This window comes from Pseudodesulfovibrio sp. S3, assembly GCF_004025585.1.
Classification (GTDB): domain Bacteria; phylum Desulfobacterota; class Desulfovibrionia; order Desulfovibrionales; family Desulfovibrionaceae; genus Pseudodesulfovibrio.
The window spans coordinates 57672-164594 of sequence record NZ_QTZO01000008.1 but is presented as its reverse complement, the minus strand read 5'-3'; the positions used below and the strand labels follow the sequence as shown (position 1 = coordinate 164594).

Below are 106923 nucleotides of genomic sequence, written 5' to 3'. Positions count from 1 at the left end.
GTCAGAGGGGTATAAGAGACAGGAAGGGGAGGGAAAAACCCTTTTCAAAGGATTTTTCCCTCCCCTTCCCCGGCCGCCGGAGGCAACTCATGCCCAAAAAACAACGAGCGGATCAGCTCCTGGCCTCTTTGGGGCTGGTGGACAGCCGGGAAAAGGCCAAGCGGTTGATCATGGCCGGAACGGTCCACTACATGGACCGGGGCCAGAAGACGCCTGTCACCAAACCGGGCCATCAATTCTTCCCGGACACGGAATTCGTGGTCCCGGACGATACCCGTTTCGTGTCACGCGGCGCCTACAAGCTGCTCACGGCCATCGAAGAATTCTCCATTGATTTCACGGGAAAGATCGCCCTTGACGCCGGGGCATCCACCGGCGGCTTCACCGACTGCATGCTCCAGCACGGGGCCGTGCGCGTCTACGCCGTGGACGTGGGGTATGGGCAGTTGCACGAAAAGCTGCGCCAGGACGACCGGGTGGTCAACCTTGAGCGGACCAATGTCCGCCATGCCGAGCCCGGACTGCTCCCGGAAAAGGTGGACATTATCGTGGCCGATGTCTCCTTTATTTCCCTGACGAAAATCCTGCCTACCTGTATGCAATTCCTTAAAGACACCGGCGAACTGGTGGTACTCATCAAGCCACAGTTCGAGGTGGGACCGGGCCAGACCGACAAGGGCGTGGTCCGCGATGAGGTACTCAGGCAGGAGACCGTGGAGATGGTCACCGGGTTCTGCGAACAGGAACTCGGCCTGACCATCAAGGGCGTGGTCCCTTCCAAAATCCTGGGGCCCAAAGGGAATCAGGAATACATGGCCTACATGCAGAAATCGATCTGATCATGCTCCAAGGGCTCATCTACGCGCTTCTTTCCGCCGCGGCCTTCGGATCCATGGCCATTTTGGTCAAACTCGGCTATCTGGCCGGAATGACCGGGGCGGTCATGATGCAGTTCCGCTTTTCCTTTGCGGTGCTCTTCCTGCTCGTCTTCCTGGCACTCAGGGACCGCAGCCAACTCCGCATTCCCCTGTTAGACCTCGGCAAATGCGCCTTTCTGGGGCTTGTGGTCTACTGGATGCAGACCACCTGTTTTGTCAGCGCCCTGGCCACCATCCCGGCGGCCACGACCAGCCTGATCCTCTATGGTCATCCCATATTGGTCGCGTTGCTGGCCGCCCTGTTCCTGAAAATGCGCATCAACCGGGTCGTGATCTTTTCCCTGGTCCTGGTCATGATCGGGTGTTGCCTGGTCTTCTACGATGCCTTCCTGCGAGAGGTGGATGGAGTCGGGCTTGCCTATGCCTTCGGAGCCATGGCCACCTTTTCCATCTACATGATACTGGTCCAGAAACTTCTCAGGAATATCAAGCCGCTGACAGCCACGTTCTACGTCATGCTGTTCGCGACCGTATCCTTCACGCTCTCCGGCGACATCACCGCATGGCTACATTCCAATCGGGAACAGATAATGCTGGGGTTTGCCATGGGATTATTCCCCGGGGTTGTGGCGGTCACCCTCCTCTTCATCGCAATAGAAAAGATCGGCAGTGCCTACACCTGCATCTTCTCTTCCGTTGAACCGGTGGTAACACTCCTGGGCGCCATGGCGTTTCTCGATGAAAAAGTGGTGTTGCTCCAATTTGCTGGCGCGGTATTGATCATAGCGGGCATCGCGGTGCCCAATCTCAGATACGGGAAAAAATACGTATAACAAAAAAGGGCACCACATTTTGTGATGCCCCGCTCATTGTACGCAATCGCCTGAAGGCTAAATATCCCGCTTATCCATGAACCGGCCCAGCAACTTCAGGTGCGCCTTTTCCTCCCGCGCCAGGAGCTGCAAGACGTCCCTGGTCTCCTCGGATTCGGCCCGTTTGGCGCACCGCAGGTAATAGTCCAGAGCCTGAGCCTCTACCATGGTGGCAAGCTGCAGAACGCCCTGTTCATCATCAAAGGCAGCAGGGTGCCTATCCAAAAATTCGTTGATCTCCACTCCGCCCTCAGCCAGGATTCCCGTGCCAGAAAAAGCGATTTCTTCAAACTGATCCAGGCTCATGTCACTGCCGGAAATTTTCAGATACCGCTCAAACAGGATGTCCTTGTGCCTATCCTCGAAGTCGGCCAACTCCATGAACAGTTGGATACGTTCCAAGGTCTCGGCCATATCCGCCCGTTCCACATAGAAACGCTGCAAGCTGCTCTCCATGGCGTAGGCCTTGAGTATCACTTCCACCGGAGTCTCCCTGCCGGAGAAGGTGATCATGTCCAACTCCATGGAGCCAAAGGCTGTATGTCCATCCCATCCCCCCATACCGCCCACCAGGTTGGCAATATCAGTATATCCGCTACCTTCAAGCAGGGAGGCGGCGGCCATGCTTCGACCTCCAGAGGCGCAGTACACCAGAACGGGAAGATCTTTTGGCACCTCCTCCATCCGATCGGCCAAATCGACCAGTGGCAACAGCCTAGCACCCGGTATATGATTCTCATCATATTCCCACTGCTGCCTGACATCCAGCAGCGTATAGGAATCCGGTTTGTTTCCATCAATGAAAGAACGGGCCTGATCGGGAGTCATCATAGTTATTTCAGTCATGGTTCCCTCGGTAGCGAGTCTGATTTGATGAAGATGAGAATGATTATTTAAGCAAACCGTATTGCAGGACGCGGTTTGGCGTCAATACGGAAAGAACGATGATCACAGAAATAGCATGAAAGAAATGGTGACGACCGAGATGCCCGCCCACACCCAGTCCCGGCCGTGCCAGGTAAAATCGGACTCCCAGGCGGCTGCGTTTTCCAGGCCACGACTGGCCACGGCCAGGGTCTGATTCCATGTCTTCTGTCCCAGACAGCGGATCACGGCCTGGGGAATCATGCGCATCCGGCTGAAAAAACCCACATCCGGGCAGCGTCGACCGACAACCTCCCTGACCTGGGACATGGTCTCCAGGCAGGTGGGCAGAAAATGGACCATCAGTGCCAGGGCCAAGGCAATACGCCAAGCCCGCTCCGAACCGACAAAGGGCCGCATGGCCCAAGCCACCGCCAAGCCCAATGCCCGCGCCGACGTGGACAGAGCCAGGACAAGACCCAGCAGGAGCAAGGCAATCAGGCGGACGGAAAGTTGGACGGCGTCGTTCGCAACATGCTCCACCGGCACCCCTGCCAGCGCATCCAGCACCACCTTGAACCCCACCCAAAAAAAGACGAAAACCAACATGCTGCGGACCATCTTTCCCCCAACAGGACGCGTGGAGGACAACGGCCAGGCCAAAAGGAGCAACAGGAAGGCGCTGGCTGCCGCAGCCGCCACATGCACCTTCCACAGACAGGGGCCGAGCACAAGGGCCACCGCCATTTTCAAGCGAGGGTCCAGGCTTCCGACATAAGCGGCGATCCCCCGCATCATTCGGTTCCTTCCCAGGGAATGATAACACCCCCGGCCAGCCAGGAACACGGGGGACGAATCCCGTAAGCTTCCACCTGGTCCAGCACAGAGTGCGGCGGCCCGTTCAAAACCAGTTTCCCGCCGTCAAGGACGGCCAGCGTCTCCACAATATCTATGAAACTCTCAAGATCATGACTGGAAATAACCTGCGTCAAACCGGCCTGCCGGTTCTCCCTGATAATGGCCCGCATTTCCAAAACGCCCGGATAGTCGAGACCGCTGAACGGCTCATCCAGAAGTAAAACCCGCGGCTTGTCCAGAAGCGCCGCAGCCAGACACAGTTTGCGCTTGGTGCCCCAGGAAAGCGTCTGAACCGGTTTGTCCCAATACTTGAGCAGCTTGAAACGTCGGGCCATATCCCTGGCCTCAGCGATCACGGTCTCATCCCGCTTGCGGCCCAGGAGCAGATCCTCCTCCACCGTGGCGCCAAGAATCTGAAGGTCGGCATCCTGCATGACCAGACGACAGACGGCGCGAATGTCGCCCTCCTTGCCCGGACTGACTCGCCCAGCCACCTCGAGCGACCCTTTGGTGGGCGCATAAAGTCCGGCCATGAGAGCCAGCAGCGTGGATTTTCCGTTGCCGTTGGCACCGGCCAATCCCATGAGCGCCCCCTTGACCAGATGCAACGAAATTCCTGACAGAACTTCATCCCCTGAAGCATAGGCAAACGTAACGGTATTCAAATGTATCATGTAGTCCTCGCGGCCAACAATCCACCATCTTCCTTATCCGTGTCAACGGCGGACCACACAAAAAAAGGCCCCGCCAAAGCAGGGCCTTTTCTCATTGAAATGGATGCGTTCTAGAAGGTGTAACCAATGGAGGAACCGATTGCCCAGGTCTTGCCGCCTTCAAAATCGACATCGTAGGAAGTACCGGCGGAGTTGGTCATGGTCATGCCATGGCGTTCCTTGGTGACGATGTACATACCTGAGACATCCACCAGCAAATTATCCCACTTGTACCCGGCGCCAACGGTGAACATCTGGCGGTCGTTTGCGGGAAGCATTACTGAAGCATACTCCCCGCGAGTCGGGGTCTGGTCATAAACATACCCTGCGCGCAATGCCAGCATCTCGCTCATAAGATATTCCAATCCGAGCTGGAAACGCCAGGTGGACTTGTAGTTGAAATCCTCAGCTGTGTCGACCACGGGTGCTGCCATGTTGGAGAAGTCGAACTCAATCCGGTCAAACTGCTCCCACTGGGTATACAGCACGTCGAATTCGATGGTCAGGTTCTCGAAGGGCGTGTACCCCAACGCCACATTGTAGCTGGCCGGAAAATCCGCAGTCATTGTCACATCGCCGCTCTGGTTGAATGCACCAGCATCGGATACGGAAGCACTGCCTTTGCCTTCGAAATGGACCGGAGACCGGTAGGTCAAGCCCAGGGAAAGCTGGTCGGACAGGTCGTAAAGCAGTCCCATATTGAAACCGATCGCGGTGTCGGCCACGTCAACCTTGAAGGTACTGTCTGGAAAAGCCGCGTTAAACTGCTTTCGGATCAGGAAGTTCCCCTTGATCACCTCTATACCGCCAGCCACGGAAAGATCATCAGTGACCTTGTAGGCCGCACTCGGATTGAAGGAAAACGTCTCCAGCTCCGCCTCTTTGAGTAGGGTTGCGCCATCCCAGTGCTCGTCATACTTGGTGCCAAGTCCGAACCGGGTAAACATACCGAAACCAAGTGTCCAGTCATCGGATACCTGATGGGTAATAAAGCCATGGGGAACACCAAAAACCTGACTCGCTGTCTGATTCTTATTTCCATCGATGTAGACATCGGAGGACGGAGAAATGGCAGTAACACCACCATACACATTGGTGCCTTCAAGCTTGGTCATCAAAGCGGGGTTATAGGCGACGACAGAGGCGTCATTTCCGGTTGCATAGTTGGCCGTGCCCATGCCCAAAGCACGGTTACCCCATTCGTACAAGGCAAAACCGCCTGCCTGCACCACAGAAGCGGTTGTCAGCAGACAGGCAAGAAAACAGAAAAAAAACACAATGGAAACACGTTTCATCCTTCCCCCTTCGGCGGCTACCGACTTAGCGGAACCAGCCTGTTGCAATGTGTCCGGTACCCTCCCAGATCTGGCGAGAGAACTCGCCCCGGAAACACTGATGTTGCATATTTTGCACAAACTTTGATTTCATACACAACCACCCAAAAAATGTAAAACGCAAACACTCTTTCAAACAACTGTTTAACTAGTGTTTTAAATATGATGAAAGGCATCGAAGAGCGGCACGATTTTGGCAGTTATGAGATAACTACACGCAGAAGGGAAAGGATTTCCCACAGTGCAGGAGGAACCATGCACCACATCATTCCCAAACTTGACGTCAAGGAAAAGAGCTTTCACGGCACCCTGGCCATTGGCGGCCTGGCAGGCATAGTGGAAGGCTCGATCCGATACGGCCTGACACTGCACACGGCTTTTCCGGGCATGATGCTGACCCTTATGGGGGCCTTTATGGGGGGATTTACCGGCTTTTTTCTAAAAGATCTCGTCCGCACATTACGCGGAATGAAACCCTATCGCGGGGTCAACAACGATGGTTGGATGATGGGAGCGTTCATGGGCACCTTTGTCGGCACCCTGTCACAGGTGGCTGTCAGCCCGGACGGGGCCAACCTGGTGGTGGGGTCCATTGTCGGAGCGTACCTCGGGGCAATTTGTGGTGCGTTCCCCGACGAGTTCGTCACGCCCATCATTTTGAGGATGTACGACCGTCGCCCAGGCAAGCCCTGACGAATACTTCGTCCGCCACGGGCTTGCCCAGACATTTGGATTATTTCATTTCCACCCAGATAACCGCGCCCATCTCCAGCTCACGGCCTTCATACGGCTTGTCGTCGGCGTTCAGACCGGCAAAACCCCACCACCCCTTCCAGGGACAGACAAAGGTAAACACGCCCTGACCGTCAGCGATCACTTCCTGCGTGACCATGCGCTCGTAGGGCGCCTGCTTCTTCTGATCCTGATTGTAATACTCGACTTCCACACGGGTGTAGGGAGCGGGCTTGCCGTGGAGCATGACCACGCCCTGGAACACGTTACCGGCATAGTTGCCGAACGGCCGGGTCAGGGGCACGATTTCGGTATCCAGGCCTACAGGGGTATTCCACTCTTCGCCTTCACCGTACCCGTCCACCACAACCTTGGTTATGTGACGGATGTAATTGTTTTCGGCATCTTCCTTGTAGGGAACCGGATCAAAAACAAAGGCATACAGTCCCGGTCCCTTTGGAGTGAAGCTCGTCTTCCAGGCCTGATGATCCATGACCTTGGTTTCCTTGAGCGTATCCAGCAGATTCACCTTATCCTGGTTGTCGATGACAACGAAAAATTCAGCGGGCTTTTCCAAATCCATACCCACCATTTCGAACGGATGGGAAAAGGACAAGGTCAACTCAACAGTCCGGCTTTCCTGCGTCAGTTCGTCCGTGCTCGGGATCAACATGCCAAAATGGGCAAAGGCCTGGCTGGCAAAAAGCACTAAACACAGAACCACAGCAACGACAGTCACTTTTTTCATCACGTACTCCTCTCATTCTGCGTGATCATTATGTCCAAAATCATAATCGACAAGGGCATACTAATAACAAACGAGTAACACAGGTCAAGCAAAAAAAGAGAAATCATCGACCGGTGAGCAACAGGGAAACTCAGTCGGACAAGGTTCGCCAACGTTTTGCCAAGGTGACGCCGGAGAGATTGTGCCACAAGCTGAAAAGTGCACCCGGCAGGGCCATGGCAGGACCGAAAAACTTGATGGACAGTGCCACGCCAAGCCCGGAATTCTGCATCCCCACCTCGATGGCAAGGGTGCGCGCATCCCGTTTCGAACACCGGAAAAGCCTGGCAATGCCATAACCTGCGGTCAATCCGAGTCCGTTGTGCAGGATCACGGCCAGCAGTACCAAAACAGGAAAAGCCAGCAGTGTCTGTTGGTTCAGACCAATAATACACGCGACAAGCAAAGTGATGACCGCAATGGAAAGAGCCGGAAAACAACGCAGAATCGATTCCAGCCGCTTGCGAAACAGGCGACGCAGAATAAGGCCGTCCATCAACGGGAACACCACGATCCAGAATACGGACATGGCCATTGACCAAAAATCGATCTCCACCTGTTGTTTCAGGAGAAAATAGATGATCGCAGGTGTCAGAACCGGGGCAAGACATGTGGAGGCAAGCGTCAGTGTCACCGAGAGGGGGACATTGGCACGGGCCAGATAGGCGATGACATTGGACGCGGTTCCGCCGGGGCAGGCCCCGACCACAACCATGCCGACAACGGCCTCGGCAGGCAGGTTCAGGGCATAAGCAATACCCACTGCCAGCGAAGGCATGATCGCAAACTGGAGCACCATGCCGAGTCCCACCAAATGCCATTTTCGCAGAATATCTCTAAAATCTTCAAAATCAAGGGTCAGCCCCATGCCGAACATAATGATGCCGAGTCCCAGGGGGATGTGGGGCTTGATCCAGGTGAAGCAGGGGGGATGAGCCAAGGCCGCAGCCGACATGGCCAGGGCGATGAGAATGAAGTTCCGTTCAATAAAACGAAGTATTGCGTCAAGAGTCATGCACGAGGGGTGGCCCATATGGCACCCATTGTCAACATTGAACAATTTTACGATTCAATGGCGCCGCCGCAACTTGATCCAGCCCCGGCCGTGCAGCCCAGGCAGTGCAGCCCGGTGGCAATGACCCTGTTGACCATTGCCGCCTGATCAAAATCGTTCACGGTGCTGGACGTCCCCGGTTGAGCAGGCAGACCAAGGGCCTGATTGAAATCACAGTCGTACAACCGTCCGTCCCAACCGATATTCACCTGATGTCGGCACATCAACCCGGATACGGTTGCCGGATTAAAGGAGGAGGACAGCATATCCAAATACTCTTCACCCCGCCCCTGGGCCTCCAAATCCTGCATGAAGCGACCGATAGGCAGGTTGGTGATAGTCAACAGCCGATTGAAGACAATACCATGCCTGGCCTGCATTTCCCGCTTGTAATCCTGCTCGAGACAGCGCTGATCCGGAGGCAGAACCGGTCCGCCCGGATTGAAGACAAGATCGAGAGTCAATGCGTCCCGGCTACCGTACCCCAAAGCATTCAGCCGTTTCAACACCCTGATGCTGCTTGCATAGCACTGTTCCCCCCGCATTTTGTCCACATTCTGTTCAAGATAACACGGCAGCGAAGCAACGAGAGCCACCTTGTTATCCGCAAAAAAAACCGGATAATCCATCTTTTCCGCTGCTTCCATGGCGGACAGATTGGTGCGCACCTGGACAGCGAAACCGGCGGCAGTCAGTTGCATCACGAAATGCTGAAGATGCGGATTGAGCTCGGGAGCACCTCCGGTGATATCCACAACCGTTGGTTTGATTTCATGAGCCAAATCCACAATTGTTTCCATGGTATCAAGACTCATGGTCTCCTGGCGATCCGGGGAACACTCAAGATGGCAATGCGTACACGACTGGTTGCATTTCAGACCGACGTTGACCTGAAGAACACCAAGGTCGCCTGCATGAAGCACTCCACCGATCTTTTTTTCAAAACCATTCATTATAACACCTCGTTGATCCTGTGGTTTCCCCTATAACAGCCCATCGGACGCCGCATGCCACCCATATGGGCACACCGGATCAGAGAACGGCTCCAAAAGGAAGAGTTGACGAACTTCCGGGAACGCTGTAGAAAACCATTCCCGAACAGAGGGAAGCCGGACGGCGGCTGCGCTGAAAACCCCGTCAGGTCCGAAAGGAAGCAGCGGTATCGGTTGCTACCGGGTGTCCGGTTTCCACTCAAAGGCGCGTTCATTGCTGAACGCGCCTTTTTCTTTCAAACATTGCCCCGCCATAGGGCACACCGCGTCCCTATCCGAATTCCTTCTCGATCTCGGCGACCAATGCCAGAGCCTTTTTAAAATCGTATTCATCAATAATCTTCAACAAAAGAGAGACATCAGCCTGCAATTCCTCAGGCCAGACCAGGGACTGAACCGCAGCGGCCTTCTCGCGACATTCCACCGGGGCACCCCGCAAAAGCGGCTGTTTGAGTCCTTCCAGGCTGGACCGAAGATCTTCCACCGCAGCAACATCTCCATTCCTAAGGAGTAAGGTCTCATCCTCGCCGGCCACCTTGAGGACACCGATACTGCCAATGACCGTATCCAGCTGGCGGGTAAATCGCGACAGGAGGTCGTTCACGGCCTCCTCTCCCTGGTCCAACGCCAATTCGAGATCACTGGCAGCCTCAAACAGTTCCATGGCTCCGAGCATCCCGGAAGTACCTTTGACGGAATGCGCCAGGGCGATACCTTCGTCACGACGACCGTCGGCCAGGGCCTGTTCGATATTTGAAGCAGCATCTGCATATTTTTCGTCAAGAAGCAAAAGCAACGTCCTGTATAATTTCACATTGCCGCGTGCCCGTTTGAGCCCTAATTCCAGATCGAATCCCGGCATGTCTGCCGGCAGCAGATCCCGACTTCCCTTTTCCGAGGTGGTAACCTTTCCTTTGCCGTCCGCTCCGGATTTCCGGCAAATCCACTTGAGAAGAATCTCAAACAGGTCTTCCGGATCAAAAGGCTTGGAAATATGCCCATTCATACCCACTGCCCGACTTGCCTCGATATCGCCAACCATGGCGTGCGCGGTCATGGCAATGATCGGCAAATCCTTGTATTTCATCTGCTGCCTGATACGCGACGCAGCTTCGTAGCCGTCCATGACCGGCATCTGGATGTCCATCAAAACCAAATCCACTTCATTTTTTTCAAGAAAATCCAACGCATGTTGTCCATTGAAGGCCTCATGAACCTCAATTCCAGTTGAGGAGAGAATCTCCTGCGCCACCTGTCGGTTTATCTCATTATCCTCGACAAGCAGTATTTTAGCCCCTTTCAGATCACCGATAACACTCTTACCATGTGAGACCTCACTCAATGTGATAATGCCCTTGCCAAGGGTCTCGACAACAAGATTGAACAGGAAAGACTGATTGACAGGCTTGAACAAAAGCCCCTTAAAACCCATTTCATTCGTCTGTTTCACCAAGTCGGCATTGGCGTATGCAGACACCATGAACATTGGCGGCTTGGGCTCGATGGAGGCGTCAGACAGGATGGCGGCAGCCGTATCGATGCCGTCCATTCCCGGCATCCGCCAGTCCAAGACAAGAAGCCTGTAGCCTTCCTCACTCGGCCTGTTGCGAAGCATTTCCAGCGCCTCATAGCCGGATTTCGCCAAATCGACCGACAGCCCAATATGCTCAAGCATCCCTTTGAGAATAACACGGGATGTGGGGTTGTCGTCCACAACCAGGGCATGAATACCCTGCAATTCCTCAGGCAGCACAGTTTGGCTTTCATCCTTGTCGTAAATCGGGAACACAACCTCAAACCAGAACAGACTGCCCTTGCCCGGTTCACTCTCCACGCCGATCTCGCCGTCCATCAGATCAACCAACTGACTGCACAGGCTCAGCCCCAGGCCGGTCCCACCGTATTTGCGCGTGGTGGAAGCGTCTGCCTGAGTGAACGGCAGGAACAGGTCCTTGACCTGATTCGCCTCAATGCCGATGCCGTCATCCTTGACACTGAATCTGAGTTTTGCGGTGTCCGCATTCTGTTCCAGGCTCGCGATGGAAACGATTACGGACCCCGTGTCGGTGAACTTTACGGCATTGTTGCACAGATTAATCAGTATCTGCGCCAGGCGCATGGAATCGCCCACAATGGCAGGAGGCACGTTCTTCTCCACGTCTATGAGAAATTCGAGTTTCTTTTCGTTGGCGCGAGGCGAAACAATGGTGGTCAACTGTTCCAACACCTGATCTAGCTTGAAGCCCACGGACTCCACCGTCAACATGCCCGCTTCGATCTTGGACAGATCAAGCACGTCGTTGATGATGCCAAGCAGGGATTTGGCTGAGATGTCTATTTTGTTGAGATAGTCCCTTTGTGTCGCTGTAAGCTCCGTCATCTTGGCCAGATGCGTCATCCCGATGATGGCATTCATCGGAGTACGAATTTCATGACTCATGTTGGCCAGGAATTCACTCTTGGCCCGAGTAGCCTCCTCCGCAGCCTCCTTGGCCTTGATGATTTCCTTTTCGGTCTGCTTGCGGATATGAATTTCCGAGGTCAGAAGACGGTTGGTCTTGTTCAGTTCTTCCGTGCGTTCGTTAACCCGTTGTTCCATTCTGTCATAGGCTATCTTGAGTTCCGCCTCGGCCGTGCGCAGATCGGTAATATCCGTAACCATGCTGAAGGATCCCTGGAACTCCCCCTTGTCACCGAACTGAGGACTGGATGAGAGCATCCCCCATATCACCCTGCCGTCCTTTCGAATGAATCGACGCCCATATTGGGAGGCATGACCGGCAAGCCGCTTGTCCATCTCCACGTCATGATCCTCAAGTTCATCTTCGTGAATCAGGGTCCGCATGGGCATACCGATCATTTCCGCTTCGGTGTACCCGAGCATGTCGGCAAGAACCTGATTCACCATGGAAATCCGATTGTCGACATCAATCATCATGATGCCTTCGATACTGGTCTCGAACAACCGCCGGTATTTTTCCTCGCTGACGCGAAGCTCATGTTCACGAAGCCGAACCTGCTCGGCCATTTCGTTGAATTTTGAGAGAATCAGCTGAATTTCCTGAAAACTTTCTGTCTGACTCGGTTCCGTATACTTCCCGGCCGAAATGGCCTCAGTCCGCGATATGAGCTTGCCAAGCGGCGTACGCAGGGTCCGGTTCAAAACCAGCCGCGTGAACAGGCCAAGCACCACGACCACGGAAAACAAAGACAACAGGCTGATCCAGGTGGTTTCAAAAACCTGTTTCTTGAAGATATCCGGTGTGAGACCCAACCGAACAATGCCGACATCTATGGCATCATAGCTGACAACCTGCTCCTTCAGAATGGTTTTTCCGGGAACAATCTCACCGAACCGGCAGATTTCATTGCCCCGATGGTCGTCCACCTGAATGAAAACCACGATATCGATATTGAAGAAGGTCTGGCACAGGCTGACAACCGACTCCTCCTCCATGTGCCAAAGATAGGATTCAAGGCTGCTGGAAAGATGTGTCAGGGCTTCGTTGGCACGCTGTTCGAACTGAACTTCGGATTTTTCATAAAGAACAAAGAAAATAACGGATGAAATGGCAATGGACGAGAGAGCGACAACAGCCATGAGACTTGCCGTCAAATGCTTCACCAGGGAACGTTTCCCCTTGCCCTCCCGACGAAATATCATCATGTGGTTCCTCTTGAACAGCAGTCACTGGAACAAGCACCCAATCTCAACAGACCACACCAGATTCCACTGAATTTACCAATAATAAAAACTATTTCATTTCCACGAAAAACTATCAACTGGAAACAGGCCCATTTGTTTTAACACAAAACCTGATTCTTCCTTACTCAAATTCCACCTTCGGATCGATTATATTCGTTTGACTCCATAATGGTTCTTTGAAACAGCCTCTTCACATCCGGCTTCTAGGGGGTCTGCCAGCGTTTCAACACTTCCTGCAACGCCCCTTCATCAACCAACGCGTTCAGGGCGGCTTCCATCTGCATCAACAGCGTCCGGTTCCCCTTTGCCACGGCAATGCCTACGGGCACTCCAGGATCACCCACGTCAATCATCCGAACGTCCACATCGTACTTACAGGCAAGAAACACTCCTACGGCCTTGGGCGCAATTGCAGCAACCGCCTTGCCCTGTTTGAGCATTTCCATGGATTGCTCCTTACTCTTGGTCTGATACAATCGTATATGCCTGTGCACTCCTTTTTCCCGGAAAAACTCTTCCACATAGGAATCCCTGTCGCCCGTAACCACTTGCCATTGCAGCTCGCTGAACGAATGGACAAAGGAATCCGCCAGAACAAAGATCATCCCTTTCCGGCTATAATACGGAGAAGTGAAATCAAAAAATTTATTGCGCCGTTCATTGATCTCCATTCCTGCAATGCAGTCAAGCTTACCCAGCCGCAAACCGGCGACAATGTCATCCCAATTGTCCTGCCTGACCGTCAAATCCCTGCCCATCTTTTCGAAGACGAGCCGAATGACCTCAACATCCAATCCTGTGGAAGTCCCGTCCGCGCCAACGAACTGATACGGTGGATACCCCTGAGCCACACCGCAGATGAAGGTCTCCTCCTCTGCATACACTACGGATGCAAGCAGGAATACAATCAGAAGGCATACGCCCCCGACACCGCTGATCTTAGACCTCAAGTGCCCACCTCTGTTACACCGTCAACACGCGACTCCCAGCCAATTCCAGAAGACAATCCCAGTTACAAATATATTAACACATAAAAAGGAAAATAAACCAACATTCTTTCACACCGAAAACCAACTGAAGCAAACCCCACCGTAATTCGATGACTACTTAAATTTGTGTAACAAAATGGAAAGAACATTCATTATCATAAACATCGGCTCTCTTTTCGACTTTGAACAGACATCCAGCACACCGTAAGGCCCAGTTCTTTGTAACCATCATGCCCTTCTGAGCGTTATAGTATGTAGGAGGGGGAGGTAAAACCTTAAACCCAAGGCGGCACCCCATGTACGGCAACAATAACAACGGTCCCATACTCAGCAGCGCGGAAATAACCTTTTTACTGTCTGACCAGACATCTCTCAAAGCCCCGGCAAACAATCTCTGGCCAGATACCCCGGATCACACCGTTGAGACTACAGAAGAAAAGGACATCTTCTTCAGCTTTTATACAAGCCCCGATTCCCCAAAAACTTCAAACGCCTGATCCGGCGAAGACCACGAAAAAAGGCTTACGATATTCATCGTAAGCCTTTTTGCTTTCGTGGCGGAGAGGAGAGGATTCGAACCTCCGAACGAGTTCCCCCGTTACACGCTTTCCAGGCGTGCTCCTTAAGCCGGACTCGGACACCTCTCCGCGTTAGAGAGGCAGTAACTAACCAAAATGGTGTGCCTTGGCAAGGAAAAATTTTGGATTTTTTACAGTGGAAGCTGCAAACTGCCTCGAAAATCGTCCAGACTGGTCGCCCCGATCTCGCCGAGCAGGGTTTCGATCTCATCCACCAGGTTGAAGGCGAAATCGGGCCGCAGGAAGTTGGCGGTGCCCACCTGAACGGCCTGAGCCCCCACCAGGATGAACTCCAGGGCGTCCTCGGCAGAGGCTATGCCGCCGATGCCCACCACCGGAATGTCCACGGCTTTGACGGCCTGATAGACGCAGCGCAATGCCACGGGCTTGATCGCCGGGCCGGACAGTCCTGCAATGACGTTGGCAATGCACGGCTTGCGCTTGCGGATATCCACGGCCATGCCGGACAGGGTGTTGATGAGCGAAAGGGAATCCGCCCCGCCCTCGGCTGCGGCCCGGGCGCACACGCCGATGTCGGTGACGTTGGGAGAAAGCTTGACCATGACGTGCTTGTTTCCAGCCCATTTTTTCACGGCCTCGGTCACCTTGGCGATCTGGGCCGGGTCCTGGCCAAAGGCAATGCCACCCTCCTTGACGTTGGGACAGGAGACGTTGACCTCCAAGGCGGCCACACCTTCCTCGCCTGCCAGCACCCCGGCCAGCTCCCCGAACTCGGCGGCATCGCAGGCATACAGGTTGGCGATCACGGCTACCTTTTTCCAGGGCAGGTACGGCAATGCCTTGGTGATGAAATATTCCACGCCGGGATTCTGGATGCCGATGGCGTTGAGCATCCCGCACGGGGTCTCGGTGATGCGCGGCATGGGATTGCCTTCACGAGGCTTGAGGGAAAGGCCCTTGGCCACGATGCCGCCGAGCTTGGTCAGATCCCCGTAGGGGGCGAACTCCATCCCGAAGCCGAAAGTACCGGATGCGGTCATGACCGGATTTTTGAGGTCCAATCCACCGAAAGAAACATGCATATCCATTGACCAGTCCCCCTAAAGCTCCACTTTGTCGGCCCAGAACACAGGCCCGCGCGTACACACCTGGACATGATGCCCCTCTCCGTCCTTGGTCACGCAGCCCAGACATGCGCCCACACCGCAGGCCATGCGGTTTTCAAGGGACACCTGCGCCCTGGCTTTGAACTCGAGCGCAAAACGCTGCACCGTCCGCATGAACGGTGTGGGACCGCAGGATAAAATCAGGCCGTCCTGTGCGGCATACTCCCTGATGCGGTCGCGCATGGTGTCGATAATACGGTCCAGATCCTCGGGCTTTTCCTCGATCATACAGTGACTTGAGACCGATTTCGAGAGCAGTGCATAGGGATAGCAATCCAGGGGCAGACGATGGGCCATGAAAAGCTTGAGATTCTCCGGTTGCGGATGTTGCTCGACATATCCCCGAAAAGGTGCGATGCCGATACCCCCCGCAAGGAGCAGGGTCGGAGTTTCGGGTTCAACGGCAAAGGAATTGCCGAGCGGCCCCCACATGGTGACCGTGTCGCCCGATTTGAGCTTGCCGATCCGACTGGTGCCACGCCCCATGTTCTGGATGAACAGGGTCAGTGATTCGCCATCGGACGAGCATATGGAAAAGGGTCTGGCCCAGAGCAAATCCAATTCCCATCCCGTGGGCCGGATCATGACGAACTGGCCGGGCTTCCACCCATCCCAATCCGGATACTGGAGCCTCAACTCGAAAAGTTCGCCCGGCGATTTTGATTGACCGACCGGGGACACATCCAATACCTTGACAGTGCGACAATTCCTCAAGGACATACAACTACCTTTATGAACAAAAAACACGTACCTGAAATAATGGCCCCTGCCGGGGACAAGTATTCCTACCTCGCAGCCGTGGCAGCCGGTGCTGACGCGGTCTATGTGGGACTGAAACATTTTTCGGCCCGCATGCAGGCCACGAACTTCTCTATCAGCGAGCTGGCTCAACTGGCAAGCCTCGGTCGCGATCGCGGAACCAAGACCTACGTTGCCATGAACACCTTGGTCAAGCCTCAAGACCCGGAAGCCGCAGGGCACCTTATCGACCGGCTGCAAAAAAGCGTCAAACCATACGCCCTCATCGTTCAGGACCTTGCCATGCTCAGCCTGGCCAAACAGGTGGGCTTCACAGGCGAGTTGCACCTCTCCACCCTGGCCAACGTCAGCCACCCGTCAGGCCTGGAAATCGCCAAGAAACTCGGCGCCAAACGGGTGGTCATACCCCGTGAGCTGAACCTTGACGAAGTCAAAATCATGGCCGACGCCTGCCCCAAGGACCTCGATCTCGAAATTTTCGTTCACGGCGCGCTCTGCCACTGCGTATCGGGCCGCTGCTACTGGTCCAGCTACCTGGGCGGCAAATCCGGCCTTCGCGGACGGTGCGTGCAGCCCTGCCGTCGGCTCTACTCACGGGACAAAAAAGACCCGGAACGACTCTTTTCCTGCTCCGACCTCTCACTGGACCTCCTGACCAAGCCGCTGCTCTCCATGCCCAAGGTGGCGGCCTGGAAGATCGAGGGCCGTAAGAAGGGACCTCACTACGTTTTCTACACGGTCAAGGCATATCAGTTGTTGCGCGACAATCCACAGGACGCCCAGGCCAAGAAGACGGCGTTGGACCTGCTCGATCAGGCACTGGGCCGCCCCACAACCCATTCCACGTTCCTGCCGCAACGGCCCTTCATGCCTATCCAGCCCGGCGAAGAGACCAGTTCGGGACGCCTCGTGGGCGAGATCAAACGGGATCAGAAACAGCTCTATTTCCAGCCACGTGAACAGCTCAACACCGGCGACATGATCCGGGTGGGCTATGAAGACCAGCCGGGCCACCGGACCCTTGCCATCCGCCGCCGTGTTCCCAAACGCGGCCGCATGGACATACCCTTTTCCAAGCAGCACTCCGGTCCTCCCCTGCCCACGGGTACCAAGGTCTTCCTGGTGGACCGCCGCGAGCCGGAGTTGACCAAACTCATCAAGGGCCTGGAAAGGGAACTCGACCTGTTCCCGGCACCGGAGCCGAAGGCTTCCACGTTCACGCCCACCTGGCCCAAGGCTGCGCCGCGCTCAAAGAACAAGAGCAGGTCTGAGACCATCTCCCTGTTCCGCCAACCGCCCAGAGGCCATATCTACGACCGCTCCGCCTTCTGGCTGGAACGGTCCACCATCGGCAAGATACCGGGCAAGATCGTCTCCCGCTCCCAGTGGTGGCTGCCGCCGGTCATCTGGCCCGACGAGGACAAGAAATACCGTTCCCTGATCAAGGAAGCTGTCAAAAAGGGGGCACGGGAATTCGTGCTGAATGCCCCGTGGCAGGCCGCCTTCTTTGAGGACCGCAAAAACGCCACCCTGGTGGCCGGTCCATACTGCAACGCCTCAAACAGGCTGGCCCTCGGCATGCTCAAGGACCTTGGCTGCTCCAGCGCGATCATCAACCCGGAACTGCCGTTGGAAGACATACAGACGCTGGCCCAAAACCCGCCTCTTTCCCTCGGTTTTGTCATCAAGGGGCTGTGGCCCTTCGGCATTTCCCGTTTCCTGGCGGAAAGCGTCCCCTTTGACGAGGCCTTGAAAAGCCCCATGCATGAAGTCGCCTTCGTCCGCAAGCACGGCCAGAACAACTGGATTTTCCCCGGCTGGGAGCTGGACCTGAGCAACGAGTACAAGACCCTTGAAAAGCTCGGCATCAAGACGTTCATTACCATCCGCGAGGACTGGCCCAAGGCCGTTCCCCGCCCCAAACGCACCAGCGAATTCAACTGGCGGCTGAAGCTGCTGTAACACAAAAGCAAAGCCGGGCAAGCATCACAGCTTACCCGGCTTTTTTCATAAAGTGTCAGGATTTCAGAACGTCCGACCGTCCCAGCCGAAACGATGAGGCATGATGTCGCTGAAGGCGATATACACCCGATTGCCGGGAATGGAGTATTCCTTCTCGAGAAATGCGCAGACGGCAGCGGAGAATTTCGGAATGCGGTCTTCGGGGAGCCGGATGGAATCCAGGGTCACATAGGCCGCAGGGTCGGGAGTTCCTCCGAAGATGAGCGACTTTTCCGGCTCCAGCACGGCCAGGACATAGATTTCAGGTTTGTCGAGCAACTCAGCGGCCAGCTCGGACAGCCTCTTGGTGCTCCCGGCCACATCCCTGACGCGCACATTGGTTTCGACCTTGATAAACGGCACAGCTCCTCCTTACAGAACCACGATTCCCTTCATATAGGTCACGGCCTTTCCTGCGATCTTGACGCGATCCCCCATGTATTCGCAATGAAGCACGCCGCCACGGGCCGATGCCTGATAGGATTCGAGCCGGGACTTGCCGAAACGATCGGCCCAGTACGGCACCAACATGCAGTGGGCCGAGCCGGTGACCGGGTCTTCCGGGATATTCACCTCGGGCACGAAGACGCGTGAGACAAAGTCGTAATCCAGTCCGGGGGCCGTGCAGATAAGACACATGCCGTCCAGTTTGGCGACCAGGCCGAAATCCGGTTTCAAGGCCCGGATTTCATCGCCGGTCTCGAATACGGCCATCATGTCGCGGTGTCCCATGAACAGCTTGGCCGGGCGGACGCCCAACGCCTTGGAAACCCGCTCGGTCACCTGAATCTCACTGTAGGTCCAGGACGGGAAGTCCATGGAATAGAGCCCCTCTTCGCGGTCCACGAAGAGCCGTCCGCTCTTGGTCTCAAAGACCACTACGGGATCGGTATAGTCCAGATATTCATAGAGGACATGGGCGCTGGCCAACGTGGCATGGCCGCACAGGTCCACTTCCGTTTCCGGGGTGAACCAGCGCAACTCGAAATACTCGCCCTTGCGCACGAAAAACGCGGTCTCGGAGAGATTGTTCTCCATGGCGATATTTTGCAACAATTCGTCAGACGGCCATTCGTACAACGGCATGACCGCAGCCGGGTTGCCGCTGAAAACTTCCTCCGCAAACGCGTCCACCTGATAGAGTTCCAGCTCCATGGTCAGCTCCCATGCCTAGAAGGTTTGCTTGAACAGATCATCATCAGACGCAGGCCCTTCTCCGTTCCCGTTGCCATAGGGCCGGGCCGTTTCCGTAGGCTCCGTTCCCACCTTGAACGGCAAAAAGAATTCCTGGGTCGAGGACGGCGAAGCAAGCTTGCCCGTAGCCCCGTCCACCCTGACCATAACAATTCCCGGAGGCTGAGTGAAGTCCTCATACGGATAATCCTCTTCAACCTTCTGGCGGTAGTCCACCCAAATGGGGCTGGCGGCACGCGAACCGGTTTCCCACTTGCCCATGGGGGTCAATTCGTCGAACCCGATATATACGCCGGTCAACAGGTACGGGGCATACCCCATGTACCAGGCGTCCTGCTCGTTGTTGGAAGTCCCGGTCTTGCCCGCCACTGGCCGGCCCAGGACACGCGCTCTCCAACCGGTTCCATTCTGCACCACCTGTTTCATCAGAGTGGCCATTATATAGGCGGTCTGCGGGCTGATGGCATCCACGGTTTCAGGCACCGAAGAGTACATATCCTCGCCCCAGGCGGACTTCACGGACAAAACCGTACGCGGCTTGACGTAGGAACCGCCGCGCGGGAATGTCGTGTATGCCTCGCACAGATTCATCAGTGAGACACTGGCAGACCCCAGGGACACGGACAGGTCATGCGGGAAATCCGAAACCAGGCCCATGGCCTCTGCCCGTTCGATGATCTTGCGGATACCGAGTTTTTGGGCCACCCGGATCGTACACAGGTTCTTGGATTTGACCAAAGCGGTACGGAGCAGGGTCGGCCCTTCGAAGGTTCCCTCGAAGTTCTGCGGACGCCAAAGCTTGCCTTCAGCGTCGTTGGCATAGACAATCGGCGCATCCAGGACCATCGAAGCTGCAGTGAATCCGTTGTCGATGGCCGTGGAATACACGATGGGCTTGAATGCGGAACCGGGTTGCCGCTTGGCCTGAATAGCCCGGTTGAACTGGCTCTTCTCAAAGGCGTAGCCGCCCACCAGGGCCAGCACTTCACCAGTGGCGGGGATGATGGACACCAGTCCCCCTTCCACCTTGGGTTCACGCTCCAGGTCGAGAATCCAGACGCCGTCTTCCTGCTTGGGGGCCTGAGCCACGGTTACCCAGACCACATCGCCCTTCTTCAGCACCTTACGCGCATCAACCGGATCGGGTACGTCTTCATGACTCCTTCTGATGTCCGGTTCACGCACCCACCACATGGCCTTCAGGGGAATCTCCCCCTTGAACCTGCCGAAGCGGACCGACGCCTTGTCCTGGGTCACGCCGGAGACAAAGGCCTTCATCAAGTGATCCCTTTCCATGATCCCTTCGGTATCCTGAGGGCCTTCAGCCAGAATGGCAGGCTCATCGGCGGCCGTGAAGTGACCGATGGGACCAAGCCAACCGCGCCGCTGGGCCGAATCGAGCAGACCACGACGAAGGGCCTTTTCCGCAGCAGCCTGATGCTTCATGTCGCAGGGGGTGGTTACGGTCAGTCCCCCGTTGTAAACAGCTTCTTCACCGTACTGGTCGATGAGCCAACGGCGCACTTCTTCAAGATAATAGGCCCCGGTCCTCCAGGACGGATCGTCCATGGACTTCAATTCCACCTGCTCATCCATGGCGGTCTGATACTCTTCAGGGCTGATCCACCCGAGGTGGCGCATCTGGCCGAGCACGTACTCCTGCCGCTGCCGGGCAAGATTCATATTCTGATATGGATTATACCGGGAAGGTGCCTGAGGCAGCCCTGCGAGCATGGCGGATTCGGCTATGCTCAGATCCTTGGCGTGTTTTGCGAAATACGTTCTGGAGGCGGCTTCCACTCCATAGGAATGCGCTCCAAGAAAAATATGATTCAGATAAATTGTCAGAATCTCTTCCTTGGTCAGGTAATTCTCCAGCCGGAACGCAAGAATGGCCTCTTTGAGCTTGCGCTGGTAGCTTCGTTCGGAAGTCAACAGCAACCGCTTGATGATCTGTTGGGTGATGGTGGAACCGCCCTGTTTGGTCCGGCCGGCCATGAGATTGGCCTTGAACGCACGAACAATGGCAGTGAGGTCCACGCCGTCATGCTGATAGAAGCTGGCGTCCTCGGCCGCGAGAAATGCCTTCGGCAGCCAACCGCTCATCTGATCCAACGTCACCAGGAACCGCTTCTCTTTGTAGAAATACCCCAGGACCTGGTTGTCCTTGGCATAAACCGTGGTCACCAGCGGTGGATTGTAGTCGGTAATGTTCTTAAATCCGGGCAGATCACTGGCCGCCCAGTGGTACACCCAAACCGCACCGCCGATGCCTGTGAGAAAACAGACAAGAAACACAACACCAAATATTTTCAGGAATTTTTTCATATTATATCCGTCAGAAGCTTTTCTTGACTCGGCTCGCGCCCTTGCTGGGCGGCAATCCCCATACCAGACGCAACCGCCCGTAGAGGTCCTTGACAGCCGATTTGTTCATATCGAGAATGTCGAGTATTCGTACCAATGTCCCTCCCTCGCGTCGAGCAAGGCAGGTGGGAGTGTCAAAATGCGTGACCACGTTCCCGGCCATCCAGAACGGGAACAGACGGCAGTAATAGGGACGTACCTCTTGCGGTATCTCGCACCCCAAGGGGCCGAGAAACCGACAAGCGCCCAAAGAATCCACGGCCAGACGAAAATGCTCCTTGCCATGGGGAAACAACTGTCCGACCGCATCCTCCTCGCCAGGAAACAACCTGCAGACATAGTCTATGAAGGCCTTGGAGTTGGGCGACAGCACAAATCCCCCGGTATAGGGAACATGCTCCCGGATGCGCTCCTTCTCCACCAGCGAAAGAGGAAAACAGAATTCCTCACTGCCCGAGGCAATCCGACAGCAGGTCGGCCCCAGAAAGGAGCATCGCCTGCAAACGTCTGAATCGCCGTTCTGCGTCCGGGTCACCATGCGCTCCTGCCGGGTTACCCGGCATCCCTGGTATGGCCGTTGGAAAAACGGAGTTCGCCCTTGCCGAGCAGATCGTGCAGATGCACCATGCCCGCCAGCCGCCCGTCCTCGAGAACCACGGGCAGCACGGTAATCTGACTGCGCTCCATGACGTCGAGAACATGGGCCGAAGAATCGCCCGTGGTCGCACGCCTGGGCGATTCGGTCATGACATCGCTGATGGCGCGGCCTGCATCCAGAGAACCGGCGCAGACCAACCGCCGCACGTCGCCATCGGAAAAAACGCCCTTGAGAACATCATCTCCGTCCACGATGGCCACCAAACCAAGACCGCCTGAATTCAGCGTTGCAAGGGCAGTCTCAAGAGAGTCACCCTCCCGGACCACGGGCAGTCCGTCCACGTGCATGAGTTGGTCGATGCAGGTCGCCAATCTCTGCCCCAGCGATCCGCCGGGATGAAATTTCTTGAAATCGTCCTTGCCGAAGGACTTCCATTCCATGAGGCAGACGGCCAGAGCGTCGCCCACGGCCAGTTGCGCGGTGGTGGATGAAGTGGGAGCCAGCCCCATGGGACATGCCTCCCTGGGTACATGGACCTTGATGACAATGTCCGCAGCCTGGGCCATGGCCGAGACCCGATTGGAGGTCATGGCAATGACCAGCGCGCCCAGCGACTTGAGCACCGGGATGATGGCATTGACTTCGTCGGTGCCACCGGAGTTGGACAGGGCCAACACCACGTCCTCCTTGCGAATCATGCCCATATCGCCATGCGCACCTTCAACTGAATGCAGGAAAAACGAAGGCGTCCCGGTTGAGGACAGCGTGGCGGCAATCTTGCGCCCGACCAGCCCGGACTTGCCCACGCCGGTGATGACCACGCGCCCCTGACACTGGGCCATGGCGGTCAAGGCCCGGACAAAGGCGTCATCGAGCTGATCCCGCACCGCTCCAAGCCCCTGGATTTCCGTATCCAGAACCTCGCGGGCCAGTTCCAGCCAGTCCTTGTGTTCCGTAGTGCAGGTCATGCGCTTCCCCTAACAGAATTCCTTGATGATGCCGGGGGCGGCTTCCAGGCAGTCTTTGCCCACCCTGTCGGATAACGGCACCGGATAGTTGCCGTCAAAACAGGCCAGACACCACTCGTTCTGGGTCACGGAATCCACCAATCCGGGAATGGTCAGGTAATGCAGGGAATCAAGACCGATGAATCGGGCGATATCTTCCACGGAATGATTGGCAGCAATCAGCTCGCCCTTGCTCGAAAAATCGATGCCGTAAAAGCAGGGGAACTTGATGGGCGGACAGCTCACGCGCAAGTGAATCTCCCGCGCTCCCAGTTCACGCAGTTTTTTGACGCGGGCGCAAATGGTGGTCCCGCGCACGATGGAATCTTCAACGATGAGGATACGCTTGCCCTTGATCATGGACTTGACCGGATTGAGTTTCACGCGCACCGAAAAATCACGCATATCCTGAGAGGGCTGAATGAACGTCCGGCCAACATAGTGGTTGCGGATCATGGCCAATTCCAGAGGCAGACCGGATTCCTGGGAGTATCCCACTGCCGCGTAGTTGCCCGAATCAGGGAACGGCATGACCATGTCGGCATCCACCGGGGCTTCCCTGGCAAGCTGGGCACCCATGGCCTTGCGCCGCTCGTAGACCACATCGCCGAAAACGTGCGAATCGGGACGGGCGAAATAAATCAGCTCGAAAATGCACTTACTGCATTTTTCAGCCGTGGCGAACTGGTGGTTGGTCATCTTGTTGTCGTGAATGACGACCATCTCGCCCGGAGTCAGGGGGCGCAGGTATTCGGCCTCGATGAGGTCAAAGGCGCAGGTCTCCGAAGCGAACACGTATTTGTCACCCAGCCGACCGAGCGCGAGCGGACGGAACCCGTTGGGGTCCTTGACCGCGATCATCTTGTCGTTGGCCAGGATAAGCATGGAGTAGGCGCCGCGCACCCGGTTGCAAGCCTTGCCGATGGCTTCTTCAATGGTCTCCGACTCGTGCAGATACTTGATGATCAGGTGGGCGAAGACCTCGGTATCCATGGTGGTCTGAAAGATGGAACCGTTGGCTTCAAGCTCGGAACGCAATTCATAGGTGTTCACCAGATTGCCGTTGTGGGCCACGGCCAGGCGAAGGTCGCCATGCCGGACCAGAAACGGCTGAGCGTTGCGGATGAGCGAAGCACCCGTGGTGGAATACCGGATATGGCCCATGGCAATGGAACCTTTGAGTTCCTTGCTCAAATGCCGTTCGTTGAACACATCCGCCACCAGGCCCATACCCTTCTGTTCGCGGATCTTGTCGCCATCCCAGGTCACGATGCCTGCCGACTCCTGCCCGCGATGCTGCTGGGCATAGAGACCGAAGTAGGTCATACGTGCGGCTTCCTTGTTGCCGTAAATACCGAAAAGACCGCAATACTCTTTTTTCATGAAGACTCTCTCGCGTGACCGGCTGTTAGCCGTAATATTCTTGCAGGCTCTTTACTTGCAGCCCGGTTTGTCTCAATTCGTGAATGGCCTGAACCACTGCCCGCGCTCCCGATACCGTGGTGGTGTAGGGAATGTCGTACAACAGTGCGTTCTGACGGATCATCTTGGCATCACCCACGGTCTTCTTGCCCGACGGGGTGTTGATGACCAGGTCGAACTCATGGTTCTTGATATGGTCGACCACGTGCGGACGCTGGCCCTCATGGACCTTGTGGACCTTCAGCACATTGATGCCCTTCCCGATAAGGAAGTCGGCCGTCCCGCCCGTGGCGGCGACCTTGAAGCCCATGGCTTCGAAGTCCCTGGCCACCAGCACGATCTTGGCCTTGTCCCAGTCATTGACGGACATGAAAACCGTACCCTTCACGGGCAGTTTCTGCCCGGCGGCCAACTGAGATTTCATATAGGCCAGGCCGAAACTCGGATCAATGCCCATGACCTCACCGGTGGAACGCATCTCGGGTCCGAGCAACACGTCCACGTTGGGGAAACGGTTGAACGGGAACACGGATTCCTTGACGGAAACATGGCCGTGCTTTCGCATTTCCCAGGGTTTGAGGTCCTTGATCTTCTCGCCGAGCATGACACGGGTGGCCAGCTTGGCCAGAGGCACGCCCGTGGCCTTGGACACGAACGGCACCGTACGCGAGGCGCGCGGATTGACCTCGATGATATAGACCTCATTGTCCTTGATGGCGAACTGGACATTCATCAGGCCGACCACGCCCAATTCCTTGGCCATGGCAATGGTCTGACGCTCGATCTCCCGGATGAGTTCAGAGCTCAGGGAATAGGGCGGCAGCACGGACGCGGAGTCGCCGGAGTGGATGCCCGCCTCCTCAATGTGTTCCATGACCCCGCCGATATAGACGTCCTCGCCGTCGGCCAGGGCGTCCACATCCACCTCAATGGCATATTCCAGGAACTTGTCGATCAAAGTCGGATGTTCCGGCGAAATCAGCGCGGAGTGACGGAAGTAATGGTCGAATTCGTCCATGGAATAGACGATGTCCATGCCGCGACCGCCCAGAACATAGGACGGACGCAGGACCAGCGGGAACACGAGTTTCTCGGCAATCTCGCGGGCCTGAACCATGGACATGGCCGTGCCGTTCGGCGGCTGCTTGAGGTTGAGCTTGTTCAGAAACTGCTTGAACCGCTCGCGATCCTCGGCGCGGTCGATGGCATCCGGGCTGGTCCCGATGAGCGGCACGCCCGCCTTCATCAGACGCAGGGCCAGATTGAGCGGGGTCTGACCGCCAAACTGGACGATGACGCCGTCGGGCTTCTCGAAATCGATGATGTTCATGACATCCTCAAACGTCAACGGCTCGAAATAAAGCTTGTCCGAGGTGTCGTAGTCGGTGGAGACCGTCTCCGGGTTGGAGTTGACCATGATCGACTGCACGCCCATCTCCTTCAGGGTGAAAGAGGAGTGGCAACAGCAATAGTCGAACTCGATCCCCTGGCCGATACGGTTGGGACCGCCGCCCAGGATGATGATCTTCTTCCTTTCGTCGCGGACATTCTCCTGTCCGGTCTCGTAGGTGGAATAATAGTACGGCGTATACGCCTCGAATTCAGCGGCGCAGGTATCGACCAGATAGTAGGTCGGGATAATGTCCAGTTCCTTGCGCAGGGTGCGGATGGCGTCTTCGCTGGTCTTCCACATGGCCGCCAGTTGCGGATCGGAATAGCCGTATTCCTTGGCCTTGCGCAGCATCTCCGGCATGCCCTCGGCATCCCGGGAAACGCCCTCGCGTTTGCCGAAATCGATGAGCCTGTGCTCCATGTCGATGAGATCCTTGAACTGACGCAGGAACCAGGGGTCGATTTTGGTGGCCTCGAAAATATCCTCCACGGTCATGCCGCAGAGAAGCGCGTCCCGCAGGGCGGAAATCCGCTCGGAATTGGGCCGCCTGAGGAGTCGCAGGACCGCGTTCTTGTCGATGTCACCGGCATTGTCAAACCGCTTGCCCAGACCTGTGTGCCCGGTTTCCAGGGAACGCAGCCCCTTTTGCAGGGCCTCCTTGAAAGTACGGCCAATGGCCATGGTCTCGCCCACGGACTTCATGGCCGTGGTCAGGTAATCCTCGGTGCCTGGAAATTTCTCAAAGGTGAACCGGGGTATCTTGATCACGCAGTAGTCGATGGCCGGTTCAAAAGAGGCCATGGTCTCGCGGGTGATGTCGTTGGGAATCTCGTCCAGGGTGTAGCCCACGGCCAGCTTGGCCGCGATCTTGGCGATGGGGAATCCCGTGGCCTTGGAAGCCAAAGCCGAGGAACGGGATACGCGCGGGTTCATCTCGATGATGATCAGCTCGCCGTCCTCCGGGTTGATGGCAAACTGGACGTTACTGCCGCCGGTTTCCACGCCGATCTCGCGCATGACCGCCAGCGAGGCGTCGCGCAGCAACTGGTACTCGTCATCCGTCAGAGTCTGGGCCGGGGCCACGGTCACCGAATCACCGGTGTGCACGCCCATGGGGTCCAGGTTCTCGATGGAACAGATGATCACGCAGTTGTCCTTCTTGTCGCGCATGACCTCCAGCTCGTATTCCTTCCACCCCAGGATGGAACGTTCGAGCATGATCTCCGACTTCATGGACAGGGCCAGACCGTTGGAACAGATCTCTTCCAGTTCTTCCATATTGTAGGCCACGCCGCCGCCCGAACCGCCCAGCGTATACGCAGGACGAACAATGATCGGAAACGGGATTTTCCCGCCCCATTCGCGCACGTCGTTCATGTTGCGACAAATACCGCTCTCGGGCATGCCCAGGCCGATATTGTTCATGGCCGCACGGAATTCCTCACGGGATTCCGCCTTGTTGATGACGTCAATGTCCGCGCCGATCAGCTCGACATTGAACTTGTCCAACACGCCCATTTCGGCCAGACCCAGGGCCGTATTCAAGCCGGTTTGCCCCCCCAAAGTTGGCAAAAGAGCGTCGGGACGCTCTTTTTCGATGATTCGGGCTACTGTCTCAGGCTCGATGGGTTCAATGTAGGTGGCGTCAGCCAACTCCGGATCGGTCATGATGGAAGCCGGATTGGAGTTAACCAGGACCACCTCGTAACCCTCTTCCTTGAGCGCCTTGAGCGCTTGGGTGCCGGAGTAGTCGAACTCGCAGGCCTGGCCGATGACAATGGGGCCGGACCCGATCAACATGATCTTCTTGATATCTGTGCGTTTGGGCATTCTGCTTGAAATAGTTAAAATTTTGAACCTTTTCGAAGAGGCAGGAAGGGGACTGCCCTTCCTGCTCGACCGGACCCGGGCGTCGCCCGCCGGACAAGCAATCTTTATTATAAGGTTATCCCTTCAATGGCAATGCTTTTGTCAGGACATTCCCCGGCAACCCCATCCCATCCCCATTCTCAGTTTTTGGATTCCCATCCACGCAATACTGCATTGCAGCACACGCAATCGCCATGAAAAGGACACGTCAATAAAACTATTTGTCCCGCTTGACCACATTCCCCATTGACACAGGCAAAGTTGATACCTATTCTCAACCTCAACAAGGAATTGAGGGATATTCAAGTGACACAAAAGCCTTTGACTCAGTACCCCACGGGGTCGGTTGTCCGCATCGCCGGTATTGACGGCGGCCAAAAAGCCAGGTCTCGCATGCTTGCCATGGGACTGACACCGGGGTGTCCGGTGGAAATATTGTCCGGTGGCCCCACTGGTTGCCGCATACGTGTACGCGGCTCTGATGTCGTGCTCTGTTGCGGACTGGCCGGAAAGATCCTGGCCGTGGAAAACGCTTCCAAGGAAGGCCCGCATTGCAACTGCTGCCCCGGCCGACATGCAAAGGCCTCCTGACGATCATCCCCTGAACCTGTAATTCGCCACGACACCTGACCAAAGCCCCCTGCAATACACGCATTGCAGGGGGCTTTTATTCTCGAGAATACGACGAAACACCTACGAAATAAACAAACTCTCGGGTTCGAGCCTGAGGCGGGCACCCTTGATATCTCCGCCGCTGGCAAGCCACGCCTTGAGCAGATCGCGGTTGCGGAAAACCACGGGATGCGGGCACCCGTATCCTGCCTGATCCAGCAATCCGGCCGCCTGATCGGGATAATGCTTGGCGGCAGAGAGACAGGCTAGAAGATTGAGGCACAGATCGTTCATGGGAAAACGAAGGGTCATGGCCTTGCCCAAAGGCAGCATGACTTCGTGATAGCGTTGCGCCTTGAAGTAGGCCACGGCCAGATCGAATTGGGCAGCATGGAGACCGGCCAGCCGTTCGGCAATGGCCTCACGCTCGGCCACGGTGTAGAGTATTCTCTCGGCGGCATAGGAAATGCCGTTGGTATTGCGGATGCGGACTTCCAGACCGTAATGGCGAGCCCAGAACAGCCCTTCCACGGCCTCATCCGGATCGAGCGTCATGTCCACCTGCTGGCACCCGGCCAACCGCATGGACTTGATCAGCCCGTCCGAAGGCACGGTATCAAGGCGCGCACTCCACAGGACATTCATTTCGCGCACACGCATATCCAAACACATGCCGACAGCCTTTTCGTGATCGGCGAATATGGCAGGATCGTCGAACACCAGTGCGGTCAGGCCGCGCTCCGCTACCTCGCGTGCAACAGTGTCGAGGCTCCAATTCCCGTCGAACCGGACCACGCCATGCCGAAATGATTGCCTCTGTCCGGTTTCCCCGCCGGACAGGACGGTTCTCGTCTTGATTTGCATAATCCACCCCTGAACGCCCATTTTTTGACGATTCGGACGTATCTGGCAGGATATACTGCAAAGACTTTGCCAACAAAAAGGCCCCCGGATCGGAGGCCTCTGTCATAACGGTTTTCGGGCCGCAAATCAGCTGACCTTACTGCCGGGATCAACCTCCCCCGTGGGGGTCAGGAGCTGCATCCCGTCCGCAGTCTTCACAGCCAGGATCATGCCCTGGGAGAGCTGCTTCCTGAGCTTGCGGGGTTTGAGATTGGTGACGACGACCACCTGTTTTCCGATGAGATCGTCAGGAGAAAAGAAATCGGCAATACCGGCCACCACCTGACGCGGTTCGGCATCGCCGGTATCCACGCGAACCAGGAGCAAACGGTCGGCTTCGGGGTGCTTCTCCACTTCCATGACCGTGCCCACGCGCAGATCGAGCTTCTGGAAATCCTCGAACTCGATGGTCGGAACCGCTTCCTTGCCGGAGGCTTCGGCCTTCTTGGCCGGCTTCTCCTTTTTCGGGGTTTCCTCCTCAGGCATATCCACACGGGGAAAGAGGTTGGAAGTCTCGGCCACGGACTGTCCTGACTCAAGCAGGCCCCAGACATCCAGCTCCTTGGGCAAATTGACCTTTTCCGGGTCGAAGGTAATGCTGAGCTGTTTCAGCATCTGCTCGGAGGATTCGGGCATGACCGGCCACAAATGGACGGCGATCTTGCGCATGTTCTCAAGCAGGACATAGATGACCGTGGACAACCTGCCTGTGTTCTTTTCCTTGTACAGAGTCCAGGGAGCAGTGGCATCGATGTATTTGTTCAGGCCGCGCACCAACTCCCAAAGCCCTTCCAGGGCGCGCGAGAATTTCAGCTCGGAATAGAATCCCTGAAAAGATTTCATGGCATCCTGGCCGACCTTCTTGATCTCGGCATCCACGATATCCTCGATGTCCGGACCGGGGATGACGCCGTTGAAGTACTTGTGGGTCATGGAAAGGGTGCGGTTGAAGAGATTCCCCAAGTCATTGGCCAGATCAGCATTGAGACGGCCGACCAGGGCCTTTTCGGAAAAGCTCGAATCCTGGCCAAAGGACATTTCGCGCAGCAGGAAATAACGGAAGGGGTCCAGGCCGTAGGCGTCCTTCATGGCCAGCGGTTCCACCACATTGCCTATGGACTTGGACATTTTGGTATCCGCCACCAACCAGTAGCCGTGCACGTTGAGGTGCTGGTACGGTTCGATGCCGGCGGCCTTGAGCATGGTCGGCCAGAACACGGCATGGGGTTTGAGGATATCCTTGGCTACCAGATGATTGGCTGCAGGCCAGAATTTCTTGAACTTGTCGCCGCTCGGATACCCCAGAGCAGCCACATAGTTGATGAGCGCATCGAACCAGACATAGGTGACATAATCGGCATCGAACGGCAATTCGATACCCCAGGTCAGGCGGGACTTGGGCCTGGAAATGCACAGATCCTCCAACTCCCCGGACTCCAGGAGGCTGACCACCTCGTTCCGGTACTGCTCGGGACGAATGAAATCGGGATGCTTCTTGATATGGTCGAGCAGCCAGTCCCGGTACTTGGACATCTTGAAAAAGTAGTTCTTTTCCGCGATGTACTCCGGTTTGGTCTGGTGATCCGGGCACAGCCCATCCACCAGCTCCTTCTCGGTATAGAACCGTTCACAACCGAAACAGTAGTGGCCGCCATACTCACCGAAATAGATGTCTCCGGCGTCATGGACCTTCTGCAATATATCCTGGACCACCGTAATATGCCGGGACTGGGTGGTACGAATAAAATCATTATTGGAAATATTCATGCCCGGCCAAAGGTCCTCGAAGAGTTTGCTGATGACATCAACGTACTCTTGGGGTGTCTGGCCGTTACTCTCCGCCGCCTGGACTATCTTGTCGCCGTGTTCGTCCGTGCCGGTCAGAAAATACGTTTCCTCGCCCATCAGCTTGTGGAACCGATTCAACGAATCGGCCACAGTGGTGGTGTACGCATGACCCAAATGGGGTTTGGCGTTCACGTAGTAGATGGGCGTGGTGATATAAAAACGTTCCAAATCAAAGTCTCCTTATCAGGACGGGATCAGCCGTCCTGTCCACGCAGTTACTTCTTGGTAGGCCTGCGCCTGCGCCTTCTGGGTCGACGTCCCCGCTTGGTCGCATCGTCACCCGCCTCTTCTGCAGACTCGACCTCGACCTTGGGAGGAACAGGTTTGTCCACTCGGCTGGGCCTGCCGGATGGCTCCGGGCGTGAACGGCGTTTCTTATCGCCGCCGACCGATTCGCGGTTCGCATCATTTTCAAGCTTTTCGGCCAGATCAAGGGCCTCGAGTTCTTTGCTGTCGTCAGGGTTCAACCCACTGTCGAGCCTGGGCTCACCTGGCTTTGACGGACGTCTGCCGCTACGGCGCCCCTTCTCTGTTACCCTGGCCTTTGCTTCCGCAATGGCCTCTTCACTGGGCGGCTTGTTAACTATTTCATTCCATTCGTCAATGGGAACTTCCCGTTCTTCGAAATCTTCAGTCAGCAACGACAGGGATTTCTTGAAAAAATTGGAACGGAGAACTTTTACCGCCCCCAGAGACGTCTGATACTTTTTGCCTATTCGCGGGCACATGCGATGAAATTCCTCATACCCCTTCTGCTCAAAACTGAGACAGCACAGGAGTCGGCCGCAAATGCCCGAAATCTTGGTAGGATTGAGAAAAAGGTTCTGTTCCTTGGCCATCTTGATGGTCACCGGAACAAATTTGCGCATAAACCGTCGGCAACAGCATATCTGACCGCAGTTGCCTATGGCGCCGAGCATCTGGGTTTCGTGCCGAACGCCGATCTGCCGAAGCTCGATGCGGGTACGGTATTCCTTGACCAGATCCTTGATCAGCTCGCGAAAATCGATCCGACCGGGCGCGGTGAAATAGAAAACCATCTTGGAACGATCGAAAAAGACCTCCACGTCCACCAGCTTCATGCCCAGCTTGTGCGTGACGACACAGGCCCGGCAGTATTTGAAGGCGGCTCTGGACAACTCCTCGTTCTCGGCCACGGACTCCATGTCCTTCTCGTTGGCAAGACGGTATATGGCCTTGTGACCTTCGCCGTCGTCCTCCTCACTCTCCATGGGAGCCTGGCGAATGAGAATGACCTTGCCCAACCCCATGCCCTGGTCGGTTTTGACTATGACGTGCTGCCCTTCACGGACAACGAACGGGCCGGAATTGAAATAATACACCTGCCCGTAATCATTGAATTTAACACCAAGTATTTGGCTCATTGAGTTTTATCCTATATATATGAACCCCGGATTTTCGGGGAAAATAGCATCACACAAAAAAGTATCATATTAGAAAACGGCTCCAACTTCAAATCCACCCGGAAACATAAAACCGGATGCCGCTTCAGTCGCACGGCACCCGGCTATTCTGTTGCAGGAACGGCTATGCTCTTTTCGGCTAAACCAGCCCCAGGCTCTTGATTTCGTTCATAAGTTTTTCTTCATCAATGGGCTTGACGAGATAGGAGGTAGCCCCCCCGAGAAAGAAAGCATCATGAGTTTCTTTCTCATCCGCAAGCATGGTGGTGACAATTACCTTGGATTCATTACGCGGAGCAATGCCGTTTTCCTGCTCCAAAACCCTGATTTCGCGAAGGGCCTGCTGTCCGTCCAGTTCAGGCATCAAAAGGTCAAGGCAGATCAGATCATACGGATCATTGCCCAACAACCCACGGCGAAAGGCTTCAATGGCCTCCTCACCGTTCACGGCGATGTCGCATTTGGCCACCTGACGCAAAATCTCGTGAATCATGTTCCGACTATAAAAATCGTCATCCACGATAAGCGCTTTCATGCTCACTCCTCCTCGATGTCTCTACTCCCTCAATGAAGTAATAAATGTCATTATATTGCAAAGAATGCAACTCTGTCGTGAGGCGTAACCAACCTGGGACGATCATATTTCCACAGCCACACCTTCACGGGCCATCTCGAACAGAACTCCGGTCCCTTTCCATTCCTTCTGCAGCCGGGCGTGTATGGCATCGATCTCGGCATCGGTTCGGGTGATATCGTGATGTGTCAGATAGGTCATGCCCACTCCGGCATCGCGGGTCATGCCAAGCGCCCACTCCACAGTGGAATGCCCCCAACCCCTCTTTTTTTCGTATTCTTCCTCGGTATACTGCGAGTCCACGATAAAGACATCCACGTCACGCAAAAACTCCATGATCCCCTCATTGCGCTCCCGGACGATCCGCTCATATTCGTTATACTCCGGATCATCGGGGCTATATATGTTGAAAAGCGGTTCGTGATCACCCGTAAAGAACAGGGTCTTTCCGTCGCACTGCACCTTGAACCCGAAATTCATGGCCGGGTGATTCATGAGAATCGTCGAAACCTGCGCAAACCCCAGGTCCACGACCTGCCCTTCGGAAAGCGTTTTGTAATCGATATCTGCCGCCAATTCGGACACGCGCACAGGGAAGTGAGGGTATTCCAACTGCTTGGCCAGCACGGCTTCAATACCGGTCAAGGTCAGGGGATCGGGCGGACCATAAATTGTGAGCCGATTGCCGGGCACGAACATGGGGATGAAGAATGGCAGTCCCTGAATATGGTCCCAATGGGTGTGGGAAATGAACAGATGGCAGACTACCGGCATTGTTTCGGCCAACTCAAGCCCGAGTTCCCGAATGCCCGTGCCTGCGTCCAGAATGATCAGATCGCCCGAATCGGACCGGACCTCGATGCAGGTGGTATTGCCTCCATATTTGACTGTCTGCGACCCCGGTGCCGGAAGCGAACCGCGCGTGCCCCTGAATTGAATCCGCACTATTGGGCCTCACCAAGCTTGATGAACAGGCGGGCGTGTTCAACCTCTTCGTCCAGTGTTGGCAAATCCGCAATCAATTCGTCAATATCCATGGAAAAAAAGTTTTTCATATTCTCAGACAACGGTTCGATCTCATAATTCCCGGCTGCACCAAAAGAAAGTTTCTTGGCAATCTGGTTGGCGACGAACAGGCAGTTGTTCAATTGTGAAGATCCTCCGTCCCCGACAGAATGGTGGCCCGCGATGGCATCGTGCAAATCTCCGGGCAGATTCCACTTCTCGGCCAGCATGGCCCCGACATCCGCATGAGTGGCTCCAATGACTTCCAGTTCACATTTGTGCAAGGCCGCGCCCGGCTCTGTGGCCTCTTTGATGACCGCTTCGAATTCCTCGGGCATGTACAGGGCAAACACGACCTTGCCGATATCATGCAGCAGCCCGGCAGCAAAAAAATCTGCAGCTGCATCCTTTGACACACCCAACTTGAGGCCCAGCATTCGCGTACAGGTAGCGACAGCCAGGGAATGAAGCCAAAACCCGCCCATATCCAGCAGCTTGGATGTGGACTTGGGGATAACTCCAACAGCGGCCAACCCCAGAGCAACATTCTTCAGGGTATTGAGGCCCAGGTATACGCTGGCGTGATTGATGGAAGTGACCTCTCGGGACAGTCCGAAATAGGCGGAATTGACCAGACGCAATATCTTGAGGGTAAAGACCGGGTCCTTACGTATGACCTCCACCAAGTCCTTTTGAGAACAGTTTATATCGCCTGAAAGTTTCAAGACCTGATGAACGCTTTTGGGAAACGCGGGCATCTTCTCAACTGCGTTGAACAGCTTGCTCTTAATGTTGCTCATAGATCCCGCATGCTTAAATGTATTTTCCGTCAACAGCCCACAGTCTGTTTCTGGGTCAGGCCTTCAATAAAAACTCTTACTCATATACTGTGTTTTATTATCGCAGTAACAAACCTGTGGCAAGGGTCAAGTCTGAAACACTTGATTGAATAGACAACTCCTGCTGCCCGCGCCACAGGCAGACAACCTGACCATGCCTTGCCGTGGTAAATACAGTCCCCCCCACTGCCTCGACCACCGTTGAAGCAGGAAAACCATACTGATTGAGATAGCCGTTGGAGCACAGAATAGCCCGTGCGGACACCGCCTGATAGAACGATGCATCGAAACTGCTTCGACTCCCATGATGCGGCAACACCAGCACTTCGGCAACAGGATCGGCTCGGCTCTCCATAAGTGACCTGATTCCGCGCTTTTCGATATCGCCCGGCAACAGAGCCAGCGAGCGCCCTTCCTTCTCCAGCCGCAGGACCAGCGACAACTCGTTCGCCTTGGCATCGACAAAACCTTCCGACGGATGCAACACGCAGAGTTTGGTGTCCTCTGACAACGGCACCGTGTCTCCCGCCTGAAGAGCCACAGGCACCAGACCGTTGGCGTCGAGCACCGCTCGCAGCCGCCTTCCAGTCTGCCCTCGGGGCAGCATCCCGTTGGTATAAAATGATTTCACGGCGAATCTGTCGAGAATGAACGGCAGGCCGTGGCTGTGATCGACATCCGGGTGGCTCATGAACGCGGCGTCCAGACGCGGCGGCCTGCCCAGAGTCAGGCTCGGGGCCACCACAGCCTCACCAAAATCAAACGTCTTCGATCCGCCCCCGGCGTCCACCAGCCACCGATGCCCACCAGGCAGAGAAATGACCAGGGACTGTCCCAGCCCCACGTCGAGCATGGTCAGCCGCGTCTGATTTCGGCTGTCCTCCACCATGATCCACACATGGGGCAACACGAGCAGCACGAACCCCAGCCCTGCCAACGCCTTCGGCACCCGCCGGTCGCTCCGCAGGACGGCAGCCGCCGTGATCAGCAGGATGACAAACCCCAGCGTTTCCGGCCACAGCGGGCGCAATACCGCCAGGATGGGCGTCAATCCAGCATCCCGTTCGGCATACAGCAGGACCAGCAACCAGTCTGCGACCCCGGCAGCCAGGCCGAGCAGGACTCCGCCCACAGGTGCGGTCCAGGCGGAAGCCGACAGAAACATTCCCACCAACCCCAAGGGCATGACCGCAAACCCAAGCACCGGAAGCCAGATGAAATTGAGCAGGATATTGGGGCTGAACGTACCGAAATACCAGGAGACAAGCGGCATGAGCGCAATGTTGGCGCAGACGCTGATGGCCAGAAGCGCACCGGCCCAGCCAAGTATCACGGCAAATCGGGAACGCTTGAAAACAAAGAGGCACCGGAAACAAGGGTACATGAGCCCTATGCCTGCCACTGCTGTGACCGACATCTGCAAGCTCAGGTCAAAAACGGACAGGGGCGACACAAAAACGATGGCCGCCAGCGCAAAGAAAAGCCCGTCCAGGAGCACCCGCCCGCGTCCCTGAAGCAGAAGCAACCCCCAGAAGCCGAACATGACAGCCGCGCGAATCAGAGAAGCGGACGGCTGACCGAGCCAGGCGTAGCCGAGCACCAGGGGAGCGGCCAGCAGCACGGCCAGCTTGGGACGCGGCACAAACAGCAGGATCGGCGGATAAAGCAAACCGGCCAAAAGGGCCAAACCAACGCCCATGGCCGCAACGAAACCGACGTGCAGGCCGGACAGGGCCAGGGTATGGGCCAGCCCGCTGCTCCTGGTGGCTTCCATGGTCTCCGGGGTAAGCCGGGAACGGTCGCCCGTGGTCAGGGCCAGGACCATGGCACCGCCCTGGGTCTCGGGAAGAGATGAAGCCACGGCGCGGCGGAGTCCGGACTTGATGCCCCAAAGGAAATCATGCGGGAGATCGCCCCATTCCGGCTTTTCCTTTCCCTGAGGCCAGGCCCGCCAGAACACGCCCTGCCGCTGCCAGTACCGGACATAGTCCCAGGTTCCGGGATTCCCGAAGTTATGCACCGGGACCACCCGGACAAGGGCGCGAACAGACTGTCCCGGCGCCGGAATGTAATCGGGATGACGCAGACTCCACGCAACCTTGCCGGGCAACGCCTTGTCGACCCCGTCCTGATCACATTGCACCTCGCGCAGGACCACCCGCAACCTGCCGCCTGCCAGGGGCTCCACCCGGTCCACCACGCCGTCGACGGTTACCGGCTGCCGTGCCTCCATCCAATGGGGAACACTTTCAGGAAGGTCCGGCGTGCGCTGGGAAGCGTAGCCGAAACCGAAAACCGCACAGCAGACAACGGCAAAGACCGACAACCGGCAGCCCCGCTCCCGAAAGGAGCAGTCCGCGGCATAAAGAAGCGCCAGAGCAGCAATCGCCGGAACAGGAAATTGTACGGCCGACACCCCGACAACAAAGGCCAGCATATACGTCTGCCAGGGCATCAATCCGGGGATGGCGGAAGAATATGTCGGTTCGGCGTCATTCACCCCTTTTCAATTAACAGGAAGGAGGCGGCTTATCCAGACCCGAACCGACAATGAAAAAACGACCGGCACCCTCTGGGCACCGGTCGGATTCAATGTCTTTTCTGTAGCGGTTTTATCCGTTGACCCGCTTGATGCGCGCCCCCACGCCGGACAGCTTGGCCTCGATATTCTCGTAGCCGCGGTCCAGATGATAGATGCGCTCGATGGTGGTGGTCCCGCTGGCGGCCAGACCGGCCAGCACCAGAGAGGCGCTGGCCCTCAGATCGGAGGCCATGACAGGAGCACCCCGCAGTTGGGAAACGCCGTGTACCATGGCTGTCCGGCCCTTCAGACGAATGTCTGCGCCCAAGCGGACCAGTTCCAGCACATGCATGAACCGATTCTCGAAGATTTTCTCTTCAATGGTGCCGGTGCCCTTGCCCAGACACATCAAAGCCATGAGCTGCGCCTGCATGTCCGTGGGATAACCGGGGTGCGGGAGCGTGGTAACGTCCACGTTTTCCAGCAATCCATTGGCCCGGCGAACCAGGACATACCCGTCCTCCTCCTGGAGCCAGACGCCCATCTCCCGGAGTTTGTAACTGACCGCGTCCAGATCATGGAAAGGACAATCCAGGATTTCCAGTTCCCCGCCGGTAATGGCCGCTGCCACCATGTAGGTTCCGGCCTCGATGCGGTCGGGCATGACCCGATAATCACAACCCGGCAGCGAGGATACCCCCTGCACCTTGAGAACACTGGTGCCCTGACCGGTGATTTTCGCACCGCAGGCATTGAGGAAGTTGGCCAGATCGACCACCTCGGGTTCCCGCGCCGCGTTTTCGATGACGGTTTCGCCTTGGGCCAGACACGCGGCCATGAGGATATTTTCGGTGCCGCCCACAGTGGGAAAATCCAGTGAGATATGGGCGCCCTTGAGACCGGACTTGCAAAAGCCCTTGATGTACCCTTCGGTGATCTCGAATTCCGCCCCCATGCGCTCGAAGCCCCGCAAATGCAGATCAACCGGGCGTGCGCCGATGGCACAACCGCCGGGCAGGGCCACCTTTGCCTCGCCCAACCGGGCCAGGAGCGGACCAAGGCAGAGCACGGAAGCACGCATGGTCTTGACAAGATCATACGGGGCCTCTGGTTTGAGTCCTGTGCACAGACTGGTGACCTCATTTCCTTCAAAAGAGGTCTCGCACCCTAGAATATTCATTAGTTTCAATGAAGTACGAATGTCGGCAAGTCGGGGAACGTTGCTCAGATTGACCTGCCCCTCAGCCAAAAGACAGGCCATGAGAATGGGCAAGGCCGCGTTTTTCGCTCCGCTGACCTGAATACTGCCCTGCAACGGAACGCCACCTTCGATGATGAGTTTATCCATGTGTAACCTTTTTTGATTCTTTTGCTTGACCGCGAGGGAAAGCTTGGTTTAAAAACCACCCCTCACACGGTGGGTGTAGCTCAGTTGGTAGAGCACCTGGTTGTGGCCCAGGTGGCCGTGGGTTCAAGTCCCATCACTCACCCCAAGTGAACTTATTCGGACGGAACTTCGGTTCCGTCCTTTTCTTTTTCCATTTGTGAAGAACTCCCAGCCTGACTGAGCAGCGAGATCAGCCGCTCCGCGCCGTAAGGCTGAAGGCCCTTGTCATAAAGAATGGTTCTCGGACCGCCACCATCCACGCCGGAAAAGGCCTCATTCAGGCTGAGCCGATCGGAAAAACCGCCGCCGCTCAAAGCGACTCCGGCATACAGACCGCTGTACTCACCCACAAAATAGACATCCCCGGATTCGTAAAACTCGGGCGTTTCATTATATTCGTAATCGGTGGTGATAGCAACGATCCGGGCCTGTCCCCTGAAAACACCGCCGGTCTGCACCACATAGCGGACATCATCCTCGTGCATGAACAGCAGGAGGCCGGACTGTTTGGAAACTCCCGCCTGCAAGCCCCAACCCACGGTCCCCTTGGACATGAATACCGGACCTGTCCACCCCTTGTCGGTATTGGCAAGCAGAAGCGCGTTACCGCCGCCGAGGGAAAATATGAAACTCACATCGCCCATGGCAGGCATGATCATGATGCCCTTGGCTTCACTGATCAGCTTTCGGAGCACTCCCTTCTCGTCCCTGTCCAGGGAATCCTGAAGCATCTGGGAAGCGACGTCCACCATGGCCTGCGCCGTGGCGCGATCGGAAGCTGTTCCGCCAGTGGATCTGACTCCACACCCGGAAAGGAGAAAAAGAAACAGCAGAACGGTCGTGAAACTCTGTATGCGGCTATTCATATCCTTGGCCTAAAGTGAGAGGTTGACCGTGTCAAGAGCGTTTGCGCAAATGCCGGACGTCCCCGACCCGAACAGTCAGCTTTTCCTTGTCGAAGTACTCCAGCACAGGAATGAGATACTTGCGCGACAGCCCCGTCATATCCTTGAAATCCGGGGCCGACATCTCCCGATGATCCTGGAAGAAGCCCACGATTTTTTCTTGAATGCCGTCCAAGGCGGCACAGTGATAATACATGTCGCCCGTCAGACGCTTGAGCTCCCCCTGGTCCTGCAACAGCTTGAGCACGCTCCCGGCCTGCTTTGCGGTCATGCCCAGAGGCTCCAGCACGTCCTTCAAATTCGGCGGCGTGGCCCCGCCCTCCCGGTATGCGGCCAGGATGGTCTTGTGGACTTTCTCCTGATCCGAAGCCAGGGAAATCGTGTGCCCCTTGAGTTTGAGCACTTCCTGATCGGCCTCGATGTCACCCTTCCTGAGCAACCGCTCCAAGATGAAATGAAACAGTTTCGAAGGCAGGGCCCTGCCCCAGGATGAGGCCAGCTCCCCGCGCTGCACTCCGGGCTTCATGGATTCCCTGGCATGGAAATCCCGCAGATAGAGGAGCAGGTCCTCGGCCAATTGACCGACCATTTCGCCCCCGGCATACCGCCGGGTCTCCTTGTCGAACAACACCGCCCTCTGCTGGCCGCTGAGCACCCCCAAAGACTTTTCCAACCCCTTGGTCTCCAGGTTTGTCATGGTCAGCAACTCGGCAAAACCCACCCCCGCGGGTCCGGCCAGCTCCAGCTGGGCTGCGGCCACATCTTCAGGGGTCTGGCTCGCCAACAGATTCAACCGTTCCACATCAGCTGAGAACCGTTTAATCCGATGGCCTGACGGCCCGACGACCCGCCCGCCTGCGAACGCCCTGAGCGGCGAGAAGGACCGAAGCACGATACGGTCCCCGAACACCCCGGCCAACGGTTCGGCAAACCTCGCCTGGCAAATGGCGGTTTCTCCGGGCTTGAGTTCATCGCGGTCCAACAGATAAATTCGGGCCAGAACCTCACGCGCCCCGTGGTGAAAATGGATTTCCTTGCGGTGCTTGAGGGGCAGGTGCGACGATTCAAGCACGGTCAATTCGATATCCCATACCTCGGACGGAAACAGCGAACCGGGCCGGGCAACAACATCGCCGCGGCGGATATCGTCCACCTCCAGCCCATGCAGATTCACGGCAGTGCGCCGACCTGCCTGGGCGGTCTCCACGTTTTCGCCGTGGGATTGCAATCCGCGCACCTTTGACCCGGTCCCGCCGGGATAGAGAACCACGTCGTCCCCCACGGAAATGGACCCGGAGATCATGGTTCCGGTAACCACGGTCCCATGCCCCTTCATGGTGAACACCCGGTCCACGGGCAGCCTGAACAGGTCCGAACGCCGCCGGGGTTTGAATTCGGCTATCAGCTTCCGCAGTTCCTGCTTGAGCCTGTCCAGACCTTCTCCGGTATGGGCGGAAACAGGCAGGATGGGGACACCCCCAAGAAATGTCGGTTCGAGATACTCGGCCACCTCCCCCTCGACCATTTCAAGCCACTCCGCATCCACCATGTCGGTCTTGGTCAGGGCCACCAACCCGGTGGTGACGCCGAGCAACTGGCATATTTCCAGATGCTCACGGGTCTGGGGCATGATGCCCTCGTCTGCGGCGATGACCAGGATGACGAAGTCCACACCCGCAGCACCGGCGACCATGTTTTTGACGAATTTCTCATGACCGGGGACATCCACGATGCCGAGCCGTTCGTCAGCTCCGAGATCAAGAAAGGCGAAACCGAGTTCAATGGTGATACCGCGCTTCTTTTCCTCGGACAACCGATCGCAATCGATACCGGTGAGAGCCTTGATGAGTGTGGTCTTGCCATGGTCGATGTGACCGGCTGTTCCCATGATAACGGGCATAGTATGTAGTCCCCAAAAGATATTGGTTGTTGTTCGTGCGTAGAACAACCCATGGTAGTGAAAAAAAGGCCGGGTAACAAGAACGCAGATTATGACTGGGGTTTGACACGAACGGCATTGTAAAGAATATTCATATACTCTCATTGCAGTGCCTGAGGAACAGGCAAATATAGGTCAAACTAATTGACCTATTTTACAACTATGGTAATAAACTATGACATAACGATACAACATCAGCCTGGAGGGGGAAAATCCATGAGGAAATTTGGGAAATTTACACATTTTTTACTGGTGGCAGCCTTTCTTGTCTGCCTCGCTCCAGTTGCGGCTTCCGCTGCGGAGACGGCAGATGATTTTCCGGATGCAATCGGCGAGGTCGTATTCCTGATGGGAACGGTTACCGCACAGCAGCCTGACGGCACATCGCGCAAACTGGACCTGAACAAACAGGTCATTCCCAAAGACGTAATCGTCACGGGCTCCAGAAGCAATGTCGAAATCGTTTTCAAAGACAAATCCGTTTTCTCGCAAGGTGCGGATTCCAGCACGTCACTTGACGATTACGTATACTCCGACACCGCGTCCGCATCCAAAATGCTCTTCAAGATGGGAACCGGCACCTTCCGCTACGTGACAGGCCAGATCGTCAAGCAGAATCCCGACGCCTTTGCCCTGCAAACACCCACAACGACCATCGGCATCCGGGGCACCGAGGTGTTTGCCGAAGTCGCGCCGGCACAGGAAGAAGTCGGTGTCTTGGGAATGACCCCCGGTCACCAGGTCGACGTTTCCACGCCGCAGGACCAAAAGACCATCACCCAGGCCGGATTCTCGGTCAAAGCCACTCCTGACGGCCAACTGAGCAACCCGGCCCCCACCGATCCGGCAACCCGCGCCAGAGTGGTCAAGGCTGCCCCGCAGACCACACAGGGAGAGACCGGCGCTTCCACTACGGATGAAAAGGATCTCGACCGCAAGGTTGCGGCCTTCGCGGCTACCGTCGACCGGACCAAAGGAGATCTCGGCACCGTCGACGATAAACCCAGCTACGCCGGCATCCACAGCATATCCCTGCAGACGACCGGCCAGAAGAGCGCGGAAAGCGATCGTGACAAGAACGCCGACGGAGGTCTCGGCGGTGGTGGCGATGGTGGTGGCGGCTACTAAGCCGACCAAGAGCCCGACCGCCTCGATAACATTTAGAGAAGGAAGACCGAGATGAAAATACATGTAATGAAATACACCCTGCTCCTGTCCACGATTGTACTCCTCCTGACAGGCTGCACGAGCTCCATGATGGAACGCCAGGGAACCAAGGCATACCTGGAAAAGGATTATGCCACCGCCAAGATGAAATATGACGAAGCCATCGTGGAGGGCAATGCCGACGCCATGTACCACCTGGCCGTCATGTACGCGGAAGGCCAGGGGGTCCAGCAGGACTACGCCAAGGCCGCCAGCCTGCTTGAGCAGGCCGTTGCCCAGGAACAGGAAGACGCCCAGCTCATGCTCGGCCTGTTCAACATCTACGGAGACGGCGTCCCCAAAGACCCGGCCAAGGGCGCAGAACTGATCAAGGCCTCGGCCGTCAACGGAAACGACACGGCCATGTACTATCTGGGAAATCTCTACGCCGCCGGACTGGGTGTGCAGAAGGACCTGACCCAGGCCCTGCACTGGATGGAACAGGCCAAGAAGGCTGGCTTCCCGGTCAAGGACGAACTCCTGACCAAGGACGGCCTCGCCGCCCTGTATCAATAACAGATCAATCCCAAGCAAAAAGGGCTGCCGGAACACTCCGGCAGCCCTTTTTCACTGTCTACCAAGGTAACGCCCTACCGCTTCAGGAACTCCCTGAAAGCGAGAGTGCATGCATACATGTCCGCCTTGCTCGTCAATTCGAAGGGCGAATGCATCGAGAGCACGGCGACGCCCACATCGATGACATCCATGCCGTACACGGCCAGGAACTTGGCCACGGTGCCGCCGCCCCCGATGTCCACCTTGCCCAGTTCGGACATATGCCACGGGATGCCCGCATCATCGAAGATGTGACGCAGCCAGGCAATGAAATCCGGGTGGGCATCGTTGGCTCCCACCTTGCCACGATGACCGGTGAACTTGTTGAAACACGGACCGTATCCGAGCTTTGCAGCGTTGAGCGGCTCGTACACGTCCTTGTGATCCGGGTCCATGGCAGCGGATACGTCGGCGGAAAGAGCTGAGCCGTTCATGAATATCTGGGACAGGCGTGCGCCTGGCTCCCACGCCTCGACCAGCTCTTCCATGCAATATTCGAAGAAATAGGACTTGGCCCCGGTGGCGCCGTCCGAACCGATCTCTTCCTTGTCCCAGAACAGCACGATCTGAGCGTATTCCGGTTCGGGTTCGGCCAAAAGCGCCTCCAGCGCGCAAAACACGCTGGACCTGTCATCCTGGCCGTAGCCGCCGATGATGGATTCATCCACTCCGACGAAACGGGCGGGACCGGCCGGAACCGCCTGCATCTCCGCGCTGAAGAAGTCGGATTCATCGATGCCGTAGCGCTTGTTGAGGATCTCAAGCACCTTGCGCTTGACCGGCTCCTTGGCCTTGTCGTCGTCATCCTTACCGGAGGGAACAGGAGACTGCCCCATGATCAGATTGAGTTTTTCCGCGTCAAAGGCATCTTCCACCTTCTTGACCACTTCCTTGTACGCCAGGTGCGGCAGGAGGTCGGTGATGGTGAATACGGGGTCTTTGGGGTTTTCGCCTATGCAAACCGTGACCACTTCGCCGGATTTCTTGACCACGGTACCATGCAGGGCAAGGGGGATGGTCAACCACTGATACTTGCGAATCCCGCCGTAATAATGGGTCTTGGCCAGACAAATTTCCGTGTCCTCGTACAGGGGACGCTGCTTGAGATCGAGACGCGGGCAATCGGCATGGGCGCCGATCAGCCGGAACCCCTCGGACAGGGGACGTCTGCCCTTGCGCGCCAGGAAACAGGTCTTGTTGCGATTGAAACGAAATGCCAGGGGAGCCCGGAGGTCATCCACGAAACCCGCCTTCTCCACCCTGCCGCGGACATAGTCCATGACCAGCCGCTCGGTCTTGCAGGTGCTCAGGAACTGCACGTAATCCCTGGCCAGGCTGTCCATGGCCTTGAGGTGCGCCTTGGAGGCATAGGTCTCCCAGGCGGTCTTGGGTTCGTATTCGAGTTTTTTCTTGCTGCTCATGATAATTCCTTATGATTCGGTCAAGGCGGCCACGGCCTGTTTCAGGGCTTCGGCGACCAGCTTGAGTTCGGTTGAAGCCAGGGTGCGCGGGTCCAGGAGAAAGACATCATCCTCGATCCGGGCCACCAGGGGAGGATCAGTATCCAACAGGGCATCCCTCAGATCACCCGCGGAAATATTCTCGACAGCCACGGTCACCATGGTGCCGGGCAGGTCATATTCAGGAAAGGCGCCGCCGCCCACCCGGGAGGCTCCCTTTTGCAGCCCTACGGACACCCGGTCGCCAAGGGCATCCCGAACCGCGTCGGCCAAACGCCGTGCCTTGCTCTTCAGAGCCTCCTCCGAAGCGGTGATCATCCTCAGGGTCGGCACCTGACGCCGGGCCAGGTCCATGTCGAGATAGAGCCGCAACGTGGCCTCCAGGGCGGCCAGGGTCATCTTGTCGATGCGCATGGCCCGGTTGACCGGATTCATCTTGATACGATCAATATACTCCTTGCGTCCGACTATGACGCCCGCCTGGGGACCGCCGAGCACCTTGTCACCGGAGAACGAAACCACGTCCGCTCCCTGGGCCACCACCTGCTGAACCGTGGGTTCGCCGAGCAAACCCGCCCCTTCCAGGGAACACAGGGAGCCGCTGCCCAGATCCTCGATGACCGGCAGGCCGTATCTGTCGCCCAACGCCCGCATCTCCGGCAGGCTGACTTCCTTGGTGAACCCGACCACCCGAAAATTGGAAGTATGCACCCGCATGAGCGCGCCGGTCAGGTCGTTGACGGCATTCTCATAATCATGCACATGCGTCCGGTTGGTGGCGCCGACTTCGCGCAGGATGGCCCCGGACTTGGTCATCACGTCCGGAATGCGGAACGAACCGCCGATCTCGACCAGCTGGCCACGAGAAACGATCACTTCCTGCCCCTTGGCCAGGGTCTCCAGCATGATGAACACGGCGGCCGCGTTGTTGTTGACCACCAAAGCGGCTTCAGCGCCGGTAATATCACACAGAAGCTTTTCCACATGGGAGTATCTGCTGCCGCGCTGCCCGGTGGACAGGTCGAATTCGCAGTTCGAATAATGGCCGCATGCCTCAACCACGGCCGCGATGGCCGATTTGGCCAACAGGGACCGCCCCAGATTGGTATGAATGACCACACCCGTGGCATTGAGAACCCGCCGGAAATGGGGGCGGGACTTGGCCCTGACATAGGCGACAAGCCTCGGACCAAGCGCTTCCAGGGCAAGCTGTCCGGCATCGACGATGGCCCCGGAGCGTATCTCCTCGCGGCAGATGTCCAGGAATTCATTGACAAGGTTCTTGACCAGCGGACGAGGCAGGTCCCTGAATCCGTCAGCGTCACAAAGCATGGAAAGGACTTCGTCCACGGACGGCAGTTGCCTGAAAAATGTGCTCATGCGTATCCCGATGCTAAGGGGTGAGTAAACGAGGATACAGGGTATAAAACTCCGCCAACAAATACAAGGACCCGCAAACCAGCGTCGTTCCCGAGCATTCAGACCCCGCTGCAAGGGCCGTTTCCATGGAGTCCAGCGCAACGGCCCGGCTTCCTATCTCCGCCGCCAATTCCCGATTATCCCGTGCACGCTCATTCTTCATGGCCGGGACCAGTATCGGTCCCGCTGTCAGTTCACGGACCAACGGCAGCATGGCTGTCAAATCCTTGTCTTTCAGGCAGGTGAAAATCATGCTGTCGGGCTTCATGTCTTCCGCTTCAAGGGCGGCCTTCAGGGCGACCATGGCATGGGCGTTGTGGGCTCCATCCAAAAGGATGGCCCGGCCAGCCACTTCCGCCAACTGAAACCGTCCGGGCAGAAAGGCACTCTCCAGGCCGAAGACCTCCCCCTGATAACTGCTCTTGACCCCATGGGTGGCCGCAAACCAGCGCCAACCGGCCAGAGCAAGATGGGCATTGACCGTCTGATGAATACCCTTGAGGCCCAGCTTGAGGTTGCGTACCGGCTCAGCCACATCCACGGCATGAATAAGCCGTGCCCTGACCGCCTCTGCCCTGGTTTCCAGCTCGATCATGGCCTCAGCCTCCTGGAATCCGGTCAGCCCCTGCCCTCCCTCACGGAGAGCGCCGGCCTTGTCGCGGGCGATCTCCGCAAGGGTCGAACCAAGCACCTTTTCATGATCCATCCCCATGGGCGTGAACAAGGTCAGGCCGGGCCGAAAGACATTGGTGGCGTCGTAGCGACCGCCCAATCCGGCCTCCATGATGGCCACGTCCACCTCCGCACGCCGGAAGGCAAGCATGGCAAGACAGGTCTGAAATTCGAAATAGGTCAGAGAATCACCGCCCGGCACGGACAGGATGTCATTGGCCAATTCCACCCAATCCTTTTCGGAGAGCATTCGTCGGTTGACCTGCACCCGTTCCCTTGGCGAAAGGAAATGGGGCGAAGTGAAAGAGCCGACCTTGAGCCCGTGGGCACGGGCCAAAGAGCTGAAAAAGGCGACGGTGGACCCCTTGCCGTTGGTTCCGACAATATGCACAACGGGTAGGGTAGGCATACCGTGCGCCATCCAGAAGCGCTGCATCCGGTCCAGGGTCAGGTCCATGTGGAACAGGCCAAGCCCGTCCAGGTATTTCGACAGTTGGGAATAATCTTTAAAGTGTGTCACAGGCCTCATTTAACAGGAAAACGACCGGGATGGAACTCCCCTGAAGCCCCTTTCCCCATATCCTCCGGCATCTTTCATCGGACAAGAGGCCTTATGCGGCTCCGAACTTCATTCACACCTCATTATAATATTATCAAGACTCTAGCTTTGAACGCACAAACCATGATATGATTGATAAAATATCAATCTTGGAGAGTACCATGCTCAGAAAAATCACAATCAAAGTCCGCATCCTGCTCCTCATATGCAGCATCGTGGTCTTTACCATAGGATTCACCCTCGCCTTCCTCAACGGAGTAAGCAAGGTCAAGGATATCGGCGTGGAACGTTCCACTACCGCCATGCTCGAAGGAGAGAAACGAAAGATCCACGTGGCCACCCAGGCCATGGCCGACAGCATAGCCGAAGCCATTGCCGACATCCCGGACCTTGACACCAAGATCACAGTCATCCGCAAGCTGGTGGACACAATCCGCTTCGAAGACGACAATTCCGGATACTTCTTCGTGTATGACAAGACAGTGAACATCGCCCTGCCGCCCAACCACTCCCTGCAAGGGAAGGACCTGGGCCATCTCAAGGATCCCAACGGCGTGCAACTGGTCGTCGAACTGAACAAACTGGCCCACAACGGCGGTGGCTTCCTTACCTATATCTGGCCCAAGCCGGACAAGGGCGACCAGCCCAAGCTCTCGTACGCCACGCTCATTCCGGGCACGGACATGTGGATCGGCACCGGGGTCTACCTGGATAATGTCGAAAACGACAAGCAGACCATCATGGCCGACATAGACAATCTGGTCTCAACCTTTATCTGGAGCATCGGCGGCGTCATCCTGGGCATATTCCTCCTCGTCATCCTGCCGTTCTGCCTGCTCATAGTCCGTTCCATCATCCAGCCTCTCAACGAGGCGGTCGAACTGGCCGACCAGGTGGCTTCCGGCGATCTGACACAAGACATCTCCACGGAATACAAGGATGAACCAGGCAAATTGACTGCGTCACTGGCCGAGATGGTGCACAGGCTGCGCCATGCAGTGGGGCAGGCCAAGTATGGCGCCGATCAGGTCGCCTCGGGCAGCACAGAAGTGACCAGTTCCGCACAGACGCTGGCCGACGGCGCAAACCGCCAGGCCGCCTCGGTGGAACAGGTCTCCGCAGCCATGGAGGAGATGATCGGGCAGATCAGCAAGAATACGGAAAACGCCACCCAGACCGAACGCATGGCCAACCAGACTGCCCAGGACGCGCAACGGGGCGGCGACACAGTCATGGAAGCCGTCAATTCCATCAAGCATATCGCTGATAAAATCTCCATAATCGAAGAAATCGCCCGCCAAACCAACCTGCTGGCCCTGAATGCGGCCATTGAAGCAGCCAGGGCCGGTGAAGCAGGCAAGGGATTTGCCGTGGTCGCGGCCGAAGTACGCAAACTGGCCGAACGAAGCGGAATCGCTGCCGCAGAAATCGGTGACCTTTCTTCAAGCACCCTGGCCAAGGCCGACGAGGCCGGAGCAATGCTGACCAAGATGGTTCCCGACATCCGCAAGACTGCGGACCTGGTACAGGAAATCTCCGCCGCCAGTTCCGAGCAGAACGCAGGCGCCCATGAAATCAACAAGGCCATCCAGGAATTGGATAATGTCATTCAACAGAATGCCGCCGCTTCCGAAGAGCTGGCCGCCACGGCCAGGGAGTTCACGGATCAGGCGACCCAATTGCAGCAGGGCATGCAGTATTTCAACATCGGCTCCCAGGGAGCGCCCCTGGTCAGAACCACACGCGTCCCCCGCACTGCACCAGCCGCAAAGACACCTGTTGCGAAATTGCCATCCGCATCCACAGCAAAGCAGCCCCCAAGAGCGACGCCCGCCTCGGACGAATCAGGTTTCTCGCTGGACATGGACTCGGACGCAGACGGGGACTTCGAGCGGTTCTAGCCTCCCCTCCTGACACCATACCGGGCCGGGAACGCAATAATTGCAATGCGTTCCCGGCCCGACGCTTTTGCAAAACCATCATCCCCGGCTGTTGCTACACGGCCATGAGCACCAAGTACCAGACCGGCAGCGTCATGAAGGAAAGCAGTATCCCCACGCCGACTATGGTCGCAGCCAGAGAGGGACGAAGGCCATAGGTCATGGCAATGATGCCCCCGGTGATCATCGGTCCCATGGCCGATTCGAAGACCGTCACCTTGGCGATGACATCGTCGGCACCAACGCCCCAGATATACAGGACAAAGATCAGGACCGGAGCCAGGATCAGCTTATAGGTCAGACCGATGACCAGATCCCGGCCATTGCCCTTGATGGCACTGAACCGCAGCGTCAGGCCCACGGACAGCAGGGCAAGGGGGCTGAGGGTCGAACCCAGCCGGGACAGGATGCCGGCCACCCATTCAGGGTACGGCACTGGGTGCATGGCGAAACCGAATACAATGGCCAGGAACGGTGGAAACAGCAGAACCTTCCTGGCAAGCTCCCGTCCGTTCACATCCTGCCCCGACACCTTGGCGGCCAGAATGATGCCTGGGATGGCCAAGGCCATGAATGTGCCCGCCATATCGCACAATACGCCCACGCCCAGGTATTCGGGACCAAAGAACGCCTCGATCATGGGCAGCCCCACAAAGGAGGTATTACCGAGACCCGCGGTCAGGATCAGGCAGGCGATGGTTTTCTTGTCCATCCCCAACCTGCGGCCAACGAGCATGAAAAAAGCATAGCCTACGCCGAAGACTATCCAGGCCATGGCCGCAGGCAGGATCAATTCGGGCCCCAAAGGCAATTCGTGCACATGAAGCAAAGCCAGGGCGGGCAGAGACATGTAAATGATGATCGCGTTCAGGACGGACGGCCCCTTCTCGTCGACGACACCGGATACCCGCAGACCGATACCCAACAAAAAGCAAACGCCCAGCAACAGGAAATTCTCCATCATTTACTTCCTCATTTCCACAGCAACCTAGTGTATTTCAGTAGGATTTTCAAGATGATCCCCCCTGCCCAGCCTTCACCGGTCCGAGCAGTGAACTTTCTTGACAAAAATTGCTTGCCAACCAACTCAAGGCCATATATAAGCCATTTCTCCTGATCGTGCCTGAGTGGTGGAATTGGTAGACGCGCTGGCTTCAGGAGCCAGTGGGGGCAACTCCGTGGAAGTTCGAGTCTTCTCTCAGGCACCAGTAAAGAACAAGGGTTGCAGCAAATAGCTGCAACCCTTTTTCATGTTGTATTCCGGCATGTTAAATGGTCACTTCCTTTTGAACCCTGCACTCTCAACGGACAAAAGAACGGGCCGCCCCTCCATAGTGTCTCCCCCCCGAGCACATCGGACACCTGTATACGACACGCCTCCCGGACCGCCCTTGCTTAAGCGGTCACCATCCTCCGCCGTGCGGTTTCACAGGCCCAACCGCACTCATCATCATTTTTCACATTCAAAACTCTTGCCTCCGCCGGGTTCCTGCCCAAACCACGCCCCAATATCCCCCTCACGCACTACGGCGTAAAACATATCTTGGCCGGACTAAAAAGGTGAATTCCTGATAAAAGAACAATGCCGCCTGAAAACTGGACCAACTGTCCATATCTATAGTAACCCGGATCACAGTATCTTCAGATGACAACAGGGGACAGATATGGAAACCGTTAGTTTTGCGGCATGGTCGGCGAGAATCGGATTGGCAATTGTCATTCTCGCAGGAATTGTATGGGGGTGGTCTTCAACACGCAAGGCGCGTGATTCAAATGCCAGCCTGAAAAAGGCGCTTTCCGACTCTTTGAAGAAAAGAGGACGAACACTGGCCCCTTTTGCCGGTATTGTGCTGCTCCTTGTCATACTCGTGCCAATTGCCGGCCTGGAGGGAAAGACAGCGGCAATGGTCAGCACTCTTTTGAGCATTCTTTTGATTCTTCTGGCTGGCTGGACAGGGACAATGGTCGTGTACCTGCTTTCCGACATGACCGAATGCCGATACGACACCTCCGTAAAAGACAACCTGGAAGCTCGACAAGTCCGAACCAAGGTCAAGGTTCTCCAAAGAATCATCGTCATTCTCATTTGGCTGTTGACCACCGCTTGCATATTGATGCTTTTTGATCAATTCAAGATGCTTGGAGGCACCTTGCTGGCCTCAGCCGGTGTTGCCAGCCTCGTGTTGGGATTTTCCGCCCAAAAAACCCTTGGAGCAATGGTCGCCGGGTTGCAGGTCGCCCTTTCGCATCCGATCAATCTGGATGATGTGGTCATCGTTGAGGGGGAATGGGGACGGATAGAGGAAATAACCTTCACCTATGTGGTGGTAAAGACATGGGATCTTAGAAGGCTCATCGTCCCGATAACCTATTTTCTAGAGACACCGTTTCAAAATTGGACCAAGAAAAATGCCGACATAATCGGGTCTGTTTTTATCCACGCAGACTACACGGTTCAGCTGGAGCCTTTGCGTGAAGAGCTCAACCGCCTCTGCATCCAGGCAAAACCCCTGTGGGATGGCAAGACCTGCGTCCTTCAGGTGACTGACGCCGGGCCTGAAACGCTCACCCTGCGTGCGATAGTCAGCTCCCCTGACGCCTCGTCCGCTTGGGATTTGCGCTGCCTGCTTCGGGAGGCCCTTGTCGAATACATGCGGACACAGTATCCGGAATGGTTGCCCAAACGTCGAATATCCATACCGGAAGAACGTGAACAAATTACCGGTCGCAAAAGCGAGTAAGCAGATTTTGCCATATGGGCAACCACGAAAAACCACCGGAAGTCTTTACTCGCAGCCCTAAGATGGAGGACTTTGCAACTCCCTCTTGACTGTTTTTCCAACGGCTCCCCACAAGGACTGATGGCATGGCAACGCCCCCTGCGACAAATGGTCCGCCTGACTCCCGGTATTTACTGCCCCCCGATGGAGAAGACCGTCTGGGAATCAAATAAACAACTTCTACTGAGCTTGGTTTCTTGTTGACTCCTCAATGGCCCATCGTGAATACTCAATAATATTCGGAAAAAATAATTAATCCTAGAAAGGAGCCATCATGACTGAAAGAACTGGAATAATCACTTTTCAAGGCAACCCTCTGACCTTGATGGGACCTGAGATCAAAGTCGGGGACAACGCTCCTGAGTTCACCGTTTCCGCCAACGATTTATCGCCCGTCACCCTGGCCGATTATACCGGCAAGGTGCTCATCATCGCGGCTGTGCCGTCCCTGGACACGCCGGTATGCGACACGGAGACCCGTCGATTCAACGTCGAAGCCGCTGCCCTTGGCGATGACGTGAAGATCCTGACAGTGAGCATGGATCTGCCTTTCGCGCAGGCGCGTTGGTGCGGAGCCGCCGGAATCGAAGCCGTGCAGACCCTGTCCGATCATGCCGGAGCCTCTTTCGGTGAAAACTGGGGGACGCTCATCAAGGAACTCCGCCTTTTGACCCGCGCGGTGTTCGTCGTCGGCAAAGACGGCAAGGTTGAGTACGTAGAATATCTGAAGGAAATAACCGAAGAGCCTGATTACGAAGCAGCCCTCAAAGCAGCCCGAAAACTCGTCGGTTAACGGGAACAGGACTCTCTGCGCCGTCCCTTTGACTGACACGTGTAAGGGATCAGTACCACAGGGAAAAAGGCTTGGAAGGAACACCTTCCAAGCCTTTACTTATCGTCTTCCCGAGAAAGGCCAAACACACATCCTTTCCCTGCGGCGCGCGTTTCAATTCCTCAACCGCAGCCCTGAAGCGCCCGGTTGAGGGCGTAGCCCTTTTCCTGTTCGCAACTCCGTCTTTCCTCATGGTCCGGCCCCTGGAATCCTGGAGTTGCAACGGCCTCCTGACTCAACAAGCTCTGCCTTTGCAACCAATCCGGGGCTTCCGAACCATTCTCCACGGCCATGATGGTGTCGCCGAGAAACACGGCTTCCTCCAGGTCGTGGGTCACGTGAAGAATGGGAATATTCAGTTCACTTTTCAATTCCTTGAGACAGCTCCTCAGATTCCTGCGATTTGCCACATCAAGGGCGGAAAAGGGTTCGTCAAGCAGCAACAGGACAGGTTCGCGGGCAAGGGCCTGACAAAAGGCGGCCCGTTGGCGCTCGCCACCGGAGATCGAGGCTGGTTTGCTTGCCGCAAGGTGCCGGATGCCGAACATGTCCATGAGTTCCTCGACCCGTTCCGGATTTGGCGCGGCAAAAGCCACATTCTTGCGGATATTGAGATGCGGGAACAGGGTGTAATCCTGAAAGACCAGGCTCAGCCCCCGTTTCCGGGCCGGAACGAACACACGTGCATCGGTGTCGGCCCAGACGGTTTCGCCAAAGGTGATCCGCCCGGAATCCGGCTTCTCCAACCCTGCAAGCAACCTGACGAGTGTGGTTTTCCCGGCGCCTGACGGGCCGATCACTGCTGTCAACTCACCTGGAGCGCAGGAAAAGCCCAACTCCAGATCAAAATGCTTCAGTCGTTTGGTAATATCCACACTCAGCATCACGATTGCCTCGCATTGATCTTGTTGATTATCATGAGCACCGCGAAACAGACCGGAACCAACGCGGCGGACATGAGGAAGGCATCGTTGAATCGAAGGGACTCCACTGCCTCGAAAATGGCGATGGACGCCACCTGCGTCTCTCCGGGAATACTGCCGCCCACCATGAGAATAACGCCGAACTCGCCAAGGCTGTGCGCAAACACGAGTATGGATGCGGCGGCCAATCCTCCCAGGCAGTTCGGCAGGACAATCCGAAAAAAAGTCGCGACCGGCGACAGGCCGAGAATGGCCGCGCTTTCAAGCAACCTCGGATCAAGCTTCTCGAGGGAAGCCCGCAAGGGCTGGACCGCAAAGGGCAGATTGAAAATCAACGACGCAATCAGAATACCCGCGAAGCTGAAAACCAACCTTTCCCCGGTCATATCTTCCCACAAAGCCCCAGCCGCCCCTCTCGGCCCCATGACCACCAACAGGGCAAACCCTAAAACCGTTGGCGGCATGACCATGGGCAGCGTGATGACGGAATCGAGCAGACTTTTTCCCCTGAACTTTCCGAACGCCAGCAGACTCGCCAGCGGAGAAGCGAAAACGGGAATCAGCAGCATGGTCCAAAACGCCAGTTTTGCCGAGAGAAGGAGCGGAGACCAATCCATTTTTATTTGTATCCGTACTTCTGTTTGAGGGCTTGGACTTCAGGCGTCGAAAGAAACTCGACGAACTTGGCAGCCCCTTCCGGGTTGTGTGCGGACTTGAGGATGCAGGCTGCCTGAATGACGGGCGGGGCTTCATCCACGACAACGAAGCACCCCTTTTTGCCTTCATCCGTAAAGACCGAGGAATAGGCGCACAGACCGACATCCGCAGCACCGGTCGATGCGAACTGGAACACCTGGGATATGGACTGCCCGAAGACGAGCTTGGGCTGCATAGTGTCCCATATGCCGACGGCCTGCATGGCCTTCATGGCCGAAGTACCGTAAGGCGCTGTTTCCGTATTGGCGATGGCGACTTTCTTCACTGCCGGATTCTGCACAGCGGCCTTCCAATTCTGTCCGCACAAAGACTTTTCACTTGTCCAAAGGACCACCTGCCCCTTGGCATAAACAAAAGGTTCCTGAGCGAGACCGTCGGCATACAGCTTGTCGGGACGCTTCTGGTCAGCAGCCAAGAAAACGTCAAACGGTGCATCGCTGATGATCTGCCCGTAGAGCTTTCCCGTTGAGGCGTAGGTGGCCTGCACCGTCAGCCCGGTGGCCTTTTCAAAGGCGGGGATGATTTCCTTCATGACCGGGGTGAAGTTGGCGGCCTGGGCAATCAAAAGATCAGCGGCGAATGCCCCCGAAGACAGACACAGTGAAAAAACAAGAATAAATACAACTAACCGTTTCATGAATGCTCCTGAAATTGAGGGTTTCTCCGCTAGGGTAATCGTGAAATAAGCGTTGCATCTTATATGAACATATCGACATCCAAGACAATCTGGTCACGAAAATACTCAAACCCGTGACAGAAGTCGTATCTGATATGCTTAAATACTCCAAACGGAATTCAAGGCGCAAAAAAAGGCCTTGCTGCGTCACCGGGGATTCCGGCTCCGGCCTTGGCCAAAGGGCCGCAACCCCTGTTTTTCTGTCTGAAAATTGCGAAATAGTGCTTGCCAATCGCGCGGTTCTTTTATAGTGATCTTCTTCCTGAACGTGCCGAAGTGGTGGAATTGGTAGACACGCATGGTTCAGGACCATGTGGTCTCACGACCGTGGAAGTTCGAGTCTTCTCTTCGGCACCAGATATGAACAAGGGTTGCGGCTGACATGCCGCAACCCTTTTTATTTTTTATCCGGCAACTTACGTGGTCTCCTTCTTTACGGCGTGATTTGACCCACCGTCTGCCGCCGGAGAGACCGCACGCCGCAAATCGAGAACTCCCCCGAATCACCTTGACCCGAAGAACTCATTCTATTCCTTTCGCCACGTGATCCAGCACGACTTGCGGGACTCGTTGGGCCGTTCCACGGTCAGGATGTCTCTCCTGACAGGCTGCCTGGCCGAAGAAAAGCCAAGGTCCGAATACCGGCCTTCGGCCTGAAACGACTGCTGCTCCGGGTGCGATCCGAGAATACCCCCCCATGAATGATTTTGGCCGTATCGAGCCGTTCCAGCGCGATTTCCTTGAACGCTTCCAAGGAAAAGAGCAGAGCCCCATCAACAGGCTGACCCCGCCCGATCCGATTCCGTAACACATGACGGGCAAGACAAAAGAGTTCACAGGACACCTGAAAGGGCTTCGGGTTTCCCGCAACTACGGCACAGGCGGGAATGCATGGTCCCCGCTGCGGAAGAAGGTGTTTTCGCCCGCCCCACCCCCTTGGCCTGACTGGTGGGTTCGCCCGCAAATTCACGAAAACCCTCATCGCCTGCTGCCGCATCATCAGCCAACGTCCGAAACGGGGCTCTGTCGATGGCTGCAGCTTCCCCTGTTCCGGTCGGCGGCCCGGCCGGATTTCGCCGATGCTCCCCCGCCAGATAGTGCAGTCCACATGTCCGCCTTAAACCGCCGCTCAGAGGTCCGAAGAACCGAGGCCACTTCTTTCTCCCCTAAATTAGGTCCTTGTCTATGAACGACGCGTAGCATAAAGTCGAGACGCATCGAATGCTCCAGCGGAAACGCCGGAACTGCAGGGTTTTGAACGAAAACCATCCATGCCCATTCGGGATGCGTGCTTCATCCCCGGCCATGGTGCGGGCAAACAAGGCGGTTCCACGGGAGCATACTGGTGCATTTCGAAGACCAGGACGCCCGTGGTGACAGATGGACCCGAAACGCGACAACTGAGAGGTGGTTCCGTGACGCATAAGACCGGCCCGTGGCTGACGGGCATCGCTATATTGGTCGTCCTGGGTGGCGCTGGCGCCATGTACTGGATGAACCTGGACAAGATCGAGGAAGGGTTTGCCGAGGGCAATGGCCGCATTGAGGCTACGGAGATCGACGTGGCCACCAAGTGGGGTGGCCGGGTGGCCGAAATCCTGGTGGACGAGGGCGACTACCTGGAGGCGGGCGTCGTGGTGGCGCGCATGGACATGCAGGCCGAGATGGCCCAGGTGGCCGAGGCCAAGGCCAACAAGGCCAAGGCCGAGAGCGCCCTGGAAACGGCCAAGGCTCAAGTCTACCAGCGTCAGGCCGAGGTGGCCACGGCCAAGGCGGACCTCGCCCGGCAACAGAGCCAGTTGAACGTGACCAGCAAGAGCGATCAGCGCATCCAGACCCTGATCAAGAGTGGAGTGATCTCCCAGCAGGACGCGGACAACAGCCAGGGCGATCTGCAAACGGCCTACGCGGCCTACCAGGCGGCCCAGGCACAGATCAAGGCGGCCCAAGCCGCCGTCGAGGCGGCCAAAAGCCAGGTCGCCCAGGCCGAAGCGAACATCAACGCGGCCCAAGCCGTGGTGGACCGGCTGGAACAGACCCTTGATGACGCCGTGTTGCGCGCACCCAAGCCGGGCCGCGTCCAGTACCGCGTGGTCGAACCCGGCGAGGTGGTCGGGGCGGGAGGCAAAGTGGTCAGCCTGGTGGACCTGACCGATGTGTACATGACCTTTTTTCTGCCCGAGACCGAAGCCGGACGGACGGCCATGGGCGGCGAAGTGCGCGTCATCTTGGACGCCGCACCGCAGTATGTCATTCCCGCCAACATTTCCTTCGTGGCCAGCGTGGCCCAGTTTACACCCAAGGCCGTTGAGACCCGCGACGAGCGCCAAAAGCTCATGTTTCGCATTAAGGCCCGCATCAAGCCCGACCTGCTCAGGCGCTACGCCAAGTATGTCAAGACCGGGCTGCCCGGCATGGCCTACGTGCGCATCGACCAGGACAAGGCATGGCCCGATCGGCTGGCCGTAAACCTTCCGCAGGAGACCAAGTGACCCCGGACACGAGACGCGACCCGGTGGTCCGGTTAGCGGCCGTCAGCCACCGCTACGGCAAAACCCTGGCTGCCGACGACGTCTCCCTGGAACTACCCACCGGCAAAATGGTCGGCTTCATCGGCCCGGACGGGGTGGGCAAATCCACCTGGTTGGGGCTCATGGCCGGGGCGCGCAAGATTCAGTCAGGTGAGGTTACGGTCCTGGGCGGCGACATGCGGTCCAAGCGCCACCGCGAAACCCTGTTCCCGCGCATCGCCTACATGCCGCAGGGGTTGGGCAAGAACCTCTACCCAACCCTGTCCGTGCGGGAAAACATCGACTTTTTCGGCCGCCTTTTCGGCCAGTCGGCGCCAGAGCGCGACCGCCGCATCAGGGATCTGCTCAAAAGCACCGGCATGAGCGACTTTGCCGACCGGCCCGCCCAAAAGCTCTCCGGTGGCATGAAGCAGAAGCTCAGCCTGTGCTGCGCTCTGGTCCACGACCCCGACCTGCTCATCCTGGACGAGCCCACCACCGGCGTGGACCCGCTCTCGCGGCGGCAGTTCTGGGAACTCATCGAGCGCATCAGGGCCGGACGGCAGGGCATGAGCGTGCTTATCGCAACGGCGTACATGGAAGAGGCCGAACGGTTCGACTGGCTGGTGGCCGTGGACGATGGCAGGATGCTCGCCGAGGGAACGCCGGAGGACCTGCTTGCGAGCACCGGGGCCGAAAGCCTGGAAGGGGCCTTCATGGCCCTGCTGCCCGAGGAACGGCGGCGCGGCCACCACGAACTGCGCATTCCGCCGCTCAGCAAGGGCGAAACGGTCATTGAGGCCCACGGCCTGACCATGCGTTTCGGGAATTTCACCGCTGTGGACAACGTCAACCTTTCGGTGGACAGGGGCGAGATATTCGGCTTCATCGGCTCCAACGGATGCGGCAAATCCACGACCATGAAGATGCTCACCGGCCTGCTTGAACCGACCAGGGGCGAAGCCCTGCTCCTGGGCCGCAAGCTGGACGCCCGCAACATAGCCACGCGGCGGCGGGTGGGCTATATGTCCCAGGCCTTTTCCCTGTACGGCGAGTTGTCGGTGCGCCGCAACCTGGAACTCCACGCCAGGCTCTTCCACCTGCCGCCGGACGAGGCTGTCCGGCACATTGACAAACTGGAGAAGCGCTTCGACCTGTCGCGATTCAGCAACGACCGGCCCGAAAACCTGCCCCTGGGCATCCGGCAGCGGCTGCAACTTGCCGTGGCCGTGCTCCACCGGCCCGATGTGCTCATCCTGGACGAGCCCACCTCGGGCGTGGACCCCGTGGCCCGTGACCGCTTCTGGGAGCTGATCATCGACCTGTCTCGCAACGACGGGGTGACCATCTTCATCTCCACCCATTTCATGAACGAGGCCCTGCGTTGCGATCGAATCTCCCTGATGCACGCAGGCAGGATTCTGGCCACCGACTCCCCGCTCGTCCTGCAGGAGAAGCGAGGGACCAAAACCCTGGAAGAGACCTTCATCGCTTACCTTGAGGAGGCTGCGGGCGAAACCGGAGAATCCTGGCAGGAGGAAGGCTCGTTTGCGCCCGATGCGGACGGCAAGCGGGACGTGTCCACCTCCCGGTTCAGCCTGTCCCGGCTGCTCAGCTTCTCCATCCGCGAATCCATGGAGCTCAAACGCGACCCCATCCGGCTGGGCATGGCCCTGTTCGGCACGCTCATCCTCATGCTGGTCATGGGCTACGGCATCAACATGGACGTAGAGGACCTGTCCCTCGCCGTTCTGGATCAGGACCAAACCCTGGCCAGCCAAAATTACCTTCTGGAGTACGAGGGGTCGCGGTATTTCACACCCAAAGCGCCGGTGTCGGGCCCGGTCGAGATAGACAGGCGCATGGTCGCGGGTGAAGTGTCCGTGATCATCCAGATCCCGCCGGACTTCGGCCGCGACATGGACCGGGGTGCCGTGCCCGAGGTGGGGGCATGGATTGACGGGGCCATGCCCAGCCGGGCCGAGATCGCCCGGGGATATGTCCAGGGCGTGCACAGCGAGTATGTAAGCAAACTGGCCGCCCTGTCGGGAAAATCGGGCGGCTTGTACGACATGCAGACGCGCTACCGCTACAACCCCGAGATGAAAAGCATCATCGCCATGGTCCCCAAGGTCATCCCCCTGCTCCTGGTATTCATCCCGGCCATGCTCACGGCGCTGGGCGTGGTCCGCGAAAAGGAAATGGGCTCCATCCTCAACGTCTACACCACGCCGGTGACCAAGTTCGAGTTCCTGGTGGGCAAACAATTGCCCTACATCGCCCTCTCGCTGATCAACTTTGCCTTCATGTTCGTCCTGGCCGTGACCCTGTTCCGCGTACCCTTCACCGGCAGTCTGGCCACACTGACGGCGGGAGCAGTGGCCTATGTGGTAGCCACCACCGGCCTCGGCCTACTCGCCTCCACCATGACCTCCAGCCAGGTGGCGGCCATCGCGGGCACGGCCATATTCACCCTGATCCCGGCCATCCAGTTCTCCGGGCTCATCGACCCGGTCTCCACCCTGGAAGGGACGGGACGGTTGATCGGTTCCCTGTACCCGACCACATATTTCCTGCTGATCAGCAGCGGAACCTTTTCCAAGGGGCTGGGCCTGGCCGACTTGGCCGGTTTATTCTGGCCGCTGCTGGCCGCCATCCCGGTGACCACTACCCTGAGCGTACTTTTCCTCAGGAAACAGGGGAAGTAAGATGCTCAACGCGTTTTTCGGCAGCCTGTCCAACATCCTTGCCCTGGGGGTCAAGGAATTCCGCAGCCTGTTCCACGACAAAGCCATGCTCTTCCTGATCCTGTTCATGTTCACTGCTGCGGTATACGCCGACGCCAAGGCCAAGCCCGAGTCGCTCAACCGGGCCACCGTGGCCGTGGTGGACGAAGACCGGTCACAGCTCTCCGGCCGGATCATCTCGGCCCTGCATCCCCCCCAGTTCATGCCGCCGGAATACATCACCCTGGCCGAAATGGACAAAGGCATGGACTCCGGGCGTTACACCTTCGTCCTGGACATCCCGCCCGACTTCCAGCGGGACGTCATTGCCGGGCGCGTCCCGGACCTCCAGCTCAATGTAGACGCAACCAGGCTGTCCCAGGCCCAGACCGGCACCAACTACCTTCGAAACATCGTGGACGGGGAAATTCGGGCCCATGCCCAGCGTTACCAGGGTTCGGCCGCCACGCCCGTGGACCTGAACATCCGGGTCTTCTTCAATCCCAACGTCAGCCAGTTCTGGTTCGCGGCCATCAACTCCATCGTCAACAATATCACCCTGCTCGGCATCCTCCTGACCGGAGCGGCGCTCATCCGTGAAAACGAACACGGCACCATCGAGCACCTTCTCGTCATGCCCGTTACCCCCTTGGAGATCATGCTCTCCAAGGTCTGGTCCATGGGACTGGTAGTGCTGCTGGTCTCGGCATTCTCCCTGAAGGGCATGGTCCAGGGCGTACTCGGCGTATCCCTCAACGGCTCAACCCTGCTCTTCGCCTGCTGTACCATGATCTACCTGTTTGCGGCGACCTCCATCGGCATCTACATGGCCACCCTGGCCCGGACCATGCCCCAGTTTGGCCTACTGGCCATCCTTATCCTCCTGCCTCTGGAGATCCTGTCCGGCGGTACCACCCCGCGCGAAAGCATGCCCGAAACCATCCAATGGATCATGTCCCTGGCCCCGACCACCCACTACGTCTCCCTGGCCCAAGCCATCCTCTTTCGCGGCGCAGGCCTCTCGGTCATCTGGCCCTCATTCCTGAGTATGGCCGCCATCGGCGGCTTGTTTTTCTGGTTTGCCCACCGCCGACTGCGCCACATGATCAGTTCCCTGCACTGACCAAGAACAAGGGTCTTTCGAAGGTCAAAGGCAGCTCCGGCAAGGCTGGGGGAGCCCCCTATGCCATACCTTTAGCCAAGGTGAGATTCCACTCCTTGGCTAAAGGTATGGCAAAAACGGAAAAATAGTTATATAAAGAAATCTGAACAAAACAGTGTCTCAAAAGGATGCATCAGGATACCAACAACCAAAACACGACATGCGATACACAAACAAGCTCATACCGTCATTGGCCCTGCTGGCGATCATCATGCTGTCGGCCCTGCCCGCATGGGCGACCGATCAGGTCGGCTCCGTGCGAGTAGCCACCGGTGAATGCCTGATCATCCGGGAAAACAAAACCCTGAACGCCGAACAGGACCAGCCCATCATGCTCAAGGATGATCTGAAAACCGGTGCCGGTGCGCAGCTGAGCGTTCTCTTCAAGGATGAAACGACTCTCACCCTCGACGAATCCAGCCATGCTTCCATTGATACTTACGTCTTCGACGACTCCAACGCAGAACTGCTCTTCAAGTTTACTCAAGGCACATTCAGGGCGATCACTGGCGAAATCGTCAAGGCGAATCCAGAAGGTTTCAACATGCAGACTCCCCTGGCCACCATCGGCATACGGGGGTCCGACGTCTATTCCATAGTCCAGCCTGACGGCGAAGAAGCGGGCGCCCTGCATCTCGGGCCGAGCCATGCCCTGGAAATCAAGACAGCCAAACAGGTCCTGCGCATCACCCAAAGCGGGCTGAGGTCGAGAATCTCCGTGACCGGGATCATCTTCAAGCCCACGGCCATTCCACCGACCATGTTCAACAGCATCCTGAGATTGGGCTCCGCTCCCAAGGCCGCACCCAAGACCGAATCGGCCGCCCCCGCCGTGACGGGCAAATCCGCCAAGGAAACGCCCACCAAGACCCTGATGAAAACGCCGACAAAGGAATTGAAACAAACCACGACCACCACAACGCCGACGCTCAAAAACACAAAAACCACCACAACACCGGCATTAAAGACTGCCCCTACGACCACGCCAACGGTTAAAACAGCACCCACGGCAACACCAACAGTCAAGACGGCGCCCATGACCACTCCCACCGCCCCCGTGGTTGCCCCCCAGCCAACGGTCAAGCCGGTCATCATCACGCCGACACCCGTTGTCGAGCCCAAGCCCGTTATCAGACCACGGATTCGCCAGTAATCAACACCAAGTATCCAGAATTAGCGCACCAGCCAGACACCCCCTGAACGCGAATCGAAATAGAGCGGCTCAAAGGAATGGCGGTCATACTCAAAGAGACCGAGCAAGCGGAACAGCACGGACCCTATGACCGCCCTGTCCGTCACGGCCAGGAAGTCCGTGGTGCGTGAAAAGACCAGATACGGGTCCGGGAGCGCCGTGAAATCCAGCTGCCCCGGTTCCTTTCCGGTAGCATCCAGCACACTGCCGACACTGTCGTAGCCCTTGACCACCATGGCCTCGGGAACCACCACTGTCTGGGCATCGGCATCATAGGCAAAGCCTGTCTTGGGGAATATATCCAAGTGGTTGGCCACCGGCGGCACGGTCGTATCAAAGACATGTGCAAAGGAATAAAGATAGCCGACCGTGGTGTTCACCCGCGCCGGAAGCACCAACGCGACTGAAGCCTCTCCATCATCTTCTCCCAAGCCTTCGGTGAGCGAGGTCACATATTCGTCCCAACCCGCACCACGCATGCCCGTGTCGAGTCTCGGCCAGGCAAAGGCGTAATGCCTGATCCAGGCTGAAGCACGCGCCAGGTCTTCCTGCATCAATGGATATGCCGCCACGAAGCAGGTCGCCTCCGTCTGGGAACCGCCGTCGAAAAACGTCTTCATCCCGGTAAGATATTGCAGAAAATATCCGTAATCCCACCATGACCAAAGGACTGTTTCAGGCGGCAGGGTGCGTCTGACGGTGTCGGCAAGGACAAAATCACTCTTGCTGAAATAGGACTCGGGTTCATAGTGCACGGCGTTCCTTGCGGCGCATGTAAGCAGAAACGCCATTCCGGCGACGGTCATCACTGGGCGCGCCATGCTTTCACCGCCTGGAAAACGCGCGAAGAATCCGATCACCCAGGTCACGCAAAGCGCCACGCCGTAGGCAGCCAAAAGGGCGGCAACCGGCACGAACAAAGGAATGAACCGTTGTGAAATCATGCTCGCTGCACCAAAACATCCCATGGACATCAGAAACAACGCCTTCCAACGATACCGGAAGCAGTACCCCGCCGCCCCCAACACGACGGGAAGCAACAGCCAGGGACTGCCCAGGGTCTTTTGGCCCAAAATTCCCGGACTCACTCCGCCCAATTCGCGAATGGCGGTGCCGAGCAGGTCCTGCTCCGTACCGCCGAAGACCAGTCCCAGATGAGCCGAGACATAGGCCCCATATTCCGAAAACGGCCTGATCCCGGCCACAGCCAATCCGACAGCGCACACAAAGGCACCAACCAGCACCCCCTTGAGCAGCACATCGGTCCGGGCCCATGACGGATAGATCAGGTAGCAGAACAAAAAACCGCCGACTAAAAACGCCCCCGGTCGCCACCAAAACCACAAGATGGCCAAAAGCACGACATAGAGCAGCGCCCACACAGTACGTCTGCGCGTGCCGGAAGCAAACCTGAACAGGCAATACATGGACAGAGAGCACAGCCCCGGCACCAGACTGTCCGTGTCGAGAAAACCGACGTGCGTGCGTGCGATCCAGTACGGTGCCAGGAGCGCGAGAATCGGGGCTGCCGCCATCACGAACCGGGAACGGAACTCCATGGCCCACGGCAGCACGGCCAGCAGCATGGACAAGCTCAGGACCGGCCCGATGTAGGCTGCCATGAGATGCAGTGTACTCCTGTCGGTTCCGGCTACAGCCGCCAACAGGTAGGGCAACAGCATGGACTGCCGTTTGTCCGTGAAAATTCCGGCAACCCCCCGGCCCTCTGCAGCGATTGAAGTTGCCCGATCGAGATAGAAATAGCCGTCGTTGTTCCCCACGATCGGAACGTTGTCCCGGAGCAACCCCTGCCCGGCCATCAGGTTGCCGTGGTGCACGGCCAAAACCACGGTTATCATTACCGCGCAAAACACGACTCCGGCCAGCCAGGTTTTCGGCAAGGGTTGATGCCCAGAAGTCATCACTTGTCCGGCTCCTGGTCAGCAAAGACAGCGGCAACGGCCTCCCGCCAATCACCGTCATGTTCCACGCCTTTCACCGTGACGATGCGCACCGTATTGGTATCGGTCATGGCCCGCACATAGCTTTCAACCACCGCAGGCGGAACGACCTCGTCGTCAACACTGACAATATGGACCTGTCTGATACCCTGCACGCCACGTGCAACATTCACCGGATTCAGCGAATCGCGCAAGGGCGAGACGCCATGCATCTCCGTCCACAAGGTGTGGTCCAGGTTCCCGGCCACGGTCACGATCAAGTCCACGTCGTCCCGCCTGGCAGCCAGCAGCACGGCCACGGCCCCGCCGCCGGAATAGCCCACCAGCTCCAAACGCCGGGCGCCGATCCGACTTTTCGCGGCATCAAGGGCCAGGGAAAGATCCTGTATGACCGGTTCGGAAAAGCGGGCGGAAGTCCAGAACGGCGTGATGCAGTTCCTTGCCTGCTCCCCCTCGACGAACTGGCAGGGGCGGGCAAGATACATGACCGCAGTGCCGGTATCCGCCGCGGCCAGCCGAAAAGCCGCACCATCGTCGGGGGTTGGATCAGAGGAAGGACGGGAACGCGAAAGCCAGGCCTTGCCGTCGCCTTCAATATAGACGCGCAGGACATCGCCCTGCCCTCGCCAAAACCATTTCAGGTCAAAGTTTTCGCCCAAAAACGTCTCTTGTGTGAATCCGTGCTCCCCGGAAAAAGATTGGACCGGAAACTTGCGGGCGCATCCGGACACAATGATTCCAGCCGAGAGCAGGAAAAGCACCCCGACCGCGAACACGGACACGTCAAACCGATAAGGGACTGTCCGATTCCAGGAGATAGCATTGCCATTGATCATGATCTGCCCCACGCCGTTCACAGGGAAGCTTCGTCTTCAGTGGAGGATTCCCCGGTACGGATCGCCTTGATTTCACGAATATCCGCCTCATAGGCCGCCATCTTCTGCGCCAGTATCCGAATCCGGGACTCCTGGCGGGTCCATTCGATATCCATGGTCAAAATCTTCACGAAGATGAGACACAGGGCCAGGACGATAGGCAGGACAGGCGGATAGTGTACGCCCAGCTTCGTGCCGACCCAGTCGGCCATGGACGGGAAAAGGCCGATGGCCAGCATACCGGCAACCGTACACAACCACCAGAGGGTGTGGCGATTGCCCAGCCGCTGACGCCGAACAAGCAACAGGATGACAGCCACGAAAAAAAGTGAAATCACCGCAGCGGTCACATTATATGGAGTCATATTCCCTCCAATCCCCAGCCCGTCTGCCCGAAGCCGAGACCCAATCCGCCACTATTCCCATGCAGGTCCTGACCATATAATCCGCCACCGCCCACCAGGATCGGTACACCCTGGAAGACCCGTCCCTTCTGGGATGCATGACCACGGGCAATTCAGCGATTTTCATCTTCCGGCGACGCAGCAAAAGCAACACTTCCAAATCCTGATAATCATACATGGCCGCCTCCCTGGTCAAAACAGCCGTTACGGCGGATTTGTCATACAGCCGCAACCCGGATGTCATATCCCGGATTTTCAACCGGGTCAGGAGCGTAAACAGGCTCCAGACGCACCGCCTGGCCCTGCTCCCGCGCAGGGGACAACTGCCGACAACGACATTCGCATGGGAGGATTCAATACAGGCCACCAATGCAGGAATACTTTCCGGATCGTGTTGTCCGTCAGCGTCCATTGTCAGGAAATACTCGTACTTGCCCAGCTTCACGGCATAGAGGATACCGGTTTGTATGGCATTCCAGGCACCGGAAGTGAATGGCAGGGTCAAGACCTGCGCCCCGGCTTCCAAGGCTTTCTCCGATGTATTGTCAGCACTGTTGTCGTTAACGACATAGACGTCACATCCGTGACGCAAGGCACCGTCAACCACCGAACCAACGGTCACGGACTCATTGAGCGCAGGCAGTATCACTGCCACTTTTCCATAGTCGTACATGCTATGCCACTACCCCGAAAAACATTTGACTGACAACCTATTCGAACACCCGGTAAAAAAAAGGGGGTGGCCGCAAGCCACCCCCCTATTCCGTCTCAATCGCTGTCGATTAGTATTCGTAGCGGATGTTCACCTGACCGCGGTAGGCTTCAAACTTCTGCCTGCCGAGGCTGGCGCCGGTCTCGAAATTGACGATCCATTGGTCGGTGGCATACCAGTTCAGGCCCATCAATCCCTCGAATTCGTCGTAATCGGAGTCGACCGGCGTGGCCGAAGTGCTGGTGTCGTAGAAATACCTCAGGGCAGCGTAGGGCTCGATTCCACTCTCAAAGAAGTAGGATGCCTTGGCTTCGGCATTGAGCTGGCCCAGATAGCTGTCCGGGTTGGCGATGTTGGTGCCGCCGCGGGAATAGGAGGACAGGTCGCCGTGCACGTACATGTATCCGAGACGACCGCTCAGCATCCAATTGTCGATTGCATAGTATTGTGAAATGCCCAGGTTGGTCAGATACCGGCTGGAATCATATCTGCCGACGTTGGTCCCGTCGTCGTCCTTGTACCGGCTGTCGGTATAGGCAAAGGCCGCATCGAGGATGGTGTAATCAGTGAAGTTGTAGGCAAGATAGGGCATGACGGTCCATTCGTGGTCGGTCTTGAGCGTCCCGGTGTCCGCACCTCCATTCCAATCCTTCTTGTCCAGATCAAGGATGCCGTATCCGGCGGCAAGACCAACCAGGAGATCCGGCGTGGCCCTGTAGTCCAATCCGACCATGAGGTTGTAGGCTTCGGCATCGTACTTGGCTCCGGTGGAGGAACCTTCGAAATGCATGAGCGACCCCATGCCCCATATGCCAATGGAATTGCCGTCTTCTCCAGAGGAGAGACCCAGTTCATCGGCATTCATGGAAAAAGCGAAATTACCGTTTTTATCGATCTTCTTATTGGCTGTCTGTTGCAGGCCGCCGGGTCTGGGAGCTGCAATGGTAGCCACGCGCCCCTGAATCATGGTGGTCAAGGCCTGACTGCTCGTCCGTACGATATCGCTGGTCGCCTGTTCCTGCCCGTTCGTTTCGGCAAAGGCCGCAGAGGCAAAAAACAGTCCCAACAAAACAAAAGACAATACGGCCATCCGTTTCACGACGCACCTCTTCCAAAAAACATTAATAGAATCAACTACATAAACAATAGAATCTCTATATATAGTGTTAATAATCCATAACCACACACAATGTCAAACTTTATCATTTTTTATAGACTTTCTCTCAACAAGACCTTTGACGCTCACCACGCCCCGACAGTGGTGCGGGCTGTCCTTTCCCATGAGAACTCACGGGCCCGATTTCTGCCCCGCTCACGCATGAGTGTCCGTTGAGCAATCGAATCGCAGAGAGCGTCAAGCCTGCGGGCGAAAAGGTCCGCATCCCGCACATCCCTCACGGATTCGACCGCATCCCCGCCGATTTCCAGCAAAGCTTCGGCATCAGAGGTCAACACCGGGCATCCGCAGGCCATGGCCTCCAGAACGGGAAGCCCGAACCCCTCGTATTGACTGGGCATAACCAGCAATTCTGCCTTTCGATACAACTGGGCGAGCACCCGGTCAGTGACGTACCCCATATTGAAAACCCCTGGCGCATCCATCCTGCTCCAGCCGCTCCAACCGACCGTCACCAGCGGCAATGGATTCCGAGACTTTTCCAGCGCAGCCAAAGCCAGATCAAGTTTTTTTCTCGGATCACCGCTACCGACGAACAAAATGAATTTTTCCGGCATACCGGCACCGACAAGGACCTTTTGCGCCTCGGGGTCGTCCGCCTCGTTGAACAAGGTATTGTCAAACCCGAGCGGGGTGACAATGATGCGAGCAGGATCAATGGACAAATGCTCGACCATCTCCCGTTTGGTGAATTCGGACACGGCGCAGAACCCGTCGACCAAGTCCAGACGCTCCAGAAAGAACCGTTGAGCATAACAGACCCGTTCCCTGGGGTGCCATTCGGGAAAACGCAGTAGCGAAAGATCGTGCACGGTCAGCACGGTCCGAACTTTTTCGCTCGGTTTGAACGGAAAATACCCGGCCTCATGATACACGTCATACCCGGAACAAATGTGCCTGAAACATTTTTCTGTCCAGGCGTGACGAACCAGCCTGGCCCCGTACCCCACCGGATGGGGCATCCGCCACAACAATTGCCCGAGACGCTCCCGCCATCCCGCGCCCCGCACGGCAGGAGGCTCATCCACGACACGGTCCCCGACAAAATAGGAAAGCCTTACGGCTCCGCCGTATCCGGCCTCGACAGCACCGGCCAGCCCCCGCAGATAGCGGCCTATGCCGGTGCCCACGACCGTCATCGGCAATGCATTGATCAGAATATTCTTCATTTGTCGCCCATCATCCACCATCCGTGCACAGAGCGCAATCCCGGTCCGGGCTTGCCTGCCCTCACTGACTCGCGTAACCAGCAGAATTGAAATGCGCATCCTGCACATCAGCAAATACGCCCCCCCGGTCAGGGGCGGGGTCGAAACCTTTGTCAGGGACCTGGCTGCGGAACAGGTCCGGCAGGGCCATGACGTCAGCATCCTCTGTCATCAGGCCGAATCAGACGCCCCCATGCAAACCGATCTGGATCAAGGCGTCACCACCACCCGGCTCCCGATCCTGTTCACTGCGGCCTTTGCTCCCTTTTCACCTGTCCTTCCCCTGCACCTGCAAAAAATCATCAGGCGCACACGCCCCGAGATCATCCACCTCCACCTGCCCAATCCGATGGTCCTGTTCGGCGCGCTGCTCCCCGCGGACATCCCGCTGGTCATCCACTGGCATGCCGATGTCCAGGACAGCACCAACCGGAGCCTTCGCGCCCTCTATCCACTCTACCGTTATTTTGAGCAACGCTGTCTGGCCAAGGCCTGCCGGGTGATGGCCACGTCTCCTCCCTACCTGGAATCGAGTCTTTCCCTGGCCCGCTGGCAACGCAAATGCACTGTTGTCCCGCTAGGCCTCGATCTGAGCCGGTACACCCTGGTCCCGGACTGCCCTAAACCGGAGCGACCGTTAGTCCTCGGCGTAGGAAGATTCACCTTTTACAAAGGGTTCCAGCATCTTGTCCGTGCAGCATCCCGGGTTTCGGCGGCTGATTTTGTCATTGTCGGCGAAGGCCCCGAACGTTCGGGCATTCAGCGCGAAGTCGACCGACTCGGCCTGACCGACCGTGTACGCCTGCCCGGCGCAGTCCCGGATGAAACCCTGCACCGCCTCCTGCAACAGGCGACCCTGTTCTGCCTGCCGTCCGTGGACCGGGGCGAGGCCTTTGGCGTGAGCCTGCTGGAAGCCATGCGCTACGGCCTACCCCTGATCTCCACCGCCATTCCCGGTTCCGGGACCGGCTGGGTCAATGAAGACGGCGTGACAGGCAGGGTCGTGCCCCCGACAGACCCGGAATCACTGGCCCGAGCCATCCAGGAAATCACCTGCAGCCCGGGCATGGGGGCCCGATTCGGACAGGCGGCCCGCACCCGATTGGAAGCGGAGTTCACCATCGACCGAACAGCTCAAACCGTCAGCAAAATCTACGAAACAGCAGTTCTCAACCTTCGGCCCTGACCATATTCAGCGTTCCGAACATCTGGTCCAGCCTGACGTTCCATGCATTGTCCTTCAGGAACGCCGCACGTCTTTCCGGCGGCACCGCCCTGATCGCCTGTTCGCTCCCGACCACGGCCCCGGCGAATTCCTCGGGTGTCGTACCGAACAAAGCCCAGCCCTCCAGTCCCTTGCGCAACCCGCCGACGTCGGCACAGGCCACCCCCAACCCGGCAGCCACATACTCATAAAACTTGAGCGGCCGCCGGACGCAGGCCATGTGCGCGGCGTCGTCCCGATACGGCAGCAGACCGACATCATATCCGGCAAGCAACTCAGGGACTTCCGTATGGGAAACGGGTGGCAGGAACCGAAGGTTATCCCGATCCGACTCTCCTGCGAACCCCGCGCCGACACAATTAAATTCCCAATCGGGCAGCAATGCGGCGGCCTGCCGGAGGAGCTGCACGTCGAGCCATGCGGTCCGGTTGCCGAGATATACGGCCCTGGTGCCGGGTTTACGCCCCGTCCTGTCTGCCGGGCAACCGAACAGCTCGGCATCGAAGCCGTTGGGAATGCAATCCACAGGCGTATCCGGCGCAAGCCGCTGCGCATGGGCCGCCAAAGGCTCGGAAACCGCCCATACTCGGTCGTAAAATCCCTGGCCCAACCGATGCTCCAGATCACGAACCAGCGAGCCGGGCAAGTCGTCCATCCCACGGGGTGCGTCGTTCAAACGCAGGATGTGGCGCTGTGCCTGCACCAAAGGCATGTAGACCATGGTCGGCCCGACGTCATGCACACACAAATCGTATCGCCGGGAGGCGAACCAGCCAGACGCCGATCCGCTCACTGCGCCAAGCATGAAGGAGCCGGGCACGAAAAGCCGGTGCACGGGAAAGAGTGCAGGAAAGGCGAATTCGTACAGCCTTTTTTCAGGATGAAGCACGGGCGAACGTCCCATGCGCCCCCAGACCCGCCCCATGCGACGGCGGCGCTCCTTGCCGAACACATCAAAAGGCGAAGACGGCACGGACACGTAATCCACGGACACCCCCCTGCGGGCCAGCCCTTCGGCAATAAACTGGATACCTGTCTTGTAATGTGGCGTGGCAAAGGAATGTACGCCCAAAACAATGGCGTTGGAGATTCCGGTCATGGTGTGCGTCACGTCATCACCCCGCACCGCACGGTCACCCCAGGTCACCGGAGGAGTTGATACGTTCCAGCAGCTCCGGATGGCTCTTCAGCCAGCCTTCCGGACCGGTGCAGAAGTCGGAGTATGCGTCGAGCACCTGATCCGCTTTCCCGTCCATCAGGACCGTGCCCTGCTCAAGCCAGAGAGCACGCGAACACAGTCGCTTCACCTGCCCGACATTATGCGAAACCACCATGACCGCGCCGGACTCGGCCCGCAGTTCTTCCATACGCGCCTCGGCCCGCAACCGGAACGACTCGTCTCCAGTAGACAGGACTTCATCCAGGATAAGCGTATCCGGCCGTATGGCCGTTGACACGGCAAACCCGAGGCGACTGCGCATACCGCTGGAATAGGTGCCCAACGGTTCGTCCATGAAATCTCCGAGTTGGGCGAACGCCTCGATGGCGTCCATCTGTTCCAGAACCTCCCGCCTCGACAGGCCGAGAAGAATCCCGCTGACAAGAACGTTTTCCCTGCCGGTCAATTCCGGCCGGAACCCGACACCAAGGGCGAGGAGATGCACGGACCCGTTGCTTTGCACACGCCCACGGTCCGGTACGAGCACCCCGGCGCAGACTCTGGACAACGTGCTCTTGCCAGAGCCGTTACGACCGACCAGCCCGAGGGACTCGCCCTGGTACAGCGACAGATTGATGCCACGCAGGGCCCAGAAATTACGGGATTTCCGCAATTGCTTGTTGCGCCCGAAAGCAAAACGGCCACTGCGCCGAAAAAACAAGGCCACATCTTGCAGCCGCATCTGTTCTCCCTCGCGGAGTACGGCGGATTTCATCGGCATTTCAGGCATATTACAAATGTTTCATGACGTTTTGACGATTCATGCGCAACACAACCATGGCCAACTGGAGCGCGATCATTCCGGCGACCAGCCATAGGACAAAACTGCCGAGATCGAGCGGAGTCCGGTAGAGAATGACGTTGCGCAACTGGGTAATGGCCCACATCATCGGATTCAGGGCCAGGATATCCTTCATCAGTTCGGGGATTCTCCCGCTCTCGGCAATCCTCGACGCAGGATAGAGAATAGGGGTAATAAAAAATCCGGCCCGCAGACCGTAATCGATGAACTTGCTGGCATCGGGCAAAAAAACCACACAGATGGACATGATAGCGCCGAAGGCCATGGCGAAAAGCCCCATGACGAACAGAATCGGAAACAGATACAGAACGTTGACGGTCATCCCCTGGGCATTCCAGACCACGATGATTCCATACCCGATCAGGGCAAAAAACGTCTGGATCAAGAGCGGAACAACCGTGAACACCTCCAGCGGGACCTTGGTATGGGTCAACAACTGCTTGTTCCGGTGCAGGGTCGTGGCAGTCAACTGGATGGTCTTTGCAAAGTACTGCCAGGAAACGATGCCGGTCAGGGCAAAGAGATGATACCCATCCCCTCCCCTGTCGAAAACGATCTTCACCATGAAATAATAAATGCCCATCATGACCAGCGGGTCGAATATCCACCACAACCACCCCAACCGGGTGGTGGCCACGGTGGTCTTCAGGTTGACCCTGGCAAGGACGCCTGCGGCCTCCCTGTAGTCGAACAATGTCTTGGTCAGATGCAGCATGCCAACAGCCTATACTCCCTGCTGTTCTTATTCTCAATCGAACAACTGGAAACCCAGGTTGGTCGGCTTGAAAAGATACTTGAACGTAGTGCCATGCAACGATTCCTTCAGCAGCGGATATCCCTTGAACGAAAACTCGTTGAGACTCAGAGTCTCTACCTTGAAAAAGGCGTCCAGGGAATTGAGTTGCTCCCATGCTCCCTTGACGCTCACTATGGGGCCGTCCTCCACGGCATAATACTCGATCCTCCCTCCCATTGCCTTGAGTGCGGCAAAACCATACGTATCCAGCCCCCTCACTCTGGAGCTGTCGAAAAGATGCGCATCGAGCTTGTCCAGGCATCTTCTGGAATAGAATCGCCCTGCGCCCAAAGGCTGAAAGGCTGTTTCGTATTTGTACGCACACCGCAGGAGCATGGGATCGTACCGACCTGCTGCGCTGTAGACGATCCACTCGTTGGCGCAATACAAGTCGGGCGCGAATTCACTTAACAACGCCATATTCGAGGCATATTTTCCGAGAACATACTCAAGCAGCTTCCCTGACAGGATATCATCACTGCCGGTAATGGCATACAGCTTGGCGTCATAATAATGATAAGCATACTCCACGCAAGTCTGCCACTTCCGCCCGAGAGGAGCGTTATCGCAGACGAAACCGGCCACCTTGTTGGTTCTGGCAGCCACCATTTTAATGAACTGGACATCCTCCTCCGTGCTCCCGGCAAGCATCCAGCGAACACCCTGCCCGCTCCGACCTGCAAGGGATTCGTGGATAACCCGTTCAAGGATGTCATGACGCCCCTTGAAGGCACAACAGATGACCAACTCACATCGGGTACGGACCGGCTTGAGCAAAGCCTTGATTCGAACACGGTCGATACCGAACGGCACTTCCGGAGTAAACAGGGTGCCTTCGCATAGGACCATCGGTCCCGTGGGAGCAGCGAGAGCTCTTGCAACAGCATGATCGGGCCTGGGCACAGGCACCACTTCGGGAGACGGGACCGTCTCATGGAGCGAGTACGCTTCTGCGTCCGGCGGCGTATGGTAACAACAAGGTGACATATCGGGCGTCTGCCCCATGATCACGCTGTCGTAGAAATCCCGACACCAACGATACAGCGGACGATACCAACAAGCGGGAAGGAACCGCTCAAAAAGCCAGGCGCACTTTTTTAGGACAGAAAAGAACATTGGCGACTTCAGCATATCAACACCCGGTCGCACACATGACATGTCTGGAGAGAAGAGTCCGCGTCAACAAAGAGCCTGGGACATGGGGAATGGGGGAAAGCTGGTCATCAAAAAAGGAGTCCGCCGTCAGCAGCGAGTATGGACAATGGAAAACCAGATTAGGATTTTTGCGCATCAACTCGCAAACGGCATACGCATGCCCGAACCAAATGAGACAGGCATCATGCATTGAAATACCCCGCCGCATCAGCGATTGGAGCACCCCGAGGGAATCCCGACTCGTGACCACCACCCTGGCTTCGGGGTACCGTGCCAGATATACGTCGAAGGCAAACACGTTCTCAGGTGCTTTTTCAATGAACAGACATTCCGGCACACTCAACCTGTCCTGCGCAAAAGCAAATGAGTCCCGGTAGGCAGAAAGAATCTCGTCAACAGCCTTATGCTCCATCCCAGGGGCTTCTTGCAACTTCGCCCTGGTGTCCAACCTGAGAAGAGACAAACGCAAATCCTCGCACTTGTAATCAAGACCACTATAATCCAACAGGTACTGGCCGAGGGCAAACAACCAGGTCTCAGGCAGACAGGGATGACCCTTCTCCCTGCTCAGCAAATGCATGAGCAACGCCGACCCGCTCGACGAAAAACCTCCGATCAGTGCTACTTCATGCATCAGCCGACCTTATACATAATTGAGAGACTGTTTCCACTTTTCATACGAAAAACAACATAGCCCAAGGTATTTCCTGTCACGCGCATTTCCATCTTCACCCTTGCCTTGGACAGTAATGAACCCCGTTTCCATTCCAGCGGCCAGGGCCTTTGTGCCCAAGACCTCGATATCTCCAAGCAGATCACTGAAGATACTGAATCCGAGCTTGGGCCTGTTGAAAAAGGCCATGGGAAAGTATTGCGCCAGATACTCCTTCATGGGCGACTTGCGTCCGTACTTGGTTGTTATCAACCGCTCGGCAGGCCAGGACAGGACGCCCTCCACGATACGGTGATCCAGGAACGGCACACGGACCTCGACGCTGTTGGCCATGGAGGCGGCGTCAAGGGTGGGGTTCAGATCAAAAAGAACATAGGTCATCAGCTCCAGCCAGCGATGGTTGGCCGAAACGGAAAAATCCGGCAGGGAGAGCTTGTCCAGGATTTCATTGCCGATCTCCCGGAGCGTGGGGATATACCCCTGCAGTTCCTCAATACGGAAATGGTCACTGTTTCGAAAAAGATGCGCCAACTGCTGATTCAGGAACCTGTAGGTCCGCCGTTCATGAAAAGGCAGATAATCCGGTGTATATTCAGGTGACAGCGTCCGGTAATATCCGTGAAACAGCTCATCGGCCCCGTTGGCGCTGATGGCCATTTTATACCCTTTTGCATGAAGCTCCCTGGTCACGGAATTGGGAATGCCGCAACTCATCAGCGGTTCGCCGTGCAGACCGATGACCCGCTCGACATCGGTCTCGTAGTCGGCAAGATCCGGCGTGACGCAGACAAATTTCCGGCCAAAGACCTTTGCCGCGTTTTTCGCGTACCGGGTTTCCGGCGAAGTCAGATGAAAACAATCCAGGCTGTCCATGGCTGCCGCCAGAAAGGTGGAATCCACCCCGCCGCTCAGGAACAAGGCCGATTTCACGTCCGAAACCTGATACTCCCGGACCACGGAGACCATGTCGTCCATGGTAAAACCCGGCCGGTATCGAGGCTCCCAGTACTTGACCGTCTCGAAAGTGCCGTCCGGCAGGCAGCGCACATAATGGGCGGGGCTGACCCGCTCTATCCGGTCATAGACCGTGGTTCGGGTAAAGGGCGCGCCGAGGACGAAAAATGATGCCAGGGCGGGTTTGAAGACCTGCCAGTCAATGTCCGGCGTGGCCTTGACAATGGCCCCGGCACTCGAAGCGAAACAAAACGTGCCGTCATCCAGCAACGCCATAAGCAGCGGCTTTATACCCAGCCGATCCCGTGCGGCATACAACACCCGCTCCCGCTTATTGTAGGCGAGGAAGGCAAACATCCCGGCGCACTTTCCGAGGGCCGTGTCCATGCCCCACTCCTGCAGGGCCATGAGCAGCACCTCGGTGTCCGAGGTGGTCCTGAATTCGTACCGTCCGACAAGCTCTTCCTTGATGGCCCGGTAGTTGTAAATCTCGCCGTTGCAGGACAGAACCCAATCTTCAGATTCCATGGGCTGACCGGCGCGTTCGTTGACATCGATGATGGCAAGTCGGGTATGCGCCAGGCCGACCTCTCCCCTGACGGTCAGCCCCGAGCCGTCGGGACCGCGCAGGTGCATGTTTTCCATGAGCCGTTCAAGTATCGCCTCATGGTAGCCGGTCAGGCCCTCACCGCCCGGCCTGAAAAGACCGCCTATTCCGCACATGATTCTCTCACAACATACCCCATGGAAGCATGCCCCCCTGCTCCAGCATCCTTTCAACACACGTTCTCAACCGTTTCAAATATCCCGACATATCACATGAGACGAGCAACAGTCTGCCCGATGATACAGCTTTGGTCCAGCCAATGCCCGACAGGAGACTGCATCCAATACAATCCGACATTTTTCCACAACAACCCGAGTTATCTGACCTTCCGGATTATCCATATTTTTATCCCATACCCGATCACATGCCAACCTTGTCTTCCATGACATGTTTCATTATGGTTCAAGAGAATCAATTATGCCGAACAACCAAGGACGCCGAATGCCCGTTGCAGACCCCGCCGCACTCATCACGAACCTGACCAGCAAAGGTGGACTGGCCGAGCTGCTCGACACCCTCCCGCTGGGGGTGGCCATCATGGATAAAAAGGGCACCCTGCTCGCCGTGAACAAAAGGTATGAATCCCTGATCGGAGTTGAAAGAAACACTGTGCTCGGCATCCGGTGCCTGCACGCCCTGCGTTGCGAATTCTGCATGAAAGACTGCCCGATCATGACAGGATGGAAAGACAAACAGTCCCATACCGTGGAGACGAACATCGTCAACCGGGCCAGGGAAAAAGTGCCCGTTCATCTCACGTTGGCCCCCCTTCTCGGTGACAAGGGGACTATTCGAGCCATTGTGGAAACAGTGAGCTCCGGCAGCGACCACGTTCTTGATGAAATAGGCAGCGGTGCCAGCGGGCTGGGAGAACTGGTGGGCCGAAGCCCCCAGGTGCGCAAGATTTTCGCCATGACGCCCTCCATTGCCCAGACCGATTCACCGGTACTCATCACCGGCGAAACCGGCACAGGCAAGGACATGCTGGCCGAGGAAATCCATAACGAGTCCGATCGGGACGGCCCCTTCGTAAAAGTCAACTGCGGAGCCCTGCCCGAGCCGTTGCTGGAATCCGAACTCTTCGGTCATGCCAAGCATGCCCTGCCCGGTGCAGACCACGCCAAACCGGGCCGGTTGCGCATGGCCCACGGCGGAACCCTCTTTTTCACGGAAATCGGCGAATTGCCGCTTGCCCTCCAGACCAAGCTCCTCGCATACATGGACGACCACACCGTCCGCCCCATGGGGTCGACCAAAGTCATCCACACAGACGTTCGCATCATGGCCGCCAGTCATTACGATCTGGAAGAAAGAGTTCGTCGGAAACGATTCCGCCAAGACCTTCTCTACCGGCTCAACGTCATCCGGCTGAACCTGCCGCCCTTGCGGGAACGGGGCGAAGACCTGCTTCTGCTCCAGGATCACTTCCTGAAGATGTTCCAGGCCCGATACGGGAAAAAAGTGGATCGGTTCTCCACGAACGTGGACACGCTGCTCAAGTCCTACGCCTTTCCCGGAAACGTTCGCGAACTCAGGAACCTGATAGAATACGCCGTCAATTTCTGCGACAGCAACGTCATCCGAATGCGCCACCTTCCGGGCTACATGCTGCACGGCCCGGACCTGCCGGAAAAGCTCGCCGTGCCCGCGACCCTGAATCCGCACACCCCAGGCGAGGTTCGCTCCGTCCCCCCTGAACGATGGGAAGACGTGCAGCGCAAGATGATCCTCGACGCACTGGTCAAGGCCAACGGCAGGAAAACGCAGGCCGCCGCGCTCCTGGGCTGGGGCCGCTCGACCCTGTGGCGCAAGATGAAACACTTCGGCATCGAATAGGCAACACCATGGAAAAAATACTTATCCCGCTCCTTGGCAAGGAATTGGCCCCCCGCTTCGACCTGGCACCAGAGGTGCTCATCGTCTCTGTCACCAGGGAAACCAGTGTCATGGGCAAGATCAGCGAACGAACCGTCAAACTCGATGAACCGTCATCCGAAACCATGTACAAACTGATCATATCGGAAACCATCCAAACCATCCTCTGCGCCGGCATCGAAAAAGAAGTCTACGAATTCCTGAAACGCAAAGGAATCACTGTGATAGACAACATCTGCGGAGCGGTTGACCCGGTGCTGGAAGCCTACCTCGTCCACAGGCTCACCCCAGGACACAACTACTTTTAGCCCGACGAAAACGTACCATAATGTTTCACTTCGAAACACTCTTGCTGGCAATAATGGTTTCATAATGTTTCAGATTGTTCTTGATCCATATTTCACATAGAACTCTTGACGCAAACTTTGTATTGCTATCTATAGAAATGCGAACCCACTGCACGCCATGGTCGGAACATTTGTCCGACCTGAGGAATTGGGGCTAGGTTTCCAGGCAGGCAACGGTTCACGGCAGCGTTTACGACTACCATGACGTCCTGCTCCCTCTGCTGAGCAGACGTCGCCACCATGAGTAAACAGTTTTTTCTCGGGAGGAGGAACTAGATGAAAGTCAAAGACCTGATGACCCCGGTAGGCGACTACCTGACACTCGGAGCCGATGCAACGCTCGGCGAAGCGGTTGTCGCCTTGAAAGAAGGTAAACACCGGGACATCTTCATTCTGGATGGAAGCGGAGACTTTATCGGCGTACTGACCATGACCGACATTCTCACTGCTCTGGAACCCAACTACAAAAAACTCAGCAAAAAAGATCTGGACACCGACATCCTGTCCAATCGCGTTGTTGCCGAGCAATTCAAGGAATTCAACCTGTGGGCCGACACCCTGTCCAACATCTGTGCCAGAGGCGTTGAAATAAAAGTCGCCGATGCCATGCACGTTCCCGAGGCAAGTCATTACATAGATGAAAATAATGACCTTGAACATGGTCTGCATATGTATATGGTAGGAACGCCCCAGCCTCTTATCGTTCGGGACAAGGGTACAATAACCGGAGTTCTCAGGTTGTCGGACATTTTCAACGAGCTCACCAACCAGATGCGCGCCTGCGCCTTGGGCAAATAGCCCCTGTCGTACAAGGATAATATAATGGAGACTGCACACATCGCAAAACCCGCATTCGACTGGAAACGTTTAATATTTCTTCTCACCGGCATAACGTTGTTCGCCATAGTCTACTCCAGTCCGGCCTGGCCGGACGCGGTCGACCCCATGGGAGAACATTTCCCTCTGTCGCCGGAAGCCAAGGGCGCCATCGCCGTGTTCCTGCTGGCAGGCACATGGTGGGTCTTCGAGGTCGTGCCCATCGGCGTCACCTCGCTCATGATCGGCATCCTGCAGGTCATGTTCCTGATCCGCCCGGCCAAGGTAGCCTTCAAGGACTTCATGGACCCATCCGTCCTGTTCATCTTCGCCTCCATCATGATCGGCCTGGTTTTCACAAAAACCGGCCTGACCAAACGGTTGGCCTACAAGATGCTCGACATCGTGGGTGAACGCACTTCGATGATCTATCTCGGCGTGTTCGTGGTCACCGCCGCCCTGACGCACATCATGGCGCATACGGCGGTCGCAGCCACCATCTACCCGCTGCTGCTCGCCATCTATGCCTTGTACGGCGAAGGGGACAGACCTACCAAATTCGGCAAGGGGCTGTTCATCGGCATGGCCTATGTGGCCGGAGCCGGTTCCATCGTCACCCTGCTCGGCGCAGCACGCGGTGCTGTCGCCATCGGTTTCTACAAGGAAATCGTCAACGTGGACATCGGCTTCTTCGAACTGACCTACTACATGGCCCCCATCGGCTGGGCCATGACCTTCCTGCTCTGGGGCTTCTTCATGGTCGTATGCAAACCTGAAAAGGACCGCATTCCCGGCCTGCGCGAAAAAGCCCGCGAACTCAACGCCAAAATGGGCAGCCTGACCCGTGACGAAATCATGGCCGCCATCATCGTTGCCGTCGTCATCATCATCATGTCCCTGCGCGCCTTCGTGCCGGCCCTCAAGGCAGTAGACAAGACCGCCATCATCCTGTGCTCCTCGGTACTCTTCTTCATCTTCAAGATACTTGATCTCAAGGACCTGGAAGACATCCCGTGGAACATCATCCTGCTCTTTGCCGGAGCCATGTCCATCGGCTTCTGTCTCTGGGAGACCGGTGCCGCAAAATGGATGGCGGTCAACTGGCTGGTCATGTTCCAGAACGCACACTGGTTCGTCTTTGTCATGTCCATCGCCTTCTTCGTCATGATCATGACCAACTTCATAATGAACGTGGCGGCCATAGCCATCTCATTGCCCGTGGCCCTGGTCATCGCGCCCTACCTCGGCGTGGCACCGGAAGTCATCCTTTACGCTTCCCTGGTCATGGCCGGTATGCCCTTCCTGCTGCTGGTAGGTGCGGCGCCCAATGCCATTGCCTACGATTCCGGACAGTTCACCACCGGCGAGTTCTTCGGATGGGGCATTCCTGCATCCCTGCTGCTGATGGTTGTGGTGGGCATCGCCGTCCTCGTCATCTGGCCGCTGATGGGCATGCCCATCACCCTCCCGACTGGAGGCTAGACGCATCGGACCGAGTAAAGTACATATATAATCGGCTGCCGTGTACCATGCACGGCAGCCGTTCCAAATCACAACCCTAAACCTAAAGTGAAAATATGGAAAAACTTGAAGCTCTCTTTGATCACATCACGTCCCGGGTAAACGTCAACTTGAAACCAATGGGCATTGACGTCCGCCCCATTTTGCAAAACGCCATCCCAAGAGAGCGCCATCTGCTCTATTACGCGTTCTACGCATTGACCGAAGACCATCCCATCAGCTTCAAATTCAGCAATTCCAACCTCGCAGGAACCTATTTTCTCGGCAAAACACAGGTTGACCGCTCCGTAGTGTACAAATCAAACGTGCGCGGTGACGAACTCAAGCGCAAGGGCGACATGGTGGAATTCAACGGCGTCAAAACCAAACTATTCTACGATGAAGTCATCCGCATCATCAACTGCTTCCTGGTCAAGACCCTGGTGCACAACAACTCCAAAAACCCGGAAACACCCGAGGTTTTCCGCATCCTGAACACCGTTGCCATGCACTACTCCAACATCCACGGCACCACTACCGAAGGTGTCTATCTCGGCGCGTTCGCCACAGCCGACCTGTCCGTCATGCACAACTGCGTGCTCGGCGATTTCTCCTACGTCCAGGCCGGGGATCTCTCCCGCGTGACCATTGAGCCAGGCCGCGTCTGGATTAAATCCGGTGACCTGTTCGAGTTCAACTACGTTTTCCCCGAAGGCGTGATCGAACAATATGTCAAGCTCGATGAAAACGGCCAACTGACCGGAAAATTCATCGAATACGTAGACGAGTTCAAAGAAGACTTCGTACCGATCTACTCAACGGTATGCGCCCCTGAAGTGGACATGCATATTCCTGAATCCACCTATGTTTCACCATACGCCGTTATAAAGGGCGACTGCGAGATCGGCGAAAACGGACTCATCGTGCAGCGCGCCCACGTGGAAAATTCATACATAGGCAAAGGCTCCAACGCCCAGGAAAACTGCTACATCAAAAACTCCATTTACGAAGGCAACAACGTTACCGCCCATGGCGGCAAGGTCATCTGGACCAAGAACGGCAAGAATGTCTTCGTGGGGTTCAACTCCTTTGTCCACGGCACCGAAGAGTACCCCATCACCATCGGGCGCGACTCCATCATCATGCCGCACACCATCATCGATGCCGAGGAAGAGATCACGATTCCCGACAATTCGGCAGTATGGGGCTATGTCACCAGACAGGCCGACCTCGCCACCCAATGCGTGAATCTGGACGATCTCGCCAAGGCCACCGACATGTCCTTGGGCAACGCCACTTTCAAGGGAGACGGTCAGGCGTTCGTTGATGCATTCAGACACCGTATCAACCATATCCGTGAAGAAAACGGTGCGGATTTCGACGGGAGCGAGAATACTCGCGGACATGCCCAGAAGACGCAAGCCGCATGTTTCAACATCCTTCAACCCTTCCAGACAGGACCGGATGCAGGCATGTATCCGACCATGATTATTGGCGATTAAGCAACGAAGTAGCCCATCACGACCAATACACTGATTTGAGGAGACACAGACTATGGCTCAAACACTGATACAAGCCTTCGGCAAGAATTTTCTCGGTAAAGCACCCAACTGGTACAAAGTTGCCATTCTGGCCTTCCTTGTACTTAACCCCATACTCATGCTCGTTGCCGGTCCGTTCGTAGCAGGCTGGGTACTGATCCTCGAATTCATCTTTACACTGGCAATGGCCCTCAAATGCTATCCGCTGCCTGCAGGCGGTTTGCTGGCCATTGAAGCCGTCATCCTGGGGATGACCTCGCCCGCCACGGTCTATCATGAAGCGCTCAACAACTTCCCCGTCATCCTGCTGTTGATCTTCATGGTCGCGGGTATTTACTTCATGAAAGACTTCCTGCAATTCACCTTCACCCGCATCCTGACAAAGATCAGCTCCAAGGTCATCATATCCTTGCTGTTCTGTTTTGCCGGTGCGTTCCTGTCCGCTTTCCTGGACGCCCTGACCGTCACCGCAGTCATCATCGCCGTGGCCTATGGATTCTACAATGTGTATCACCGCTTTGCCTCGGATCAACCCATGGGCACCGCGCACGACCTCAGCTCCGACGATGCGGTCAAAGAACAGAGCCGGACTGACCTCCTGGAATTCCGCGCCTTCCTGCGCAACCTGATGATGCACGGTGCCGTAGGAACGGCACTCGGCGGCGTCTGCACCCTGGTGGGCGAACCCCAGAACCTGCTCATCGCCGAAGAAATGGGCTGGCACTTCGTTCCCTTCTTCATGCAGGTTGCCCCGGTTTCCATGCCCGTGCTGGTTGTCGGTCTGCTGACCTGTGTTGTTGTCGAAAAATTCAGCCTCTTCGGATACGGCGCACAGATGCCGGGCAACATCCGCTCGCACCTGCTGGAAACCGCCATCGAGATGGAAGAAAAACGTGGAATGGCCGGCAAGGCCAAACTCATCATCCAGGCACTGGTCGGCATCTGGCTGATCCTGGCTCTGGGATTCCATCTGGCAGAGGTCGGCATCATCGGTCTGTCGGTCATCATCCTGCTCACCGCCTTCAACGGCTTCACCGACGAGCACCAATTCGGCCCGGCCTTTGAAGAGGCCCTGCCTTTCACCGCCCTGCTGGTCGTCTTCTTTGCCATTGTCGGTGTCATCCATGACCAGCATCTGTTCGCCCCGGTCATGCACTTCGTGCTCGCCCTGGAAGGCCAACTCCAGCTCGCTGCGTACTACTCGGCCAACGGCCTGCTCTCCATGATCTCGGACAACGTGTTCGTTGCGACCGTGTACATCTCGGAAACCAAGATGCACTTCGAAACCCTCCTGGGCACCATTCCCGGCGTCACCGATGGCATCGCTCTCATGGAGAGACTGACCGACCCCCTCCTTGTCCGCGCCGAGACCATCGCAACCCTGCCTGCTGCCGCACAGGAACCGGTCACCAAGGCCATGATCCACTTCGACAAACTGGCGGTCGCCATCAACACCGGCACCAACATCCCGTCCGTGGCAACGCCCAACGGACAGGCCGCCTTCCTGTTCCTGCTGACCTCGGCACTGGCACCGGTCATCAGGCTCTCCTACGGTCGCATGGTCGTACTGGCTCTGCCCTACACCATCACCATGTCAATCACAGGCCTGGCAGCCACCTACTACTTCCTGTAGAAGCTGCGCACGAAATACCAAAGGCCCTGCGCATATGCGCAGGGCCTTTTCATTTGTACGACAGAAAGAGTATCCGGGTAAAAAACAAACGGCGTACCCTGAATTATTCAGGGTACGCCGACCTGTCTGTTTTTTCAGACGCGTTGGTTCAACGAAAGACCGAACATCCCGCTCAGGATATCCTTGCCCCGAAGAACGATACTTACGCGTCCAGCTTGGGCGAATCCGTCAAATGTTCCCTACACAACCAGACAATGGACTGGCGCTTGGTGTCGAAGTGCGGGCTGACCCCGTGCACAGTACCGCAGACCGCACACATGTGTTCGTTCTCGCATTGCGGGTAACACTCGATGGAATTGAGCATCTGGTTGAAACGCCGGATAATCGGAAACATGGGATGGGCCGCATGACGCCGCCTATCCTTGCTGTTCAACTTGCCATTGTCGTTCACCTTGACCGTGATCATCCGGGAACGGTTGATAAACCCTTCCTTCTTGTTCATCACGACCTTGATAGGCTCTTCCCAACGGCAGATAATCCGCTTTCGCTCCTGATCAAAACGCATAGACATGGTATTCTCCTTGACGATATCCTTCTCGGCGCTGCTTTCCTTCTCCCGCCCGCGCTCGTTTCGAATCGCACCCCCAAGTGTAACCTCCCCAAAACATATTCGATCGATCCATTTTAGATCACGTAATCAACAGCCTTCCGGCTGGCAGCCACCTTCTTCACGAAGCTGACACAGGCCTGGTGTTCGGGATGCCCCTGATACTGATTCAAAGCGTCCACGTCATCATGCTCGGAACAAAGCACTACATGGCATTCAGGATCAGCCTCCACGATATCAACGCTGACCTCGATATGTCTGAGCCCCTGAATACGCCCCGCAAGAGCTTCCAGGATTTCTTTCATCCGGGCACCGTTTTCCGCTGCCGTTTTGCCTTCCGCTTCCTCTTTCAACGTCCACATGACTATATGTCTGACCACCGGACAAACTCCTAATAAAAAAATCAATTAATTTAGCACTATCGGCAAGTGATATTTAATTAACACTTACCTGCATACACCATAATAATCACAAGTTACCATTTTGTCACCCTTGTTACGGAAATATATCATTTCCTCAACACTCCGATCACGCGATGATGGTGCAGCCCATGAAGGCAAGGCCTTGACTTCTGCACATAAAGGCCCAACCTTTGCATTAGCAACACGAGTCAAAATCACCATTGCACAATGGATGCCAAAACCGAGGAACTATGCGCAAACAGATCTGGATACTGCTCCTGCTCACCTGCTTCTGCCTATTGCCTGCACAGGCCGGAGCGGAAAAACCCAAAAAAACCGTCTTCTACCTGAATTCGTATCACCACGGCTACCGGTGGTCAGATGCCATTTTGGAAGGTGTGCGTTCGGTTCTGGACCAGAGCCAGTACAAAATTGATCTGCAAATCGAGTACATGGACGCCAAGCGGTACAATTATGAAGACGTCACAGGCATGCTTCTCCGATTGTACAAGGAGAAATACAAGCACGAACATTTCGACATCATCATTGTTTCCGACAACGACGCCTTTACCTTCGTCAGCCAATACAGGGATATACTGTTCCCCGGAGTGCCCCTGGTCTTCTGCGGCGTGAACGATCTCGAACCCCATGATTTGGATCAGGGCAACCTGACCGGCGTGGTGGAGCGGTTCGACCTTGCCAGCACCTTGGACGTGGCTCTGCGCCTGCACTCGGACAAGCAGCGCATGGTGGTGGTGAGCGACTCGTCCACTGCGGGCACAGCCATCACGCAACAGATCAGGGACCAGGTTGCATCATACCAAAAACCTTTGCAGGTGGAATACTGGATCGATTTCTCCCTGCGCTCGGTCCTTGAGAAAGTGGAGTCCCTGCCCGAAGACACGTTTCTGTTCTTCATCCCTTATTATCAAATCATCAACGGCCGCTTCCTGACAGCGGAAGAGGTCATGCAGACCATTTACAACCGCTCCAGCGTACCGATTTACACTGCCTGGGGATTCCTGATCACCCACGGCGCAGTGGGTGGCAAGGTTCTGTCAGGGAACCTGCATGGACAGCAGACCGCCAACATGGCCCTTGAGATACTGGGCGGAAAAAGCGTGGACGACATACCGGTCTATCGGGAGTACACAGGAGAATACGTCTTTGATTACAACGTGATGCAAAGACTCAAGCTGACTATCGACTCGCTGCCGGAGGGAAGCCGCATCCTCAACGCGCCCAAGGCCTTCTATGAGCTTCCCAAGGAACTGTTCTGGACGATCATGGTCAGCTTCGCCCTGCTGCTGCTCGTTCTTGTTTTCCTGCTCCTGGCCATGATCGAACGAAGGAAGGTGGAACGCAAGATCAAGGATCAGCTGGCATTCCAACAAACCCTCATGGATACCGTTCCCCAACTCGTTTCCTGGAAAGACACCAACGGCCAATATCTTGGAACCAACCGCGCTTTTACCGAATTTTTCGGACTCCGGGAATGGGCCGATCCACTGAGCAGGTCCACCAGCGAAGTCATCCGCGATCCCGAGTACTCGGCCTGGGCCAAGAGTGCCGACAAGGACGTGCTCAACAGGCAAAAGGCTTTTCGCAAGGTCCGGCGCAAATTGATAGATGCCAACGGGAACCCGGCCTGGGTCGAAGTCAACAAAGTACCCATCAACGACCGATCCGGCCAGATCGTGGGCGTGCTCAGCACGGCTGAAAACATCACCAAGGAACGCAACCTGGAAAAGCAGCTTTTGCAATCCCAAAAGATGGAGGCCATCGGCACCTTGGCTGGAGGTATTGCCCATGATTTCAACAACATCCTTACCTCCATCATCAACTCAACAGAATTGGCCGTCAGCGATCTGGACCCGGATTCGATGACCTCCAAGGATTTGCAAAGGGTGCTCAAGGCGGCCCGACGGGGCGGACGCGTGGTCAAACAGATTCTCGCCTTCAGCCGTCCCTCCACCGAAGGATTCCGCGCCACCGATGTGGGCGGGGTCATCACCGAAGCCCTGGGATTTCTGGAATCCTCCATGCCCAGAAATATCGAAATACGCTCCCATATAGCACCTGACTTGGCCTGCGTTCATGCGGACCCGACCCAGATTCACCAAGTAGCCATGAACCTGTTCACAAACGCCTTTCACGCCCTGCGCGGCATCGGCGGCGTCATCGGGGTACGCTTGGAACAGGCCCTCTTGGGCAAGGACGACGCCGACCTGTTCGGGCTGGTACCTGGCGAATACGTCAGGCTGGAAGTCGCTGACAACGGACCGGGCATACCTCCTGAAATCATAGATAAAATATTCGAACCATTCTTCTCCACCAAAGACAAGACCGAGGGAACGGGACTGGGCCTGGCCGTGGTTCACGGCATCGTCAGGAGCCACAAGGGTGGCCTGAAGGTCACTCAGCGTGAAGGCGGCGGTACTTCCTTTACCATCTACCTGCCCAAGGGAAGCGAGGATTTGAACGACCATGCCACGGACATCAATCGTAACCAGTTGCTGGACGTTCGCATCCTGTTCGTGGAAGATGACCAGGATCAGCTCGCCACCACGCCGCGCCTGCTCGAGGCCATGGGATGCAGGGTCACGCCCCTGGAACGGCCCGAGGATGCACTCAACCGACTGATGGAAACACCCGATACCTTCGATCTGGTCATCACGGATTACGACATGCCCGGCATGAGCGGGACTCAACTGGCGCAACGACTGTTCACCTTGAAACCGTCCCTGCCCGTCATCCTGATTTCCGGACGAGAAGACGCGACCACCGCAGCCGCGGGCTTGCCGAACATCCGGCAGGTGGTTATCAAGCCCTACGACAAGGACGATCTTTCCCAAGCCATTTACAGTGTGCTGATCGAAAAGCGAGAAGGGGAATAGCGTGGCCAACATACTCATTATTGATGATGACCTGGACGTCTGCGAAACCATGGAAAGCCTGATAACACGGCTTACCCACCGTTGTGCCGCAGCCCGCACACTGGACGAAGGATTGCGCATGGTTCGCAGTGTGGAATTCGATGTCGTCTTCCTCGACGTCCGGCTCCCCGACGGCAACGGCCTGGACATCCTGCCCGATATCATGGCCCTGCCCGAACCGCCTGAGGTGATCATTCTCACAGGAAAAGGCGATCCCGACGGTGCTGAATTGGCCATCAAGGGCGGCGTCTGGGACTACCTGCTCAAGCCATCCAGTGTTCGAGAGATTTCGCTTACCCTGGGACGCGCCTTGAAATATCACGACGAGAAGCGGGGCCGGGATGCGTCCCAGAACCTCAACCTGACCGGCGTTGTGGGCGACAGCCCGAACATCAAGGTCAGTTACAACCTCTTGTCCCAAGCGGCCCGCTCGAATTCCAATGTGCTCATCACCGGCCAGACCGGCACGGGCAAGGAGTTGTTTGCGTCGACCATCCATGCAAATTCAAAAAGGAAATCCGAAAACTTCATCGTAGTCGACTGCGCCGGACTGACTGAATCCCTGCTGGAATCCACCCTCTACGGCCACCGCAAGGGCGCGTTCACGGGCGCACAGGCCGACCGCATCGGCCTGATCAAGCTGGCAGACGGCGGCACCCTGTTCCTCGACGAAGTAGGGGAAATGCCCCTCTCCATGCAAAAGGCGTTTCTGCGCGTCCTGCAGGAACGGACCTTCCGTCCAGTGGGCGACACTCGTGAACAAACCAGTGATTTCAGACTGATAGCAGCAACCAATCGAGACCTGAGCGAAATGGTGGAACAGAGTGAATTCCGCTCCGACCTGTTCTATCGCCTCAAGACCATGCACATCCACCTGCCTCCCCTGTCACAGCGCACAGACGACATTAGGCCGCTATGCATCTTCCGGGTGCGCCAGCTTTGCCAGCAATACGGGATGCCGCCCAAGACGCTTGGCTCGGACTTTTTCCCGGTGCTGGAAACCTATGACTGGCCAGGCAACGTCCGGGAACTGTTCAACATGCTTGAACGGGCCGTGGTCACTGCCGGTGAAGAAAAAACCCTCTACGCCATGCACCTGCCCCGAGATCTCAGAATCCAGGTGGCCAAGACCCAGATAAAACGCATGACCGGTGACGCCACGGCGCCCGGCCCGAGCGACCCCATGGACACCGAACCGGTCCGCAAACTCGGACAGGACATATTCGAGGACATATTCGACCAGGAACTGCCCACCCTGCGGGACTTCAAGGGAATGGCGGAAAAGGTCTATCTCGGAGAACTCATTCGCCAATGCAACGGCGACCTTGCTAAAATTCTCAAGGCATCCAAGCTGTCCCGTTCCCACTTTTACAGCCTGCTCAAGAAGTACGGCCTATCCCTGTAAGGAAGGACAGATGGCCGATTTCCAATCCTACTGCGAGTTGTGCTGGACTCTGGACGAAAACGACGTAGACCGCGTCTATCACGACACGCAATACGGTTTTCCCATCGATGACGACAACGAACTCTTCGGTCGACTGATCATGGAAATCAATCAGGCCGGCCTGAGCTGGCGGACCATACTCAACAAACAGTCGAACTTCCGTGGGGCCTACGACCAGTTCGATATCGCCACCATAGCCGGATACGGAAAAGAGGACAGGACACGCTTACTCAGCGATTCCGGTATCATCCGTAACAAATTGAAGGTCGGAGCCGCTATTCACAACGCACAGATCATCCTGAACCTGCAAGAGGAATACGGCTCTTTCAAGAACTGGCTGGACAGCCATCACCCCCTGAGCAAGGAGGAATGGACCAAGCTGTTCAAGAAACACTTCAAATTCGTCGGCGGAGAAATAGTCAATGAATTCCTGATGAGTTCCGGCTACCTGAAAGGGGCACACATCGACTCCTGCCCCGTTGCCGAAAAGATCCTGAAGACCGACCCGGCGTGGAAGACGTCCAGAAGCGGATAAGCCACCCAACAGTCGATTCCACTTCCTCCTGAAAAACGACGAGTCTGAAATATTGGACTCGTCTTTTTTATCGCCGAAAACACGCCTTGCCCCGCAACCGCCCATAAATCGGGGCTTTTCCCCTCAATCCACCACAAGACCCAGTCCTTTTTTTCGGACAGCCCCTCTGCCGGGGCCCGGCTCTTAAAACATAGTTACGCCGTAACCACCTGTCGTCACGGAGAAATCACATCTGAAACAGCATTGGCACAATTGTTGAGTATGGAGAGTCTGTCATCAAGTAACCGGGTCCGCCCGAGCGGACGTCAAACAATTCAGACGACTCACCAAGAGGAGAAGAACCGAATGTCCAAGATGAAAACGATGGATGGTAACACCGCCGCCGCCTGGGTGGCCTATGCCATGAGTGAAACCGCCGCCATCTACCCCATCACGCCGTCGTCCACCATGGGCGAGATAGCTGATGAATGGGCCGCACAGGGCCGCAAGAATATTTTCGGGCAGACCGTGGAAGTCCGCCAACTGCAATCAGAGGCAGGTGCGGCAGGTGCAGCGCACGGCTCCCTGGCCGGTGGCGCGCTGACCACCACCTTCACCGCCTCCCAGGGTCTCCTGCTCATGATTCCCAACATGTACAAGATCGCGGGCGAACTGCTGCCTTCGGTCTTCCATGTTTCGGCCCGCGCCATCGCAGCCCACGCACTGTCCATCTTCGGAGACCACCAGGATGTCATGGCCTGTCGCCAGACCGGCTTCGCCATGCTGGGAGCAGCAAGCGTCCAGGAGGTCATGGACCTCTCTTTGGTGGCGCACCTGGCCACTGTCGAAGCGAGCGTTCCCTTTGTTTCCTTCTTTGACGGCTTCCGTACCTCCCATGAGATCCAGAAGGTCGAGGTCATCGACTACGACGACATGAAGCCCCTGCTGAACATGGAGAAGCTGGCCGAGTTCCGCGCCCGGTCCATGAACCCTGAACACCCGGATGTTCGCGGCACCGCCCAAAACCCGGACATCTACTTCCAGGGCCGGGAAGCATCCAACACTTACTACGACGCCATCCCAGGCATCGTGGAAGAATACATGAACAAGGTCTCCGCCCTGACCGGTCGCGCATACAAGCCCTTCGACTACGTCGGTGCCCCGGATGCCGAGCGCGTGGTCATCGCAATAGGCTCCTCCTGTGAAACCATCGAAGAAGTGGTCAACCACATGAACGCCCAGGGCCAGAAGGTAGGTCTGATCAAGGTCCGTCTCTATCGCCCCTTCTCTGCAAAGCACTTCCTGGCCGTTCTGCCCGAGACCGCCAAACGCGTAACCGTGCTCGACCGTACCAAGGAACCCGGCGCCCTCGGTGATCCGCTGTATCAGGATGTCTGCACAGTCTTCCTGGAACAGGGCAACGGACCGGCCGTCACTGCCGGCCGCTACGGCCTGGGCTCCAAGGAATTTACGCCCGCAATGGTCAAGGCCGTGTTCGACAACATGGCTGCATCAAGCCCGCGCACCCGCTTCACCGTGGGTATCACCGATGATATCGCCAAAACCTCCCTTGTCACGACCGAGACCCTGGATACCACACCTGAAGGCACTGTGCAGTGCAAGTTCTGGGGTCTCGGTTCTGACGGAACCGTCGGCGCCAACAAACAGGCCATCAAGATCATCGGCGACAACACCGACATGTACGCCCAGGGTTACTTTGCCTACGACTCCAAGAAGTCCGGCGGCATCACCATCTCCCATCTGCGCTTCGGCGAAAAGCCCATCCAGTCTACCTACCTGGTCACTGCCGCCGACTACATCGCCTGCCACAACCCGAGCTATGTCCACCTCTATGACGTCCTGGACGGCATCAAGGACGGCGGTACCTTCGTGCTGAACTGTGCATGGACCAGCGACCAGATGGACGAAATGCTGCCCGCTGCCATGCGCCGCACCATTGCCCGCAAAAACCTGAAATTCTACACCGTGGACGCAGTCAGGATCGCCGGAGAAGTCGGCCTTGGCGGCCGTATCAACATGATCATGCAGACCGCCTTCTTCAAGCTGGCCGACGTCATCGACTTCGATGAGGCCGTCAAGCTCCTCAAGGCCGGTATCCAATCCGCATACGGCAAGAAGGGCGAAAAGATCGTCAACATGAACAACGCCGCCGTTGACAACGCCGTCAATGCCATCGTCGAAGTGGCCATCCCAGCCGCCTGGGCCGATCTGGCCGACGATGCCCCGACCGATACAACCGAGCCCAACTACGTGAAGAACGTCATGCGTCCGGTCCTGGCCCAAAAGGGCGACGACCTGCCGGTAAGCGCCTTCTCCGTGGACGGCACCATGCCCCTGTCCACCGCCAAATACGAAAAACGCGGCGTGGCCATCTCCGTGCCCGAATGGATCAAGGACAACTGCATCCAGTGCAACCAGTGCGCCTTTGTCTGTCCCCACTCCGCCCTTCGCCCGGTCATCGCCGACGATGCCGAGATGAAGAGCGCCCCGGCCTCCTTCGTCACCACCGACGCCAAGGGCAAGGACGTGAGCGGACTCCGGTACCGCCTCCAGGTCGCTGCTCAGGACTGCCTGGGCTGCGGCAACTGTGTGGACATCTGCCCGGCCAAGGAAAAGGCCCTGGTCATGAAACCCATCAGCACCCAGCTCGAAGAGCAGGTTCCCAACTGGGATTTTGCCCAGACCGTGTCCTTCAAGGACGCCTTCAAACGCGATTCCGTCAAGGGCAGCCAGTTCCGTCAGTCCCTGATGGAGTTCTCCGGAGCCTGTGCCGGTTGCGGCGAAACCCCGTACGTCAAGGTACTGACCCAGCTCTTCGGCGAACGCATGATCATTGCCAACGCCACTGGCTGTTCTTCCATCTGGGGCGCAAGCGCACCAAGCACACCTTACTGTACCAATGCTGACGGCCACGGCCCGGCATGGGGCAACTCCCTGTTCGAGGATGCTGCCGAATTCGGCTTCGGTATTGAAATGGGCGTCAACAACCGCCGCAACACCCTGGTTGCCAACTGCAAGCAAGCCCTGGCAGACGGCGCTACCGGCGAACTGAAGACCGCCCTGGAGAACTGGCTCGCAGCCAGGGACAACGCCGAGGCTTCCGCCGAGACCGGCAACGCCCTCAAGGCAGCCCTGAACGGTTTCTCCGGCGACGAAACCCTCGATGCCATTGCAGCCGCGGAAGACCTGTACACCAAGAAGTCCGTCTGGATCTTCGGCGGTGACGGCTGGGCCTACGACATCGGTTTCGGCGGCGTTGACCACGTCATCGCCTCCGGCAAGGACGTCAACATCCTGGTCATGGATACCGAGGTTTACTCCAACACCGGCGGCCAGTCTTCCAAGGCCACCCCGCTGGGTTCCATCGCCAAGTTCGCAGCCGCGGGCAAAGGCACCGGCAAGAAGGACCTCGGCCGCATGGCCATGACCTACGGCTACGTCTACGTGGCTTCCGTGGCCATGGGTGCGGACAAACAACAGTTCATCAAGGCGATCAAGGAAGCCGAGGCCTACCCCGGTCCGTCCCTGGTCATCTGCTACGCCCCGTGCATCAACCAGGGCATCAAGAAGGGCATGGGCAAGACCCAGCTCGAACAGAAACTGGCCGTGGACTCCGGCTATTGGCCGCTCTACCGCTACAATCCCCAGCTCACCGAACAGGGCAAGAATCCGTTCATCCTGGAGTCCAAGGCTCCTGACGGTTCCCTGCAGGAATTCCTGTCCGGCGAAAACCGCTACGCCATGCTGGAACGCTTCCATCCGGAACTGTCCAAGGCATTCCGTGCGCAGATCGAAAAAGACTACGCTGACCGCTACGCCATTCTCACCCACCTGGCCGGTGCTGACTTCAGCAAGGCCGAGCCGGAAGAAAACGTGACGTGCGGCGTGTCCGCCGAAAATCCGGGTTCGGGGGAACCCTGTGACGACGGAAGATAATCGTTAGAAGTGTGCGTTGGACGGGCCGTTGCGGAGGCCTCTCCTGGCCCGTCCACGCATATTGTTCAACCTTGTAAGGTTTCCCTTACATCAACGGAGGTATTTTTGATGTCTATTGAAGTACTTGCTTTAATCGCACTGCTGCCCATTCTCGTTGCGCTGGTGCTCATGGTCGGCCTGCGTTGGCCCGCCACCAAAGCCATGCCCCTGGCATGGCTCACAGCCGCCGCCGGGGCCGTCCTGGTCTGGCATCTTCCCGTCGCCTATGTCGCCGCACTGACCCTGCAGGGATTCGTGACGGCCATCGGCATTCTGATCATCGTTTTCGGAGCCATCCTCATTCTTCGGACCCTGCAACAGTCGGGCGGAATGGAAACCATCCAGTACGGAATGCAGAACATCACCCCTGATCGCCGCATCCAGGCCATCATCATCGGCTACATGTTCGCTGCATTTCTTGAAGGTGCCGCAGGCTTCGGCACCCCCGCAGCCCTAGCCGCTCCGCTGCTGCTTTCCCTGGGCTTCCCGCCTTTGGCCGCAGCCATCATCTGTCTTGTTTTCAACTCCTTCCCGGTCACATTCGGTGCGGTCGGCACTCCGGTCGTCCTCGGCCTGAAGTTCCTGGCCCCCGGTGTCAACGAAGCCGTCTCCGCAGGCACTGCCGGAGTCAACTTCGCCAGCATGGGCGACTTCAACCTGGTCGTGGGTCAGTGGGCAACCCTCATGCACCTCGGCATGATCTTTATCCTGCCCATCTTCATGCTCGGCTTCATCACCCGTTTCTTCGGCCCTGAACGCAGCTGGAAGCCCGGCTTAGCAGCCTGGAAATTCTGTATCTTCGCAGCTATCTCCTTCTCTGTCCCCTACCTGTTCTTTGCCTGGAACGTCGGTCCCGAGTTCCCGTCCCTGATCGGCGGTCTCGTGGGCCTCGGCATCATCATCTTCGGCGCCAAGATGGGCTTCTGCATGCCCAAGACCGCATGGAACTTCGGTGATCCGGCCAAGTGGGATCCCGAATGGACCGGTTCCGTTTCCGTGGGCTCCACCGAATTCAAGGCCCACATGAGCCAGTTCAAAGCCTGGTTGCCTTACATCCTCATCGGCCTGATCCTGGTGGTCACCCGTATCCCCGAACTCGGCCTCAAGGGCATCCTTGCCGCCCAGGCCATCAAGTTTACCAACATCCTCGGTTTCGAGAGCGTCGGCGCATCCATCGCCTATCTGTACCTGCCCGGCACCATTCCGTTCACCCTCGTCGCCCTGTTGACCGTGCTCATCCACGGCATGCCCGGCAACAAGGTCAAGACCGCATGGACCCAGGCCATCACGACCATGAAGAACCCCACCATCGCCCTGTTCGCAGCAGTCGCCCTGGTGTCCATCTTCCGCGGCTCCGGCATCGCCGATGTGGCCCTGAATCCCAATTCCTATCCGTCCATGCCCCTGGCCATGGCAAAGGCCGTTGCTGCCATTACCGGTAATGCATGGCCCATGTTTGCCTCCTACGTCGGCGGCCTGGGAGCCTTCATCACCGGTTCCAACACCGTATCAGACCTTCTGTTCGCCGAGTTCCAGTGGGGCGTTGCCGCCCAGCTCGAACTGCCCCGCCAGATCATCGTGGCCGCACAGGCCACCGGTGGTGCCATGGGCAACATGATCTGCATCCACAACATCGTGGCCGTGTGCGCCGTTGTCGGCCTGTCCGGCATGGAAGGTCAAATCCTGAAGCGGACCGTATGGCCCTTCCTGCTGTACGGCCTGGTCGTAGGACTCGTCGCCACCCTGATGAGCTTCGTGTTCCTGCCCGGCCTGTTCTAAAAGATATGCTCCGGGGAGGCGGACCAGACGTCCGCCTCCCTTTGCACACCACCTGGAAAATGGTAGCATGTTCCAACAAATGAGTACGAAAGCCTGGACCTCAAACCGGGCACCACATTTTTATAGGAGTCGATCATGACCAAAGATGCCATTGTCAAAGAATTCGAAGCCGCAGCTGGCGCCGAAAACGTTATGACCAGCGAGACCGACCGCCACGCCTATTCCTACGACGCCGCCGTGCTTGACTCGGTCATGCCCGCCCTGGTTGTCCGCCCCCCGAACAGCGAAGCCCTGGGAGCCGTCACCAAGCTCTGCAACGACAACGGCCTGCCCCTGACCGTGCGCGGTGCGGGCACCAACCTTTCCGGTGGAACCATTCCCCACCCCGGCGGCATCGTGGTCCTGACCAACGGGCTGAACCGCATCCTCGAAATCAATGAAGCGGACATGTACGCCGTGGTCGAACCCGGTGTGGTCACTGCCAAGTTCGCAACCGAGGTCGCCAAACGCGGCCTGTTCTATCCCCCTGATCCGGGTTCCCAGACGGTCTCCACCCTGGGCGGCAACGTGGCCGAAAACGCCGGTGGTCTTCGCGGCCTGAAATACGGCGTTACCAAGGACTACGTCATGGGCGTGGATTTCTGGGACGTGAACGGTCAACTGGTCAAGACCGGTTCCCGCACGGTCAAATGCGTCACCGGGTACAATCTGGCCGGACTCATGGTCGCCTCTGAGGGTACGCTCGGCGTATTCGACAAGATCATCCTCAAACTGATTCCCCCGGCACAGGCCGCCAAATCCATGATGGCCATATTCCCCTCCATGAAAGCCGCCTCCGAAACCGTGGCCGCCATCATCGCCAACAAGATCGTCCCGGCCACCCTGGAAATGATGGACAACTTCACCATCCGCACCGTTGAGAACTTCCGTGGCGCAGGCCTGCCCGTGGATGCTGCTGCCCTGCTCCTGATCGAAGTGGACGGCCATCCCGCACAGGTTGCCGACGAGGCCGCCATGGTTGAAAAGATCTGCAGAGAGAACGGAGCCACCGAACTCAAGGTCGCCAAGGACGCCGCTGAACGCGACGCCGTCTGGCAGGCCCGGCGCGACGCCCTGCCCGCACTGGCCAAGCTCAGGCCCACCTGCGTACTTGAGGACGCCACCGTCCCGCGCTCCAAGATCCCGGCCATGATCCAGGCCCTGGAAGAAATCGCCAAGAAGCTCGACCTGACCATCGGTACCTTCGGCCATGCAGGCGACGGCAACCTGCACCCCACCATTCTGACCGACAAACGCGACAAGGCCGAATGGGAACGCGTGGAAAAGGGCATCGACATGATATTCGACCGCGCCCTGGCACTCGGCGGCACCCTTTCCGGTGAACACGGCATCGGCCTGGCGAAATCCAAGTACCTGGAACAGGAAACCTCCCGCGCCACGCTGGAATACTCCCGCCGCATGAAGTCCGTGCTCGACCCCAAGGGCATTCTCAATCCCGGCAAGATAATCGGCTTGAAATAGGGGAATGACATGGCTGATATCCACAAACTCGCTCAATTGTTCAAGGAACTGGACGACCAACTCGTCGGCTGCATGCGCTGCGGCATGTGTCAGGCAGTATGCCCGATCTTTGCCGAAAGCGGTCGCGAGGCCGACGTCACCAGGGGCAAACTCGCCCTGCTCGATGGCCTGGCCCAGGAAATGATCTCCGATCCGGAAGGCGTCAACGAAAAGCTCAACCGCTGTCTGCTCTGCGGCACCTGCCAATCGAACTGTCCGTCAGGCGTGTCCGTCATGGACATCTTCCTCAAGGCCCGCGCCATCATGACCGGTTACTTCGGCCTGTCTCCGGCAAAGAAAGCCATCTTCCGCGGTCTGCTCAAGAATCCCAAACTGTTCAACACCCTGACCGACATGGGAGCCAAATTCCAGGGGCTGTTCACCAAAAAGGTGGACGACATGCTCGGATCGAGCTGTGCCCGGTTCAACGCACCCATCATCGGCGACCGCCACTTCAACACCCTGGCAGGAAAACCCCTGCACAAGCTCGTGCCCGAGCTGGATACCCCGGCAGGGAAATCAGGCATCAGGGTCGCCCTCTACGTGGGCTGCGTCATCGACAAGATATACCCTCAAGTGGGCGAAGCCATACTCAAGGTACTCAAACACCACGGCGTGGGCGTCTTCATGCCGACCGGTCAGGCGTGCTGCGGTATCCCTGCTCTGTCCAGCGGCGACACCGACACCTTCGACACCCTGGTCGGCCTCAACGTGGACACCTTTGCCAAGGGCGAGTTCGACTACCTTGTGACCGGCTGCGCCACCTGCACCTCCACCATCAAGGAACTGTGGCCCCGCATGTACAAAGGGGACTCCGCACGCAAGTACGACATCGGCGTGCTGGAGAGGAAAACAATGGACATCAGCCAGTTCCTGGTGGATATTCTCAAAGTAAAGCCTGGAGAAATGACCGGCGGCCAACCCGTGACCTACCACGACCCGTGCCACCTGAAGAATTCTCTCGGCATCACGGCCCAGCCCCGGACCCTGATCAAGGCCGCCGGCTGCGACTTCAAGGAAATGGCGGACGCCGGCACCTGTTGCGGCTGCGGTGGCAGCTTCAACATCGCCCACTACGACATCTCCAAAAAGATCGGCAGCCACAAGGCAGACAACATCATGGCTTCCGGAGCCAAGGTCGCGGCCACCAGTTGCCCGGCGTGCATGCTCCAGATAACGGACATGCTCTCCCAGAAGGAAGCCGGTATGGGCGTCAAGCATGTCATCGAACTCTATGCCGACTCTCTGCGTGGATAACCAACGCAAAAAACAAGGAAACCAATAATGTCCAAGAACCTTTACGTGAGCGCCACCGAGGAAAGAAGCGGTAAGTCCGCCGTAGTTCTCGGCGTGATGCAGATGCTCACAAGGGAACTGCATAACGTCGCGTTCTTCCGGCCCATCATCAATGATCCGGGCGAAGGAAATCAGGATCACGACATAGCCCTGATGATTGACCACTTCAAGCTGAGCATCCCCTATCGCGACACATACGCGTATACTCTCAAACAGACCCGCGAGCTGATCAATTCTGGTCAGCACGCGTTGGTCCTTGAGAATATTCTCAACAAATACAAGTCACTTGAGGAAAACTACGACTTCGTCCTGTGCGAAGGCACGGACTTCAAGGGCAAGGACCCGGCATTCGAGTTCGACCTCAATGCGGACATCGCCGCCAACATCGGCGCTCCCATGCTGGTGGTCACCTCGGGCCGCGACAAGGCCCCGGAAGAAGTGGTCAACATCACCCAAACCACCTTGGACACCCTGGCCGAAAAAGGCGTGGATTGCCTGGCCTGCGTGGTCAACCGCGCCCCCATGGGCATGACCGACGAACTGGTCAGCCACATCGAGCTCAAGGGAAGCCATGAAGCCATGCCGGTCTACGTCATCCCCGAGGACGAAGCCCTGGGCAAACCCTCCATAAACGACGTGCGCCGGTGGCTCGACGCCGATGTCCTCTACGGCCACTCCGGGCTGATGTCCCTGGTGGACAACTACGTGGTTGCGGCCATGCAGATCGGAAACTTCCTGGGATACATAAAACAGGGCAGTCTGATCATCACCCCCGGCGACCGTTCGGACATCATCCTGTCCAGCCTTGCCTCGCGGCTGTCCAGCTCGTATCCGGACATTTCCGGCATCGTGCTCACGGGCGGGTTGAACGTCTCCACCAACGTCCACAAACTCATCGAGGGATGGACCGGAGTCCCTGTCCCGGTGCTTGCCGCCAAAGGCCACACCTACCAGACCGTGCAACAGCTCAACAACCTCTACGGACGCATCCAGGCCGACGACCTTCAGCGCATCGCCACGGCTCTGGGCGGATTCGCCCAGCACGTCAATGTACGCGAACTGCGCGACCGCGTAGTCGAAAAGCGCTCCACCAGCGTCACGCCCAAGATGTTCGAGTACTCCCTGGTGGACAAGGCCTCCCGCAACCGCCAGCGTATCGTCCTGCCCGAGGGAACGGAAGAGCGCATCCTGCGTGCGGCCGACATCGTGCTCAGACGAGGCGCGGCCGACATCGTCCTGCTCGGCAACGAAACCACCATCAAAACCAACGCGTCCACCTATGGTGTGGACATTTCCGGGGCCACCATCATTGACCCGGCCAACTCCGACCTGCTCGATTCCTTTGCCGAAGAATACCTGGAACTCAGGAAACACAAGGGCGTCATCGCAGAAATGGCCTGGGACCGCATGTCCGACCCGACCTATTTCGGCACCATGATGGTCCACAAGGGCTTTGCCGACGGCATGGTTTCAGGCTCCGTCACCACAACGGCCCAGACAATCCGACCCGCTTTCGAATTCGTCAAGACCAAGCCCGGCAGTTCCATCGTCTCCTCGGTCTTCCTCATGTGCCTCAAGGACCGCGTACTCGTATACGGAGACTGCGCCGTGAACACCAACCCCAACGCCCAGCAACTGGCAGAGATTGCCATCAGCTCGGCCGGGACCGCATGCATCTTCGGCATCGAACCGCGCGTGGCCATGCTCAGCTACTCCACCGGCTCATCCGGCAAGGGCGAGGATGTGGACAAGGTCACCGAAGCGACCAATATCGCCAGGAGTTTGGTACAGGAACGCGGCCTGGACTACCCCATAGAAGGACCGATCCAGTACGATGCCGCCGTGGACCCGGAAGTGGCTCAGGTCAAAATGCCCAATTCCAAAGTGGCGGGACATGCCACCGTATTCGTCTTCCCGGACCTGAATACCGGCAACAACACCTACAAGGCAGTACAGCGGGCCGCCAACGCCGTGGCCATCGGCCCGATCCTCCAAGGATTGAACAAGCCGGTCAACGACCTGTCACGTGGGTGCACCGTTCCCGACATCGTCAACACCATCACCATAACAGCCATCCAGGCCCAGGCAGAAAAGGGTGAATAAATGAAAGTACTTGTAATCAACTCTGGCAGCTCGTCCATCAAGTACCAACTGCTCGACATGGAAAACGAGTTCATTCTCTGCTCCGGCCTCGTTGAACGCATTGGTGAAGAAACAGGGAGCCTGACACACAAAGCCGCACCCGACAGCGGTGCCGCCGAAAAGATCACGCTTGAGCAGCCCATTCCCAACCATGAAATAGGCATGACACTCGCCATTGATCTCATTTGCGGAGAAAAAGGCGTGGTCAAGGACAAGTGTGAAATCACGGCCATCGGACATCGAATCGTGCACGGCGGCGAAACACTGCACCAGCCTACCCTGGTCGACGACGCCGTGGTCGAGGAGCTGGAAAAACTGATTCCCCTGGCTCCGCTTCACAACCCGGGCCACCTGGCCGGTATCAATGTAGCACGCCGCCTGTTCCCGGAAGTGCCGCAGGTCGTCGTCATGGACACCGCCTATCACCAGACCTTGCCGCCAGAAGCCTATATGTATGCACTGCCGTATGATCTGTATGATGAATTGCGCATTCGCCGATACGGTTTCCACGGCACCTCACACGCCTTTGTTGCCAAAGAGGCCGCCCGCATCGTCGGAAAACCCTTTGATGAATTCAATGTCATCACTGTTCACCTGGGCAACGGCTGTTCCATGACTGCCACCAAAAACGGCAAGGCCGTGGACACCTCCATGGGCATCACGCCACTGGAAGGCCTTGTCATGGGAACCCGTTCCGGGGATGTGGACCCGGCCCTGCACGCCCTTTTGGCCCGGACCCGCGATATGACTTCCGAACAAGTCGATACAATGCTCAACAAAGAGTCCGGCCTCAAGGGATTGTGCGGCATGAACGACATGCGCGACATTCATGCAGCCATTGAAAAGGGCGATGAAAAAGCCAAGCTCGCCCTGGACGTCCAAACCTACCGGAACCGCAAATACATCGGCTCCTTCATGGCCGTACTCGGTCGCGTGGATGCCATCGTCTTCACTGCCGGTATTGGCGAAAACGACAGTATTGTGCGTCGTGAATCCGTCAAGGGACTGGAATGTTTCGGTATTAAAATCGACGAAAACGAGAACAACCAGCGAGCCAAGGGACCACTGAAAATCAGCACAGCTGACAGCGCGGTCGCAATCTGGGTCATCCCAACGAACGAAGAACTCGCAATAGCGCGTGAAACCAAAGAATTAGTTAACTAAAAAGCCTTGTTGCGGAGGCCTATCCTGGCCTTGAGGCTAACATACATGGAGGTTGGCACCATGCCTTCCAAGAATGACTTGTACCAAAAATTTGTTGAAAAGGCAGAACTTGTTTCCGCTATTGTAACAAATATTACCAATGAAGACGAAGCATTACGATATGTTATCGACTTGTGCGACAAGAAAGAAGCCTGCCAACTCCTTGTCAGCGGCTGTGAAGCGGACCTGTCAGCAAAGGCGGAAGCCCTGTGCGACACCAAGCAAAAAAAAGTGATCGCCGCTCCAGGTCTTAAGCAGGACCTTTACAAGAAGCTGGCCCAAGGGGCCGAAAAAGCCGGATTCGAGTGTATCGACAAGGGCATGCGCGACCATCTGGCAGGCGTGGATATCGGCTTCACCTTTGCGGAATACGGGATCGCAGACACCGGCACGCTGATGCTCGACTGCCCCGATGAAGAACTGCGTCTCGCCACCATGGTCAGTGAATTCCATGTCTGCGTCCTGCCTAAATCAAAAATCCGGGCCAACACCTATGAAGTGGAAAAGATGATGCTCACCCGCATGAAGAAGACGCCTGATTATCTGGCCTTCATCACCGGGGCCAGCCGAACCGCCGACATCGAACGAGTTTTGGCACTGGGCGTTCACGGCCCGCTTGAACTGCACATCCTGATCCTGGAGGACTAGTCATGCAAAAAGCACATGATCTGAAAGAATACCGCAAGGAACTTCACGAGTCCCTGGACAACAGTTTTCTGCGCACCACCCTCGACAATTTCGCCATAGCCTACCGCGCCGGACGCGCCAACGCATTCAAGGACATGGATGTGCGTGGCCTGATAAACGACATAGCCTGCTCCAAGGATGCCGCCGGGGAAAACTACGAGGCTTTGTACAAGGAGTTCAAGAAGAACGCCGAGGCAGCGGGCGTCCACGTCCACTTTGCCAAGGACGGCGACGAGGCCAACCGCATCATCGCCAGGATCGCCAAGGATACGGGCTGCAAGAAGATCGTCAAGTCAAAGTCCATGACCGCAGAGGAAACCCTGCTCAACCATGACCTGGAAGACGCCGGCCTGGAAGTGACCGAGACCGACCTGGGCGAATGGATCATCCAACTGCGCCACGAAGGCCCGTCCCACATGGTCATGCCCGCCATCCACCTCTCCCGCCATCAGGTCGGGGATCTCTTCACCGAGGTCACCGGCACGAAGCAGGACTCGGAGATCGAGAAACTGGTCAAGGTAGCCCGCCGCGAATTGCGGCAGAAATACGTTGAAGCGGACATGGGCATTACCGGAGCGAACTTCGCCGTGGCAGAGACCGGGGGCATCGGCCTGATCACCAACGAGGGCAACGCCCGCCTGGTGTCCACCCTGCCCCGCGTCCACGTGGCGCTCATGGGCATAGACAAGCTCCTGGCCACACTGCACGACGCACTGCGCATCATCAAGGTTCTGCCGCGCAACGCCACCGGCCAACAAATCACCTCCTACGTCACCTGGATCACCGGGGCCAACGAATGTCTGGCCGCCGAAGACAACAGGAAGGAAATCCACTACGTGGTCCTGGACAACGGCCGCTCCGAGCTGCTCAAGGACCCGCTCTTCTCCCAGGTCAACCGCTGCGTGCGCTGCGGAGCCTGCGCCAACGTCTGCCCGGTCTACCGGCTGGTGGGCGGTCACAAGATGGGCCACATCTATATCGGAGCCATCGGCCTGATCCTGACCTACTTCTTCCATGGCAAGGACAAGGCCAAGAACCTGGTCCAGAACTGTATCAACTGTGAGGCGTGCAAGGACGTTTGTGCCGGCGGCATCGACCTGCCCCGCCTGATCAAGGAGATTCATGCCCGCATCCTGGAAGAAGACGGCCATCCGCTGCCCTCTTTCCTGCTGGGCAAGGTGCTCAAGAACCGCAAACTGTTTCACACCCTGCTGCGCACGGCCAAATGGGGTCAGAAACCCGTGGCCGAAAAGGACGGTTTCATCCGCCACCTGCCGATGATCTTCTCCAAGGAGCACAGCTTCCGCGCCCTTCCGACCATTGCCGAAACTCCGTTCCGCGACTGGTGGCAGAAAAACCAACCCGTGGTGAACAATCCCAAATGCCGCGTGGCCCTGTTTTCGGGCTGCGTGCAGGACTTCGTCTATCCCGAGCAGATGCAGGCAGCCGTGGACCTGTTCGCAGCCAACGGCGTGGCCATGGATTACCCGATCAAACAATCATGCTGTGGTCTGCCGGTGCAGATGATGGGCGAGATCAAGGCCTCCAAGGACGTGGCTGCACAGAACCTGAGCGCCTTTGACCCCGATGCCTACGACTACATCATCACCCTGTGCGCCTCCTGCGCCTCCCACCTGAAGCACAACTATCCCAAACTGGTCATGGACAAACCGTCGCTCAAACTCAGGGCCGATGCGTTCGCTGCCAAGATCATCGACTACTCCTCCTTCGTCAATGACGTGCTCAAGGTGAAGCAGGGCGACTTCGCACAGACTGGCGAAAAAGCCACCTACCACGCCCCCTGCCACCTGTGTCGAGGGCTCGACGTGCACGATGCACCGCGCAAGTTGATCGAGACGAGCGGCCTGGAATACGTGGAATGCGCCGAGGAAGAGGTCTGCTGCGGATTCGGCGGAACCTTCTCCATGAAATTCCCCGAACTCTCGGCCGAACTGTTGAAAAAGAAACTCGACAATGTCGAGGCCACCGGCGCCGATACCCTGCTCACCGACTGCCCCGGCTGCATCATGCAGCTGAAGGGCGGACTCAAAAAGCGCGGCTCTGCCATCAAGGTGAAGCACATTGCCGAAGCCCTGTCCGGCAACAAAAAATGACACCCATGATAGATTTGAGGCTCTCAGAAGGTTAAGGACCGCAATCCACAGAAGCGCATACCCTGCTTCCTCCCGAATGAATCGGCCTCAATAGGCTCTCCGCCCCACCCACGGGCGGGGAGCCACTTTTTTTCTCCCACTGCACCCCAATTAGACGAAAGGCTCCTTCACCGCCAACACAAAAAAACAAGAAAACCCCATGGCAAGCCAAGGGGTTTTCCTTCCTCAAACGTGATCGCAAACTTATTTTACGGCGTCCTTCAAAACCTTTCCGGGCTTGAACTGAGCAACCTTGCAAGCGGGGATCTTGATTTCCGCGCCGGTACGGGGATTGCGGCCAGTGCGAGCCTTACGTTCGCTCACGCTGAAGGTACCGAAACCGGTCAGAGTCAATTTGTTACCGGCAGCCAGTTCATCCTGAATGATATCCAGAATGGCATTCATGGAAGCTTCAGCCTGAGTTTTGGAAGTACCGTTCTTTTCCGCAATTTTCGCTACGAGTTCAGCTTTGGTCATAAAAAACTCCTATAATTGTTTTTTGATGCTATTTACAAATGACACGCACTTAATTTCCTAAGTGTCATACACGCTCGTCAAGCTTATGGGAAGCCAAAAAGCGCCGCCCTGTGTGACTTTTTACATAAGCACCGGACCTTTTGCCAGGGTTTTTCTTGAACTTCAACTGATAATATAGCTGGTCGGGAATTCACCCTTCAACCGTTCCAGAACGCCTTCGGCCTGATCCCGGTTGTTGAAGCTCCCGGCCTGGACAATATGCAGTACCTGCCCATCCCTGGTGACCATGACAATGTTCGCATTCGTATAGCCTGCCCCGAGCAATTGCCGGTGCACCCGCTCGGCATTGTCACGCACGGCAAACGCCCCTACCCGCACATGATATCGCTTGGCTGACGCCACCGTTATTCGCTCAGGGACAAGCTCCGACCCCAGAGACGTAACCCGCACCTTGACCACCCCGCTCTCTACGGTACCGAGCTTTTTGGCAGCGCCATAGGACAGATCGAGAATACGCTCGTTCACAAAGGGGCCCCGGTCATTGATGACCAGAATGACACTCCGGTTGTTATAGAGATTGGTCACCTGGACCCGCGACCCCAAGGGCAGGGTCTTGTGAGCTGCACTCACGCCGTACATGTTGTAAATTTGGCCGTTGGCCGTTTTCTTGCCATGAAAATCTTTTCCGTACCATGATGCCAACCCTACTTCGTCGTACCCTCTTGCTGTTTTAAGAGGGTAATAAGTCTGCCCGAAGACAGTATACGGGTTGGTCTTGGGATCATATTTGACATTTGCGGCAGCAGAATTGTCGGATGGCGGCGTGGAGTAGACATGCTGGGGAAACGGATTGATCGTTCCACACCCG

At 57.0% G+C, this 106923-nt stretch carries 83 protein-coding genes, 4 tRNA genes and 1 other RNA gene (1 of these 88 cut by a window edge); 36 read left to right on the top strand and 52 right to left on the bottom strand.

Annotated features, from left to right (window positions below):
* The first annotated feature begins 89 nt into the window (after window positions 1-89).
* Entirely contained in the window at window positions 90-839 is a 750-nt protein-coding gene (locus DWB63_RS10985) for a TlyA family RNA methyltransferase (protein WP_128328880.1), read from the top strand.
* 2 nt (window positions 840-841) lie between these two features.
* Entirely contained in the window at window positions 842-1711 is an 870-nt protein-coding gene (locus DWB63_RS10980; RefSeq protein WP_128328879.1) for a DMT family transporter, read from the top strand.
* Between the two features lie 57 nt (window positions 1712-1768).
* Here the strand turns inward: DWB63_RS10980 and DWB63_RS10975 are convergent, their stop codons facing one another.
* The 4 genes from DWB63_RS10975 to DWB63_RS10960 form a co-directional block, all read right to left on the bottom strand.
* Entirely contained in the window at window positions 1769-2596 is an 828-nt protein-coding gene (locus DWB63_RS10975; protein ID WP_128328878.1) for a rhodanese-like domain-containing protein, read from the bottom strand.
* A 102-nt stretch (window positions 2597-2698) separates the two neighbouring features.
* Entirely contained in the window at window positions 2699-3412 is a 714-nt protein-coding gene (locus tag DWB63_RS10970; RefSeq protein WP_241648794.1) for a cobalt transporter, read from the bottom strand.
* On the bottom strand, window positions 3409-4146 hold the full coding sequence (locus DWB63_RS10965) for an ABC transporter ATP-binding protein (RefSeq protein ID WP_128328877.1): 738 nt from the start codon (window positions 4144-4146) through the stop codon (window positions 3409-3411). The genes DWB63_RS10970 and DWB63_RS10965 overlap by 4 nt, the downstream gene beginning before the upstream one ends.
* A 110-nt stretch (window positions 4147-4256) precedes the next feature.
* Window positions 4257-5480, bottom strand: a complete 1224-nt coding sequence (locus DWB63_RS10960) for an OmpP1/FadL family transporter (RefSeq protein WP_128328876.1) — start codon at window positions 5478-5480, stop codon at window positions 4257-4259.
* Window positions 5481-5774: 294 nt separating this feature from the next.
* Between DWB63_RS10960 and DWB63_RS10955 the strand changes: the two genes are divergently transcribed.
* On the top strand, window positions 5775-6212 hold the full coding sequence (locus DWB63_RS10955) for a hypothetical protein (protein ID WP_128328875.1): 438 nt from the start codon (window positions 5775-5777) through the stop codon (window positions 6210-6212).
* A 40-nt stretch (window positions 6213-6252) separates the two neighbouring features.
* Here the strand turns inward: DWB63_RS10955 and DWB63_RS10950 are convergent, their stop codons facing one another.
* The 3 genes from DWB63_RS10950 to arsS form a co-directional block, all read right to left on the bottom strand.
* Complete coding sequence (locus DWB63_RS10950; RefSeq protein ID WP_128328874.1) at window positions 6253-6999, bottom strand: DUF4198 domain-containing protein; 747 nt, start codon at window positions 6997-6999, stop codon at window positions 6253-6255.
* Window positions 7000-7129: 130 nt separating this feature from the next.
* On the bottom strand, window positions 7130-8053 hold the full coding sequence (locus DWB63_RS10945) for a bile acid:sodium symporter family protein (RefSeq protein WP_128328873.1): 924 nt from the start codon (window positions 8051-8053) through the stop codon (window positions 7130-7132).
* A 47-nt stretch (window positions 8054-8100) separates the two neighbouring features.
* Window positions 8101-9045, bottom strand: coding sequence for an arsenosugar biosynthesis radical SAM (seleno)protein ArsS (gene arsS, locus DWB63_RS10940; RefSeq protein WP_128328872.1), 945 nt, complete (start codon window positions 9043-9045; stop codon window positions 8101-8103).
* Between the two features lie 148 nt (window positions 9046-9193).
* On the opposite strand from arsS, the gene ffs reads away from it, so the two are divergent.
* An RNA gene (ffs, locus tag DWB63_RS10935) (signal recognition particle sRNA small type) lies at window positions 9194-9287 on the top strand.
* A 68-nt stretch (window positions 9288-9355) separates the two neighbouring features.
* Here ffs and DWB63_RS10930 read toward each other — a convergent pair.
* The 5 genes from DWB63_RS10930 to DWB63_RS10910 form a co-directional block, all read right to left on the bottom strand.
* Window positions 9356-12751 carry a response regulator gene (locus DWB63_RS10930; RefSeq protein ID WP_128328871.1) on the bottom strand — a complete coding sequence of 1132 codons (3396 nt, stop codon included), beginning with the start codon at window positions 12749-12751 and terminating at the stop codon, window positions 9356-9358.
* A 242-nt stretch (window positions 12752-12993) separates the two neighbouring features.
* Entirely contained in the window at window positions 12994-13740 is a 747-nt protein-coding gene (locus DWB63_RS10925; protein ID WP_128328870.1) for a transporter substrate-binding domain-containing protein, read from the bottom strand.
* Window positions 13741-14334: 594 nt separating this feature from the next.
* A tRNA-Ser gene (locus tag DWB63_RS10920) sits at window positions 14335-14426 on the bottom strand.
* A gap of 62 nt (window positions 14427-14488) precedes the next feature.
* A complete protein-coding gene (locus DWB63_RS10915; protein WP_128328869.1) occupies window positions 14489-15406 on the bottom strand; it encodes a dihydroorotate dehydrogenase in 918 nt (305 codons plus the stop codon).
* A 12-nt stretch (window positions 15407-15418) separates the two neighbouring features.
* Window positions 15419-16204, bottom strand: a complete 786-nt coding sequence (locus DWB63_RS10910; protein ID WP_128328868.1) for a dihydroorotate dehydrogenase electron transfer subunit — start codon at window positions 16202-16204, stop codon at window positions 15419-15421.
* Between the two features lie 12 nt (window positions 16205-16216).
* On the opposite strand from DWB63_RS10910, the gene DWB63_RS10905 reads away from it, so the two are divergent.
* Window positions 16217-18205, top strand: coding sequence for a peptidase U32 family protein (locus DWB63_RS10905; protein ID WP_128328867.1), 1989 nt, complete (start codon window positions 16217-16219; stop codon window positions 18203-18205).
* Window positions 18206-18268: 63 nt separating this feature from the next.
* On the opposite strand, the gene DWB63_RS10900 is transcribed toward DWB63_RS10905, so the two are convergent.
* From DWB63_RS10900 to carB, 7 genes are read right to left on the bottom strand one after another with little or no spacing between them, the layout of a single operon-like run.
* A complete protein-coding gene (locus tag DWB63_RS10900) occupies window positions 18269-18607 on the bottom strand; it encodes a phenylpyruvate tautomerase MIF-related protein (RefSeq protein WP_128328866.1) in 339 nt (112 codons plus the stop codon).
* Window positions 18608-18616: 9 nt separating this feature from the next.
* Window positions 18617-19399, bottom strand: coding sequence for a PhzF family phenazine biosynthesis protein (locus DWB63_RS10895; RefSeq protein WP_128328865.1), 783 nt, complete (start codon window positions 19397-19399; stop codon window positions 18617-18619).
* A gap of 15 nt (window positions 19400-19414) precedes the next feature.
* Window positions 19415-21766, bottom strand: coding sequence for a PBP1A family penicillin-binding protein (locus DWB63_RS10890; protein WP_128328864.1), 2352 nt, complete (start codon window positions 21764-21766; stop codon window positions 19415-19417).
* Window positions 21767-21776: 10 nt separating this feature from the next.
* A complete protein-coding gene (locus DWB63_RS10885; protein ID WP_164879854.1) occupies window positions 21777-22343 on the bottom strand; it encodes a zinc/iron-chelating domain-containing protein in 567 nt (188 codons plus the stop codon).
* A 14-nt stretch (window positions 22344-22357) separates the two neighbouring features.
* A complete protein-coding gene (locus DWB63_RS10880; RefSeq protein WP_128328863.1) occupies window positions 22358-23371 on the bottom strand; it encodes a KpsF/GutQ family sugar-phosphate isomerase in 1014 nt (337 codons plus the stop codon).
* Between the two features lie 9 nt (window positions 23372-23380).
* Window positions 23381-24793 (bottom strand): amidophosphoribosyltransferase, encoded by a 1413-nt coding sequence (gene purF / locus DWB63_RS10875; protein WP_128328862.1) that lies wholly within the window; start codon window positions 24791-24793, stop codon window positions 23381-23383.
* A 25-nt stretch (window positions 24794-24818) separates the two neighbouring features.
* On the bottom strand, window positions 24819-28055 hold the full coding sequence (carB, locus tag DWB63_RS10870; RefSeq protein WP_128328861.1) for a carbamoyl-phosphate synthase large subunit: 3237 nt from the start codon (window positions 28053-28055) through the stop codon (window positions 24819-24821).
* 345 nt (window positions 28056-28400) lie between these two features.
* Here carB and DWB63_RS10865 point away from each other — a divergent pair, with 345 nt between their 5' ends.
* Window positions 28401-28685, top strand: coding sequence for a FeoA family protein (locus DWB63_RS10865; protein WP_128328860.1), 285 nt, complete (start codon window positions 28401-28403; stop codon window positions 28683-28685).
* A 102-nt stretch (window positions 28686-28787) separates the two neighbouring features.
* Here DWB63_RS10865 and DWB63_RS10860 read toward each other — a convergent pair whose 3' ends face one another.
* The 8 genes from DWB63_RS10860 to murA form a co-directional block, all read right to left on the bottom strand.
* Entirely contained in the window at window positions 28788-29570 is a 783-nt protein-coding gene (locus DWB63_RS10860) for a hypothetical protein (RefSeq protein WP_128328859.1), read from the bottom strand.
* A gap of 126 nt (window positions 29571-29696) precedes the next feature.
* Window positions 29697-31625 carry a methionine--tRNA ligase gene (metG, locus tag DWB63_RS10855; RefSeq protein WP_128328858.1) on the bottom strand — a complete coding sequence of 643 codons (1929 nt, stop codon included), beginning with the start codon at window positions 31623-31625 and terminating at the stop codon, window positions 29697-29699.
* 47 nt (window positions 31626-31672) lie between these two features.
* A complete protein-coding gene (ricT, locus tag DWB63_RS10850) occupies window positions 31673-32842 on the bottom strand; it encodes a regulatory iron-sulfur-containing complex subunit RicT (RefSeq protein WP_128328857.1) in 1170 nt (389 codons plus the stop codon).
* A gap of 178 nt (window positions 32843-33020) precedes the next feature.
* Window positions 33021-33416, bottom strand: a complete 396-nt coding sequence (locus DWB63_RS10845) for a response regulator (protein WP_128328856.1) — start codon at window positions 33414-33416, stop codon at window positions 33021-33023.
* Window positions 33417-33518: 102 nt separating this feature from the next.
* Window positions 33519-34400, bottom strand: coding sequence for an MBL fold metallo-hydrolase (locus tag DWB63_RS10840; protein WP_128328855.1), 882 nt, complete (start codon window positions 34398-34400; stop codon window positions 33519-33521).
* Complete coding sequence (locus tag DWB63_RS10835; protein ID WP_128328854.1) at window positions 34400-35260, bottom strand: HDOD domain-containing protein; 861 nt, start codon at window positions 35258-35260, stop codon at window positions 34400-34402. Before DWB63_RS10835 ends, DWB63_RS10840 begins: the two co-directional genes overlap by 1 nt.
* A 97-nt stretch (window positions 35261-35357) precedes the next feature.
* The gene (locus tag DWB63_RS10830; RefSeq protein WP_241648791.1) at window positions 35358-37799 is read right to left on the bottom strand and encodes a DNA internalization-related competence protein ComEC/Rec2; all 2442 of its coding nucleotides are present in this window, start codon (window positions 37797-37799) and stop codon (window positions 35358-35360) included.
* 112 nt (window positions 37800-37911) lie between these two features.
* Window positions 37912-39168 (bottom strand): UDP-N-acetylglucosamine 1-carboxyvinyltransferase, encoded by a 1257-nt coding sequence (murA, locus tag DWB63_RS10825; RefSeq protein WP_128328853.1) that lies wholly within the window; start codon window positions 39166-39168, stop codon window positions 37912-37914.
* Window positions 39169-39237: 69 nt separating this feature from the next.
* On the opposite strand from murA, the gene DWB63_RS10820 reads away from it, so the two are divergent.
* Window positions 39238-39313 (top strand) — tRNA-His (locus DWB63_RS10820).
* Between the two features lie 7 nt (window positions 39314-39320).
* On the opposite strand, the gene DWB63_RS10815 is transcribed toward DWB63_RS10820, so the two are convergent.
* Both DWB63_RS10815 and selB read right to left on the bottom strand, forming a co-directional pair.
* A complete protein-coding gene (locus DWB63_RS10815; protein WP_128328852.1) occupies window positions 39321-40073 on the bottom strand; it encodes a lipid-binding SYLF domain-containing protein in 753 nt (250 codons plus the stop codon).
* Between the two features lie 31 nt (window positions 40074-40104).
* Window positions 40105-42012, bottom strand: a complete 1908-nt coding sequence (gene selB, locus DWB63_RS10810; protein WP_128328851.1) for a selenocysteine-specific translation elongation factor — start codon at window positions 42010-42012, stop codon at window positions 40105-40107.
* 291 nt (window positions 42013-42303) lie between these two features.
* Here selB and DWB63_RS10805 point away from each other — a divergent pair, with 291 nt between their 5' ends.
* Both DWB63_RS10805 and DWB63_RS10800 read left to right on the top strand, forming a co-directional pair.
* Complete coding sequence (locus DWB63_RS10805) at window positions 42304-43179, top strand: FecR domain-containing protein (protein ID WP_164879853.1); 876 nt, start codon at window positions 42304-42306, stop codon at window positions 43177-43179.
* Between the two features lie 51 nt (window positions 43180-43230).
* A complete protein-coding gene (locus DWB63_RS10800; RefSeq protein WP_128328849.1) occupies window positions 43231-43773 on the top strand; it encodes a tetratricopeptide repeat protein in 543 nt (180 codons plus the stop codon).
* A gap of 74 nt (window positions 43774-43847) precedes the next feature.
* Here the strand turns inward: DWB63_RS10800 and DWB63_RS10795 are convergent, their stop codons facing one another.
* From DWB63_RS10795 to DWB63_RS10785, 3 genes are read right to left on the bottom strand one after another with little or no spacing between them, the layout of a single operon-like run.
* Window positions 43848-45233, bottom strand: a complete 1386-nt coding sequence (locus DWB63_RS10795) for an aminopeptidase (RefSeq protein ID WP_128328848.1) — start codon at window positions 45231-45233, stop codon at window positions 43848-43850.
* Window positions 45234-45242: 9 nt separating this feature from the next.
* Window positions 45243-46652 (bottom strand): L-seryl-tRNA(Sec) selenium transferase, encoded by a 1410-nt coding sequence (gene selA / locus DWB63_RS10790; RefSeq protein ID WP_128328847.1) that lies wholly within the window; start codon window positions 46650-46652, stop codon window positions 45243-45245.
* Between the two features lie 13 nt (window positions 46653-46665).
* Complete coding sequence (locus DWB63_RS10785; protein WP_128328846.1) at window positions 46666-47892, bottom strand: cyanophycin synthetase; 1227 nt, start codon at window positions 47890-47892, stop codon at window positions 46666-46668.
* A 191-nt stretch (window positions 47893-48083) separates the two neighbouring features.
* On the opposite strand from DWB63_RS10785, the gene DWB63_RS10780 reads away from it, so the two are divergent.
* Window positions 48084-49823 (top strand): methyl-accepting chemotaxis protein, encoded by a 1740-nt coding sequence (locus DWB63_RS10780; protein WP_128328845.1) that lies wholly within the window; start codon window positions 48084-48086, stop codon window positions 49821-49823.
* A gap of 94 nt (window positions 49824-49917) precedes the next feature.
* On the opposite strand, the gene DWB63_RS10775 is transcribed toward DWB63_RS10780, so the two are convergent.
* Entirely contained in the window at window positions 49918-50826 is a 909-nt protein-coding gene (locus tag DWB63_RS10775; RefSeq protein ID WP_241648789.1) for an AEC family transporter, read from the bottom strand.
* Window positions 50827-50983: 157 nt separating this feature from the next.
* Here DWB63_RS10775 and DWB63_RS10770 point away from each other — a divergent pair.
* The 3 genes from DWB63_RS10770 (at window position 50984) to tpx (ending at window position 53435) form a co-directional block, all read left to right on the top strand.
* Window positions 50984-51070, top strand: a tRNA-Leu gene (locus DWB63_RS10770).
* Between the two features lie 456 nt (window positions 51071-51526).
* On the top strand, window positions 51527-52603 hold the full coding sequence (locus DWB63_RS10765; protein ID WP_128328844.1) for a mechanosensitive ion channel domain-containing protein: 1077 nt from the start codon (window positions 51527-51529) through the stop codon (window positions 52601-52603).
* A 313-nt stretch (window positions 52604-52916) separates the two neighbouring features.
* Window positions 52917-53435, top strand: a complete 519-nt coding sequence (gene tpx, locus DWB63_RS10760) for a thiol peroxidase (RefSeq protein WP_128328843.1) — start codon at window positions 52917-52919, stop codon at window positions 53433-53435.
* 161 nt (window positions 53436-53596) lie between these two features.
* On the opposite strand, the gene DWB63_RS10755 is transcribed toward tpx, so the two are convergent.
* Genes DWB63_RS10755 through modA form a run of 3 tightly spaced genes read right to left on the bottom strand, consistent with a single transcriptional unit; the run spans window position 53597 to window position 55751 of the window.
* Window positions 53597-54358, bottom strand: coding sequence for an ATP-binding cassette domain-containing protein (locus tag DWB63_RS10755; protein ID WP_128328882.1), 762 nt, complete (start codon window positions 54356-54358; stop codon window positions 53597-53599).
* On the bottom strand, window positions 54358-55014 hold the full coding sequence (gene modB, locus DWB63_RS10750) for a molybdate ABC transporter permease subunit (RefSeq protein WP_128328842.1): 657 nt from the start codon (window positions 55012-55014) through the stop codon (window positions 54358-54360). Before modB ends, DWB63_RS10755 begins: the two co-directional genes overlap by 1 nt.
* Window positions 55015-55016: 2 nt before the next feature.
* A complete protein-coding gene (modA, locus tag DWB63_RS10745) occupies window positions 55017-55751 on the bottom strand; it encodes a molybdate ABC transporter substrate-binding protein (protein ID WP_128328841.1) in 735 nt (244 codons plus the stop codon).
* Window positions 55752-56060: 309 nt separating this feature from the next.
* Here modA and DWB63_RS10740 point away from each other — a divergent pair.
* The 5 genes from DWB63_RS10740 (at window position 56061) to DWB63_RS10720 (ending at window position 63341) form a co-directional block, all read left to right on the top strand.
* Window positions 56061-56147: transfer RNA gene (locus tag DWB63_RS10740), tRNA-Leu, on the top strand.
* Window positions 56148-57061: 914 nt separating this feature from the next.
* Entirely contained in the window at window positions 57062-58282 is a 1221-nt protein-coding gene (locus DWB63_RS10735; protein ID WP_241648786.1) for an HlyD family efflux transporter periplasmic adaptor subunit, read from the top strand.
* Window positions 58279-61008: a ribosome-associated ATPase/putative transporter RbbA gene (rbbA, locus tag DWB63_RS10730; protein ID WP_241648785.1), complete on the top strand. Its 2730-nt coding sequence runs from the start codon at window positions 58279-58281 to the stop codon at window positions 61006-61008. Before DWB63_RS10735 ends, rbbA begins: the two co-directional genes overlap by 4 nt.
* A 1-nt stretch (window position 61009) precedes the next feature.
* Window positions 61010-62149 carry an ABC transporter permease gene (locus DWB63_RS10725; protein ID WP_128328838.1) on the top strand — a complete coding sequence of 380 codons (1140 nt, stop codon included), beginning with the start codon at window positions 61010-61012 and terminating at the stop codon, window positions 62147-62149.
* A gap of 199 nt (window positions 62150-62348) precedes the next feature.
* On the top strand, window positions 62349-63341 hold the full coding sequence (locus DWB63_RS10720) for a FecR family protein (protein ID WP_128328837.1): 993 nt from the start codon (window positions 62349-62351) through the stop codon (window positions 63339-63341).
* 20 nt (window positions 63342-63361) lie between these two features.
* Here DWB63_RS10720 and DWB63_RS10715 read toward each other — a convergent pair whose 3' ends face one another.
* From DWB63_RS10715 to DWB63_RS10690, 6 genes are all read right to left on the bottom strand, one after another.
* Window positions 63362-65302: a hypothetical protein gene (locus DWB63_RS10715; RefSeq protein WP_128328836.1), complete on the bottom strand. Its 1941-nt coding sequence runs from the start codon at window positions 65300-65302 to the stop codon at window positions 63362-63364.
* Window positions 65302-66177, bottom strand: coding sequence for a hypothetical protein (locus tag DWB63_RS10710; protein WP_128328835.1), 876 nt, complete (start codon window positions 66175-66177; stop codon window positions 65302-65304). The genes DWB63_RS10715 and DWB63_RS10710 overlap by 1 nt, the downstream gene beginning before the upstream one ends.
* A 17-nt stretch (window positions 66178-66194) precedes the next feature.
* Window positions 66195-66581, bottom strand: a complete 387-nt coding sequence (locus DWB63_RS10705) for a DUF2304 domain-containing protein (RefSeq protein WP_128328834.1) — start codon at window positions 66579-66581, stop codon at window positions 66195-66197.
* Window positions 66568-67293 carry a glycosyltransferase family 2 protein gene (locus DWB63_RS10700; RefSeq protein WP_128328833.1) on the bottom strand — a complete coding sequence of 242 codons (726 nt, stop codon included), beginning with the start codon at window positions 67291-67293 and terminating at the stop codon, window positions 66568-66570. Before DWB63_RS10700 ends, DWB63_RS10705 begins: the two co-directional genes overlap by 14 nt.
* Before the next feature lie 109 nt (window positions 67294-67402).
* Window positions 67403-68422 (bottom strand): autotransporter outer membrane beta-barrel domain-containing protein, encoded by a 1020-nt coding sequence (locus DWB63_RS10695; protein WP_241648798.1) that lies wholly within the window; start codon window positions 68420-68422, stop codon window positions 67403-67405.
* Between the two features lie 152 nt (window positions 68423-68574).
* Window positions 68575-69678, bottom strand: a complete 1104-nt coding sequence (locus DWB63_RS10690) for a glycosyltransferase family 1 protein (RefSeq protein ID WP_164879851.1) — start codon at window positions 69676-69678, stop codon at window positions 68575-68577.
* 91 nt (window positions 69679-69769) lie between these two features.
* Here DWB63_RS10690 and DWB63_RS10685 point away from each other — a divergent pair, with 91 nt between their 5' ends.
* Entirely contained in the window at window positions 69770-70903 is a 1134-nt protein-coding gene (locus tag DWB63_RS10685; protein ID WP_164879850.1) for a glycosyltransferase, read from the top strand.
* On the opposite strand, the gene DWB63_RS10680 is transcribed toward DWB63_RS10685, so the two are convergent.
* The 6 genes from DWB63_RS10680 to asnB all read right to left on the bottom strand — a co-directional run bounded on the left by DWB63_RS10680 (window position 70887) and on the right by asnB (window position 77264).
* Window positions 70887-72041 carry a glycosyltransferase gene (locus DWB63_RS10680; RefSeq protein ID WP_128328829.1) on the bottom strand — a complete coding sequence of 385 codons (1155 nt, stop codon included), beginning with the start codon at window positions 72039-72041 and terminating at the stop codon, window positions 70887-70889. The genes DWB63_RS10685 and DWB63_RS10680 overlap by 17 nt on opposite strands.
* Before the next feature lie 34 nt (window positions 72042-72075).
* Window positions 72076-72882 (bottom strand): ABC transporter ATP-binding protein, encoded by an 807-nt coding sequence (locus DWB63_RS10675; protein ID WP_164879849.1) that lies wholly within the window; start codon window positions 72880-72882, stop codon window positions 72076-72078.
* 10 nt (window positions 72883-72892) lie between these two features.
* The gene (locus DWB63_RS10670; RefSeq protein WP_128328827.1) at window positions 72893-73678 is read right to left on the bottom strand and encodes an ABC transporter permease; all 786 of its coding nucleotides are present in this window, start codon (window positions 73676-73678) and stop codon (window positions 72893-72895) included.
* A gap of 33 nt (window positions 73679-73711) precedes the next feature.
* Complete coding sequence (locus DWB63_RS10665) at window positions 73712-74746, bottom strand: hypothetical protein (protein ID WP_128328826.1); 1035 nt, start codon at window positions 74744-74746, stop codon at window positions 73712-73714.
* A gap of 145 nt (window positions 74747-74891) precedes the next feature.
* Window positions 74892-75548 (bottom strand): sulfotransferase, encoded by a 657-nt coding sequence (locus tag DWB63_RS10660; RefSeq protein WP_128328825.1) that lies wholly within the window; start codon window positions 75546-75548, stop codon window positions 74892-74894.
* A gap of 9 nt (window positions 75549-75557) precedes the next feature.
* On the bottom strand, window positions 75558-77264 hold the full coding sequence (asnB, locus tag DWB63_RS10655; RefSeq protein ID WP_128328824.1) for an asparagine synthase (glutamine-hydrolyzing): 1707 nt from the start codon (window positions 77262-77264) through the stop codon (window positions 75558-75560).
* 325 nt (window positions 77265-77589) lie between these two features.
* On the opposite strand from asnB, the gene DWB63_RS10650 reads away from it, so the two are divergent.
* The 6 genes from DWB63_RS10650 to nhaB all read left to right on the top strand — a co-directional run bounded on the left by DWB63_RS10650 (window position 77590) and on the right by nhaB (window position 84860).
* Window positions 77590-78984 (top strand): sigma 54-interacting transcriptional regulator, encoded by a 1395-nt coding sequence (locus tag DWB63_RS10650; protein ID WP_128328823.1) that lies wholly within the window; start codon window positions 77590-77592, stop codon window positions 78982-78984.
* Window positions 78985-78992: 8 nt separating this feature from the next.
* The gene (locus tag DWB63_RS10645; RefSeq protein ID WP_128328822.1) at window positions 78993-79331 is read left to right on the top strand and encodes a NifB/NifX family molybdenum-iron cluster-binding protein; all 339 of its coding nucleotides are present in this window, start codon (window positions 78993-78995) and stop codon (window positions 79329-79331) included.
* Window positions 79332-79646: 315 nt separating this feature from the next.
* Entirely contained in the window at window positions 79647-80168 is a 522-nt protein-coding gene (locus DWB63_RS10640) for a CBS domain-containing protein (protein ID WP_128328821.1), read from the top strand.
* 24 nt (window positions 80169-80192) lie between these two features.
* On the top strand, window positions 80193-81668 hold the full coding sequence (locus DWB63_RS10635; RefSeq protein WP_128328820.1) for an SLC13 family permease: 1476 nt from the start codon (window positions 80193-80195) through the stop codon (window positions 81666-81668).
* A gap of 95 nt (window positions 81669-81763) precedes the next feature.
* Complete coding sequence (locus DWB63_RS10630) at window positions 81764-83188, top strand: transferase (protein WP_128328819.1); 1425 nt, start codon at window positions 81764-81766, stop codon at window positions 83186-83188.
* 52 nt (window positions 83189-83240) lie between these two features.
* Entirely contained in the window at window positions 83241-84860 is a 1620-nt protein-coding gene (gene nhaB, locus DWB63_RS10625) for a sodium/proton antiporter NhaB (protein WP_128328818.1), read from the top strand.
* A 202-nt stretch (window positions 84861-85062) separates the two neighbouring features.
* Here the strand turns inward: nhaB and DWB63_RS10620 are convergent, their stop codons facing one another.
* Window positions 85063-85431 (bottom strand): hypothetical protein, encoded by a 369-nt coding sequence (locus tag DWB63_RS10620; RefSeq protein WP_128328817.1) that lies wholly within the window; start codon window positions 85429-85431, stop codon window positions 85063-85065.
* Between the two features lie 113 nt (window positions 85432-85544).
* Window positions 85545-85847, bottom strand: a complete 303-nt coding sequence (locus tag DWB63_RS10615) for a Dabb family protein (RefSeq protein ID WP_128328816.1) — start codon at window positions 85845-85847, stop codon at window positions 85545-85547.
* A 272-nt stretch (window positions 85848-86119) separates the two neighbouring features.
* Between DWB63_RS10615 and DWB63_RS10610 the strand changes: the two genes are divergently transcribed.
* From DWB63_RS10610 to ldhH, 11 genes are all read left to right on the top strand, one after another.
* Entirely contained in the window at window positions 86120-88765 is a 2646-nt protein-coding gene (locus tag DWB63_RS10610; protein WP_128328815.1) for an ABC transporter substrate binding protein, read from the top strand.
* Window position 88766: 1 nt separating this feature from the next.
* Window positions 88767-90209: a sigma-54 dependent transcriptional regulator gene (locus tag DWB63_RS10605; protein WP_128328814.1), complete on the top strand. Its 1443-nt coding sequence runs from the start codon at window positions 88767-88769 to the stop codon at window positions 90207-90209.
* 10 nt (window positions 90210-90219) lie between these two features.
* A complete protein-coding gene (locus DWB63_RS10600; RefSeq protein WP_128328813.1) occupies window positions 90220-90783 on the top strand; it encodes a DNA-3-methyladenine glycosylase I in 564 nt (187 codons plus the stop codon).
* A gap of 345 nt (window positions 90784-91128) precedes the next feature.
* On the top strand, window positions 91129-94719 hold the full coding sequence (gene nifJ, locus DWB63_RS10595; RefSeq protein WP_128328812.1) for a pyruvate:ferredoxin (flavodoxin) oxidoreductase: 3591 nt from the start codon (window positions 91129-91131) through the stop codon (window positions 94717-94719).
* 108 nt (window positions 94720-94827) lie between these two features.
* Window positions 94828-96537: an L-lactate permease gene (locus DWB63_RS10590; protein ID WP_128328811.1), complete on the top strand. Its 1710-nt coding sequence runs from the start codon at window positions 94828-94830 to the stop codon at window positions 96535-96537.
* Window positions 96538-96672: 135 nt separating this feature from the next.
* Complete coding sequence (locus tag DWB63_RS10585; RefSeq protein ID WP_128328810.1) at window positions 96673-98058, top strand: FAD-linked oxidase C-terminal domain-containing protein; 1386 nt, start codon at window positions 96673-96675, stop codon at window positions 98056-98058.
* Between the two features lie 9 nt (window positions 98059-98067).
* Window positions 98068-99354: a (Fe-S)-binding protein gene (locus tag DWB63_RS10580; RefSeq protein WP_128328809.1), complete on the top strand. Its 1287-nt coding sequence runs from the start codon at window positions 98068-98070 to the stop codon at window positions 99352-99354.
* A gap of 27 nt (window positions 99355-99381) precedes the next feature.
* Window positions 99382-101496 (top strand): phosphate acetyltransferase, encoded by a 2115-nt coding sequence (gene pta / locus DWB63_RS10575; RefSeq protein WP_128328808.1) that lies wholly within the window; start codon window positions 99382-99384, stop codon window positions 101494-101496.
* Complete coding sequence (locus DWB63_RS10570) at window positions 101497-102699, top strand: acetate kinase (RefSeq protein ID WP_128328807.1); 1203 nt, start codon at window positions 101497-101499, stop codon at window positions 102697-102699.
* Window positions 102700-102759: 60 nt separating this feature from the next.
* Window positions 102760-103386, top strand: a complete 627-nt coding sequence (locus DWB63_RS10565) for a lactate utilization protein (protein WP_128328806.1) — start codon at window positions 102760-102762, stop codon at window positions 103384-103386.
* A 2-nt stretch (window positions 103387-103388) separates the two neighbouring features.
* Window positions 103389-105539, top strand: a complete 2151-nt coding sequence (gene ldhH / locus DWB63_RS10560; protein ID WP_128328805.1) for an L-lactate dehydrogenase (quinone) large subunit LdhH — start codon at window positions 103389-103391, stop codon at window positions 105537-105539.
* A gap of 243 nt (window positions 105540-105782) precedes the next feature.
* Here ldhH and DWB63_RS10555 read toward each other — a convergent pair whose 3' ends face one another.
* Together DWB63_RS10555 and DWB63_RS10550 are read right to left on the bottom strand one after the other, a co-directional pair.
* A complete protein-coding gene (locus DWB63_RS10555; protein WP_128328804.1) occupies window positions 105783-106055 on the bottom strand; it encodes an HU family DNA-binding protein in 273 nt (90 codons plus the stop codon).
* A gap of 162 nt (window positions 106056-106217) precedes the next feature.
* Window positions 106218-106923, bottom strand: partial view of a septal ring lytic transglycosylase RlpA family protein gene (locus DWB63_RS10550; protein WP_128328803.1) — the 3' portion only. It continues 50 nt past the right edge of the window; only the last 706 of its 756 coding nucleotides appear in the window; the start codon falls outside the window, past its right edge — the gene reads right to left on this strand; the stop codon is at window positions 106218-106220.

Excerpts from the sequence above, each read along its gene's own strand:
- DWB63_RS10795 (WP_128328848.1), bottom strand. The coding sequence starts at position 45,233 with ATGAGCAGCAAGAAAAAACTCGAATACGAACCCAAGACCGCCTGGGAG.
- DWB63_RS10705 (WP_128328834.1), bottom strand. The coding sequence starts at position 66,581 with ATGACTCCATATAATGTGACCGCTGCGGTGATTTCACTTTTTTTCGTG.
- DWB63_RS10585 (WP_128328810.1), top strand. The coding sequence starts at position 96,673 with ATGACCAAAGATGCCATTGTCAAAGAATTCGAAGCCGCAGCTGGCGCC.
- DWB63_RS10775 (WP_241648789.1), bottom strand. The coding sequence starts at position 50,826 with ATGATGGAGAATTTCCTGTTGCTGGGCGTTTGCTTTTTGTTGGGTATC.
- DWB63_RS10860 (WP_128328859.1), bottom strand. The coding sequence starts at position 29,570 with ATGCAAATCAAGACGAGAACCGTCCTGTCCGGCGGGGAAACCGGACAG.
- DWB63_RS10835 (WP_128328854.1), bottom strand. The coding sequence starts at position 35,260 with ATGAGCAACATTAAGAGCAAGCTGTTCAACGCAGTTGAGAAGATGCCC.
- DWB63_RS10675 (WP_164879849.1), bottom strand. The coding sequence starts at position 72,882 with ATGCCGATGAAATCCGCCGTACTCCGCGAGGGAGAACAGATGCGGCTG.
- DWB63_RS10885 (WP_164879854.1), bottom strand. The coding sequence starts at position 22,343 with ATGGTGACCCGGACGCAGAACGGCGATTCAGACGTTTGCAGGCGATGC.
- DWB63_RS10570 (WP_128328807.1), top strand. The coding sequence starts at position 101,497 with ATGAAAGTACTTGTAATCAACTCTGGCAGCTCGTCCATCAAGTACCAA.
- DWB63_RS10955 (WP_128328875.1), top strand. The coding sequence starts at position 5,775 with ATGCACCACATCATTCCCAAACTTGACGTCAAGGAAAAGAGCTTTCAC.
- DWB63_RS10635 (WP_128328820.1), top strand. The coding sequence starts at position 80,193 with ATGGAGACTGCACACATCGCAAAACCCGCATTCGACTGGAAACGTTTA.
- DWB63_RS10680 (WP_128328829.1), bottom strand. The coding sequence starts at position 72,041 with ATGACCGGAATCTCCAACGCCATTGTTTTGGGCGTACATTCCTTTGCC.
- DWB63_RS10695 (WP_241648798.1), bottom strand. The coding sequence starts at position 68,422 with ATGGCCGTATTGTCTTTTGTTTTGTTGGGACTGTTTTTTGCCTCTGCG.
- carB (WP_128328861.1), bottom strand. The coding sequence starts at position 28,055 with ATGCCCAAACGCACAGATATCAAGAAGATCATGTTGATCGGGTCCGGC.
- DWB63_RS10845 (WP_128328856.1), bottom strand. The coding sequence starts at position 33,416 with ATGAAAGCGCTTATCGTGGATGACGATTTTTATAGTCGGAACATGATT.
- DWB63_RS10915 (WP_128328869.1), bottom strand. The coding sequence starts at position 15,406 with ATGGATATGCATGTTTCTTTCGGTGGATTGGACCTCAAAAATCCGGTC.
- DWB63_RS10555 (WP_128328804.1), bottom strand. The coding sequence starts at position 106,055 with ATGACCAAAGCTGAACTCGTAGCGAAAATTGCGGAAAAGAACGGTACT.
- DWB63_RS10640 (WP_128328821.1), top strand. The coding sequence starts at position 79,647 with ATGAAAGTCAAAGACCTGATGACCCCGGTAGGCGACTACCTGACACTC.
- DWB63_RS10880 (WP_128328863.1), bottom strand. The coding sequence starts at position 23,371 with ATGACCTGCACTACGGAACACAAGGACTGGCTGGAACTGGCCCGCGAG.
- murA (WP_128328853.1), bottom strand. The coding sequence starts at position 39,168 with ATGGATAAACTCATCATCGAAGGTGGCGTTCCGTTGCAGGGCAGTATT.
- DWB63_RS10610 (WP_128328815.1), top strand. The coding sequence starts at position 86,120 with ATGCGCAAACAGATCTGGATACTGCTCCTGCTCACCTGCTTCTGCCTA.
- purF (WP_128328862.1), bottom strand. The coding sequence starts at position 24,793 with ATGAAAAAAGAGTATTGCGGTCTTTTCGGTATTTACGGCAACAAGGAA.
- DWB63_RS10800 (WP_128328849.1), top strand. The coding sequence starts at position 43,231 with ATGAAAATACATGTAATGAAATACACCCTGCTCCTGTCCACGATTGTA.
- tpx (WP_128328843.1), top strand. The coding sequence starts at position 52,917 with ATGACTGAAAGAACTGGAATAATCACTTTTCAAGGCAACCCTCTGACC.
- DWB63_RS10600 (WP_128328813.1), top strand. The coding sequence starts at position 90,220 with ATGGCCGATTTCCAATCCTACTGCGAGTTGTGCTGGACTCTGGACGAA.
- DWB63_RS10980 (WP_128328879.1), top strand. The coding sequence starts at position 842 with ATGCTCCAAGGGCTCATCTACGCGCTTCTTTCCGCCGCGGCCTTCGGA.
- DWB63_RS10660 (WP_128328825.1), bottom strand. The coding sequence starts at position 75,548 with ATGCATGAAGTAGCACTGATCGGAGGTTTTTCGTCGAGCGGGTCGGCG.
- ldhH (WP_128328805.1), top strand. The coding sequence starts at position 103,389 with ATGCAAAAAGCACATGATCTGAAAGAATACCGCAAGGAACTTCACGAG.
- DWB63_RS10815 (WP_128328852.1), bottom strand. The coding sequence starts at position 40,073 with ATGAATAGCCGCATACAGAGTTTCACGACCGTTCTGCTGTTTCTTTTT.
- DWB63_RS10665 (WP_128328826.1), bottom strand. The coding sequence starts at position 74,746 with ATGTCACCTTGTTGTTACCATACGCCGCCGGACGCAGAAGCGTACTCG.
- DWB63_RS10725 (WP_128328838.1), top strand. The coding sequence starts at position 61,010 with ATGCTCAACGCGTTTTTCGGCAGCCTGTCCAACATCCTTGCCCTGGGG.
- modA (WP_128328841.1), bottom strand. The coding sequence starts at position 55,751 with ATGAAACGGTTAGTTGTATTTATTCTTGTTTTTTCACTGTGTCTGTCT.
- DWB63_RS10620 (WP_128328817.1), bottom strand. The coding sequence starts at position 85,431 with ATGTCTATGCGTTTTGATCAGGAGCGAAAGCGGATTATCTGCCGTTGG.
- DWB63_RS10895 (WP_128328865.1), bottom strand. The coding sequence starts at position 19,399 with ATGGAGCTGGAACTCTATCAGGTGGACGCGTTTGCGGAGGAAGTTTTC.
- modB (WP_128328842.1), bottom strand. The coding sequence starts at position 55,014 with ATGGATTGGTCTCCGCTCCTTCTCTCGGCAAAACTGGCGTTTTGGACC.
- DWB63_RS10970 (WP_241648794.1), bottom strand. The coding sequence starts at position 3,412 with ATGATGCGGGGGATCGCCGCTTATGTCGGAAGCCTGGACCCTCGCTTG.
- selB (WP_128328851.1), bottom strand. The coding sequence starts at position 42,012 with ATGCCCGTTATCATGGGAACAGCCGGTCACATCGACCATGGCAAGACC.
- DWB63_RS10890 (WP_128328864.1), bottom strand. The coding sequence starts at position 21,766 with ATGAAAAAATTCCTGAAAATATTTGGTGTTGTGTTTCTTGTCTGTTTT.
- DWB63_RS10960 (WP_128328876.1), bottom strand. The coding sequence starts at position 5,480 with ATGAAACGTGTTTCCATTGTGTTTTTTTTCTGTTTTCTTGCCTGTCTG.
- DWB63_RS10975 (WP_128328878.1), bottom strand. The coding sequence starts at position 2,596 with ATGACTGAAATAACTATGATGACTCCCGATCAGGCCCGTTCTTTCATT.
- DWB63_RS10765 (WP_128328844.1), top strand. The coding sequence starts at position 51,527 with ATGGAAACCGTTAGTTTTGCGGCATGGTCGGCGAGAATCGGATTGGCA.
- DWB63_RS10780 (WP_128328845.1), top strand. The coding sequence starts at position 48,084 with ATGCTCAGAAAAATCACAATCAAAGTCCGCATCCTGCTCCTCATATGC.
- DWB63_RS10710 (WP_128328835.1), bottom strand. The coding sequence starts at position 66,177 with ATGATCAATGGCAATGCTATCTCCTGGAATCGGACAGTCCCTTATCGG.
- DWB63_RS10985 (WP_128328880.1), top strand. The coding sequence starts at position 90 with ATGCCCAAAAAACAACGAGCGGATCAGCTCCTGGCCTCTTTGGGGCTG.
- DWB63_RS10645 (WP_128328822.1), top strand. The coding sequence starts at position 78,993 with ATGGAAAAAATACTTATCCCGCTCCTTGGCAAGGAATTGGCCCCCCGC.
- asnB (WP_128328824.1), bottom strand. The coding sequence starts at position 77,264 with ATGTGCGGAATAGGCGGTCTTTTCAGGCCGGGCGGTGAGGGCCTGACC.
- DWB63_RS10785 (WP_128328846.1), bottom strand. The coding sequence starts at position 47,892 with ATGAGGCCTGTGACACACTTTAAAGATTATTCCCAACTGTCGAAATAC.
- DWB63_RS10565 (WP_128328806.1), top strand. The coding sequence starts at position 102,760 with ATGCCTTCCAAGAATGACTTGTACCAAAAATTTGTTGAAAAGGCAGAA.
- DWB63_RS10720 (WP_128328837.1), top strand. The coding sequence starts at position 62,349 with ATGCGATACACAAACAAGCTCATACCGTCATTGGCCCTGCTGGCGATC.
- DWB63_RS10630 (WP_128328819.1), top strand. The coding sequence starts at position 81,764 with ATGGAAAAACTTGAAGCTCTCTTTGATCACATCACGTCCCGGGTAAAC.
- DWB63_RS10905 (WP_128328867.1), top strand. The coding sequence starts at position 16,217 with ATGAACAAAAAACACGTACCTGAAATAATGGCCCCTGCCGGGGACAAG.
- DWB63_RS10950 (WP_128328874.1), bottom strand. The coding sequence starts at position 6,999 with ATGAAAAAAGTGACTGTCGTTGCTGTGGTTCTGTGTTTAGTGCTTTTT.
- nhaB (WP_128328818.1), top strand. The coding sequence starts at position 83,241 with ATGGCTCAAACACTGATACAAGCCTTCGGCAAGAATTTTCTCGGTAAA.
- DWB63_RS10755 (WP_128328882.1), bottom strand. The coding sequence starts at position 54,358 with ATGCTGAGTGTGGATATTACCAAACGACTGAAGCATTTTGATCTGGAG.
- DWB63_RS10685 (WP_164879850.1), top strand. The coding sequence starts at position 69,770 with ATGCGCATCCTGCACATCAGCAAATACGCCCCCCCGGTCAGGGGCGGG.
- DWB63_RS10700 (WP_128328833.1), bottom strand. The coding sequence starts at position 67,293 with ATGTACGACTATGGAAAAGTGGCAGTGATACTGCCTGCGCTCAATGAG.
- DWB63_RS10590 (WP_128328811.1), top strand. The coding sequence starts at position 94,828 with ATGTCTATTGAAGTACTTGCTTTAATCGCACTGCTGCCCATTCTCGTT.
- selA (WP_128328847.1), bottom strand. The coding sequence starts at position 46,652 with ATGAGCACATTTTTCAGGCAACTGCCGTCCGTGGACGAAGTCCTTTCC.
- DWB63_RS10690 (WP_164879851.1), bottom strand. The coding sequence starts at position 69,678 with ATGAAGAATATTCTGATCAATGCATTGCCGATGACGGTCGTGGGCACC.
- DWB63_RS10650 (WP_128328823.1), top strand. The coding sequence starts at position 77,590 with ATGCCCGTTGCAGACCCCGCCGCACTCATCACGAACCTGACCAGCAAA.
- DWB63_RS10930 (WP_128328871.1), bottom strand. The coding sequence starts at position 12,751 with ATGATGATATTTCGTCGGGAGGGCAAGGGGAAACGTTCCCTGGTGAAG.
- DWB63_RS10715 (WP_128328836.1), bottom strand. The coding sequence starts at position 65,302 with ATGACTTCTGGGCATCAACCCTTGCCGAAAACCTGGCTGGCCGGAGTC.
- DWB63_RS10735 (WP_241648786.1), top strand. The coding sequence starts at position 57,062 with ATGCCCATTCGGGATGCGTGCTTCATCCCCGGCCATGGTGCGGGCAAA.
- arsS (WP_128328872.1), bottom strand. The coding sequence starts at position 9,045 with ATGAATGGTTTTGAAAAAAAGATCGGTGGAGTGCTTCATGCAGGCGAC.
- DWB63_RS10945 (WP_128328873.1), bottom strand. The coding sequence starts at position 8,053 with ATGACTCTTGACGCAATACTTCGTTTTATTGAACGGAACTTCATTCTC.
- DWB63_RS10965 (WP_128328877.1), bottom strand. The coding sequence starts at position 4,146 with ATGATACATTTGAATACCGTTACGTTTGCCTATGCTTCAGGGGATGAA.
- nifJ (WP_128328812.1), top strand. The coding sequence starts at position 91,129 with ATGTCCAAGATGAAAACGATGGATGGTAACACCGCCGCCGCCTGGGTG.
- DWB63_RS10580 (WP_128328809.1), top strand. The coding sequence starts at position 98,068 with ATGGCTGATATCCACAAACTCGCTCAATTGTTCAAGGAACTGGACGAC.
- DWB63_RS10670 (WP_128328827.1), bottom strand. The coding sequence starts at position 73,678 with ATGCTGCATCTGACCAAGACATTGTTCGACTACAGGGAGGCCGCAGGC.
- DWB63_RS10910 (WP_128328868.1), bottom strand. The coding sequence starts at position 16,204 with ATGTCCTTGAGGAATTGTCGCACTGTCAAGGTATTGGATGTGTCCCCG.
- pta (WP_128328808.1), top strand. The coding sequence starts at position 99,382 with ATGTCCAAGAACCTTTACGTGAGCGCCACCGAGGAAAGAAGCGGTAAG.
- ricT (WP_128328857.1), bottom strand. The coding sequence starts at position 32,842 with ATGAGCCAAATACTTGGTGTTAAATTCAATGATTACGGGCAGGTGTAT.